General features: G+C 58.8%; 107 protein-coding genes, 6 tRNA genes, 3 rRNA genes and 1 pseudogene (2 of these 117 only partly in view). 83 read left to right on the top strand and 34 right to left on the bottom strand.

The genetic code is table 11. The features are described from left to right. The 11 genes from MRY17_RS23520 to MRY17_RS23470 all read right to left on the bottom strand — a co-directional run. Positions 1-424, bottom strand: partial view of a multifunctional CCA addition/repair protein gene (locus MRY17_RS23520; protein ID WP_243352945.1) — the beginning only. Its footprint begins 809 nt before the window's first position; the window shows 424 of its 1,233 coding nt (coding positions 1-424); its start codon is at positions 422-424; the stop codon falls past the left edge of the window. A gap of 63 nt (positions 425-487) precedes the next feature. Then, positions 488-2,053 carry a SpoVR family protein gene (locus tag MRY17_RS23515; RefSeq protein ID WP_191953012.1) on the bottom strand — a complete coding sequence of 522 codons (1,566 nt, stop codon included), beginning with the start codon at positions 2,051-2,053 and terminating at the stop codon, positions 488-490. Continuing rightward, the gene (locus tag MRY17_RS23510) at positions 2,050-3,321 is read right to left on the bottom strand and encodes a YeaH/YhbH family protein (RefSeq protein WP_243352944.1); all 1,272 of its coding nucleotides are present in this window, start codon (positions 3,319-3,321) and stop codon (positions 2,050-2,052) included. The genes MRY17_RS23515 and MRY17_RS23510 overlap by 4 nt, the downstream gene beginning before the upstream one ends. 113 nt (positions 3,322-3,434) lie before the next feature. Continuing rightward, on the bottom strand, positions 3,435-5,357 hold the full coding sequence (locus MRY17_RS23505) for a PrkA family serine protein kinase (RefSeq protein WP_057723666.1): 1,923 nt from the start codon (positions 5,355-5,357) through the stop codon (positions 3,435-3,437). Between the two features lie 285 nt (positions 5,358-5,642). After that, entirely contained in the window at positions 5,643-5,972 is a 330-nt protein-coding gene (glpE, locus tag MRY17_RS23500) for a thiosulfate sulfurtransferase GlpE (RefSeq protein ID WP_243352943.1), read from the bottom strand. A gap of 9 nt (positions 5,973-5,981) precedes the next feature. Next, the gene (locus MRY17_RS23495; protein WP_243352942.1) at positions 5,982-6,833 is read right to left on the bottom strand and encodes a symmetrical bis(5'-nucleosyl)-tetraphosphatase; all 852 of its coding nucleotides are present in this window, start codon (positions 6,831-6,833) and stop codon (positions 5,982-5,984) included. Next, a complete protein-coding gene (apaG, locus tag MRY17_RS23490; RefSeq protein WP_124360051.1) occupies positions 6,833-7,213 on the bottom strand; it encodes a Co2+/Mg2+ efflux protein ApaG in 381 nt (126 codons plus the stop codon). Before apaG ends, MRY17_RS23495 begins: the two co-directional genes overlap by 1 nt. 202 nt (positions 7,214-7,415) lie before the next feature. After that, on the bottom strand, positions 7,416-8,234 hold the full coding sequence (gene rsmA, locus MRY17_RS23485; protein ID WP_243352941.1) for a 16S rRNA (adenine(1518)-N(6)/adenine(1519)-N(6))-dimethyltransferase RsmA: 819 nt from the start codon (positions 8,232-8,234) through the stop codon (positions 7,416-7,418). Beyond that, positions 8,231-9,220: a 4-hydroxythreonine-4-phosphate dehydrogenase PdxA gene (gene pdxA, locus MRY17_RS23480; protein ID WP_181283008.1), complete on the bottom strand. Its 990-nt coding sequence runs from the start codon at positions 9,218-9,220 to the stop codon at positions 8,231-8,233. The genes rsmA and pdxA overlap by 4 nt, the downstream gene beginning before the upstream one ends. Continuing rightward, positions 9,217-10,551 carry a peptidylprolyl isomerase gene (locus MRY17_RS23475; RefSeq protein ID WP_191953102.1) on the bottom strand — a complete coding sequence of 445 codons (1,335 nt, stop codon included), beginning with the start codon at positions 10,549-10,551 and terminating at the stop codon, positions 9,217-9,219. The genes pdxA and MRY17_RS23475 overlap by 4 nt, the downstream gene beginning before the upstream one ends. Then, on the bottom strand, positions 10,532-13,375 hold the full coding sequence (locus MRY17_RS23470) for an LPS-assembly protein LptD (RefSeq protein WP_243352940.1): 2,844 nt from the start codon (positions 13,373-13,375) through the stop codon (positions 10,532-10,534). Before MRY17_RS23470 ends, MRY17_RS23475 begins: the two co-directional genes overlap by 20 nt. A 130-nt stretch (positions 13,376-13,505) precedes the next feature. On the opposite strand from MRY17_RS23470, the gene MRY17_RS23465 reads away from it, so the two are divergent. The 3 genes from MRY17_RS23465 to MRY17_RS23455 are packed head-to-tail and all read left to right on the top strand — an operon-like array spanning position 13,506 to position 15,971. Next, positions 13,506-14,531 (top strand): aminoglycoside phosphotransferase family protein, encoded by a 1,026-nt coding sequence (locus MRY17_RS23465; protein ID WP_243352939.1) that lies wholly within the window; start codon positions 13,506-13,508, stop codon positions 14,529-14,531. After that, entirely contained in the window at positions 14,528-15,202 is a 675-nt protein-coding gene (murU, locus tag MRY17_RS23460) for an N-acetylmuramate alpha-1-phosphate uridylyltransferase MurU (RefSeq protein WP_243352938.1), read from the top strand. The genes MRY17_RS23465 and murU overlap by 4 nt, the downstream gene beginning before the upstream one ends. 1 nt (position 15,203) lies before the next feature. Continuing rightward, positions 15,204-15,971: a TerB family tellurite resistance protein gene (locus tag MRY17_RS23455; RefSeq protein WP_057723676.1), complete on the top strand. Its 768-nt coding sequence runs from the start codon at positions 15,204-15,206 to the stop codon at positions 15,969-15,971. Positions 15,972-16,104: 133 nt separating this feature from the next. On the opposite strand, the gene MRY17_RS23450 is transcribed toward MRY17_RS23455, so the two are convergent. Further along, entirely contained in the window at positions 16,105-17,073 is a 969-nt protein-coding gene (locus MRY17_RS23450; protein ID WP_181283005.1) for an alpha/beta hydrolase family protein, read from the bottom strand. 77 nt (positions 17,074-17,150) lie between these two features. Between MRY17_RS23450 and MRY17_RS23445 the strand changes: the two genes are divergently transcribed. The 10 genes from MRY17_RS23445 (at position 17,151) to trpE (ending at position 28,970) form a co-directional block, all read left to right on the top strand. After that, the gene (locus tag MRY17_RS23445) at positions 17,151-19,145 is read left to right on the top strand and encodes a sensor histidine kinase (protein ID WP_243352937.1); all 1,995 of its coding nucleotides are present in this window, start codon (positions 17,151-17,153) and stop codon (positions 19,143-19,145) included. A gap of 18 nt (positions 19,146-19,163) precedes the next feature. After that, positions 19,164-19,793 (top strand): response regulator, encoded by a 630-nt coding sequence (locus MRY17_RS23440; protein WP_181283003.1) that lies wholly within the window; start codon positions 19,164-19,166, stop codon positions 19,791-19,793. 225 nt (positions 19,794-20,018) lie between these two features. Further along, positions 20,019-21,131: an ABC transporter ATP-binding protein gene (locus MRY17_RS23435; protein ID WP_124360042.1), complete on the top strand. Its 1,113-nt coding sequence runs from the start codon at positions 20,019-20,021 to the stop codon at positions 21,129-21,131. Positions 21,132-21,174: 43 nt separating this feature from the next. Continuing rightward, positions 21,175-22,215 (top strand): ABC transporter substrate-binding protein, encoded by a 1,041-nt coding sequence (locus MRY17_RS23430; RefSeq protein WP_181283002.1) that lies wholly within the window; start codon positions 21,175-21,177, stop codon positions 22,213-22,215. A gap of 201 nt (positions 22,216-22,416) precedes the next feature. After that, a complete protein-coding gene (locus MRY17_RS23425) occupies positions 22,417-23,643 on the top strand; it encodes an ABC transporter permease (RefSeq protein ID WP_181284895.1) in 1,227 nt (408 codons plus the stop codon). Between the two features lie 12 nt (positions 23,644-23,655). Further along, the gene (locus tag MRY17_RS23420; protein WP_243352936.1) at positions 23,656-24,480 is read left to right on the top strand and encodes an ABC transporter permease; all 825 of its coding nucleotides are present in this window, start codon (positions 23,656-23,658) and stop codon (positions 24,478-24,480) included. Positions 24,481-24,697: 217 nt separating this feature from the next. Next, entirely contained in the window at positions 24,698-25,846 is a 1,149-nt protein-coding gene (locus tag MRY17_RS23415) for an iron-containing alcohol dehydrogenase (protein WP_243352935.1), read from the top strand. A gap of 82 nt (positions 25,847-25,928) precedes the next feature. Beyond that, complete coding sequence (rpe, locus tag MRY17_RS23410) at positions 25,929-26,603, top strand: ribulose-phosphate 3-epimerase (protein WP_057723685.1); 675 nt, start codon at positions 25,929-25,931, stop codon at positions 26,601-26,603. After that, entirely contained in the window at positions 26,600-27,418 is an 819-nt protein-coding gene (locus tag MRY17_RS23405) for a phosphoglycolate phosphatase (RefSeq protein ID WP_181284898.1), read from the top strand. Before rpe ends, MRY17_RS23405 begins: the two co-directional genes overlap by 4 nt. A 70-nt stretch (positions 27,419-27,488) precedes the next feature. After that, positions 27,489-28,970 carry an anthranilate synthase component I gene (gene trpE / locus MRY17_RS23400; RefSeq protein WP_124360037.1) on the top strand — a complete coding sequence of 494 codons (1,482 nt, stop codon included), beginning with the start codon at positions 27,489-27,491 and terminating at the stop codon, positions 28,968-28,970. A gap of 130 nt (positions 28,971-29,100) precedes the next feature. Here trpE and estP read toward each other — a convergent pair whose 3' ends face one another. Then, the gene (gene estP / locus MRY17_RS23395; RefSeq protein ID WP_243352934.1) at positions 29,101-31,026 is read right to left on the bottom strand and encodes an esterase EstP; all 1,926 of its coding nucleotides are present in this window, start codon (positions 31,024-31,026) and stop codon (positions 29,101-29,103) included. 421 nt (positions 31,027-31,447) lie between these two features. On the opposite strand from estP, the gene MRY17_RS23390 reads away from it, so the two are divergent. The 4 genes from MRY17_RS23390 to MRY17_RS23375 all read left to right on the top strand — a co-directional run bounded on the left by MRY17_RS23390 (position 31,448) and on the right by MRY17_RS23375 (position 34,710). After that, complete coding sequence (locus MRY17_RS23390) at positions 31,448-32,041, top strand: aminodeoxychorismate/anthranilate synthase component II (protein WP_191952996.1); 594 nt, start codon at positions 31,448-31,450, stop codon at positions 32,039-32,041. Between the two features lie 9 nt (positions 32,042-32,050). Next, positions 32,051-33,100 carry an anthranilate phosphoribosyltransferase gene (trpD, locus tag MRY17_RS23385; protein WP_057723690.1) on the top strand — a complete coding sequence of 350 codons (1,050 nt, stop codon included), beginning with the start codon at positions 32,051-32,053 and terminating at the stop codon, positions 33,098-33,100. After that, positions 33,097-33,933 carry an indole-3-glycerol phosphate synthase TrpC gene (gene trpC, locus MRY17_RS23380; RefSeq protein WP_181284901.1) on the top strand — a complete coding sequence of 279 codons (837 nt, stop codon included), beginning with the start codon at positions 33,097-33,099 and terminating at the stop codon, positions 33,931-33,933. Before trpD ends, trpC begins: the two co-directional genes overlap by 4 nt. An 81-nt stretch (positions 33,934-34,014) precedes the next feature. Next, a complete protein-coding gene (locus MRY17_RS23375) occupies positions 34,015-34,710 on the top strand; it encodes a lipoate--protein ligase family protein (protein ID WP_243352933.1) in 696 nt (231 codons plus the stop codon). Here MRY17_RS23375 and crp read toward each other — a convergent pair. Further along, positions 34,707-35,351: a cAMP-activated global transcriptional regulator CRP gene (gene crp / locus MRY17_RS23370; protein ID WP_057723693.1), complete on the bottom strand. Its 645-nt coding sequence runs from the start codon at positions 35,349-35,351 to the stop codon at positions 34,707-34,709. The two genes, MRY17_RS23375 and crp, sit on opposite strands and share 4 nt — an antisense overlap. A gap of 245 nt (positions 35,352-35,596) precedes the next feature. Between crp and MRY17_RS23365 the strand changes: the two genes are divergently transcribed. Further along, positions 35,597-36,019, top strand: coding sequence for an OsmC family protein (locus MRY17_RS23365; RefSeq protein ID WP_005792019.1), 423 nt, complete (start codon positions 35,597-35,599; stop codon positions 36,017-36,019). An 84-nt stretch (positions 36,020-36,103) separates the two neighbouring features. Here MRY17_RS23365 and coq7 read toward each other — a convergent pair whose 3' ends face one another. The 6 genes from coq7 to hemJ all read right to left on the bottom strand — a co-directional run bounded on the left by coq7 (position 36,104) and on the right by hemJ (position 40,521). After that, positions 36,104-36,751 carry a 2-polyprenyl-3-methyl-6-methoxy-1,4-benzoquinone monooxygenase gene (gene coq7 / locus MRY17_RS23360; protein WP_191952994.1) on the bottom strand — a complete coding sequence of 216 codons (648 nt, stop codon included), beginning with the start codon at positions 36,749-36,751 and terminating at the stop codon, positions 36,104-36,106. 85 nt (positions 36,752-36,836) lie between these two features. Beyond that, on the bottom strand, positions 36,837-37,175 hold the full coding sequence (locus MRY17_RS23355; protein WP_065885529.1) for a histidine triad nucleotide-binding protein: 339 nt from the start codon (positions 37,173-37,175) through the stop codon (positions 36,837-36,839). 45 nt (positions 37,176-37,220) lie between these two features. Further along, positions 37,221-38,009: an SDR family NAD(P)-dependent oxidoreductase gene (locus MRY17_RS23350; RefSeq protein ID WP_191952993.1), complete on the bottom strand. Its 789-nt coding sequence runs from the start codon at positions 38,007-38,009 to the stop codon at positions 37,221-37,223. Positions 38,010-38,072: 63 nt separating this feature from the next. After that, positions 38,073-39,035 (bottom strand): DUF805 domain-containing protein, encoded by a 963-nt coding sequence (locus tag MRY17_RS23345; protein WP_191952992.1) that lies wholly within the window; start codon positions 39,033-39,035, stop codon positions 38,073-38,075. Positions 39,036-39,104: 69 nt separating this feature from the next. Then, positions 39,105-40,067, bottom strand: coding sequence for an NAD(P)H-dependent flavin oxidoreductase (locus tag MRY17_RS23340; RefSeq protein WP_243352932.1), 963 nt, complete (start codon positions 40,065-40,067; stop codon positions 39,105-39,107). Positions 40,068-40,092: 25 nt separating this feature from the next. Next, complete coding sequence (hemJ, locus tag MRY17_RS23335; protein WP_181284907.1) at positions 40,093-40,521, bottom strand: protoporphyrinogen oxidase HemJ; 429 nt, start codon at positions 40,519-40,521, stop codon at positions 40,093-40,095. A 135-nt stretch (positions 40,522-40,656) separates the two neighbouring features. Here hemJ and argC point away from each other — a divergent pair, with 135 nt between their 5' ends. Together argC and erpA are read left to right on the top strand one after the other, a co-directional pair. Beyond that, positions 40,657-41,691, top strand: a complete 1,035-nt coding sequence (gene argC, locus MRY17_RS23330) for an N-acetyl-gamma-glutamyl-phosphate reductase (RefSeq protein ID WP_181284908.1) — start codon at positions 40,657-40,659, stop codon at positions 41,689-41,691. Between the two features lie 153 nt (positions 41,692-41,844). Then, complete coding sequence (gene erpA, locus MRY17_RS23325; RefSeq protein WP_003176443.1) at positions 41,845-42,195, top strand: iron-sulfur cluster insertion protein ErpA; 351 nt, start codon at positions 41,845-41,847, stop codon at positions 42,193-42,195. Between the two features lie 94 nt (positions 42,196-42,289). On the opposite strand, the gene MRY17_RS23320 is transcribed toward erpA, so the two are convergent. Together MRY17_RS23320 and MRY17_RS23315 are read right to left on the bottom strand one after the other, a co-directional pair. Beyond that, complete coding sequence (locus MRY17_RS23320; protein ID WP_243352931.1) at positions 42,290-43,381, bottom strand: anhydro-N-acetylmuramic acid kinase; 1,092 nt, start codon at positions 43,379-43,381, stop codon at positions 42,290-42,292. A gap of 3 nt (positions 43,382-43,384) precedes the next feature. Further along, the gene (locus MRY17_RS23315; RefSeq protein ID WP_243352930.1) at positions 43,385-44,797 is read right to left on the bottom strand and encodes a peptidoglycan DD-metalloendopeptidase family protein; all 1,413 of its coding nucleotides are present in this window, start codon (positions 44,795-44,797) and stop codon (positions 43,385-43,387) included. Positions 44,798-45,005: 208 nt separating this feature from the next. Here MRY17_RS23315 and tyrS point away from each other — a divergent pair, with 208 nt between their 5' ends. The 55 genes from tyrS to bfr all read left to right on the top strand — a co-directional run bounded on the left by tyrS (position 45,006) and on the right by bfr (position 87,573). Next, a complete protein-coding gene (tyrS, locus tag MRY17_RS23310) occupies positions 45,006-46,205 on the top strand; it encodes a tyrosine--tRNA ligase (RefSeq protein WP_243352929.1) in 1,200 nt (399 codons plus the stop codon). Between the two features lie 495 nt (positions 46,206-46,700). Continuing rightward, positions 46,701-48,237, top strand: a 16S ribosomal RNA gene (locus tag MRY17_RS23305). A gap of 163 nt (positions 48,238-48,400) precedes the next feature. Then, positions 48,401-48,477, top strand: a tRNA-Ile gene (locus MRY17_RS23300). A gap of 30 nt (positions 48,478-48,507) precedes the next feature. Next, positions 48,508-48,583: transfer RNA gene (locus MRY17_RS23295), tRNA-Ala, on the top strand. A 246-nt stretch (positions 48,584-48,829) separates the two neighbouring features. After that, positions 48,830-51,721 (top strand): 23S ribosomal RNA (locus tag MRY17_RS23290). A 157-nt stretch (positions 51,722-51,878) separates the two neighbouring features. Further along, positions 51,879-51,994 (top strand): 5S ribosomal RNA (gene rrf / locus MRY17_RS23285). The 16S, 23S and 5S rRNA genes sit together here with 2 tRNA genes alongside, the layout of an rRNA operon. A 157-nt stretch (positions 51,995-52,151) precedes the next feature. Further along, positions 52,152-53,111 carry a bifunctional biotin--[acetyl-CoA-carboxylase] ligase/biotin operon repressor BirA gene (birA, locus tag MRY17_RS23280; protein WP_181283570.1) on the top strand — a complete coding sequence of 320 codons (960 nt, stop codon included), beginning with the start codon at positions 52,152-52,154 and terminating at the stop codon, positions 53,109-53,111. Then, positions 53,101-53,850 carry a pantothenate kinase gene (locus MRY17_RS23275; RefSeq protein ID WP_243352928.1) on the top strand — a complete coding sequence of 250 codons (750 nt, stop codon included), beginning with the start codon at positions 53,101-53,103 and terminating at the stop codon, positions 53,848-53,850. Before birA ends, MRY17_RS23275 begins: the two co-directional genes overlap by 11 nt. A 7-nt stretch (positions 53,851-53,857) precedes the next feature. After that, on the top strand, positions 53,858-54,304 hold the full coding sequence (locus tag MRY17_RS23270; RefSeq protein ID WP_191953585.1) for a hypothetical protein: 447 nt from the start codon (positions 53,858-53,860) through the stop codon (positions 54,302-54,304). A 142-nt stretch (positions 54,305-54,446) separates the two neighbouring features. Then, positions 54,447-54,531 (top strand) — tRNA-Tyr (locus tag MRY17_RS23265). A 23-nt stretch (positions 54,532-54,554) separates the two neighbouring features. Next, positions 54,555-54,628: transfer RNA gene (locus MRY17_RS23260), tRNA-Gly, on the top strand. A 26-nt stretch (positions 54,629-54,654) separates the two neighbouring features. Then, a tRNA-Thr gene (locus tag MRY17_RS23255) sits at positions 54,655-54,730 on the top strand. Between the two features lie 163 nt (positions 54,731-54,893). Beyond that, positions 54,894-54,969 (top strand) — tRNA-Trp (locus MRY17_RS23250). Between the two features lie 45 nt (positions 54,970-55,014). After that, positions 55,015-55,383 carry a preprotein translocase subunit SecE gene (gene secE / locus MRY17_RS23245; protein WP_003194658.1) on the top strand — a complete coding sequence of 123 codons (369 nt, stop codon included), beginning with the start codon at positions 55,015-55,017 and terminating at the stop codon, positions 55,381-55,383. A 9-nt stretch (positions 55,384-55,392) separates the two neighbouring features. Next, positions 55,393-55,926 carry a transcription termination/antitermination protein NusG gene (nusG, locus tag MRY17_RS23240; RefSeq protein WP_003176436.1) on the top strand — a complete coding sequence of 178 codons (534 nt, stop codon included), beginning with the start codon at positions 55,393-55,395 and terminating at the stop codon, positions 55,924-55,926. Positions 55,927-56,042: 116 nt separating this feature from the next. Beyond that, positions 56,043-56,474 carry a 50S ribosomal protein L11 gene (rplK, locus tag MRY17_RS23235; RefSeq protein ID WP_003210097.1) on the top strand — a complete coding sequence of 144 codons (432 nt, stop codon included), beginning with the start codon at positions 56,043-56,045 and terminating at the stop codon, positions 56,472-56,474. Beyond that, positions 56,474-57,169: a 50S ribosomal protein L1 gene (rplA, locus tag MRY17_RS23230; protein WP_003176434.1), complete on the top strand. Its 696-nt coding sequence runs from the start codon at positions 56,474-56,476 to the stop codon at positions 57,167-57,169. Before rplK ends, rplA begins: the two co-directional genes overlap by 1 nt. Before the next feature lie 199 nt (positions 57,170-57,368). Next, on the top strand, positions 57,369-57,869 hold the full coding sequence (rplJ, locus tag MRY17_RS23225; protein WP_015886139.1) for a 50S ribosomal protein L10: 501 nt from the start codon (positions 57,369-57,371) through the stop codon (positions 57,867-57,869). Between the two features lie 78 nt (positions 57,870-57,947). Beyond that, positions 57,948-58,313 (top strand): 50S ribosomal protein L7/L12, encoded by a 366-nt coding sequence (rplL, locus tag MRY17_RS23220; RefSeq protein WP_003176432.1) that lies wholly within the window; start codon positions 57,948-57,950, stop codon positions 58,311-58,313. A 219-nt stretch (positions 58,314-58,532) separates the two neighbouring features. Then, positions 58,533-62,606, top strand: a complete 4,074-nt coding sequence (rpoB, locus tag MRY17_RS23215) for a DNA-directed RNA polymerase subunit beta (protein ID WP_057724824.1) — start codon at positions 58,533-58,535, stop codon at positions 62,604-62,606. Between the two features lie 64 nt (positions 62,607-62,670). After that, positions 62,671-66,870: a DNA-directed RNA polymerase subunit beta' gene (rpoC, locus tag MRY17_RS23210; RefSeq protein ID WP_181283567.1), complete on the top strand. Its 4,200-nt coding sequence runs from the start codon at positions 62,671-62,673 to the stop codon at positions 66,868-66,870. 216 nt (positions 66,871-67,086) lie between these two features. Beyond that, a complete protein-coding gene (gene rpsL, locus MRY17_RS23205; RefSeq protein ID WP_002555494.1) occupies positions 67,087-67,458 on the top strand; it encodes a 30S ribosomal protein S12 in 372 nt (123 codons plus the stop codon). Between the two features lie 119 nt (positions 67,459-67,577). Continuing rightward, positions 67,578-68,048 carry a 30S ribosomal protein S7 gene (gene rpsG, locus MRY17_RS23200; protein WP_002555493.1) on the top strand — a complete coding sequence of 157 codons (471 nt, stop codon included), beginning with the start codon at positions 67,578-67,580 and terminating at the stop codon, positions 68,046-68,048. Positions 68,049-68,078: 30 nt separating this feature from the next. Next, entirely contained in the window at positions 68,079-70,184 is a 2,106-nt protein-coding gene (gene fusA, locus MRY17_RS23195) for an elongation factor G (protein WP_015886136.1), read from the top strand. Between the two features lie 30 nt (positions 70,185-70,214). Further along, entirely contained in the window at positions 70,215-71,408 is a 1,194-nt protein-coding gene (gene tuf, locus MRY17_RS23190; protein WP_003176426.1) for an elongation factor Tu, read from the top strand. A 159-nt stretch (positions 71,409-71,567) separates the two neighbouring features. Then, complete coding sequence (rpsJ, locus tag MRY17_RS23185) at positions 71,568-71,879, top strand: 30S ribosomal protein S10 (RefSeq protein WP_003186070.1); 312 nt, start codon at positions 71,568-71,570, stop codon at positions 71,877-71,879. Positions 71,880-71,960: 81 nt separating this feature from the next. Further along, complete coding sequence (gene rplC, locus MRY17_RS23180) at positions 71,961-72,596, top strand: 50S ribosomal protein L3 (protein WP_003194649.1); 636 nt, start codon at positions 71,961-71,963, stop codon at positions 72,594-72,596. A 12-nt stretch (positions 72,597-72,608) separates the two neighbouring features. Beyond that, positions 72,609-73,211: a 50S ribosomal protein L4 gene (gene rplD / locus MRY17_RS23175; RefSeq protein ID WP_057014518.1), complete on the top strand. Its 603-nt coding sequence runs from the start codon at positions 72,609-72,611 to the stop codon at positions 73,209-73,211. Beyond that, positions 73,208-73,507, top strand: a complete 300-nt coding sequence (rplW, locus tag MRY17_RS23170; protein ID WP_002555488.1) for a 50S ribosomal protein L23 — start codon at positions 73,208-73,210, stop codon at positions 73,505-73,507. The genes rplD and rplW overlap by 4 nt, the downstream gene beginning before the upstream one ends. A gap of 14 nt (positions 73,508-73,521) precedes the next feature. Then, positions 73,522-74,346 (top strand): 50S ribosomal protein L2, encoded by an 825-nt coding sequence (rplB, locus tag MRY17_RS23165; protein WP_003176423.1) that lies wholly within the window; start codon positions 73,522-73,524, stop codon positions 74,344-74,346. 16 nt (positions 74,347-74,362) lie between these two features. Further along, positions 74,363-74,638, top strand: a complete 276-nt coding sequence (rpsS, locus tag MRY17_RS23160; protein ID WP_002555486.1) for a 30S ribosomal protein S19 — start codon at positions 74,363-74,365, stop codon at positions 74,636-74,638. 11 nt (positions 74,639-74,649) lie between these two features. Next, complete coding sequence (rplV, locus tag MRY17_RS23155) at positions 74,650-74,982, top strand: 50S ribosomal protein L22 (protein ID WP_003103908.1); 333 nt, start codon at positions 74,650-74,652, stop codon at positions 74,980-74,982. A 13-nt stretch (positions 74,983-74,995) separates the two neighbouring features. Then, complete coding sequence (gene rpsC / locus MRY17_RS23150) at positions 74,996-75,682, top strand: 30S ribosomal protein S3 (protein WP_003176422.1); 687 nt, start codon at positions 74,996-74,998, stop codon at positions 75,680-75,682. 12 nt (positions 75,683-75,694) lie between these two features. After that, complete coding sequence (rplP, locus tag MRY17_RS23145) at positions 75,695-76,108, top strand: 50S ribosomal protein L16 (RefSeq protein WP_003232424.1); 414 nt, start codon at positions 75,695-75,697, stop codon at positions 76,106-76,108. After that, a complete protein-coding gene (gene rpmC / locus MRY17_RS23140; RefSeq protein ID WP_002555481.1) occupies positions 76,108-76,299 on the top strand; it encodes a 50S ribosomal protein L29 in 192 nt (63 codons plus the stop codon). The genes rplP and rpmC overlap by 1 nt, the downstream gene beginning before the upstream one ends. 2 nt (positions 76,300-76,301) lie before the next feature. Then, a complete protein-coding gene (gene rpsQ, locus MRY17_RS23135; protein WP_003176419.1) occupies positions 76,302-76,568 on the top strand; it encodes a 30S ribosomal protein S17 in 267 nt (88 codons plus the stop codon). Positions 76,569-76,591: 23 nt separating this feature from the next. Then, positions 76,592-76,960: a 50S ribosomal protein L14 gene (gene rplN, locus MRY17_RS23130; RefSeq protein ID WP_002555479.1), complete on the top strand. Its 369-nt coding sequence runs from the start codon at positions 76,592-76,594 to the stop codon at positions 76,958-76,960. A gap of 11 nt (positions 76,961-76,971) precedes the next feature. After that, entirely contained in the window at positions 76,972-77,286 is a 315-nt protein-coding gene (gene rplX / locus MRY17_RS23125) for a 50S ribosomal protein L24 (protein ID WP_003176416.1), read from the top strand. 20 nt (positions 77,287-77,306) lie between these two features. Then, the gene (gene rplE, locus MRY17_RS23120) at positions 77,307-77,846 is read left to right on the top strand and encodes a 50S ribosomal protein L5 (RefSeq protein WP_003176415.1); all 540 of its coding nucleotides are present in this window, start codon (positions 77,307-77,309) and stop codon (positions 77,844-77,846) included. 13 nt (positions 77,847-77,859) lie between these two features. Next, the gene (rpsN, locus tag MRY17_RS23115) at positions 77,860-78,165 is read left to right on the top strand and encodes a 30S ribosomal protein S14 (protein ID WP_003176414.1); all 306 of its coding nucleotides are present in this window, start codon (positions 77,860-77,862) and stop codon (positions 78,163-78,165) included. A gap of 207 nt (positions 78,166-78,372) precedes the next feature. Next, positions 78,373-78,765 carry a 30S ribosomal protein S8 gene (rpsH, locus tag MRY17_RS23110; RefSeq protein WP_003176413.1) on the top strand — a complete coding sequence of 131 codons (393 nt, stop codon included), beginning with the start codon at positions 78,373-78,375 and terminating at the stop codon, positions 78,763-78,765. 12 nt (positions 78,766-78,777) lie between these two features. After that, positions 78,778-79,311, top strand: a complete 534-nt coding sequence (gene rplF / locus MRY17_RS23105; protein WP_003176412.1) for a 50S ribosomal protein L6 — start codon at positions 78,778-78,780, stop codon at positions 79,309-79,311. Positions 79,312-79,321: 10 nt separating this feature from the next. Continuing rightward, positions 79,322-79,672: a 50S ribosomal protein L18 gene (gene rplR, locus MRY17_RS23100; RefSeq protein ID WP_017135964.1), complete on the top strand. Its 351-nt coding sequence runs from the start codon at positions 79,322-79,324 to the stop codon at positions 79,670-79,672. Positions 79,673-79,675: 3 nt separating this feature from the next. Continuing rightward, complete coding sequence (gene rpsE, locus MRY17_RS23095; RefSeq protein ID WP_003176409.1) at positions 79,676-80,176, top strand: 30S ribosomal protein S5; 501 nt, start codon at positions 79,676-79,678, stop codon at positions 80,174-80,176. A gap of 2 nt (positions 80,177-80,178) precedes the next feature. Then, a complete protein-coding gene (rpmD, locus tag MRY17_RS23090; protein WP_003176408.1) occupies positions 80,179-80,355 on the top strand; it encodes a 50S ribosomal protein L30 in 177 nt (58 codons plus the stop codon). A gap of 3 nt (positions 80,356-80,358) precedes the next feature. After that, the gene (gene rplO, locus MRY17_RS23085; RefSeq protein WP_060755285.1) at positions 80,359-80,796 is read left to right on the top strand and encodes a 50S ribosomal protein L15; all 438 of its coding nucleotides are present in this window, start codon (positions 80,359-80,361) and stop codon (positions 80,794-80,796) included. Next, positions 80,797-82,125 carry a preprotein translocase subunit SecY gene (secY, locus tag MRY17_RS23080; protein ID WP_003194637.1) on the top strand — a complete coding sequence of 443 codons (1,329 nt, stop codon included), beginning with the start codon at positions 80,797-80,799 and terminating at the stop codon, positions 82,123-82,125. A gap of 28 nt (positions 82,126-82,153) precedes the next feature. Beyond that, positions 82,154-82,270: a 50S ribosomal protein L36 gene (gene rpmJ, locus MRY17_RS23075; protein ID WP_002555468.1), complete on the top strand. Its 117-nt coding sequence runs from the start codon at positions 82,154-82,156 to the stop codon at positions 82,268-82,270. A 129-nt stretch (positions 82,271-82,399) separates the two neighbouring features. Next, a complete protein-coding gene (gene rpsM, locus MRY17_RS23070; RefSeq protein ID WP_057724827.1) occupies positions 82,400-82,756 on the top strand; it encodes a 30S ribosomal protein S13 in 357 nt (118 codons plus the stop codon). A gap of 30 nt (positions 82,757-82,786) precedes the next feature. Beyond that, positions 82,787-83,176 carry a 30S ribosomal protein S11 gene (gene rpsK, locus MRY17_RS23065; RefSeq protein ID WP_002555466.1) on the top strand — a complete coding sequence of 130 codons (390 nt, stop codon included), beginning with the start codon at positions 82,787-82,789 and terminating at the stop codon, positions 83,174-83,176. 18 nt (positions 83,177-83,194) lie between these two features. After that, positions 83,195-83,815: a 30S ribosomal protein S4 gene (rpsD, locus tag MRY17_RS23060; protein ID WP_003210056.1), complete on the top strand. Its 621-nt coding sequence runs from the start codon at positions 83,195-83,197 to the stop codon at positions 83,813-83,815. Positions 83,816-83,837: 22 nt separating this feature from the next. Next, positions 83,838-84,839, top strand: coding sequence for a DNA-directed RNA polymerase subunit alpha (locus MRY17_RS23055; RefSeq protein ID WP_003176403.1), 1,002 nt, complete (start codon positions 83,838-83,840; stop codon positions 84,837-84,839). A gap of 41 nt (positions 84,840-84,880) precedes the next feature. Further along, the gene (gene rplQ, locus MRY17_RS23050; protein ID WP_007918448.1) at positions 84,881-85,267 is read left to right on the top strand and encodes a 50S ribosomal protein L17; all 387 of its coding nucleotides are present in this window, start codon (positions 84,881-84,883) and stop codon (positions 85,265-85,267) included. Between the two features lie 237 nt (positions 85,268-85,504). Further along, entirely contained in the window at positions 85,505-86,953 is a 1,449-nt protein-coding gene (locus MRY17_RS23045; RefSeq protein WP_243352927.1) for a catalase, read from the top strand. A 155-nt stretch (positions 86,954-87,108) separates the two neighbouring features. After that, entirely contained in the window at positions 87,109-87,573 is a 465-nt protein-coding gene (gene bfr / locus MRY17_RS23040; RefSeq protein WP_065930320.1) for a bacterioferritin, read from the top strand. A gap of 66 nt (positions 87,574-87,639) precedes the next feature. On the opposite strand, the gene uvrA is transcribed toward bfr, so the two are convergent. After that, complete coding sequence (uvrA, locus tag MRY17_RS23035) at positions 87,640-90,474, bottom strand: excinuclease ABC subunit UvrA (RefSeq protein WP_191953582.1); 2,835 nt, start codon at positions 90,472-90,474, stop codon at positions 87,640-87,642. 178 nt (positions 90,475-90,652) lie between these two features. Here uvrA and MRY17_RS23030 point away from each other — a divergent pair, with 178 nt between their 5' ends. The 3 genes from MRY17_RS23030 to tam all read left to right on the top strand — a co-directional run bounded on the left by MRY17_RS23030 (position 90,653) and on the right by tam (position 93,428). Continuing rightward, entirely contained in the window at positions 90,653-92,047 is a 1,395-nt protein-coding gene (locus tag MRY17_RS23030; RefSeq protein WP_124360018.1) for an MFS transporter, read from the top strand. Between the two features lie 9 nt (positions 92,048-92,056). After that, on the top strand, positions 92,057-92,572 hold the full coding sequence (locus MRY17_RS23025; RefSeq protein WP_003232445.1) for a single-stranded DNA-binding protein: 516 nt from the start codon (positions 92,057-92,059) through the stop codon (positions 92,570-92,572). A 94-nt stretch (positions 92,573-92,666) separates the two neighbouring features. Beyond that, the gene (tam, locus tag MRY17_RS23020; protein WP_243352926.1) at positions 92,667-93,428 is read left to right on the top strand and encodes a trans-aconitate 2-methyltransferase; all 762 of its coding nucleotides are present in this window, start codon (positions 92,667-92,669) and stop codon (positions 93,426-93,428) included. 16 nt (positions 93,429-93,444) lie between these two features. Here tam and MRY17_RS23015 read toward each other — a convergent pair whose 3' ends face one another. Then, positions 93,445-94,005, bottom strand: a complete 561-nt coding sequence (locus tag MRY17_RS23015; protein ID WP_243352925.1) for a cysteine hydrolase family protein — start codon at positions 94,003-94,005, stop codon at positions 93,445-93,447. A 94-nt stretch (positions 94,006-94,099) separates the two neighbouring features. On the opposite strand from MRY17_RS23015, the gene MRY17_RS23010 reads away from it, so the two are divergent. The 3 genes from MRY17_RS23010 (at position 94,100) to MRY17_RS23000 (ending at position 97,084) form a co-directional block, all read left to right on the top strand. Further along, entirely contained in the window at positions 94,100-95,059 is a 960-nt protein-coding gene (locus MRY17_RS23010; RefSeq protein WP_243352924.1) for a GlxA family transcriptional regulator, read from the top strand. 170 nt (positions 95,060-95,229) lie between these two features. Beyond that, positions 95,230-96,339 carry a DUF3182 family protein gene (locus tag MRY17_RS23005; RefSeq protein ID WP_243352923.1) on the top strand — a complete coding sequence of 370 codons (1,110 nt, stop codon included), beginning with the start codon at positions 95,230-95,232 and terminating at the stop codon, positions 96,337-96,339. Further along, positions 96,329-97,084: an alpha/beta hydrolase family protein gene (locus tag MRY17_RS23000; protein WP_181283559.1), complete on the top strand. Its 756-nt coding sequence runs from the start codon at positions 96,329-96,331 to the stop codon at positions 97,082-97,084. Before MRY17_RS23005 ends, MRY17_RS23000 begins: the two co-directional genes overlap by 11 nt. A gap of 3 nt (positions 97,085-97,087) precedes the next feature. On the opposite strand, the gene MRY17_RS22995 is transcribed toward MRY17_RS23000, so the two are convergent. From MRY17_RS22995 to MRY17_RS22980, 4 genes are read right to left on the bottom strand one after another with little or no spacing between them, the layout of a single operon-like run. Continuing rightward, positions 97,088-98,044, bottom strand: coding sequence for a lysylphosphatidylglycerol synthase domain-containing protein (locus MRY17_RS22995; protein ID WP_181283558.1), 957 nt, complete (start codon positions 98,042-98,044; stop codon positions 97,088-97,090). Continuing rightward, the gene (clsB, locus tag MRY17_RS22990) at positions 98,034-99,296 is read right to left on the bottom strand and encodes a cardiolipin synthase ClsB (RefSeq protein ID WP_191953577.1); all 1,263 of its coding nucleotides are present in this window, start codon (positions 99,294-99,296) and stop codon (positions 98,034-98,036) included. Before clsB ends, MRY17_RS22995 begins: the two co-directional genes overlap by 11 nt. Next, the gene (locus tag MRY17_RS22985) at positions 99,293-100,069 is read right to left on the bottom strand and encodes an endonuclease/exonuclease/phosphatase family protein (protein WP_243352922.1); all 777 of its coding nucleotides are present in this window, start codon (positions 100,067-100,069) and stop codon (positions 99,293-99,295) included. Before MRY17_RS22985 ends, clsB begins: the two co-directional genes overlap by 4 nt. Then, positions 100,066-100,992 carry a DUF72 domain-containing protein gene (locus MRY17_RS22980; protein WP_181283555.1) on the bottom strand — a complete coding sequence of 309 codons (927 nt, stop codon included), beginning with the start codon at positions 100,990-100,992 and terminating at the stop codon, positions 100,066-100,068. Before MRY17_RS22980 ends, MRY17_RS22985 begins: the two co-directional genes overlap by 4 nt. Before the next feature lie 180 nt (positions 100,993-101,172). On the opposite strand from MRY17_RS22980, the gene MRY17_RS22975 reads away from it, so the two are divergent. After that, the gene (locus tag MRY17_RS22975) at positions 101,173-103,254 is read left to right on the top strand and encodes a mechanosensitive ion channel family protein (RefSeq protein ID WP_243352921.1); all 2,082 of its coding nucleotides are present in this window, start codon (positions 101,173-101,175) and stop codon (positions 103,252-103,254) included. Between the two features lie 107 nt (positions 103,255-103,361). Here the strand turns inward: MRY17_RS22975 and MRY17_RS22970 are convergent, their stop codons facing one another. Next, positions 103,362-107,609 (bottom strand): DEAD/DEAH box helicase, encoded by a 4,248-nt coding sequence (locus MRY17_RS22970; RefSeq protein ID WP_243352920.1) that lies wholly within the window; start codon positions 107,607-107,609, stop codon positions 103,362-103,364. Positions 107,610-107,776: 167 nt separating this feature from the next. Between MRY17_RS22970 and MRY17_RS22965 the strand changes: the two are divergent. Next, positions 107,777-108,635 (top strand): annotated as a pseudogene (locus MRY17_RS22965) (sugar nucleotide-binding protein). 124 nt (positions 108,636-108,759) lie between these two features. Here the strand turns inward: MRY17_RS22965 and MRY17_RS22960 are convergent. The 5 genes from MRY17_RS22960 to MRY17_RS22940 form a co-directional block, all read right to left on the bottom strand. After that, a complete protein-coding gene (locus tag MRY17_RS22960; RefSeq protein WP_057724846.1) occupies positions 108,760-109,458 on the bottom strand; it encodes an OmpW/AlkL family protein in 699 nt (232 codons plus the stop codon). Between the two features lie 223 nt (positions 109,459-109,681). Next, positions 109,682-110,203, bottom strand: coding sequence for a DUF3299 domain-containing protein (locus tag MRY17_RS22955; RefSeq protein ID WP_243352919.1), 522 nt, complete (start codon positions 110,201-110,203; stop codon positions 109,682-109,684). A gap of 11 nt (positions 110,204-110,214) precedes the next feature. Beyond that, positions 110,215-111,480, bottom strand: coding sequence for an ABC transporter permease (locus MRY17_RS22950; RefSeq protein ID WP_057724848.1), 1,266 nt, complete (start codon positions 111,478-111,480; stop codon positions 110,215-110,217). 1 nt (position 111,481) lies between these two features. Continuing rightward, positions 111,482-112,192 carry an ABC transporter ATP-binding protein gene (locus MRY17_RS22945; protein WP_181283550.1) on the bottom strand — a complete coding sequence of 237 codons (711 nt, stop codon included), beginning with the start codon at positions 112,190-112,192 and terminating at the stop codon, positions 111,482-111,484. Positions 112,193-112,198: 6 nt separating this feature from the next. Next, positions 112,199-112,790: the 3' portion of a DUF2796 domain-containing protein gene (locus tag MRY17_RS22940; protein ID WP_243352918.1), read on the bottom strand. It continues 26 nt past the right edge of the window; the window shows 592 of its 618 coding nt (coding positions 27-618); its start codon lies off the right edge, out of view — the gene reads right to left on this strand; the stop codon is at positions 112,199-112,201.

The raw sequence follows: 112,790 nt of genomic DNA, 5'->3' as shown, positions 1-112,790 counted from the left end.
CGAACCGCGCAACGCGCAGCACTCGCAGGGGATCTTCGGCGAAAGCGGGCGAAACGTGACGCAAGATACGGGCGTCCAGATCGCGTTGGCCGTGATAAGGGTCAGTCAGATTGCCGTCATCATCCTCAGCCATGGCATTGATGGTCAGGTCGCGACGAATCAGGTCTTCTTCCAGCGTGACCTCGGGGCTGGCGTGAAACACGAAGCCGCCGTAGCCCCGGCCGCTTTTGCGCTCGGTACGGGCGAGGGCGTATTCATCGCCGTTTTTCGGGTCCAGGAACACGGGGAAGTCAGCGCCGACCGGTTTGAAACCTTTGGCCAGCATCTCTTCGGTGGTGGCGCCGACAACGACGCGGTCGATGTCGGTGACCTTGATGCCCAGCAGGCGATCACGCACCGCGCCGCCGACTTTGTAGATTTTCATGAAAAAGCCTCCATTAGCGCCACAGGATACCGCCTGTGCCTGGCCAATGGAGGCTTTGCCGTTTCAGAGATGCACGACGGCCAGGTCCAGGCGACCGTAGTCGTTGTCGTTATGATCGCTGCGCGGCGGGACATGGTGGGTTTTCATCACCTGGTCGCCCTGCAGGGTTTCCAGGTGAATATCGAAGCCCCACAGCCGGTGCAGGTGCTTGAGCACTTCCTCGGTGGATTCGCCCAGGGGTTTGCGATCGTGCTGCTGGTGACGCAAGGTCAGCGAGCGATCACCACGCATATCGATGCTGTAGATCTGCACGTTGGGCTCGCGGTTGCCCAGGTTGTACTGCGCCGCCAGGGTCTCGCGGATAGTCCGATAGCCAGGCTCATCATGGATGGCCGGGACTACCAGGTCCTCCTTGAGGTCGTCGTCCATGATGCTGAACAGCTTGAGATCGCGAATGACCTTGGGGGACAGGTACTGCAGGATGAAGCTCTCGTCCTTGAAACTGCTCATGGCGAACTTGATGGTGGAGAGCCAGTCACTGCCGGCGATTTCCGGGAACCAGCGACGGTCTTCGTCGGTGGGGTGCTCGCACATGCGACGGATGTCACGGTACATCGCAAAGCCCAGTGCGTAAGGGTTGATGCCATTGTAGTAGGGGCTATCGAACCCGGGCTGGAACACCACGCTGGTGTGGGAGGTGAGGAACTCCATCATGAAACCGTCAGTGACCAGGCCTTCGTCATACAGGTCGTTCATCAGCGTGTAATGCCAGAACGTTGCCCAGCCCTCGTTCATCACCTGAGTCTGGCGCTGTGGATAAAAGTACTGAGCGATTTTGCGCACGATGCGCACGATTTCCCGTTGCCATGGCTCCAGCAGCGGGGCGTGTTTTTCCAGGAAGTAAAGGATATTTTCCTGAGGTTCGGCGGGGAAGCGTGCATTGTCCTTGTCGCTGTTTTTGCCGGCACGCTTTGGAATGGTGCGCCACAGATCATTGATTTGTTTCTGCAGGTGTTCCTCGCGCTCCTGCTGGCGCAGGCGCTCTTCTTCGGCCGAAATCGGATAGGGACGTTTGTAGCGGTCGACGCCGTAGTTCATCAGGGCGTGGCAGGAGTCGAGCAAATCCTCTACCGCATCGATGCCGTGGCGCTCCTCGCATTGCATGATGTACTGCTTGGCAAATACCAGGTAGTCGATGATCGAGCTGGCATCGGTCCAGGTGCGGAACAGGTAGTTGCCCTTGAAAAAGCTGTTATGCCCGTAGCACGCGTGGGCCACCACCAGTGCCTGCATGCAGATGGTGTTTTCTTCCATCAGGTAGGCGATGCAAGGGTCGGAGTTGATCACGATCTCGTAAGCCAGGCCCATCTGGCCGCGGGTGTAGGACTTTTCGGTGCTGAGAAAGTGTTTGCCGTAGGACCAATGGTGATAACCCAGCGGCATGCCGACGGAGGCGTAGGCATCCATCATCTGCTCGGCGGTGATCACTTCGATCTGATTGGGGTAGGTATCCAGCGCGTAACCCGCCGCGATGCGGCTGATTTCCCGGTCATAGGCCTGGATGAGTTCAAAGGTCCACTCGGACCCGGTGGAGATAGGTTGGCGCTTATGCTCTTTTTTGGCGGTCATGTCACTAACCTGCGCTGGAAGAGTTCACGGAAGACCGGGTAGATATCGCCGGCCGAGACCAGTTGCTGCTGGGCGAACGTGTCGGCGAAGGCATCGCCGATGCGCTCGTATTCGAACCACAGCGCCTGATGCTCACGGGGGGTAATTTCGACGTAGGTGTAGTACTGCACGAAAGGCATGATCTGGTTGATCAGGATATCGCGGCAGATCGGCGAATCGTCGTTCCAGTTATCACCGTCGGAAGCCTGGGCCGCATAGATATTCCACTCATTGGCCGGGTAGCGCTCAGCCATGATTTCCTGCATCAACTTCAGGGCGCTTGAGACGATGGTGCCGCCGGTTTCCCGCGAGTAGAAGAATTCCTCTTCGTCCACTTCCCGGGCGCTGGTGTGATGGCGGATAAACACCACATCGATCTTGTCGTAGTTCCGCTTCAAGAACAGGTACAGCAGGATAAAGAAACGCTTGGCGATGTCCTTGGTGGCCTGGGTCATGGAGCCGGACACGTCCATCAGGCAGAACATTACGGCCTTGGAGCTGGGGTTGGGTTGTTTGACCAGCAGGTTGTATTTCAAGTCGAAGGTATCGAGGAACGGCACGCGATGAATGCGCGCGCTGAGTTTCTCGATTTCGCCCTCTATTTCCTGGATATCGCCGAAGTTGTCCGGTTCTTCGCGCTTCAAGCGCGCCCACTCTTCCTTGGCCTGCTTGAGTTTTGCCCGGCTGCTGCCTGACAGGGCGATGCGTCGGGCATGGGCTGAGCGCAGGGTGCGGATGATGTTGATACGCGACGGGTTACCCTCGTTGCTGATACCCGCGCGTACGGTCTTGAAGGTGTCGGTGCCGGTCAGGTTGCGCTTGACCAGGTTGGGCAGTTCCAGGTCCTCGAACATGAATTCGAGAAATTCCTCCTGGGTGATCTGGAACACAAATTCGTCCATGCCTTCGCCGGAGTTACCGGCCTTGCCCGCGCCCTTGCCGCCACCGCCCCCTTGAGGACGTGCAATGTGTTCACCCGTGGTGAATTCCTTGTTGCCGGGATGCACCACCGTCTGCTTGCCGCCCCGGCCGTGGTGCAGCACGGGTTCGTCGATGTCGCGTCCGGGAATGCTGATTTGTTCGCCATGTTCCATGTCGGTGATGGAACGGCGGCTGACGGCCTCTTCCACCGCCTTTTTGATATGGTCACGGTAACGCCGCAGGAAACGCTGGCGGTTTACCGTGCTCTTGTTCTTGCCATTGAGGCGTCGGTCGATCACATAGCTCATGGGGAGCCCTCCGGGCAGCTTCACGTTACAAGCTTCAAGCCGCGAGCTGGAAGCTTAAGGACAAGCGGTCGACTGCCAGGCGCAATGCCTGGCAGTGAGCACCTGTCGCTGCCTTACTGCGATTTGCGCACCCGCAGGTACCACTCGGAGAGCAGTCGTACCTGTTTGTCGGTGTAGCCGCGCTCGACCATGCGTGTGACGAAGTCGTTGTGTTTTTGCTGATCCTCTTTGCTCGCCTTGGCGTTGAAGCTGATAACCGGCAGCAGATCCTCGGTGTTGGAGAACATTTTCTTCTCGATCACCACCCGCAGCTTCTCGTAGCTGAGCCAGGTCGGGTTCTTGCCGTTGTTGTTGGCACGGGCGCGCAGCACAAAGTTGACGATTTCGTTGCGGAAATCCTTCGGATTGCTGATGCCAGCGGGTTTTTCGATCTTTTCCAGCTCCTCGTTGAGCGCCACGCGGTTGAGGATTTCGCCGGTTTCGGGGTCGCGGTATTCCTGATCCTGAATCCAGAAGTCGGCGTACAGCACGTAGCGGTCAAAGATGTTCTGGCCGTACTCGCTGTAGGACTCCAGGTAGGCGGTCTGGATTTCCTTGCCGATGAATTCGATATAGCGCGGCGCCAGGTATTCCTTGAGGAAGCGCAGATAGCGTTCGCGGGTTTCGGCCTGGAACTGCTCCTGTTCGATCTGCTGCTCCAGCACGTAGAGCAGGTGCACCGGGTTGGCGGCGATCTCGTGGGGGTCGAAGTTGAAGACCTTGGACAGAATCTTGAATGCGAAGCGCGTCGACAGGCCGTTCATGCCTTCATCGACGCCCGCCGTGTCACGGTATTCCTGGATGGATTTGGCCTTGGGATCGGTGTCCTTGAGGTTTTCGCCATCGTACACGCGCATCTTCGAGTAGATATTGGAGTTCTCCGGCTCCTTGAGGCGCGACAGCACGGTGAACTGGGCAAGCATCTTCAGGGTGTCGGGTGCGCAATGGGCCTTGGCCAGCGAGCTGTTGAACAGCAACTTGTCGTAGATCTTGATTTCATCGCTGACCCGCAGGCAGTACGGCACCTTGACGATGTAGATGCGGTCGATGAAGGCTTCGTTGTTCTTGTTGTTGCGGAAGGTGTGCCATTCCGATTCGTTGGAGTGCGCCAGCAGGATCCCGGTGAACGGAATCGCGCCCAGGCCTTCGGTACTGTTGTAGTTACCTTCCTGGGTGGCCGTGAGCAGTGGGTGCAGCACCTTGATCGGCGCCTTGAACATCTCCACGAACTCCATCAGGCCCTGGTTGGCCCGGCACAGCGCGCCCGAGTAGCTGTAGGCGTCGGCGTCGTTCTGCGGGAATTCTTCCAGTTTGCGGATATCGACCTTACCCACCAGCGCCGAAATGTCCTGGTTGTTCTCGTCGCCCGGCTCGGTCTTGGCGACGCCGATCTGGTTGAGGATCGACGGGTAGAGCTTGACCACGCGGAACTGGCTGATATCGCCGCCGAACTCGGCCAGGCGCTTGGTGGCCCAGGGCGACATGATGGTATTGAGGTAGCGCCGTGGAATGCCGAAGTCTTCTTCGAGGATCGCACCGTCTTCGGTGGCGTTGAACAGGCCCAGGGGCGACTCGAACACCGGCGAACCCTTGATCGCGTAGAAGGGCACTTTTTCGATCAGCTGCTTGAGCTTTTCGGCCAGGGACGACTTGCCGCCGCCAACGGGGCCGAGCAGGTAGAGGATCTGTTTCTTCTCTTCCAGGCCCTGGGCGGCGTGGCGGAAGTAGGAGACGATCTGGTCGATGCATTCTTCCATGCCGTGGAAGTCTTCAAAGGCCGGGTAACGCCGGATCACCTTGTTGGAGAATATCCGCGACAGGCGCGAATTGTTCGAGGTGTCTACCAGCTCCGGCTCGCCGATCGCCAGCAGCAGGCGTTCGGCGGCAGACGCATAGGTACTGCGGTCCCGTTTGCACAGCTCGAGATACTCTTGAAGCGTGAGTTCTTCCTGCTGTGTGGACTCGAAACGTTGTTGGAAGTGGCTAAAGATACTCATGACGTCGTCACCTCGCTCGATACGTGGAGCCGACGCCGGATCTATCAGTCGATGCTGGCAGCCACTGACGTTCGCCAATGGCTGTTTTCCCCCCAGAACACCCTGAAACGTTACCGATGACCCGCGCGCCGGTGTACCGGCTCTCCCCTGATTTGGATGGCCTGCGCTTAAGGATAGTTCGGAATCGGGGAGGTCAAGGCGCGATACGTAATTAGTTTGACTGCGCCGTTCGTCAGAAACGGCGCAAGCCCAAGCGTCACGCGGGGTAGCGGGGTGTGAAAAAAATTATTGCGAATCGCCTGCAGAAATTTCCGCGGGATAGGTCGCACGCCACAGCTCAAAGCCGCCGTCCAGGCTATAAACGTCGGAGAAGCCCTGGCTGATCAGATAGGCTGCGGCGCTTTGGCTGGAATTACCGTGGTAGCACGCCACGATCACTGGCGCGTCGAGGTCGGCAGCGCGGATGAAGTCGGCGATATTGACGTTGTCCAGATGCTGGGCGCCGGCAATGTGGCCCGCAGCGTAAGTCGGCTGGTCACGGATATCGACGACCACGGCGCCTTGCTCGCGCAGGGCCTGGGCGTGTTCGGGAGGGATACGTTTGAATTCGCTCATGGCGGGCTCCTAGGGCTTGGCGGCGGCCGTCTGTGTAGTGGATGCAGGGGATTCACACTGGCAACTGATGCGCTCGCCAGTGTCGATGTTCATCAGGGTCATGGCGCCGCCCCACACGCAGCCGGTGTCGAGGGCGAACACGCCGGGTTCGTCGCATTTGCCTTCAAGGGCGGCCCAGTGGCCGAAGATGATCTGCGTGTCGCGGGCTTTGCGTTCCGTGTGCGCAAACCAGGGCTTATAGCCGGGCAGGGCAGTGTCGGCGCCTTCCTTGCTCTTGAGGTCCAGCTTGCCCTCCGCCGTGCAGAAGCGCATGCGCGTGAAGTAGTTGGTGATCACTCTCAGGCGGGCGACGCCGGTGAGGTCGTTGTCCCACTTCACCGGCTCGTTGCCATACATGCCGTCGAGGAAGGCGGTGTACTGGTTGTCATCGGCCAGGGCGCTTTCGACTTCGGCGGCGCACTTGAGGGCTTTCTTCAAGGTCCATTGCGGTGGGATGCCGGCATGGACCAGGGCGATGTTGCGAGCCTCGTCGTAGTGCATGAGCTTTTGCCGGCGCAACCATTCCAGCAGTTCGGCCCGGTCCGGTGCTTCGAGGATTTCGCGCAGGGTGTCGCCTTTTTTCAGGCGCTCGATGTTATGGCCGGCCGCGAGCAGGTGCAGGTCATGGTTGCCCAGCACGCAGACCAGCGAGTCGCGCAGGTTATAGAGGTAGCGCAGGGTTTCCAGCGACTGCGGGCCACGGTTGACCAGATCGCCGACCAGCCACAGGCGATCGTTCGCGGGATCAAAGGCGACCTGCTCCAGCAGGCACTTGAGGGGCTCCAGGCACCCTTGCAGGTCACCGACCGCGTACGTCGCCATCAGTGCAGGGCTCCGGGCACCGCGAGGCGGAAGGGCTTGATCGTGGCGTCGAACACGTGGCCATCGGTGGCTTTCATCTGATACGAGCCCTGCATGGTGCCGACCTTGGAGGTCATCACCGTTCCGCTGCTGTAGGTGTGGCTGGCGCCGATGTCGATCAAGGGTTGCTGGCCGACAACGCCCGCACCGCGGACTTCTTCAACTTGACCATCGCCGTCGGTGATCACCCAGTGGCGCGACAGCAACTTGGCCGGCACCAGCCCGTTGTTTTTCACCGTGATGGTGTAGGCAAAGGCAAAGCGGTTGAGTTCAGGTTGCGATTGGTCCGCCAGGAAGCGGGTGACGACGCTGACGTCGATCTGGTAGCGAGGATCGGACATGCAAGAGGCCTTAAAAGCAAAAGCGGAGGACAGCAGATGCGGATCAGTCTAGGCCAAGAGGTGGGCACTAGGCCAGACATGCTGTCGGGTATGACAGGGGTTCAAGTGTGGGAGGGGGCTTGCCCCCGATAGCGGTGGTTCAGTTAAACCTTCCTGCACTGACACAACCTCATCGGGGGCAAGCCCCCTCCCACATTTGTCCTTACACCTGCTCTGCTGCTGGCGCAGGCTGGATAGCCAACTGGTCGGCCAGGCGCACGAAGGCGGCCAGGTCCAGTTGCTCGGGGCGCAAGCTTCCGTCTACGCCGGCGGCTTCGATCTCGGCGTTGCTCAACAGCGCCTTGAGCGTGTTGCGCAGGGTCTTGCGGCGTTGGTTGAACGCTTCGCGCACCACGCGCTCGAGCAGTTTGTGGTCCTTGGCCGGGTGCGGCAGTACGGCATGCGGCACCAGGCGCACGATGGCCGAGTCAACCTTCGGCGGAGGGTTGAACGCGCCCGGGCCGACGTTGAACAGGTGTTCGACGCGGCAGTGGTACTGAACCATGATCGACAGACGGCCCCAATCACCGCCACCCGGGCCTGCGGCGAGGCGCTCCACCACTTCTTTTTGCAGCATGAAGTGCATGTCGCGGATGATCCCTGCGTTGTTCAGCAGATGGAAAATCAACGGTGTGGAGATGTTGTACGGCAGGTTGCCGACAACGCGCAGGCTGTTGGGCGCAGCGTTGAGGCTGTTGAAGTCGAACTTCAGCGCATCGCCCTGATGCAGGTTGAAGTTGGGCTTGTCGGCAAACTGCTGGTTGAGGATCGGGATCAGGTCCTTGTCCAGTTCCACCACATCCAGTTGACCGCCACTGGCCAGCAGGCCCTGGGTCAATGCGCCCTGGCCCGGGCCGATTTCCAGCAAGCGGTCGTCGGGCTTGGCGTGGATGGAGCGCAGGATGCGGTCGATCACGCCAGCGTCGTGCAGGAAGTTTTGCCCGAAGCGCTTGCGCGCCCGGTGTTGGTAATGCTCGGTCATATACGGGTCTCGGCCATCTGATAGGCGGTTTCCAGGGCCACGTGCAGGCTGCCGGTATCAATCTTGCCGCTGCCCGCCAGGTCCAGGGCAGTGCCATGGTCGACGGAGGTACGGATGATCGGCAGGCCCAGTGTCACGTTGACTGCGGCGCCGAAGCCTTTGTATTTCAGCACGGGCAGCCCTTGGTCATGGTACATCGCCAGCACTGCGTCGCAGTGCTCCAGATATTTGGGGGTAAACAGAGTGTCAGCAGGCAACGGGCCGCGCAGGTCCATGCCTTCCTGGCGCAGACGCTCTAATGTCGGTTCAATGATGTCGATTTCTTCATGGCCCAAATGGCCGCCTTCACCGGCGTGGGGGTTGAGCCCACAGACCAGGATGCGCGGTTGGGCAATGCCGAATTTATGTTGCAGGTCGGCGTGCAGGATGCGCGTGACGCGTTCTATGCGCTCGGCGGTGATAGCGTCGGCGATATCGCGCAGCGGCAGATGGGTGGTGACCAGCGCGACGCGAAGGCCACGGGTGGCCAGCATCATCACGACTTGTTCGGTATGGGTGAGTTCGGCCAGGAATTCGGTATGGCCGGAGAAGGCGATACCGGATTCGTTGATCACGCCTTTATGGACCGGCGCGGTGATCATGCCGGCGAAATCGCCGTCGATGCAGCCTTGGCCGGCGCGGGTCAGGGTTTCCAGCACAAAGGCTGCATTGGCCTTGTCCAGTTGCCCGGCAACGACCTTGGCGTGCAGGGGGGTGTCCCACACATACAGGCTGCCTGCCGGCGCCGGCAGGTCGGGCCAGTTGCCCGGCGCAACATCCAGCAGGTTGACAGCCACGCCCAGCTGCGCGGCCCGCTCAAGGAGCAGGTCGCGGCTGGTAATGGCAATCAGGGGGTGTGGCTGGGCTTGCGAGGCGAGCAGCAGGCACAGGTCTGGACCAATGCCGGCCGGCTCGCCGGGTGTTACCGCGAAACGCTGGGGTTTCACTGGGCTGCCTGGTCCGTGCCTGTTTGCTCGGCGGCCGGCAGCTTGTTTTCTACGTAGGCTTCGTCACGGATTTGACGCAACCAGGTTTGCAGCTCTTCGTCGTACTTGCGGTTGCGCAGTACGGTCAGGGCTTGTTGCTCACGGGCCTGGTTGGTGTTGTCGGTGGCGCGACGGCCAAGGACTTCCAGCACATGCCAACCGTATTGAGTCTTGAACGGCTTGGACAGCACGCCTTGCGGCGTATCGGCCATGACCTGCTGGAACTCGGGCACCAGGGCTTTCGGGTCGATCCAGTTCAGGTCGCCGCCGTTGAGGGCCGAGCCTGGGTCTTCCGAAAAGCTCTTGGCCAGGGTGGCGAAGTCTTCACCGCTTTCGATGCGGTCATAGATCTTCTGCGCCAGTTCCTTGGTTTGTGCCTCGGTGCGGATTTCGCTTGGCTTGACCAGGATGTGACGAACGTGAACTTCGTCTTTCAGCGAGGTCTCGCCGCCGCGCTTGCCGAGCAGCTTGAGGATGATAAAACCGCCCGGGGTACGCGCCGGTTGGGTGATGTCACCCACGCTCATCGCACTCAGCTCACGGTCGAACGGCGGTGGCAGTTGCGCGGCTTTACGCCAGCCCATGTCACCACCGTCGAGCGCGTTGTCGCTGCCGGACTGGGCAATTGCCATCTGTGCGAAATCAGCGCCTGCCTTGAGGCGATCATAGATCGCCTGGGTCTTGGCCGCGGCGGCGTTGAGCTGCTCGGCGTTGGCGCTGTCCGGTGTCGGGATCAGGATATTGGCCAGGTGCAGCTCTTCGGAGAGTTGCATCTTGCCCAGGTCCGAAGCCAGGAAGTTCTTCACTTCCTGCTCCGACACCTGCACGCGCTCCGCTACGCGACGCTGGCGCACACGGCTGATGATCATTTCACGCTTGATCTGGTCACGTGCGTCCTCATAGGACAGGCCGTCGTGCGCCAGGGCCGCGCGGAACTGATCGATGCTCATGTTGTTGCGTTGAGCGATGGTGCCGACGGCCTGGTTCAGTTCTTCGTCCGAAATACGGATGCCGGAACGCTCGCCGATCTGCAGTTGCAGGTTTTCGACGATCAGGCGCTCCAGCACCTGGGGTTCCAGGACGCTGGTCGGCGGCACGCCACCGCCACGCTTGGCGATGGTCTGCTGAACTTCCTTGACCCGCTGGTCCAGCTGGCTCTGCATGATCACGTCGTTATCGACGATGGCTGCGACTTTATCCAGCTGTTGCACCGCGGCATGCGCCGAGGCGGCACCCAGGAACAGCGCGCCCAGCACTAGCGGGCGCAAACACTCAGAAAGCTTTGTCTTCACGTTCACGATAACCTTCAATGCCTTTGTCGAGGAAGCTCTCTACCTTGGCGCCGGTCAGGCCGCCGAGTCCTTTGAGGACGATCTGGAAGAAGAGCCCGTGGTCACCCTTTTCGTTCTGTGGGGCGATCTGGCTGTATTCGTCGTTGGAAACCCAGTAACGGTTGATGACGCGCAGTTTCCAGCAGCAGTTGTCGTACTCGAAACCACCGAAGGCTTCCAGGGTACGGTTGCGGGCGTAGTCATACTGCCAGCGGGTGATCAGGTTCCACTGTGGAACGATTGGCCACATCATCGAGAAGTCGTGCTGCTGGATTTTGTAGTAATCCTTCACGTAGTTCGGATCACCTACCTGGCCGAAGTCGCCGCCAAACTGCCATTTGCCGGTCAGCTGGTTGTAGACGATCTGATCATTGCGATAGCGATAGCCGAGGTTGACGACCTTGTTCGGGTTGTCTTCCGGCTGATAGTGGAACATCGCGCTGCCGGAACGTGGGGCATGGCTTTCTGTATCCCAGTTGTAGTCGGCGGTAGCACGCCAATCGCGGTTGAAGCGGAGCTCATATTCCAGGGCGATAGGCGATACATCGGTACGCGCGTCGTCGCGATCGGTGGCCAGCACGCCTGGCAGTTGAACTTCGCGGTCCTTGAAGTACAGCGCCTGGCCTACGGCAACACGTTGGCGTTCGAAGCCGTTGTCTTCGATCCAGCGGCTGGTGACACCCAGGGACAGTTTATTCTCGTCGCCGATCCGGTCGGAGCCACTGAAGCGGTTGTCACGGAACAGCGAGGAATAGCTGAACGAATATTCACTGGTATCGAAGACCGGAATATCGCTCTGGTCCTTGTTCGGTACGTAGAGGTAGTAGGCCCGTGGTTCAAGGGTCTGGTTGAAGTCTTTACCGAACAAATTGGTTTTGCGATCGAAGTACAGCCCACTGTCTATGCTGGCGATAGGTATCGCGCGGTCCTGGGAGCTGTTGAACACCCCGCCAGCGTAAGGCGCTGCTCCAGGCTGAGCAGCGGCCCGCTGCGCGGCGATGATGTCATTCTTACCTGTGCTATCCAAATCAAGATCATATTTGGTGTAGGCGTACTTCAACTTAGGCGTCACAAAACCGTAGGACCAGTTCATCGGATAAGAGACCGATGGCGCAACGTTCAGACGAGTACCGTTTGCACGGGTTAAGCCTGTTACGTTTTTATCCAGGCGCGCCTCACCGACGGGAACTCCATTTGCATCGAACGGCCCACCATCTTTATCAAAAACATTATCGCTTCTGAGATCTCGATCAAACCTTACTGCTTCGGTCTCATAAGAGAAGTGCAGCCCAGCCGGTTGGAACGGCAGAGTACCGTTGAATGTGATCTGCGGTAGTCGATCATACGGCGTGATCTGCGAAATCGTCGCCAGCTGCAGCGCCTGAAGGTTTAGACGAGCCTGATAGCTGTCTCCACGGTAGGTCACGGAACCTTGCTGGTTCAGGAAATCCCGGCTTTGAACGCCTTCCTGATATGACTTCAAGTCCTGGAAGTAGAACGGATCACTGATCTTGGTGTAGTCGACCTGTGTCGCCAGACGCGAATCCAACCCACCCCTATGCTGCCAGTTGAGCATGTAGCGGGTTTTTTCAGAATCGGTCTGTTTGTCCCGTTCGTTGCTGTCATCATTCAGGTACGCCCCGCCGAACTGGCCTTCGCTGGATTTGGTGAGGTAGCGGAATTCGCCTTCCATCAACAAGCCGCGCTTGGTCATGTATTGCGGGTACAACGTGGCGTCGTAGTTCGGTGCCAGGTTGAAGTAGTACGGCGTCACGAGGGTAAAGCCAGTCTCGCTGCCGGTGCTGAAGCTCGGCGGCAGGAAGCCGGACTGACGACGGTCGTCAATCGGGAAATAGATGTAAGGGGTGTACAGGATCGGGATGTTCTTGACCCGCAACGTCGCGTTGGTCGCGGTACCGAAACCGGTCGCCGGGTTCAACGTGATGTTGTTGCCCTTGAGCTGCCAGGCGTTGCTGTCCGGCTCGCAGGTGGTGTACGTACCGTCCTTGAGACGGATGATCGCGTTCTCGGCACGCTTGGCGTACAGCGCGTTCCCGCGGATACGCGACTTGTGCATCACGTACTCGGCGTTGTCGATCTGGGCGGCGCCGGTGTCGAGCTGGACCTGGGCACGGTCGCCCACGATCAGCGCGCCGTTGTCGCGCAGACGCACGTTGCCGTTCAGCTCGCCACGGTTCTCGGCCTGGTACAGGCTGGCTTCGTCGGACTCCAGCTGCATGCTGCCCTGGCGCATGACGACGTCACCGGCCAGTGTGGCGACCTGCTGTTCCTGCTCGTAACGAGAAGCCTTGGCACCGATGAAGGTCGGCGCATCGCTCTTGTTCGTCTTGTCATTCATGCCAGGACGCGTCGGCTCGATGTAGGCACCGCCGCAGTAAGGGCCGGTTTCGGCCAGCTGTGCTGCGGTCAGTTTCTCGCGAGGCACCCAGTCCAGGTGGCTGTAGTCTTTGCTGCGCGAACGCAGCCCAAGGCCCTTGGCTTCGGTGACCAGCATGGTCTTGGGCTCGGCGTCGACGCTGCCGCCAGCCTCGCCCTGCGGCGTGCTGTTGGCCGAGCTGACGGCAGAACCGTCATGCACCGGGCGCGGTGGCAATGGGGCGGCGGCCGTCTTCGGCGCGCAATCCCAGGCACCCGAAGCAGAGACTGAGCAGTCATACTGTTCCGCGGCGACCACGAATGAGGTGGCGAAAGGTTGCAAGGCCAGCAGACTGCCGGTTACCAGCAACGGAAATTTTCTACGAAACGCGGGGGATTTCAATGCCATCTTATTAGTCCGGGCTTCCTGCGTGCCATCTGCCCGCGGTTTGGGCCGCACGCCTCTCGATGGTCTGAAAAAGATGCGTGATAATAAAGCATGCCCCGCTTGACGGCTAGCGCCGTCGGAGACCCTTGTAATGCCCGAGCACGATCTACGTTTACAACAGCTGGAAGTCTGGCTGGATGAGCAGTTGCCGATTCTCTTCAACGCTCAGGACTGGGGCCCCGTACCCCCGGCCACATTGACCGCGGCCAGCAGCGACGCGAGTTTCAGGCGTTACTTCCGGTGGGAGGGTGGGGCGCATACATTCGTCGTAATGGACGCGCCACCGCCCCAGGAAAACTGCAAACCTTTCGTCGATATCGCGCATTTGCTCGCGAAATCGGGAATTAATGTGCCGAAAATTTATGCAGAAGATCTGCCCCGTGGCTTTCTTTTGCTCAATGACCTGGGCCGAAACACCTACTTGGACGTGATTGACGAGCAAAACGCCGATCAATTGTTCGCCGATGCCATCGATGCCTTGCTGGCGTTCCAGCAGTTGCCGATGGACGCGCCGTTGCCCAGTTATGACGTCGCCTTGTTGCGTCGCGAGCTTGAGTTATTTCCCGAGTGGTACATACGCCGTCACCTGGGTATCGAGCTTGATACCCGGCAGCAGGCCCTCTGGCAGCGCGTCAGCGACCGGTTGATCGACAGCGCCCTGGCCCAGCCCAAAGTGCTGGTGCACCGCGACTATATGCCGCGCAACCTGATGATCAGCGAGCCCAGCCCGGGCGTGCTGGATTTCCAGGACGCGGTCTACGGCCCGGTGACCTATGACATTACCTGCCTGTTCAAGGACGCCTTCCTCAGTTGGCCCCAGGCCCGCGTGCGAACGTGGCAGCGCGGTTACTGGGAGCGCGCCGGGCAGTTGGGCATCCCTGTGCAGGATGATTTTGAAGACTTCCTGCGTGCCAGCGACCTGATGGGCGTGCAGCGTCACCTCAAGGTCATCGGTATCTTCGCGCGGATCTGTCACCGCGATGGCAAGCCACGTTACCTGGCGGACGTGCCGCGCTTCTTTGCCTATATAGAAGCGGTGCTGGCCGACCGACCGGAGTTGAGTGACCTGGGCGAGCTGCTCAGCAGCCTGCGCCAACCGGCCGAGGCCTGCGTATGAAGGCGATGATCCTGGCGGCCGGCAAGGGCGAGCGCATGCGCCCGCTGACGCTGCATACTCCCAAGCCGCTGGTGCAGGCGGGCGGCAAACGGCTGATCGAGTATCACCTTGAAGCGCTGGCCAGGGCCGGCTTTACCGAGATCGTGATCAACCATGCCTGGCTCGGTCAGCAGATCGAAGGCTACCTGGGTGACGGTGCCCAGTTCGGTGTGCGCATCCGTTATTCAGCCGAGGGCGAGCCCCTGGAAACCGGCGGCGGGATTTTCCAGGCGCTGCCGTTGCTGGGTGAAGAGCCGTTCCTGGTGGTCAACGGCGACATCTGGACCGATTACGACTTCAGCCAATTGAAGCGACCGCTCCAGGGCCTGGCCCATCTGGTGATGGTCGACAACCCGGCGCATCATCCGTCCGGCGGTGACTTCTACCTGGACGACGGCGTGCTTCATGATGCGGCGCCCGGTGCCGATAACCTGACCTTCAGTGGCATTTCCGTGCTCGACCCCCGATTGTTCACGGGTTGCAGTGCGGGTGCCTTCAAGCTGGCGCCGCTGTTGCGCGCGGCGATGGCCAAGGGTCAGGTAACGGGTGAACACATGAAGGGACGCTGGGTGGATGTCGGAACGCTTGAGCGCCTGGCGCAAGTCGAAACCTTGCTGACAGCGGGACGCTAGGATGTTGTGGCCAGGGACGCTGATCGGCGCCGGGGCTGGCTTTGCGATTGCCAGTATTCCGGGGGCTTTGTTGGGTGCATTGCTGGGGCAGGCGCTGGATCGGCGTCTGCAATTGCACAGTTGGGCGCAGCTGCGCGAACGCCTGGGCGGGCGCCCCGCGTTGCGCAACGACGAATTGTTGTTCGTGCTGCTGGGGCGCCTGGCCAAAAGCAATGGCCGCATTGTGGACGGCCATATCCAGCAGGCGCGCCAGGAAATGCGAGCGCTGGACATGACCGAGCCGGCCCAGCGCCGAGCCATCATGGCCTTTAATCGCGGCAAGTCCGGCACCGACCGGGTGCGCCGTTATCTGCGCGTGCTCAAGTCGCAACCCCATGCCGCCGAGGGCGTTCTACGTGCCTGCTGGCGTATGGCGTGGGCGGACGGCAGGGCGGATGAGGCCGAGCGTGACCTGATCGAGTTGTGGGGTAAATGGCTGGGCTGGACGCCGCAACAAATCCGCGCGTTGGCCTCCGATTACGCGCCGGCGCGCAAGCCGTTGGTCAATCGTGCCGGGGCTTATCAGGAGGCGTTGCGCATTCTTGGGGTGACGGCGACCGCTGAGCCTTCGGCGATCAAGCGCGCCTATCGCCGCCTGCTCAGCCGCCACCATCCGGACAAGATCGCCGGCAGCGGCGCCAGCCCCGCGCAAGTGCGCGAGGCGACCGAGCGTACCCGCGAGTTGCATAACGCCTATGCGTTGATTCGCGAGCGGCGGGACTTTCGCTGAGAGCGCCGATCAAATGTGGGAGGGGGCTTGCCCCCGATGGCGGAGTGTCAGTCAGCACATGGGCAGCTGACACACCGCTATCGGGGGCAAGCCCCCTCCCACATTGGTTATTCAACACTTTCGAAAAATGTGTTCAATCGGCCTGCGGGCTCAACCAGCCGCGCACTCGCCGATATAGCTGCTCCTGCTCGGCGGCATCGTTGCCGGGCAGGGCGTGGAGTTGCACCTGTTTGTAGCCGTCATTCTTGCCGCGTTTGGCCGCCTGGATACGGGCCAGTGCGTTTTTGCCGTCCTGGGCGCCGTCCTGGTAGAACACATCCGCCGTAGGGACTTTCAGCGCCGGCGCCAGTTGTTGCAGGTCCGGTTGACGCGCGGCGGGTGTCTTGCCGGCCACCATCACCAGTTTCTGCACCTGGGTAGGTTGTTTCTCGCTCAGATAGCGCGCAGCCCACCATGCGCCGGTGCCATGGCCGAGCAGGGCCACACTGCGGGCGCCCTGGGTCTGGGCGAAGGCGACGGCTGCATCGATGCGGTCGAAGATACGTTTGGCGTCGGTCTTGTCCTGTTCATCGGCGCCCGGTACCACCGCCGGGTCGGTGCCTTCGGCTTCCGCGCTGGCGGCCTGTTCAACCGGTTTGGCGACCGTGCTGCCGTCCTTGCTGCTGGTATCGACCGCCGCTTGGGGCGGTTCGATGACCCGTGGCGGCAGGGTATCCAGGTTGACGTCCGGCAGTGACAGGCTGAGGGTGCCCCAGGCCGCATCCGGCAGTTTGCGACGCAACGGGCCGATTGCTTGCGGCCAGTCGGCATTTTCGCCGGCGCCTGGCACGATGATCACCACGCCTTGGGGGGCGGCACCGTTGGCGGGCTTCCACAGGGCCAGGAACGAATCGCTGCCGGCCTGCAATTGTTGTTGTTCCTGTTGCGCAACCTGGCGTTCGAGGGCGCGGGCTTCTGCCTCGCTGCGCTCGGGCAAGGGCTGGCGTTCGGCGGGTTTTTCCGCGACGGGTGCTGGCGCGTCGGCGGCTTGAACAGAAAAGGCGCTGGTAAATAGCAGCGACAGGCACAATGCTGGCAGTGCCGAACGGTTTCGAGGTGGCATCGTTAAATCCCGGCCGGAAATGATTCCAGCAGCCTAATGGGTTGATCGGTATTTGTCAGTGATGTGAGACGTGGATCATGGGTTTTCGCTTGCTGCTGGTTATCGGCTGTCTATGTGTTGCCTTGATGGGCAACGCCGCGCCTGGCCCCGTCGCGCCCCAGGCGCAACTGAATGCGCAGCAGCGTGCGTGGCTGGCGCAGCACCCCCAACTGCGGGTGGGCCTGGTGTTGCAGGCGCCTTACGCGCAATACGACCGACGGCTGCAGCGGTTGTCCGGGGCCAATGTCGAGTTGATGCAATGGCTGGCTATGGCCCTGGGCATCGAGCTGACCTGGCGCAACTTTCCCGATCAGCAGCAGTTGGAAGCCGCCGTGCGCGATGGCGAGGTGGATATCGCTCCCGGCCTGCAGCAAACCCCGGCCGGCTTGCGCCTGTGGTTGTTCAGCGACCCTTATATGCGCGTGCCCCAGCATATCGTCGGTATCCGCGAAGGCGGCGGCGCGGTGGAACTGGAAAAACTCGACACCCAATCGCGCATCGCGGTGCGCATGCCCAGCACGGTGGCCGACTACCTGCGCAGCACCTATCCCAACCTCAACCTGCAAGGGGTGCCCATGGAGCGCCAGGCCCTGCAGTTATTGGTGAGCCGGCAGGCCCGCTATGCGGTGGTGGATGAGGCGCAACTGGGCCGCTTGTCCGGCGAGGCGGAGTTTGCCGGGCTGGCGGTGGTCGGCGATATCGGCTTGCCGCAGTTGCTGCGGGTGGCCACGCGGCGCGAGTGGCCGGAACTGGCGAGCATCATGCAAAGCGCGTTACGGGCGATACCCGCCCGCGACCTTGACCAATTGCACAGCCGCTGGCTGCAACCCCAGTACCCGCGTCCATCGGACGCCATGGGCTTGTGGAAAAACCTCAGCGTGCTGTTGGGGTTGTTACTGCTCGCCAGCCTCGCGGCGCTGCTCTGGCAGCGCCGCCAGCAGCGCAGCCTGGAGCACGCCCTGTTGGCAGCGCGGGAGGAAAGCGCCGCGCGTGCCGCCGGTGCCGAAGCCTTGCAGTTGACGCAGTTTTCCATCGATCAGAGTACGGTCGGCATCCTGTGGGTCAATTGGGACAGTCACGTGCGTTACGCCAATCGCGCCGCCGAAACCATGCTCGGCTATGGCGATGGGGCATTGATCGAGCGACCGCTGGTCGATTTCGACCCGACGCTGACCATGGACCGCTGGCTCAACCTATGGAAGCGTGCGCGTGCCAGCGAGGAGGGCGCGCAGACCTTCGCCACCGATTGCCTGCGCGCCGACGGCAGCCTCCTGCCGGCGGACGTGTCGTTGAGTTTTCTGCGCTTTGCCGACGGCGAGTACCTGGTGGTTTACCTGACTGACGTCACCGAACGCCGCCGTTATGTGGTCGCCCTGCTGCAAAGCGAGGCACAGTTGCGCGAATTGTCAGCCCACCTGGAAACGGTACGCGAAGAAGAAAAGGCGCGTATCGCCCGCGAAGTCCACGACGAACTCGGGCAGATGCTCACCGTGCTCAAACTGGAAACTTCAATGTGTGAATTGGCCTATGCGCAACTCGACCCGGGCCTGAACGAGCGCTTGAACAGCATGAAGCGCCTGATCGCCCAGCTCTTTCAATTGGTTCGTGATGTCGCCACCGCGCTGCGCCCGCCGATTCTCGATGCCGGCATTGCCTCGGCCATCGAATGGCAGGCGCGACGCTTCGAAGCGCGCACGCAGATTCCCTGCCTGGTACGCGTCCCGGAAAACCCGCCGCTGCTGAGCGACGCCAAGGCCATCGGCCTGTTCCGCATCCTGCAGGAGGCGCTGACCAATGTGATGCGCCACGCCCAGGCGCATACTGTGGAACTGACGCTGGACATACACGGCCCTGATCTGCGGCTGACCATCAGCGATGACGGCATCGGCTTCGTGCAGGCTCAAGGGCGACCGGTCTCGTTCGGGCTGGTGGGCATGCGCGAGCGGGTGCTGATCATGGGCGGGCAACTGAGCCTGGTCAGCGAGTTGGGGGAGGGCACCACCTTGAGCGTCACGGTGCCGTTGGATGCATAACGATAAGAGGAAAGCCCTGTGATCCGCGTACTGGTAGCCGAAGACCACACGATTGTCCGGGAAGGCATCAAGCAATTGATCGGCCTGGCCAAGGACCTGCTGGTAGTAGGCGAGGCAAGCAATGGCGAGCAATTGCTGGAGACCCTGCGCCATGTGCCGTGCGAAGTGGTGTTGCTGGATATCTCCATGCCCGGCGTGAATGGCCTGGAGGCCATCGCGCGTATTCGGGCGTTGAGCAACCCGCCGGCGATCCTGGTGCTGTCCATGCACGATGAAGCGCAAATGGCCGCCCGCGCCCTGAAGGTGGGCGCGGCCGGTTATGCCACCAAGGACAGCGACCCGGCATTGCTGCTGATGGCGATTCGCAAGGTCGCGGCGGGCGGGCGCTATATCGACCCGGACCTGGCAGACCGCATGGTCTTCGAAGTCGGCCTGACGGATTCACGGCCGCTGCATTCGCTGCTGTCGGAGCGCGAATTCTCGGTGTTCGAACGTCTGGCACAAGGCGCCAACGTCAACGACATCGCCGTGCAGTTGGCCCTGAGCAGCAAAACCATCAGCACCCACAAGGCGCGCTTGATGCAAAAGCTCAATATCACCTCCTTGGCCGAGTTGGTGAAATACGCCATGGAACACAAGCTGCTGTAGCGGCGTATCCGTCAGCGACACCTCAAAAACGCCGCCGAGCCTGTTCTTGCCGCTTGCAGCTCGCCTGTTGCAGCTGCACTGTCCCATGCCCGCCATCCGTGTAGGGCGATCCCTACCCCGAACCTTCCATCCGGCTGATGCGATTCTCTCCTGACCCCTGATTTCCGGGGCCTCGCGCCTGGACTACGCTTGTGCCACAGCGGTCCAAAATACAAAGGTGCGGGTATGAGCGAGGCGGATACAAATGATGTGCTGGTCAGCTTTCGTGGCGTGCAGAAAAGCTACGATGGCGAAAACCTGATCGTCAAAGACCTCAACCTGGAGATTCGCAAGGGCGAGTTCCTCACCCTGCTCGGGCCGTCCGGCTCGGGCAAGACCACCAGCCTGATGATGCTGGCCGGCTTTGAAACACCCACCGCCGGCGAGATCCAGCTGGCCGGCCGCTCGATCAATAACGTGCCGCCGCACAAGCGCGACATCGGCATGGTGTTCCAGAACTATGCATTATTCCCGCACATGACCGTGGCCGAGAACCTGGCGTTTCCGCTGTCCGTGCGTGGCTTGAGCAAGACTGACATCAGCGAGCGGGTCAAGCGCGTGCTGAGCATGGTCCAGCTCGACGCCTTCGCGCAGCGCTACCCGGCGCAACTGTCCGGTGGCCAGCAACAGCGGGTGGCGTTGGCCCGCGCCTTGGTGTTCGAGCCGCAACTGGTGCTGATGGACGAACCCCTCGGCGCCCTCGACAAGCAACTGCGCGAACACATGCAGATGGAAATCAAGCACCTGCATCAGCGCCTCGGCGTGACCGTGGTGTATGTGACCCATGACCAGGGCGAAGCCTTGACCATGTCCGACCGTGTAGCGGTGTTCCACCAGGGCGAAATCCAGCAGATCGCCGCGCCGCGCAGCCTGTATGAAGAGCCGAAAAACACCTTTGTGGCCAACTTCATCGGCGAAAACAACCGCCTCAATGGCCGTCTGCACAGCCACACCGGCGAGCGTTGTGTGGTGGAGCTGGCGCGCGGCGAGAAGGTCGAGGCGCTGGCGGTGAACGTCGGGCAGGTCGGCGGCCCGGTGACCCTGTCGGTGCGGCCGGAGCGCGTCAGCCTCAATGGTGCCAGCGGCAGCTGCATCAACCGCTTCTCCGGGCGGGTAGCGGAGTTCATCTACCTGGGCGACCACGTGCGTGTGCGCCTGGAAGTCTGCGGCAAGACCGATTTTTTCGTGAAACAACCGATCGCCGAGCTGGACCCGGCCCTGACGGTCGGCGACGTGGTACCGATTGGCTGGCAAGTCGAGCACGTTCGCGCACTCGACCCACTTCTAGAGGCGAATTGATCGCCCCCTGGCTTCACCAACCCTGCACGTGGAGAGCACAACAATGTTGAGATCCCTTAAGTATTCGGCCCTGGCTATCGGCTTGATGGGCGCGACACAGGCCATGGCCGGCCCGGACCTGACCGTCGTTTCCTTTGGCGGCGCGAACAAGGCGGCCCAGGTCAAGGCCTTCTATGCCCCGTGGGAAAGCGCGGGCAACGGCAAGATCATCGCCGGTGAATACAACGGTGAGATGGCCAAGGTCAAGGCCATGGTCGACACCAAGAGCGTGTCCTGGGACCTGGTGGAAGTGGAGTCGCCTGAACTGTCCCGTGGCTGCGACGAAGACATGTTCGAACCCCTGGACCCGAAACTGTTCGGCAACACCGCCGACTACGTGAAGGGCGCGATCCAGCCCTGCGGCGTAGGCTTCTTCGTGTGGTCGACGGTGCTGGCCTACAACGCCGACAAACTCAGCAGTGCACCGACCAGTTGGGCGGATTTCTGGGACACCAAGAAATTCCCCGGCAAGCGTGGCCTGCGCAAAGGCGCCAAGTACACCCTGGAATTCGCGCTGATGGCCGACGGCGTGGCGCCCAAGGACGTCTATAAAGTGCTGGCCGGCAAGGATGGCCAGGACCGCGCGTTCAAGAAACTCGACGAACTCAAACCCTCGATCCAGTGGTGGGAAGCCGGCGCACAGCCGCCGCAGTACCTCGCTTCGGGCGACGTGGTGATGAGCTCGGCCTACAACGGCCGGATCGCCGCCGTACAGAAAGAAAGCAACCTCAAAGTGGTGTGGAACGGCGGTATCTACGACTTCGACGCCTGGGCCATTCCAAAAGGTCTGGCCAAGGAGCGCGCCGAAGCGGCGAAGAAATTCATCGCCTTCTCGGTGCAGCCGCAGCAGCAGAAGATCTATTCGGAAAACATCGCCTACGGCCCGGCCAACACCCAGGCCGTGCCGCTGCTGGCCAAAGACGTGCTCAAAGACATGCCGACCACCCCGGAGAACATCGCCAACCAGGTGCAGATCGATGTGAGCTTCTGGGCCGATAACGGCGAGCAGCTTGAGCAGCGCTTCAATTCCTGGGCCGCCAAGTAACCCATGTTGGAGGGGGCTTGCCCTAATGCCCGATGTAGGAGCGAGCTTGCTCGCGAAAAACGTCAACGATAACGCGTGCTTCCTGACTGAACGCGGCGCCTGTGAGTTTTTCGCGAGCAAGCTCGCTCCTACAGACTGGCATTAGGGCAAGCCCCCTCCCACAGGGCATCTGCATTTATCTTCAAGATCCGGAGTTCAGTCATGGCAGTAGCCATTCCCACCCTCAAGCAGCGCCTGGCCCGTGCCGAGCGGCTCAACCGCTGGAAGGCCCAGGCCTTGATTGCGCCGCTGGTGCTGTTTTTGCTGCTGGTGTTCCTGGTGCCCATTGTTGCGCTGCTCTACAAAAGCGTCGGCAACCCGGAAGTGGTCGCAGGCTTGCCGCGCACGGTGGTGGCAGTGACGGCCTGGGACGGTCGTGGCTTGCCCGGCGAGTCGGTGTATCAGGCGCTGAGTGACGACCTGGGTGAAGCGCGCAAAAACCAGACCCTGGGCGATCTGTCCAAGCGCTTGAACATGGAACTGGCCGGTTATCGCAGCCTGCTGACCAAAACCGCGCGGGCGCTGCCGTTTACCGAAGCGCCGGCCTCTTATAAAACCGCGCTGGAAAGCCTCGACGAACGCTGGGGAGACCCGGCGTACTGGCAGGCGATCCGGCGCAATACCAGCAGCCTGACGCCTTACTACCTGCTGGCGGCCGTCGATCACCGTATCGATGACCTGGGCGAAATCGCGCCGGCCACCCCCGACCAGGCCATCTACCTGGATATCTTCGCCCGCACATTCTGGATGGGCTTGGTCATCACCGTGATCTGCCTGCTGCTGGCCTATCCCCTGGCGTACCTGCTGGCCAATCTGCCGGCGCGCAAAAGCAACCTGCTGATGATCCTGGTCTTGCTGCCGTTCTGGACCTCGATCCTGGTGCGGGTGGCGGCGTGGATCGTACTGTTGCAATCCGGGGGCCTGATCAACAGCGCCCTGATGGGCATGGGCCTGATCGATACGCCGCTGGAACTCGTGTTCAACCGTACCGGTGTGTACATCTCCATGGTGCATATCCTGCTGCCGTTCATGATTCTGCCGATCTACAGCGTGATGAAGGGCATTTCGCCGACTTACATGCGCGCGGCGATTTCCCTGGGCTGTCATCCCTTCGCCAGCTTCTGGCGCGTGTACTTCCCGCAGACCTACGCCGGTGTCGGCGCCGGTTGCCTGTTGGTGTTCATCCTGGCGATTGGTTACTACATCACCCCAGCGTTGCTGGGCAGCCCGAACGACCAGATGGTCAGCTACTTCGTGGCCTTCTATACCAACACCAGCATCAACTGGGGCATGGCCACGGCGTTGGGCGGCTTGCTGCTGCTGGCGACGGTGCTGCTGTACCTGATTTACAACCGGCTGGTGGGCGCCAGTCGCCTGCGCCTGAGCTGAGGAGACCTTGCGATGCTGAGCCCTTATATGTCACCGGTGGAGCGGCTGTGGTTCTACAGCCTGCGGATTCTGTGTGGTCTGATCCTGCTGTTCCTGATCCTGCCGGTGCTGGTGATCATCCCGTTGTCGTTCAACAGCGGCAGTTTCCTGGTGTACCCGCTGCAGGGCTTTTCGCTGCAGTGGTATCACGACTTTTTCGCCTCGGCCGAATGGATGCGCGCCTTGCGCAACAGCATCATCGTCGCCCCGGCGGCCACGCTGCTGGCAATGGTGTTCGGCACGCTGGCGGCGATCGGCCTGACCCGTGGCAACTTCCCCGGCAAGGCACTGGTGATGGCTTTGGTGATTTCGCCGATGGTGGTGCCGGTGGTGATTATCGGCGTGGCCAGTTATTTGTTCTTTGCCCAGCTGGGCCTGGGCAACAGCTTTCTCTCGCTGATCGTGGTGCATGCGGTGCTGGGCGTGCCGTTTGTGATCATTACCGTGTCGGCGACCTTGCAGGGTTTCAATCACAATCTGGTGCGGGCGGCGGCCAGCCTGGGCGCTTCACCGTTGACCGCGTTTCGCCGCGTGACCTTGCCGCTGATCGCCCCGGGGGTGATATCCGGGGCGCTGTTTGCCTTCGCCACCTCGTTCGATGAAGTGGTGGTGACGCTGTTTCTCGCAGGGCCGGAGCAGGCCACGTTGCCCAGGCAGATGTTCAGCGGCATCCGCGAAAACCTCAGCCCGACGATTGCGGCGGCGGCGACGTTGCTGATCGGGTTTTCAGTAGTGCTGCTGCTGACGCTTGAATGGCTGCGCGGACGGAGCGAAAAGCTGCGTACGGCCCAAGTCTAAAGCCCGGCATAGGTCAAAATGTGGGAGGGGGCTTGCCCCCGATAGCGGTGTATCAGTCTCAGAAGTGCTGACTGACACACTGCTATCGGGGGCAAGCCCCCTCCCACATTGGTTCTTTGTTCATTCAGATAATGACCATTCAGCTCTTGAATGGCAGACAACCCATTTGTCTCAGCTACTCTTGTGCCAGCCCATCTCTCAATAAGAGGCCGCGCACATGAGTACTTCCTCATTCAAGATCGCCCATAAACTGCTCACCGGCGCTGGCGCCATCGAGCAACTCGCCGCCGAACTCACCCGCCTGGATGTGGATAACCCGCTGATCGTCACCGATGCTGCGTTGGTCAAGTCCGGCACGGTCGCGCTGGCGCTCGAGCATTTGGGCGGCCGCCCTTACGAAATTTTCGACCGCGTGCTGCCCGACCCGGAAATCGCCATTGTCGAGGACTGCATGCAGGCCTACCGCGATGGCGGACACGACGGCCTGATCGGCGTGGGCGGCGGCAGTGCCATCGACATCGCCAAGAGCGTGGCGGCCTATGCCGGTTACCACGGCGCCCTGGCGGATCTGTTCGGGGTCGACCAGGTGCCGCGCAAGGGTCCGCCGTTGATCGCCATCCCCACCACGGCGGGCACCGGCTCGGAAGTGACCAACGTGGCGATCCTCTCGGACAAGGTCGCGCAGCTGAAAAAAGGCATCGTCAGCGACTACCTGCTGCCGGATGTGGCGCTGATCAGCCCGCAAATGACCCTTACGTGCCCGCGCAGCGTCACCGCCGCCAGTGGCGTCGACGCACTGGTGCATGCGATTGAATCCTATCTGTCGCTGAACGCCTCGCCGATCACCGATGCCCTGGCGATCGGCGCGATCAAGCTGATTGCCGGCGCATTGCCCAAGGCTTACGCCAACCCGGCCAACCTGCAGGCCCGTGACGACATGGCCACCGCCAGCCTGATGGCTGGCATGGCTTTCGGCAACGCGGGCGTGGGCGCGGTGCATGCGCTGGCGTATCCGTTGGGCGGCCGGTTCAACATCGCCCATGGCGTGAGCAACGCGCTGTTGCTGCCCTATGTGATGCACTGGAACAAGCTGGCCTGTGTCGAAAGGATGCGCGATATAGCCCAGGCCATGGGCGTGAATGTCAGCGGGCTGAGCGTGAATGACGCTGCCGACCAGGCTGTCGAGGCGATGACGCGACTGTGCGCCGCCGTCGAGATCCCGGCGGGCCTGCGCAGTTTCGGTGTGCCTGAGGAAGCTATCCCGGCGATGGCCACTGAAGCGGCGGGTATCGAACGCCTGATGCGCAACAACCCGCGCCAGCTCAGTGCGGCCGATATCGAGAAAATCTACCGGGCGGCTTACTAGCCGTTGAGTGAGGTCACGGTGCGCAGGGCAAAGCTGAGGTATACAATGCGCGCCATCGTGATTTAGCTCAAAAAGGTGCGTCATGCAGCCCTTCGTCATTGCTCCATCGATTCTCTCCGCCGACTTCGCCCGCCTGGGCGAAGAAGTGGACAAGGTGTTGGCCGCCGGCGCCGACTTCGTGCACTTCGACGTCATGGACAACCACTACGTGCCCAACCTGACCATCGGCCCGATGGTCTGCGCAGCGTTGCGCAAGTACGGGATCACCGCGCCGATCGACGCGCACCTGATGGTCAGCCCGGTGGACCGCATTGTCGGCGACTTCATCGACGCCGGTGCGACCTACATCACCTTCCACCCGGAAGCCACGCTGCACGTCGACCGAACTTTGCAACTGATCCGCGAAGGCGGCTGCAAGGCGGGCCTGGTGTTCAACCCGGCCACACCCTTGAGTGTGCTGGAGTACGTGATGGACAAGGTCGACATGGTCCTGCTGATGAGCGTCAACCCGGGTTTTGGCGGGCAGAAATTCATCCCCGGCACCCTGAACAAGCTGCGCGAAGCGCGGGCGCTGATCGATGCGTCGGGACGGGAGATCCGCCTGGAAATCGACGGTGGGGTCAACGTCAACAATATTCGCGAGATCGCTGCCGCGGGTGCCGATACGTTCGTCGCCGGCTCGGCGATCTTCAACGCACCGGATTACCAGGAAGTGATCGCCAAGATGCATGCCGAACTGGCGCTGGCGCGTCCATGAGCGGCTTTGAGCAACTGTTCCCCGGCCAATTGCCACGGCTGGTGATGTTCGATCTGGACGGTACCTTGATCGACTCGGTGCCTGACCTTGCGGCGGCGGTGGACCAGATGCTGCTCAAACTCGGGCGCAAGCCTGCGGGGATCGAGGCGGTGCGCGAATGGGTCGGCAACGGCGCGCCGATGCTGGTGCGCCGGGCGCTGGCCGGCAACATCGACGCCAGCGGTGTGGATGAGGTGGAAGCCGACCATGCCCTGGAGCTGTTCAATGCCGCCTATGAAAGCAGCCACGAACTGACGGTGGTGTATCCCGGCGTGCGTGACACCCTCAAATGGTTGAGCAAGCAGGGCGTGGAAATGGCCTTGATCACCAACAAGCCGGAGCGCTTCGTCGCACCGCTGTTGGACCAGATGAAGATCGGCCGGTATTTTCGCTGGATCATCGGCGGCGACACCCTGCCGCAGAAAAAGCCTGACCCGGCGGCCCTGTTCTTCGTGATGAAGATGGCGAATATTCCGGCGTCCCAATCGTTGTTTGTCGGCGATTCGCGCAGCGATGTACTGGCGGCCAAAGCCGCAGGCGTGCAGTGCGTGGCCTTGAGTTACGGCTACAACCATGGCCGGCCGATTGCCGAAGAAGCGCCGGCGCTGGTGATTGATGACCTGCGCCTGTTAATCCCCGGTTGCCTGGGCGCGGGCGCTGAGATAACGTTGCCCGATATCGATCCGTCTCCTTATGGAAATCCCATCGTGGTGGTCACCCGCAAACTCTGGATGAAAGTCATCAAGGCCCTGGCCCGCTGGCGTTGGCGCGCCTGACTGATCCTGGCCGCTCTTTGCGGCACGTTTGCCTACCTGACCGATTGACCCTCACACCACGAGGCACCTGATGATCCGCGAAGAATTCCTGCGTTTGGCCGCTGCCGGCTATAACCGTATCCCCATGGCCCGTGAAACCCTGGCCGACTTCGACACGCCGCTGTCGATCTACCTGAAACTGGCCGACGAGCCGAACTCCTATCTGCTGGAGTCGGTACAGGGCGGCGAGAAGTGGGGCCGCTATTCGATCATCGGCCTGCCGTGCCGCACCGTACTGCGGGTGCACGACCATCATGTGAGCATCACCCATGACGGCATCGAGATCGAAAGCCATGATGTAGACGACCCGCTGGCCTTCGTCGAGGCCTTCAAGGCGCGCTACAACGTGCCGACCATTGCCGGCCTGCCGCGTTTCAACGGCGGCCTGGTGGGGTATTTCGGTTATGACTGCGTGCGCTATGTGGAGCAACGGTTGGGTAAATGCCCGAATCCGGACCCTCTGGGCGTGCCGGACATCCTGCTGATGGTCTCTGATGCGGTTGTGGTGTTCGACAATCTCGCCGGCAAGATGCACGCGATTGTACTGGCCGACCCGTCCCAGGCGGATGCCTACGAACAGGGCCAGGCCAGTCTCGAAGCGCTGCTGGAAAAGCTGCGCCAGCCGATCACGCCGCGTCGTGGCCTGGACCTCAGCCGGCCGCCTGCCGCCGATCCGGTGTTTCGTTCCAGCTTCACGCAGGCGGACTATGAGCGCGCAGTGGATACCATCAAGGAATACATCCTCGCCGGTGACTGCATGCAAGTGGTGCCGTCGCAACGGATGTCCATCGACTTCAAGGCGGCGCCGATTGACCTGTACCGAGCGCTGCGCTGCTTCAACCCGACGCCGTACATGTACTTCTTCAACTTCGGTGATTTCCACGTGGTGGGCAGTTCACCGGAAGTGCTGGTGCGCGTCGAAGACAACCTGATCACCGTGCGTCCCATCGCCGGTACGCGCCCGCGTGGCGCCACCGAAGAAGCGGACCTGGCGCTGGAAGAAGACCTGTTGAGCGACGCCAAGGAAATCGCCGAGCACCTGATGCTGATTGATCTGGGCCGTAATGACACCGGGCGTGTCTCGGAAATCGGCTCGGTGAAGTTGACCGAGAAGATGGTCATCGAACGGTATTCCAACGTGATGCACATCGTGTCCAACGTCACCGGGGAACTGAAAGCCGGGCTGACCGCCATGGACGCACTGCGCGCCATCCTGCCGGCCGGTACCTTGTCGGGCGCGCCGAAGATTCGCGCGATGGAAATCATCGACGAGCTGGAGCCGGTCAAGCGGGGCGTCTATGGCGGCGCCGTGGGGTATTTCGCCTGGAACGGCAACATGGACACCGCGATTGCGATCCGTACGGCAGTGATCAAGGATGGCGAACTGCACGTGCAGGCCGGTGGCGGCATTGTGGCAGACTCGGTGCCGGCCCTTGAATGGGAAGAAACCCTGAACAAGCGCCGGGCGATGTTCCGTGCGGTGGCACTGGCCGAGCAAACGCCACAAGACTGAAGCCAAATGTAGATGAAAATGTGGGAGGGGGCTTGCCCCCGATAGCAGTGTGTCAGCCAGCACATCATGGACTGACAGACCGCTATCGGGGGCAAGCCCCCTCCCACATTAGACCTTCATTGCCCTGCCGTTAGAAATCCAGGCTCACCCCGACACTGACCCCTTGCTGGGTCAGGTTGTCATCCTTCCTCACGTTATACGCCGCGCGTAACGCCAGCTCCTGCGTCAGCTTGTGGCTGACACCCAGGCTCAAGCGATCCGAATTGCTGCGCGGCGTATACCCGTCCAGCTTGAAGTCGATCCCCGGCACGCTGTTGAGCGCGATGTTGACCTTCTGCGTGTCGTTCTCGAACTCGTGTTCATGGGCCACTTCCCCAAACACCTGGGTCTGCGGGGTGATGCGGTAGCTGCCTTGCAGGCCGACGCCAAGGCGCTTGGAATCGCGCTGCTGGTCGTCAAAGGTCAGGGCGGTGGAGCGGCTGTCTTTTTCCGAGTAGCCGTTGACTTCGACGCGCGCGTAATCGGCGCTGAGGAAGGGCGACAGGTGCCAGTCGCTGCCCGGCGCGGCAATGTCATACCCCACGCGGCCGCTCAAGGCCCAGAGCCAGCCATCGGTGTCACCCTTCTCCGAGCCTTCGCTGATGCCCAGGGCGAACTTGCGTTTGAGGTTGTCGAAGTCCAGCTTGCCGCCGGTCAAGGCGGCATCGGCCCACCAATGATTCTGCTGATATTGGGCGAACGCGGTGCCCATGTAGCTGTTGAGCTTGTAATCCGAATCGCTGGCGCCGGCTTCCAGTGTCTGGCGGTACAGGCCCGCGGCGACGCCTACGCGCCAGGCTTCGTTGAGCCGGTAGCTGCCGCCGATATTGAGGTTATAACCGCTGCCATCGCCGCTTGCCGAGCTGTCCTGGTTATCGAAATCCAGGCGCTGACCACCGGCTGCCACGATCGCCCTCCATTGGCCGACGGCTTGCCAGTTGCCGGTGTCTGCCTGCCATTGATTACGCAATTCATCCTGATGGGCGCGCAACGTGCCTTGGGCCATTTCCGGCAGCAGCGTGATTTCCCATGGCGCGGCGAGCAGCGAATAGGCGTAGTCGGCGATCAGCCGTTGCCCGGCGATGGTCGGGTGGACCGAGTCGTTATAGATCAGCTTGGTCGGGTCCGGGTTGGTGCCGCCGATGCCGTAGACCGGGTTGGCAGTGCAACTGTTGCCACTGAAGCAGGTGCCGGTGAGGTTTTGCCCGGTGGCGAGGCCGAAGCGAGCCGGATTGGCGAAGGCTTCGTTCAATAGCAATGGAATGTTCAGCGGGATGACCTGCGCATCGATCTGCGACAGGCGCTGCACCAGGGACTGGTTGAAAACAGCGCTCAGGGCCGACGTCGCTGCCTGCTGCGGGGTGCCGTTGACGGCCGGCGTCAGGCCGATGTCGGGCAGCATCCATACCATGATGTAACGCGCGCCGGCTTGTTGCAGGGCCTGGGCACTGTCAGCCAGTCGCCCGCCGGCGGCGACCGCTTGAGCGGGGCTGAGTACGCGGCCCTGAAGGAAGTCATTGCCGCCACCGGACAGAAAGTACAGCGCATTCGGATCGGCCCGCCCGCCGTTTGCCGGCAGGTAACCCTGTCGACTGCGCAGCACCGTACCGCCGCCCGCATTGCCGGGCGGGATCGCAGCGTTGGAGACCGTCGTGATGGAGTCGAGGATATTGTCGGTACGGTAGCCGCCCACCGCCCAGTTGTTTCCGTCCGGCAAGCCCTGGATCGCGCGCACCGGTGAGGTGGAGGCGTTCAGGTCGTTTGGTGCTACACCCAGCTTGGCGCCGAGCAGTGTCGAAGAAACAAGACCATAGTCCCCCTGGAACGTCGGCCCGGTACGGTTGGTGAAGCGCAGGGTCGATCCGGCACTGCCGTCGGGAAACTGGCCGGCATCGGCCAGGCTGTCACCGAATACCACCATGGTTGAATAGGGTGATGACGCGGCTGCGTGGGCCTGTGCGCAAGCCAGGGAAAGCAAGCCGGCGGCCAGGGGCGCGAAGAACGGGGTTCTGAGCATGGAAAATTCCATTGAGTTGTTTTTGTGTCGGAACCGAAACACTAGCAAAGTATCGAGCGTTTTCTATAGCGCAAAACCGAATTTTCCTGTGGGCGTCGCATCGAGCTCGGCCCGTATTTGCGGCGCCATATTGCACCGCTGGCGAGGCTACGTTACTGTGCCTGAACGTATGAATGAGACCCTCCCCGTGTTGATCATCAGCAAACTCTTGATGCGAGTAGTCAAGGCACACGCCCGTTGGCGTTGGCGCGCCTGACATTTTTCTCCGCCGGCCTGGCCGGACCTGTACCGATTTGCCTTCTTCACCCTGTTTGACGCCCCTTGCCGCTCACCCCGGCAACCGGAACGTGCGTCTGACAGCGGGCCACACGCTTTGAAGGCGGTCATTTGAAATCAGTGAATTCAAGAGGTTTGAACCCACATGTTGCTGATGATTGATAACTACGATTCCTTTACCTACAACGTTGTGCAGTACCTGGGCGAGTTGGGTGCCGAGGTCAAGGTTGTGCGCAACGACGAACTGACAGTCGCCCAGATCGCCGCGCTGAACCCCGAGCGCATCGTGGTATCGCCCGGCCCGTGCACGCCGACCGAAGCGGGTATCTCCCTGGAAGCCATCCAGTATTTCGCCGGCAAGCTGCCGATTCTGGGCGTATGCCTGGGGCATCAGTCCATTGGCCAGGCCTTTGGCGGTGACGTGGTACGCGCGCGTCAGGTAATGCACGGCAAGACCAGCCCGGTATTTCACAAAGACCTGGGTGTCTTCCAGGCCCTCAACAATCCGGTGACCGTGACCCGTTACCACTCGCTGGTGGTCAAGCGCGACACCCTGCCCGAGTGCCTGGAACTGACGGCCTGGACCCAGCTGGAGGACGGCTCGGTCGACGAGATCATGGGCCTGCGCCACAAGACACTGAATATCGAAGGGGTGCAGTTTCACCCTGAATCGATCCTGACCGAGCAGGGCTACGAGCTGTTCGCCAACTTTCTCAAGCAGAGCGGCGGCACGCGCTAAGGACTTTCCATGGATATCAAGACTGCCCTGGGTCGTATCGTCGGCCACCTGGACCTGAGCACCGCTGAAATGAGCGATGTGATGCGCGAGATCATGACCGGTCAATGCTCCGACGCACAGATCGGCGCCTTTATGATGGCTATGCGCATGAAGAGCGAAAGCATCGACGAAATCGTCGGTGCCGTGTCGGTAATGCGTGAACTGGCGGACAAGGTCGAACTCAAGACCCTCGACGGTGTGGTCGATGTGGTCGGCACCGGCGGCGACGGTGCGAACATCTTCAACGTCTCGACGGCGTCCTCGTTCGTGGTCGCGGCAGCGGGTTGCACCGTGGCCAAGCACGGCAACCGCGCGGTGTCCGGCAAAAGTGGCAGCGCCGACCTGCTGGAAGCCGCCGGTATCTATCTGAACCTGACCCCGGTACAGGTGGCACGCTGCATTGACAGCGTCGGTATTGGTTTCATGTTCGCCCAGTCCCACCACGGCGCGATGAAGCACGCCGCCGGACCGCGCAAGGACCTTGGCCTGCGTACCCTGTTCAACATGCTCGGCCCGCTTACGAATCCGGCCGGTGTGAAACATCAGGTCGTCGGGGTGTTCAGCCAGGCGTTGTGCCGACCGTTGGCCGAAGTGCTGCAGCGCCTGGGCAGCAAGCATGTGCTGGTGGTGCACTCCAAGGACGGCCTCGACGAATTCAGCCTGGCCGCACCGACCTTCGTGGCGGAATTGAAGAACGACCAGGTCACTGAATACTGGGTCGAGCCTGAAGACCTGGGCATGAAGAGCCAGAGCCTGCACGGCCTGGCGGTGGAAAGCCCGGCGGCGTCGCTTGAGTTGATCCGCGATGCGTTGGGGCGGCGCAAGACCGAGAACGGTCAAAAAGCCGCGGAAATGATTGTGCTCAATGCTGGCGCGGCACTTTACGCCGCAGACCATGCCTATAGTCTTAAGGAAGGTGTGGCCTTGGCCCACGATGCACTGCACACCGGTCTGGCTCGCGAGAAACTCGAAGAACTCGGAGCATTCACCGCCGTATTCAAGATGGAGAATGAAGCATGAGTGTTCCGACCGTTCTGGAAAAAATCCTGGCGCGCAAGGCTCAAGAAGTCGCCGAGCGCCGTGCCCGTGTGAGCCTGGCCGAACTGGAGGCCCAGGCAAAAGCTGCTGATGCCCCGCGAGGGTTCGCCAGGGCCTTGATCGAGCAGGCCAGGAAAAAGCAGCCGGCGGTGATCGCCGAAATCAAGAAAGCCTCCCCGAGCAAAGGCGTGATTCGCGAACACTTCGTGCCACATGAAATCGCCGTCAGTTATGAAAAGGGTGGGGCGACTTGCCTGTCCGTCCTGACCGATATGGATTTTTTCCAGGGTTCAGACTTGTTCCTGCAGCAGGCACGCGCCGCGTGCAAGTTGCCGGTGATCCGCAAGGACTTCATGGTTGATCCCTACCAGATCGTCGAAGCCCGCGCTCTGGGCGCCGACTGTGTGCTGCTGATCGTCTCCGCCCTGGATGACGTGAAGATGGCCGAGCTGGCAGCCGTGGCTAAGAGTGTCGGCCTGGATGTCCTGGTCGAGGTGCACGACGGCGACGAGCTGGAGCGCGCACTCAAAACCCTCGACACCCCACTGGTGGGGGTCAACAACCGTAACCTGCACACCTTCGACGTCAGCCTGGAAACCACCCTTGATCTGCTGCCGCGTATTCCCCGTGACCGCCTGGTTATCACTGAAAGTGGCATCGTCAATCGCGCCGATGTGGAACTGATGGAAATCAGCGAGGTGTATTCATTTCTGGTCGGCGAGACGTTCATGCGCGCCGAGAACCCAGGGGCCGAACTGCAGCGTCTGTTCTTCCCGGAGCGCGGAGTGTCGGTCAACGGTTCTACCCTGGATTGATTCCAGCGCAGTCGGTCTGTTTTTGAAATGCAGTAAAAAAGTGTGGGAGGGGGCTTGTGCTTATTCAGGTAGGTCAATGTGATGACTAGGCTGGTTTCGATGACTGTGCAGGCAGGACTTGCAGCCGAACAAGCGCTCTTGGCCGCCGTTTGTGCCGGTGAGCAGGAATTCGGTCTGTTGTTCTGGCAGCCCTGCGATCAAGCCTTGGTCATGCCGCGCCGTTTGAGCCGATTACCGGCCTTTGAAGCGGCCAGCCAGGTCTCGGCAGACGCCGGTTGGCCGGTGTTGTTACGCGAAACCGGTGGTGAGCCGGTGCCGCAGTCCGCCGCCACGGTCAATATCGCGCTGGTCTACGCGCCCCCGCGCAGTGAAGGCGATCAAGGCCGCATCGAAACCGGCTACCAGCGGTTGTGCCAGCCGATTTGTGATGTATTGATCGAATTGGGCGGCGATGCCTCCGTCGGCGAAATTGATGGTGCGTTCTGCGACGGTCGTTACAACGTCAATCTCAACGGCCGGAAAATGGTCGGCACGGCCCAGCGTTGGCGGCAGAGCGGTGGTCGCCCGGTGGGGTTGGTACACGGCGCTTTGTTGCTGGACAACGATCGTGAAGAGTTGATTGCGGCAGTCAATCGTTTCAATAAGGCGTGTGGCCTGGAACAGCGGGTGCGCGCCGAGAGCCATATCGCGCTGCACGAAGTCTTCACCGCGCCCGATGTGATCACCCGGCTCGACACCTTGTACCGTCGGATGTTGGCAGGTTTGCTGCCAAGTTAACGGGTGCCGAACACCACCATCGTCTTGCCTTTGACGTGCACCAGGTTGCGCTCTTCCAGATCCTTGAGCACGCGGCCCACCATTTCCCGCGAACAGCCCACGATGCGCCCGATTTCCTGGCGCGTGACCTTGATCTGCATGCCATCGGGGTGGGTCATGGCATCAGGCTGCTTGCACAGCTCCAACAGGCAGCGGGCGACACGCCCGGTCACATCGAAGAATGCCAGGTCGCCGACCTTGCGTGTGGTATCCCGCAGGCGTTGGGCGATCTGCCCGCTCAAGGCATACAGGATGTCCGGATCCTGTTGGGCCAGTTCGCGAAACTTGGTGTAGCTGATCTCGGCCACTTCGCACTCCACCTTGGTGCGTACCCAGGCGCTGCGCTGCTGCTCCTTGCCTGCCTGCTCGAACAGCCCCAGTTCGCCAAAGAAATCCCCGGTATTAAGGTAGGCAATGATCATCTCGCGGCCGTCTTCGTCCTCGATCAGGATGGTGACCGAGCCCTTGATAATGAAGAACAGTGTTTCGGAGCGTTCGCCCGCGCAGATGATGTTGTGCTTGGCCGGATGACGCCGGCGCTGGCAATGCATCAGCAGCTTGTCGAGGTTCTTGATCTTGGGTGTGGGAGTAAGAGCAACCATGGTTGTATCCCGAAAGACTGCGCGATGGGGTTGGATTTGTTTTTATCAGCGATACCGGCATTGACGTACGCTGTACAAAGGATGGCAATGCGCCATTGATTTGGCGCCAGCTTACCAGACACATTCTGACTCGATTAGCGTATTTCACCGGCAAACGCTGTTATTGATCGTTTTAATGCAGGACGCTGCCGTCCTGGGGCCCTGTGCTAAGCTGGCGACCCTTTTTTAGCAGTGGAGTCTGGGCGATGAAGGCACGCATCCAATGGGCGGGCGAAGCCATGTTCCTCGGTGAGTCGGGCAGTGGCCACGTGGTGGTCATGGACGGCCCGCCGGAAGCCGGTGGCCGCAACCTGGGTGTACGCCCGATGGAAATGCTGCTGCTGGGTGTCGGCGGTTGCAGCAATTTCGACGTGGTCAGCATCCTGAAAAAATCCCGTCAGGCCGTGGAAAGCTGCGAAGCCTTTCTGGAGGCCGAGCGCGCCACTGAAGATCCCAAGGTGTTTACCAAAATCCATATGCATTTTGTGGTCAAGGGGCGGGCGCTGAAGGAGGCGCAGGTCAAACGTGCCATCGAGCTGTCGGCAGAGAAGTACTGCTCGGCGTCGATCATGCTCGGAGCGGCCGGTGTGGCCATTACCCATGATTACGAGATTATCGAGTTGGGTTGAGCGTGGATCGGCGGGCAAAAAGAAGGGCGCTTTGATAGCGCCCTTTTTTCTGGATCAGTTTTGATGCTTTCAAATTCTGATGCTTCAAATTCTATAGGTGCTTTTGGTCATGACTTTGGCCAGCATGCTCATGCCGAACCTCACTGGCGCAGGGAAGCGGAAGCCGCCAGCATCCAGCGCGCTATCGGCGTGATGTTCTTCGTCGATGCGCATCTGCTCGAGAATGGCCCGGGACTTTTCGTCCTCGACCGGCAGTTGTTCAAGGTGTTCGTCCAGGTGCTTGCACACCTGACGTTCAGTTGCCGCGACAAACCCCAGGCTGACCTTGTCGCTGATCAGGCCGGCAGCGGCGCCAATCCCGAACGACAAGCCATAGAACAGCGGGTTCAGCACACTGGGATGACTGCCCAGCTGGCGAATGCGTTGTTCGCACCAGGCCAGGTGGTCGATCTCTTCCTCGGCTGCATGCTCCATTGCGGCACGTACCTGCGGTAACTTGGCGGTCAGGGCCTGGCCCTGGTACAACGCCTGGGCACAGACTTCCCCGGTATGGTTGATGCGCATCAGACCGGCCACATGGCGGGTCTCGCTCTCGCTCATCGGTGCGTCCGGCTGCACGATGGCCGGTGACGGGCGGTACGGTTGGCCGCTGAATGGCAGCAGCGTACGCATGGCCGTGTCGGCTTGCAGTAACAGACGGTCAATCGGCGAGTAGTGACGTTGGGTAGTCATGCTGACCTCCGGAAAGAATCTCGGCGGCCAGTTTACCGCAAGACAGGATCGCGCGTTTGCGCTGAGTCAATTGCCCCCGGTGCACTCAGCCCGGCGGCCAGTTCATCTGGCGCTGACCCAGCACATGCATGTGGATGTGATACACGGTTTGTCCGCCGTCTTCGTTGCAGTTCATCACCACGCGAAAGCCTTTTTCGCAGCCTTGCTCCACCGCCAGGCGCTGGGCCGTGAACAGAATATGGCCGGCCAGGGCTTTATCGTCCTCGGTCAGGTCATTGAGGGTGCGAATGGGCTTTTTCGGGATGACCAGAAAATGCACCGGCGCCTGTGGGGCGATATCGTGGAAAGCCAGTACCTGGTCATCTTCATAGATGATGTTCGCGGGTATTTCTCGATTGATGATCTTGGTGAACAGAGTATCCACAGCTGTTTCTCCATGGTGAACGAGAGGGTGAGTGTAGTGGGGCGCTTAACGCGGGCAATAGGCTTTGTTGATCGCACCGGCAATTTTCCGGGTAAGCCAGCGTGGGCTCAGGCGTGGGCTGAAGGCGAGCCAGCGGTTGCGGCGCCCCGGAATGATGATCGCCTTGTTCTTCTCCAACGCGCGCACGGTGTAGAGGGCGACTTCTTCGGGACTCATCAACTGTTGGCTGCGGTCGAGTTTTGCGGTGTCCATTTGCGCGGTGCCGAAGAAGGCGGTGCGCGTGGGGCCGGGGCATAGCACCGAGACCTTGATGCCACAGGTCTTCAGTTCCTCGCGCAAGCCTTCGGAGAAATGCAGTACATAGGCTTTGCTCGCGTAGTAGCTGCTCATCCACGGGCCCGGCTGAAAGGCGGCAACCGAAGCAACGTTGAGAATCTGCCCGCCGCCATGCAGCGCCATGGCATTGCCCAGCGCGTGGCACATGCGAGTCAGGGCGAGGATATTGACTTCGATCAGGTCCTGCTCGGTCATCCAGTCCTGGGCCAGGAACGGCCCACTGGTGCCGATACCGGCGCAGTTGATCAGCAGGTCGATCTGTCGCTCCCCCTCCTCGAGTTCCAGCAAAAAGCCCGACAACCGCAGCGGCTCGCCCAGGTCACAGGCACGGAACAGCACCTCGACGCCGAAACGTTGAGTCAGTTCGGTTGCAATGCTTTCCAACTGATCACGCTGGCGGGCCACCAGAATCAAGCTGCGGCCACGGCGGGCCAGTGCTTCGGCCAAAGCCAGGCCGATGCCACTGGAGGCACCGGTGATCAGAGCGTAATGGGTCATGCCTTTCTCCATCGCAACGCCGCCGTGCCTGTGACAGAGGCATCACAGGCGGCGGGCGTTTCTTTACTGTTCTGGAGAGTCTACAGGTTCGGCCGCGTCGTCAGCACTTGGCGCAGCTTCTTGTTCATCGATGACATTTTGGTCGGCATCTTCATCAGCGGTAATGGAACTGTTTTCATAGCCGCTGCCCATGTTGGCTTCAAGTTGATCCAGATAGCCGTTCATGCCCAGGGTAACCACGACGATGAGCATCAATGGGATGAACGCGAGCCACAACGACGCGAGGATTTTAACCGCTGTGGAATTGCGCGGTGGAGGTGCGCCGTACTGGTTGGCGCCGGCGTTGCCCGGCAATACCAGCAGCAGCAGAGGGAAAATGCTGTTCACCAGCGGAACCAGGTTCAGCAGGTACAGCCAACCGGACCAGCCCAGGTCGTGCAGGCGCTGCACACCGATTTGCACGCTGACCACCACAAGTCCCACAAACAGCGCGAAACCCAGCAGCGAGCCGAGAATGATCGCGACCGTTGGTGAAGCAGTCGCCACCGCGAAACCTACGGTACTGATGATCCCGCCAGCCACCAGCATTGCGACGGTCAGTGCCAGCGTCCAGGCCAGGTAGCGCAGGCGGCCGATACGCCCGTGGATGGTGAAGACCTTGAGCGTGGAGTACGCCGGCAAGTCATCGCCGACGGTGGCGCGTGGTGGTGCATACGGTGATGCGGCGGAGGTTGAGAACTCCGGCGCGGACGAGGCTGTTTCGTGGGTTTCGGCAAGGCTGAAAGCCACGGGTTGTTCGGCTTCGATACGCGCGTCGACCCCGGCGTTTTTCAGCGCGGTGAGGTAGGTTTCGGCGTCCGGACGCGAGAGGTCGCGTTTGAGCGCGACCGGGCGGCCGGTGAAGAGTTTCTCGATGGCTTCGACATCGCTCTTGAACAGCTCGGCCAGGTTCAGCTTGGCCGTGGTGCTTTCGACACCCGGGAGCAAGGTTCCATCAAACACAATCTTGAAACGGTTGTCGCTCATGCGGGCATCCTTGGCACTTTTTCAGGGAGGTTGTGCAGGCCGGCTCAATTGGCAGGCCTTGCATCTGGGTCAACGTGGCCAGCGCAATTGTGCTGCGTTCGCGCGCGCCTGGCGGTACTGCGCGTCCAGGCGTGCGACGAGTTCATCCACGTCGGGCAAATCATTGATCTCACCGACACCTTGGCCGGCAGACCATACAGTCTTCCATGCTTTGGCCTCATCGCTCAACGGTTTGAGCTTGGAGCCGACGTTAACCTCGCCTTTTCCTTGAAGGACCGCGAGATCAAAACCGGCGTTTTCAAGGCTCTGGCGCATAAAGCTCGCGGGCACGCCGGAAACCGCCGGAGTGTGCACGATGTCGGCGGCGCGCGCTGTGAGCAGCATCTCTTTATAGGCATCCGGTGCATGGCTTTCGGTGGTACCAATAAAGCGCGTGCCGAGATACGCCAGGTCCGCGCCGAGCAGTTGGGCGGCGAGTATTTCTCGTCCGTGGTTGAGACATCCTGCCAACAGCAGGGTTTTATCGAAGAACTGGCGTATCTCGGCAATCAGTGCAAAGGGACTCCAGGTGCCGGCGTGACCACCTGCGCCGGCGGCGACCGCGATCAAGCCATCGACGCCCGCTTCGGCGGCTTTTTCGGCATGACGGCGGGTGGTGACGTCGTGAAACACCAGGCCACCGTAGCTGTGCACAGCGTCGACCAACTCTTTCACGGCACCGAGGCTGGTGATGACGATCGGCACTTTATGCTCGACGCAGATCGCCAGGTCGGCTTTCAGGCGTGGGTTACTGTTGTGCACGATCAGATTGACGGCATAGGGGGCGGGATTATCCAACTGCGCCAAGCCCGCTTCGATTTCCTCCAGCCAGGCCTTGAAGCCGCTGCTTTCGCGCTGGTTGAGTGCCGGGAAGCTGCCGACCACTCCGTTGCGGCAGCAGGCCAGCACCAGTTGCGGGTTGGAAATCAGGAACATCGGCGCAGCCACCACGGGCAGGCGCAAATGTTGTTCAAGCAGGGCGGGCAGCGACATTGGAAGTTCCCCCGAGTCATTGAAGTTAAAACGGTTTGACCACGACCAGAATTACGATAGCCAGCAACATCAGAACAGGCACTTCATTGAACCAGCGATAAAAGACATGGCTACGGGTGTTTTCGCCACGGGCGAAGCGCTTTACCTGCGCGCCGCACATGTGGTGGTAACCGATCAGCAGAACCACCAGGGTGAGCTTGGCGTGAATCCATGCGCCTGATTGGAACATGCCGGGGTTGAGTACCAGTAACCAGATGCCGAAGACCAGCGTGGCAACCATCGCCGGGCCCATGATGCCCCGGTACAACTTGCGCTCCATGATACTGAAGCGCTCCTTGCTGACGGTGTCTTCGCTTTGAGCGTGATAGACAAACAAGCGTGGCAGGTAGAACAGCCCGGCAAACCAGCAGACGATGCTGACGATATGGAAGGCTTTGACCCATAGATAAAGCATTTTTAGTTATTCCCAGGTTCACGGTAGCGAAGATAGTAGTAGCTCAGGTGCCCGTACGTCACGTTGGCGGTTGTCGCAGGACGATGCGGCCCCTATTATCGACGGCTTTCCAGTGGGTTCGTTGAGGGCAGGTTTATGGTCAAGGTCGGTATCGTCGGCGGCACGGGTTACACCGGTGTCGAATTGCTGCGTCTGTTGGCTCAGCATCCGCAGGCTGAGGTGGTGGTCATCACTTCACGCTCCGAGGCTGGTCTGGCCGTGGCCGATATGTACCCGAACCTGCGAGGCCACTACGACGGCCTGGCCTTCAGCGTGCCGGACATCAAGACATTGGGCGCCTGTGACGTGGTGTTCTTCGCCACGCCTCACGGGGTAGCGCATGCATTGGCCGGTGAGCTGCTGGCGGCGGGCACCAAGGTGATCGATCTGTCCGCGGACTTCCGCCTGCAGGATGCCGATGAGTGGGCCAAGTGGTACGGCCAGCCTCACGGCGCGCCAGAGTTGCTGGAAGAAGCGGTATACGGCTTGCCGGAAGTCAATCGTGAGCAGATCAGGCAGGCACGCCTGATTGCGGTGCCGGGTTGCTATCCGACGGCGACTCAGTTGGGTTTCCTGCCACTGCTGGAAGCGGGTCTGGCGGACACCTCGCGCTTGATCGCGGACTGCAAGTCGGGTGTCAGCGGCGCCGGCCGTGGTGCCGCGGTAGGCTCGCTGTATTCCGAGACGTCGGAAAGCATGAAGGCTTATGCGGTAAAAGGGCATCGTCATTTGCCCGAGATCCGTCAGGGGCTGCGCCGCGCTGCGGGTAAGGACGTGGGCCTGACGTTCGTGCCGCATCTGACGCCGATGATTCGCGGGATCCACTCCACGTTGTACGCGACGGTGGTCGATCGTTCGGTTGACCTGCAGGCATTGTTCGAAAAGCGTTATGCCAACGAACCGTTCGTCGACGTGATGCCGGCGGGCAGTCATCCGGAAACCCGTAGCGTGCGCGGCGCCAACGTGTGCCGGATTGCGGTGCATCGTCCGCAGGATGGCGACCTGGTGGTAGTGCTGTCGGTGATTGATAACCTGGTCAAGGGGGCTTCAGGCCAGGCGGTGCAGAACATGAACATCCTGTTCGGTCTGGAGGAGAAGTTGGGCTTGTCCCACGCAGGGATGTTGCCTTAAAAGGAGCTACAAGCTTCAAGTGGTCAGCGGCAAGCTTGAAGCTTAAGGCTTGAAGCTTGTAGCTGCTCCCATAATAGTTGACCGCTTTTCTAGGAGAAGCGGATAATACCCGCCATTACGCATATGGCGGCGCTACGCCGGGAGATTATCAGCATGAGCGTTGAATCCTTCACCCCCACGGCTTTGCAATTCACCCACGGTGCTGCGCACAAGGTGAAGAGCCTGGTCGATGAAGAGGGTAATGATCGCTTGAAGCTGCGCGTATTTGTTACGGGCGGCGGTTGTTCAGGGTTTCAGTACGGTTTTACCTTCGATGAAGATGTGGCCGATGACGACACCATCGTTGAGCGCGAGGGCGTGAGCCTGGTCGTGGATCCGATGAGCTTCCAGTACCTGGCGGGTGCTGAAGTGGATTACCAGGAAGGGCTGGAAGGGTCGCGTTTCGTGATCAAGAACCCTAACGCCACGACGACCTGTGGTTGCGGGTCTTCGTTCTCGATCTGATCGAACGCCTGGCCTGCACGGATAAAGAAACCTGCACGGATAAAAAAACGCCGCTTGGCTTTGATGAGCCAAGCGGCGTTGTGCTGTCTGGGGATCAGGCGGGGTAGATCGCGCCCAGCACGCGCAGCCCGCGAGCACCGGTGACGCTGGGTCGGTTCGCGGCGATGCCTTCCAGGCAGCAATGGGCCAGCCAGGCGAAGGCCATGGCTTCCACCCAGTCCGGGTCCACGCCATAGGCTGCGGTGCTGCTGACCTGTGTGGACGGCAGCAGTGCCGCCAGTCGATTCATCAGCGTCCCGTTATGGGCGCCACCGCCGCAGATCAGCAGGGTTTCGGTGTTGGCTTGAGCGCTTTGCAGGGAGTCGACGATGGTCAGGGCGGTCAGCTCCAGCAATGTGGCTTGCACGTCCTGAGGAAGAAACGCTGGTAGCTCGTCGAGATGCTGCTGCAGCCAACCCAGGTTGAACACTTCTCGTCCGGTACTCTTCGGGCCTTTGGTCGCGAAAAAGGGATCGTCGAGCAGCGCGTTGAGTAACTGCGGCTCAACCTTGCCGCTGGCTGCCCATTGCCCGTCGCGATCAAAATGCTCGCCGCGTTGATGATTGATCCATGCGTCCAGCAAGACATTGCCCGGGCCGCAGTCAAAGCCCGATACAGGCTTTCCGGTTTCTATCAGGCTCAGGTTGCTGAAGCCGCCGACATTCAGTACGGCGCGGTTGCCGGTACTTTCTCCGAACAGCGCCTCGTGGAAGGCGGGTACCAAGGGGGCGCCCTGGCCGCCTGCGGCGACGTCGCGGCTGCGGAAGTCGCTGACCACAGTGATGCCAGTCAGCTCGGCGAGCAATGCCGGATTGCCGATCTGTACCGTAAAGCCGCGGGTGGGTTCATGGCGGATAGTCTGCCCATGGCTGCCGATCGCGCGAACGTCTTGGGGCCTCAGGCTTTGCTGGTCCAGCAAGGCGTGGATGCCTTGGGCGGCGAGTGTCACCCAGGACTGCTGGGCGATTGCCGAACGGGCGATTTCATCCGGGCCGCTGGCGCACAAACTGAGCAGCTCGGCACGCAGGGTGGCAGGCATGGGGATGTAGTGGGTGGCGATCAGGCTGACCGTCGAATCGTTTTCGATGAGGGCGATATCCAGGCCATCGAGGCTGGTCCCGGACATCACACCGATATAGCGCGGCATGCCTTAACGCTTCGCCGAAGCCAGCAGGGTGGAGCGTTCCTGATCCATGCGGGCCATCAGTGGTTGGCTTTGCTGCATGAAGCGCGCGCGCTCCGCCTTGGCGATCGGGTCGGCCATCGGCAGCTTCTGGCCCAGTGGATCAACGTGTACACCGTTGACCTGGAACTCATAGTGCAAGTGCGGCCCGGTGGACAGGCCAGTCGTGCCGATATAACCGATCACTTGGCCCTGCTTCACGTTTCCACCGGTCCTGACGCCCTTGGCGAACCCTTGCATGTGACCATACAGCGTGCGATAGGTATTACCGTGCTGGATGATCACCGTATTGCCGTAACCCCCGCGACGCCCGGCCAACAAGACCTTGCCGTCGCCAGCTGCCTTGATTGGCGTGCCACGCGGAGCGGCGTAATCGACACCTTTGTGGGCGCGAATTTTGTTCAGAATCGGATGCTTGCGGCCCATGGAGAAACGCGAGCTGATACGAGCGAAATCCACCGGGGTACGGATGAACGCCTTGCGCATGCTGTTGCCGTCGGCCGTGTAGTAACTGCTGTTGCCCTGTTTGTTGGTGTAGCGCACTGCGGTGTAAGTCTTGCCGCGGTTGGTGAAGCGCGCAGAGAGAATATTACCGGTGCCGACAACTTTGCCATTGGCGACTTTCTGTTCGTAGATCACATCGAATTCATCACCCTGGCGGATGTCCTGGGCGAAGTCGATGTCGTAGCCAAATACGCTGGCCATGTCCATGGTCATGTTGTGGGACAGGCCGGCACGGGCGGCGGATTGCGACAGGGAGCTATTGATCACGCCGTGTACGTAGGCTGAGCGCATGACCGGCTTGGTGGTGATGCGATTGAAGGCAAACCCCTTGGCGCCCTTGCTCAGGCTGATACTTTCCAGGTCGCTGATATTGGTGTGCAGATTGTTCAACTGGCCGTCGGGCGTCAGTTCGAACTCAAGCTTCTGGCCATGTTTGAGCTGGGTGAACTGCTTGGCTTGCTTATCGGTGGCCAGGACTTCATTGACGGTGGCGGCGGGCAGTCCGACTTTTTCGAACAGTGTTGACAGTGTGTCACCTTTGCTCACGATCACTTCGCGATGCTGAGGATCCCTGGCCGCGACAGCTGCGGGCTTTTCCTGGGCGGCTTTCTGAGTTTCTTCCGGAGCGTTTTCGATCTGCGCAAACGGAGATTCGGCAGGTGTATTTGTGGCTTGTTGTGCGTCGGAAGCGTCTTGATCTTGTGTCAGTTGCTCAACAGGACTTTCCAGGTCAAGGCTTAGGGATGTTCGTTTGGCTTCTACGTCACTGGAAGGGAATACCAGGAGTGCCAGGCTCAGAAGGGCGGCGATACCACTTGCGGCAAGCAGGTGGGTCTTCGGGTAAAGCGGCGGCGCTTTAGACGGTTCAGTGGTCATAAGTATTTTGACTTTGAAGATGAAATGGAAAAGATGAATGACATGATGAAGATGAAATAACTGTATAAAATATAACCAAATCATCTGTGGCGCAAGCTCGCGAACGCTGGGCTTGCGGAATGGTGTCCGTTCACAGGGCAAAACTTGTAATTAGTCCCTGATCTTGTATGGTTGGTTCCCTTTTGAATCTGAGCCTTGCGGGTCTGTTATGAAGTCGGTTGAAGAGCAGCTAGCGCTGATAAAACGTGGTGCGGAAGAACTGTTGGTCGAGGCCGAGCTGGTCGAAAAGCTCAAGCGCGGCCAGCCCCTGCGTATTAAGGCTGGCTTTGACCCAACCGCGCCGGATCTGCACCTTGGCCATACCGTGCTTATTAATAAGCTGCGTCAGTTCCAGGACTTGGGGCATCAGGTCATCTTCCTTATTGGTGACTTCACCGGGATGATCGGCGACCCGAGCGGCAAGAGCGCAACGCGCCCACCGCTGACGCGCGAGCAGGTTCTCGACAATGCCGAGACCTACAAGACCCAAGTGTTCAAAATCCTTGATCCGGCCAAGACCGAGGTGGCCTTCAACTCCACCTGGATGGATCAGATGGGGCCGGCGGATTTCATTCGCCTGACGTCGCAGTACACCGTCGCACGCATGCTTGAGCGTGATGACTTCGACAAGCGCTACTCCACCAATCAGCCGATCGCGATCCATGAGTTTCTTTACCCGCTGGTCCAGGGATATGACTCGGTGGCTTTGCGTGCGGATGTTGAGCTGGGCGGGACGGATCAGAAGTTCAACCTGCTGATGGGGCGTGAGCTGCAGCGCGCCTATGGGCAGGAAGCGCAGTGCATTCTGACCATGCCGTTGCTGGAGGGGTTGGACGGCGTCAAGAAGATGTCTAAGTCCCTGGGTAACTATGTGGGTATCCAGGAAGCGCCGGGCGTGATGTACGGCAAGCTGGTTTCCATTCCGGATTCGTTGATGTGGCGTTACTTCGAATTGCTGAGCTTTCGTTCGATGGATGAAATCAATGCGTTGCGTGCTGACGTAGAGGCGGGTGCCAACCCGCGTGATGTGAAGATCAAGCTGGCCGAAGAGATCGTGGCGCGCTTCCATGGTGAAGAGGCTGCGGCCAACGCTCACCGTGCGGCGGGCAATCGCATGAAGGATGGCGAGTTGCCGGACGACCTGCCGGAGATCGAATTGACTGCGGTTGAGGCGATGCCGATAGCGGCAGTCCTTAATAAGGCAGGTTTGGTGAAGAACTCTGCGGTGGCGCGTGACCTGCTCGGTTCGGGTGGTGTGCGTATAGATGGTGAAGTGGTCGATCGCACCTTTATATACGAGCTGGGCGCTACCCACGTTTGCCAGGCGGGGAAGAAGGCATTTGCGCGTATTACGCTCAAATCCGAATAAGTCTCTAATTAGGGGTTGACGGCGAATTATATCTCTCTATAATTCGCCCCACTTCCGGCGCAGTCGAAACGGAAAACTCCTTGGTAAACAACGAGTTAAGCAAGTTTCGGCAGCAGGTCGCTTCAGTTCATCGAAGCCAGAAGGAAGTTGAAAAAGAGGTGTTGACAGCAGCGTGTAACGCTGTAGAATTCGCCTCCCGCTTACGAGAGATCGCAAGCGCAAGTGGTTGAAGTTGTTGAAGAATTCTTCGAAAGCTTCTGAAAATAACCGCTTGACAGCAAATGAGGCTGCTGTAGAATGCGCGCCTCGGTTGAGACGAAACATCTTAACCAACCGCTCTTTAACAACTGAATCAAGCAATTCGTGTGGGTGCTTGTGGAGTTAGACTGATAGTCAACAAGATTATCAGCATCACAAGTTACTCCGCGAGAAATCAAAGAATAACCAACGATTGCTGAGCCAAGTTTAGGGTTTCTTAAAAACCCAAAGATGTTTGAACTGAAGAGTTTGATCATGGCTCAGATTGAACGCTGGCGGCAGGCCTAACACATGCAAGTCGAGCGGTAGAGAGAAGCTTGCTTCTCTTGAGAGCGGCGGACGGGTGAGTAAAGCCTAGGAATCTGCCTGGTAGTGGGGGATAACGTTCGGAAACGGACGCTAATACCGCATACGTCCTACGGGAGAAAGCAGGGGACCTTCGGGCCTTGCGCTATCAGATGAGCCTAGGTCGGATTAGCTAGTTGGTGAGGTAATGGCTCACCAAGGCGACGATCCGTAACTGGTCTGAGAGGATGATCAGTCACACTGGAACTGAGACACGGTCCAGACTCCTACGGGAGGCAGCAGTGGGGAATATTGGACAATGGGCGAAAGCCTGATCCAGCCATGCCGCGTGTGTGAAGAAGGTCTTCGGATTGTAAAGCACTTTAAGTTGGGAGGAAGGGCAGTTACCTAATACGTGATTGTTTTGACGTTACCGACAGAATAAGCACCGGCTAACTCTGTGCCAGCAGCCGCGGTAATACAGAGGGTGCAAGCGTTAATCGGAATTACTGGGCGTAAAGCGCGCGTAGGTGGTTTGTTAAGTTGGATGTGAAATCCCCGGGCTCAACCTGGGAACTGCATTCAAAACTGACTGACTAGAGTGTGGTAGAGGGTGGTGGAATTTCCTGTGTAGCGGTGAAATGCGTAGATATAGGAAGGAACACCAGTGGCGAAGGCGACCACCTGGACCAACACTGACACTGAGGTGCGAAAGCGTGGGGAGCAAACAGGATTAGATACCCTGGTAGTCCACGCCGTAAACGATGTCAACTAGCCGTTGGGAGCCTTGAGCTCTTAGTGGCGCAGCTAACGCATTAAGTTGACCGCCTGGGGAGTACGGCCGCAAGGTTAAAACTCAAATGAATTGACGGGGGCCCGCACAAGCGGTGGAGCATGTGGTTTAATTCGAAGCAACGCGAAGAACCTTACCAGGCCTTGACATCCAATGAACTTTCCAGAGATGGATGGGTGCCTTCGGGAACATTGAGACAGGTGCTGCATGGCTGTCGTCAGCTCGTGTCGTGAGATGTTGGGTTAAGTCCCGTAACGAGCGCAACCCTTGTCCTTAGTTACCAGCACGTTAAGGTGGGCACTCTAAGGAGACTGCCGGTGACAAACCGGAGGAAGGTGGGGATGACGTCAAGTCATCATGGCCCTTACGGCCTGGGCTACACACGTGCTACAATGGTCGGTACAGAGGGTTGCCAAGCCGCGAGGTGGAGCTAATCCCACAAAACCGATCGTAGTCCGGATCGCAGTCTGCAACTCGACTGCGTGAAGTCGGAATCGCTAGTAATCGCGAATCAGAATGTCGCGGTGAATACGTTCCCGGGCCTTGTACACACCGCCCGTCACACCATGGGAGTGGGTTGCACCAGAAGTAGCTAGTCTAACCTTCGGGAGGACGGTTACCACGGTGTGATTCATGACTGGGGTGAAGTCGTAACAAGGTAGCCGTAGGGGAACCTGCGGCTGGATCACCTCCTTAATCGACGACATCAGCTGCTCCATAAGTTCCCACACGAATTGCTTGATTCATTGAAGAAGACGATAAGAAGCAGCCTAAATAGGGTTGTAGCTTAGTTGGTTAGAGCGCACCCCATGCTCTGTGGTAAAGAGCAGGGTGAGGTCGGCCTTAGCAGCTCGAAATTGGGTCTGTAGCTCAGTTGGTTAGAGCGCACCCCTGATAAGGGTGAGGTCGGCAGTTCGAATCTGCCCAGACCCACCAATTTTGTGTGGGAAACGCCTGTAGAAATACGGGGCCATAGCTCAGCTGGGAGAGCGCCTGCCTTGCACGCAGGAGGTCAACGGTTCGATCCCGTTTGGCTCCACCACTACTGCTTCTGTTTGTATAAAGCTTAGAAATGAGCATTCCATCGTTGTGATGGTGAATGTTGATTTCTAGTCTTTGACTAGTTCGTTCTTTAAAAATTTGGGTATGTGATAGAAAGATAGACTGAACGTTACTTTCACTGGTAACGGCTCAGGCTAAGGTAAAATTTGTGAGTTCTCTTAACGAGAAATTCGAATTTTCGGCGAATGTTGTCTTCACAGTATAACCAGATTGCTTGGGGTTATATGGTCAAGTGAAGAAGCGCATACGGTGGATGCCTTGGCAGTCAGAGGCGATGAAAGACGTGGTAGCCTGCGAAAAGCTTCGGGGAGTCGGCAAACAGACTTTGATCCGGAGATGTCTGAATGGGGGAACCCAGCCATCATAAGATGGTTACCTTACACTGAATACATAGGTGTATGGAGCGAACCAGGGGAACTGAAACATCTAAGTACCCTGAGGAAAAGAAATCAACCGAGATTCCCTTAGTAGTGGCGAGCGAACGGGGACTAGCCCTTAAGTGGCTTTGAGATTAGCGGAACGCTCTGGAAAGTGCGGCCATAGTGGGTGATAGCCCTGTACGCGAAAATCTCTTAGTCATGAAATCGAGTAGGACGGAGCACGAGAAACTTTGTCTGAATATGGGGGGACCATCCTCCAAGGCTAAATACTACTGACTGACCGATAGTGAACTAGTACCGTGAGGGAAAGGCGAAAAGAACCCCGGAGAGGGGAGTGAAATAGATCCTGAAACCGTATGCGTACAAGCAGTGGGAGCCCACTTTGTTGGGTGACTGCGTACCTTTTGTATAATGGGTCAGCGACTTATTTTCAGTGGCGAGCTTAACCGAATAGGGGAGGCGTAGCGAAAGCGAGTCTTAATAGGGCGTCTAGTCGCTGGGAATAGACCCGAAACCGGGCGATCTATCCATGGGCAGGTTGAAGGTTGGGTAACACTAACTGGAGGACCGAACCGACTACCGTTGAAAAGTTAGCGGATGACCTGTGGATCGGAGTGAAAGGCTAATCAAGCTCGGAGATAGCTGGTTCTCCTCGAAAGCTATTTAGGTAGCGCCTCATGTATCACTGTAGGGGGTAGAGCACTGTTTCGGCTAGGGGGTCATCCCGACTTACCAAACCGATGCAAACTCCGAATACCTACAAGTGCCGAGCATGGGAGACACACGGCGGGTGCTAACGTCCGTCGTGAAAAGGGAAACAACCCAGACCGTCAGCTAAGGTCCCAAAGTTATGGTTAAGTGGGAAACGATGTGGGAAGGCTTAGACAGCTAGGAGGTTGGCTTAGAAGCAGCCACCCTTTAAAGAAAGCGTAATAGCTCACTAGTCGAGTCGGCCTGCGCGGAAGATGTAACGGGGCTCAAACCATACACCGAAGCTACGGGTATCACGCAAGTGATGCGGTAGAGGAGCGTTCTGTAAGCCTGTGAAGGTGAGTTGAGAAGCTTGCTGGAGGTATCAGAAGTGCGAATGCTGACATGAGTAACGACAATGGGTGTGAAAAACACCCACGCCGAAAGACCAAGGTTTCCTGCGCAACGTTAATCGACGCAGGGTTAGTCGGTCCCTAAGGCGAGGCTGAAAAGCGTAGTCGATGGAAAACAGGTTAATATTCCTGTACTTCTGGTTATTGCGATGGAGGGACGGAGAAGGCTAGGCCAGCTTGGCGTTGGTTGTCCAAGTTTAAGGTGGTAGGCTGAGATCTTAGGTAAATCCGGGATCTTAAGGCCGAGAGCTGATGACGAGTCGTCTTTTAGACGACGAAGTGGTTGATGCCATGCTTCCAAGAAAAGCTTCTAAGCTTCAGGTAACCAGGAACCGTACCCCAAACCGACACAGGTGGTTGGGTAGAGAATACCAAGGCGCTTGAGAGAACTCGGGTGAAGGAACTAGGCAAAATGGCACCGTAACTTCGGGAGAAGGTGCGCCGGTGAGGGTGAAGGACTTGCTCCGTAAGCTCATGCCGGTCGAAGATACCAGGCCGCTGCGACTGTTTATTAAAAACACAGCACTCTGCAAACACGAAAGTGGACGTATAGGGTGTGACGCCTGCCCGGTGCCGGAAGGTTAATTGATGGGGTTAGCTAACGCGAAGCTCTTGATCGAAGCCCCGGTAAACGGCGGCCGTAACTATAACGGTCCTAAGGTAGCGAAATTCCTTGTCGGGTAAGTTCCGACCTGCACGAATGGCGTAACGATGGCGGCGCTGTCTCCACCCGAGACTCAGTGAAATTGAAATCGCTGTGAAGATGCAGTGTATCCGCGGCTAGACGGAAAGACCCCGTGAACCTTTACTATAGCTTTGCACTGGACTTTGAATTTGCTTGTGTAGGATAGGTGGGAGGCTTTGAAGCGTGGACGCCAGTCTGCGTGGAGCCAACCTTGAAATACCACCCTGGCAACTTTGAGGTTCTAACTCAGGTCCGTTATCCGGATCGAGGACAGTGTATGGTGGGTAGTTTGACTGGGGCGGTCTCCTCCTAAAGAGTAACGGAGGAGTACGAAGGTGCGCTCAGACCGGTCGGAAATCGGTCGTAGAGTATAAAGGCAAAAGCGCGCTTGACTGCGAGACAGACACGTCGAGCAGGTACGAAAGTAGGTCTTAGTGATCCGGTGGTTCTGTATGGAAGGGCCATCGCTCAACGGATAAAAGGTACTCCGGGGATAACAGGCTGATACCGCCCAAGAGTTCATATCGACGGCGGTGTTTGGCACCTCGATGTCGGCTCATCACATCCTGGGGCTGAAGCCGGTCCCAAGGGTATGGCTGTTCGCCATTTAAAGTGGTACGCGAGCTGGGTTTAGAACGTCGTGAGACAGTTCGGTCCCTATCTGCCGTGGACGTTTGAGATTTGAGAGGGGCTGCTCCTAGTACGAGAGGACCGGAGTGGACGAACCTCTGGTGTTCCGGTTGTCACGCCAGTGGCATTGCCGGGTAGCTATGTTCGGAATAGATAACCGCTGAAAGCATCTAAGCGGGAAACTAGCCTCAAGATGAGATCTCACTGGAACCTTGAGTTCCCTGAAGGGCCGTCGAAGACTACGACGTTGATAGGTTGGGTGTGTAAGCGCTGTGAGGCGTTGAGCTAACCAATACTAATTGCCCGTGAGGCTTGACCATATAACACCCAAGCAATTTGATTACTCTAACGAGCATCAGATTGCGGTGTGTGAAGACGAGATGAACCGAAAGTTCGACGTTCACAAAACACCGACAGCTGTCACATACCCAATTTGCTGAAGCGAGGCCAACAGGTCACGACTCAGTACCCGAATTTCTTGACGACCATAGAGCATTGGAACCACCTGATCCCATCCCGAACTCAGCAGTGAAACGATGCATCGCCGATGGTAGTGTGGGGTTTCCCCATGTGAGAGTAGGTCATCGTCAAGATTAAATTCCAGAACCCCATTTGCGAAAGCAGATGGGGTTTTGTTTTGGGCGCTCGAAAAGTATCAAGGCGTTCATTGCGTTTTAGGGCGTGCAGCCTTTCTATGCAATGCCTCTTCGCATGGCTATCATGCGTGCCTCACTGTGAGGCGATACCTGCATGCTTACGCTGTTAGAACTTCTGAAAGACGGCCGATTCCATTCCGGAGAGGCGCTGGGTGCTGCCCTGGGCGTTAGCCGCAGTGCCGTGTGGAAGCAGCTTCAGCTTCTTGAGGTCGAATTGAATCTACCTATTCATAAGGTGCGTGGTAAGGGGTACCAGTTAGCATCGCCACTGGTATTTCTAAATGCTGAAGGGATTTCCCGAAGTGCACCATCGTTGTCGTGGCCTATCCATATCTACGACTCGATTGATTCCACCAACGCAGAGGCTTTGCGCATGGTTGATGTCGCGCGGGCTGCCCCTTTCCTGGTATTGGCTGAACAGCAAATGGCCGGTCGGGGCAGGCGCGGCCGAAAGTGGGTCAGTCCATTCGCCCAAAACATCTATTACAGCCTTGTATTGCGTATCGATGATGGCCTCCGGCAACTGGAAGGGCTGAGTCTTGTTGTTGGCTTGGCGGTCCTTCAGGCTTTGCGAACGTCTGGCATTCAGGATGCCGTCTTGAAATGGCCCAACGATGTATTGGTCGGGCGCAAGAAAATTGCCGGAATATTGTTGGAGTTGGTGGGGGATCCAGCAGATATCTGTCACGTGGTGCTCGGCATCGGGATCAACGTGAATATGCAGAGAGCTGCCGAGGTTGATCAGCAATGGACATCAGTGCAGCTTGAGACGGGATTTGCTGCTGATCGTAATGCTCTCGTGGCCCAAGTCAGCTTGCAGCTCCAGCGCTATCTTGATCGACACAGGGAGTCGGGATTTGTGGCCCTCCAAGAGGAGTGGGAGCAAAATCATGCGTGGCAAGGGCGGGAGGTATCACTTATCGCGGGTGTGAATTGTGTTGATGGAGTGGTGCTCGGTGTTGATCGTCAAGGTGCGTTGCGCTTGAGCGTTGATGGTGTCGAAAAAACATACAGCGGCGGTGAGTTAAGCCTGAGGTTGCGCGATGATTCTTGAGCTTGACTGTGGGAATAGCTTTATCAAATGGCGCGTGCTGAATGCCGACAGGGTGGGTGCCTTTGCTGAAGGTATTGTCGGTTCGAATGTCGCGTTGATCGAGAGCTTGAGCGCAGTACCCGGCATGTCGCTGACACGTTGCCGGCTGGTGAGTGTTCGCGCTCTGGAGGAAACAAACAAGCTGGTTGAGACATTGATCGAGGCTTTTGGCATTACTGTCTCGTGTGCAATGTCAGCTGTGGAAATGGCCGGTGTTCGCAATGGCTATGACGAGTTCGAGCGGCTTGGTCTGGACCGTTGGCTGGCGATCCTTGGAGGGTACAAGCTAGCGTCCGGCCCTTGCCTGGTATTGGATTTTGGTACGGCGGCAACTGCAGACTTCATTGATGTCGATGGCGAACATTTGGGGGGATTCATTTGCCCTGGTCTACCCCTTATGCGCAACCAGCTGCGCACCCATACGCGTAAGATACGCTACGACGATGCTTCTGCTGAGCGCGCTCTAGAGCGTCTTTTACCAGGGCGCACAACTGCTGAGGCGGTGGAGCGTGGCTGCACACTGATGCTGAGAGGGTTCGTACTCACCCAGATCGAGCTGGCCAGGAGTTATTGGGGGGATGACTTTACGGTATTCCTGACTGGCGGAGATGCTGAGCTGGTCTCTGACACTGTGCCGCAGGCACGTCTTGTGCCGGACTTGGTATTCATTGGCCTGGCAATGGCGTGTCCTTTGCCCTGAGGTGCTTATGCGTTGGCTGTTCCTGCTTCTACTGATTCTCAACGTCTTCTATTACATATGGCATCAGCAAGAAGCGCCGTTGCGCGCTAAGGATGTCACTCCTCTAAGTCTGTATCGCGGCTCCCAGCAGGATATACGGCTGCTGAGCGAGTCCTCTGAGGCGGTGGCTAGAAAGGATCGCGTAAAGGCATCCGATGCGCAAAACACCTGCTTGTACATTGGAGGGTTTACCGATCAGCGTCAGGCGCAATCTGTCGAGCAGCGCCTCACCAGTCTGGATATAAAGGTCAAGGTTCAATTGCTGAACATGCCTGAGGCGACCGGTTACTGGCTTCGAGTGGCTCCTGAAAGCAGGCGCCTGGCGGACGATCTGCCCTTTGAAAACCTTGCTAAGGAATTCAATGAGTTAAAACATAAAATAATGCTGTGTGAAGGCATTGCAACTCTCGGATAGTTTGCATAGAATGGCGCCCGCTTCGCAGTGAAGACCTTTATAGGGATTTGATGAGAAGCGACGTCAACGCAGCTAACCTCATAATTTAAATGAGAAAATGCTTGACAGAAGGCCGGCGTGATGTAAAATGCCGGCTCGCTTAGGAGGGGTTCCCGAGCGGCCAAAGGGATCAGACTGTAAATCTGACGTCTACGACTTCGAAGGTTCGAATCCTTCCCCCTCCACCATTTTAGCGTGAGCTGCAAGCTCCGCGGGTATAGTTTAGTGGTAGAACCTCAGCCTTCCAAGCTGATGATGCGGGTTCGATTCCCGCTACCCGCTCCAAGTTTGCAGGTTGTGCAAGGTGTTTTGCTCTTGTAGCTCAGTTGGTAGAGCACACCCTTGGTAAGGGTGAGGTCAGCGGTTCAAATCCGCTCAAGAGCTCCATATAACAAGGCAGATATGAAAATATCTGCCTTTGTTTTAACAGCTGCCTCGGCTTGTATCGTGTTGTTTCTGGCGTTGGATGTCAGTTGATTTCAAGTCTGTTGGGGTTGGTTGTTGTAAAGTCTTTTTCAGGCCTGCATAATGGTCGGCCTGATTTTGTTTTAGGTCAGTAGCTCAATTGGCAGAGCGACGGTCTCCAAAACCGTAGGTTGGGGGTTCGATTCCCTCCTGACCTGCCAGATTCACTTGGTGTGTCTGGCTTTCTTTTCACAGGATCTTCATAGATGACTCCTAAGGCTGAAGCTCAAAGCTCTCGTTTCGATCTGGTCAAGTGGCTCGCCGTAGTCGCATTGGTGGTCGTAGGCGTTGTCGGCAATCAGTACTATTCTGCTTCGCCGATCCTGTACCGCGTTCTCGCTTTGCTGGCCCTTGCTGCTGTAGCTGCCTTTGTAGGCCTGCAGACTGCCAAAGGCAAGTCTTTCGCGGTCCTGGTAAAGGAAGCTCGCACTGAAATTCGTAAAGTCGTTTGGCCGACTCGCCAAGAAACCACGCAGACCACGTTGATTGTCGTGGCTGTTGTTCTGGTTATGGCGTTGCTGTTGTGGGGACTTGATTCCCTGCTCGGCTGGCTTGTTTCCTTGATTGTTGGCTAAGGGTGTCCCGTGGCTAAGCGTTGGTACGTTGTGCATGCTTACTCGGGTTACGAGAAGCATGTTATGCGCTCTTTGCTGGAGCGCGTAAAGCTGGCAGGCATGGAAGATGGCTTCGGCGAAATTCTGGTTCCCACTGAAGAAGTGGTTGAAATGCGGAATGGCCAGAAGCGCAAGAGTGAACGCAAGTTCTTCCCTGGCTACGTGCTGGTACAGATGGACATGAACGAAGGTACTTGGCACTTGGTCAAGGACACTCCTCGCGTCATGGGTTTCATTGGCGGTACTGCCGATAAGCCTGCGCCGATCACCGATAAAGAGGCAGAAGCGATTCTGCGTCGTGTTGCTGACGGTAGCGACAAGCCTAAGCCGAAGACTTTGTTCGAGCCGGGCGAGGTGGTTCGTGTCACAGATGGTCCGTTTGCTGATTTCAACGGCACTGTCGAAGAAGTTAACTACGAAAAGAGCCGGATCCAAGTGGCGGTGCTCATTTTCGGTCGCTCTACTCCGGTAGAGTTGGAGTTCAGCCAGGTCGAGAAGGTCTAGCTGAGCAAGCATCCCAACCCCACAGCCTAGGCTGTGGGGTTTTGTCGTCACTGGGATAAACGCGCAAGTAACCGGGGAGCCTTTCGAGGCGCTTGAACCCGTAATTGGAGTGCCTCATGGCCAAGAAGATTACCGCTTACATCAAGCTGCAAGTGAAGGCCGCTCAGGCCAACCCTAGCCCACCCGTCGGTCCAGCTCTGGGTCAGCACGGCGTGAACATCATGGAGTTCTGCAAAGCCTTCAACGCCCGTACCCAGGGTATTGAGCCAGGTCTGCCGACTCCAGTGATCATCACTGTATACAGCGACCGTAGCTTCACTTTCGAAACCAAGTCGACTCCGGCTTCGGTTCTTCTTAAGAAAGCTGCTGGTCTGACCAGCGGTTCCGCTCGTCCTAACACCGTTAAGGTTGGCACCGTAACCCGTGCTCAGCTGGAAGAAATCGCGAAAACCAAAAACGCGGATCTGACTGCAGCTGATATGGATGCAGCCGTGCGTACCATCGCCGGTTCTGCTCGTAGCATGGGCCTTAACGTGGAGGGTGTGTAATGGCTAAGCTGACCAAGCGCCAAAAGGCTATCGCCGGCAAAATCGAAGCGGGCAAGTCCTACAACTTCGTAGACGCTGCTGCCCTGCTGACCGAGCTGTCGACTGTCAAGTTCAGCGAGTCCGTTGACGTTGCTGTGAACCTGGGTGTTGACCCACGTAAATCCGACCAGGTCGTTCGTAGCGCTACTGTGCTGCCACACGGTACTGGCAAGACTGTACGTGTTGCTGTCTTCACCCAAGGCCCGGCCGCTGAAGCTGCTCTGGCCGCCGGCGCCGATCGCGTTGGTATGGACGACCTGGCTGCCGAAATGAAAGGCGGCGACCTGAACTATGACGTTGTTATCGCCTCCCCGGATGCAATGCGCGTTGTAGGTCAGTTGGGTCAGATCCTGGGTCCACGCGGCCTGATGCCTAACCCTAAAGTCGGCACCGTAACGCCAGACGTAGCCACCGCGGTTAAAAACGCCAAGGCTGGTCAGGTTCGTTATCGCACCGACAAAAACGGCATCATTCACACCTCCGTTGGCAAAGTCGGCTTTGATGCCGTCAAGCTGAAGGAAAACGTTGAAGCCCTGATCGCTGATCTCAAGCGTATCAAGCCTGCTTCCTCGAAAGGCATCTACGTCAAGCGCGTTACCCTGAGCACCACTATGGGCCCAGGTCTGGTCATCGACCAAGGCTCGCTGGACGTATAAGACACAGGTTGGCGCGAGCGATTGCGCCAATTGAAAGATTGGGGTCCCTGCCTGGCGGGGGCTATCCAAGACCGTAGGCGACGCAAGTCTTAAACCAACAAGCCTACGCAGATGGTGCTCCCGGTTCCTTACCGAATCAGACACCAAAACGACATCAGGCCTAGGCCAGATGAAACGGTAACAAGCAGGAGTTAAACCCGTGGCAATTAATCTCGAAGACAAGAAGGCCATCGTCGCTGAAGTCAACGAGGCTGCCAAAGCTGCTCTGTCCGCTGTCGTGGCTGATGCCCGTGGTGTGACAGTAAGCGCTATGACCGGACTCCGTAAAGAGGCTCGTGAAGCTGGCGTATACGTACGTGTTGTACGTAACACCCTGCTCAAGCGCGCTGTTGCTGACACTGAATACAGTGTCCTCAACGACGTGTTCACCGGCCCGACCCTGATTGCGTTCTCCACCGATCATCCAGGCGCTGCTGCCCGTTTGTTCAAGGAATTCGCCAAGGGTCAGGACAAGTTCGAGATCAAGGCAGCTGCGTTCGAGGGCAAGTTCCTCGCAGCTAACCAAATCGACGTACTGGCAACACTGCCGACCCGTAACGAAGCTATTTCGCAGCTGATGAGCGTGATTCAAGGCGCTACCAGCAAGCTGGCTCGTACTCTGGCTGCAGTTCGCGAGCAAAAAGAAGCTGCCGCAGCCTAAGGCTGAACAGATTCTCTCGCGTATTTTTGTTTATTTCGATGGCCGCGTAGGCCGTCCCCCAATTCAGGAAATACAGCAATGTCTATCTCCCAAGACGATATCCTCAACGCCGTAGCTGAAATGTCGGTTCTGCAGGTTGTTGAGCTGATCAAAGCTTTCGAAGAAAAATTCGGCGTTTCCGCTGCCGCTGCTTCCGCGGGCCCAGCTGTTGCTGCTGTCGCTGCTGAAGAGCAAACCGAATTCAACGTCATGCTGCTGGAAGCTGGCGAGAAGAAAGTAAACGTGATCAAGGCAGTACGTGAACTGACCGGTCTGGGCCTGAAAGAAGCCAAGGCTGTAGTTGACGGCGCTCCTGCCCAGGTTCTGGAAGCTGTGTCCAAAGACGCCGCTGACAAAGCCAAAGCTACTCTGGAAGAAGCAGGCGCTAAAGTCGAGCTGAAGTAAGCATCGACCTTGCGTCTCCAGCCCAAGCTTTAAGCTGAAGGCTGATGGCTGGTGGCTCTTGCCACCGGCCTTTTTCCGTTCTTGGCTGTCGACTCGGTCGCCGCCATTAACGCGCTGTAGCCACCCGATGCGGTGGTGCAAACCATGGGGTTTGCAAGATTTTCTGGCTGCTCCCGTCGGGAGGGCCAAACAAGCAGGTGACCAAGCTGGGGAACGCTGATGGCTTACTCATATACTGAGAAAAAACGTATCCGCAAGGACTTTAGCAAGTTGCCGGACGTCATGGATGTCCCGTACCTTCTGGCTATCCAGCTGGATTCGTATCGTGAATTCTTGCAGGCGGGAGCGACCAAAGATCAGTTCCGCGACGTGGGCCTGCATGCGGCCTTCAAATCCGTTTTCCCGATCATCAGCTACTCCGGCAATGCTGCGCTGGAGTACGTCGGTTATCGCCTGGGCGAACCGGCATTTGATGTCAAAGAATGCGTGTTGCGCGGTGTTACGTACGCCGTACCTTTGCGGGTAAAAGTCCGCCTGATCATTTTCGACAAAGAATCGTCGAACAAAGCGATCAAGGACATCAAAGAGCAAGAAGTCTACATGGGCGAAATCCCACTGATGACTGAAAACGGTACCTTCGTTATCAACGGTACCGAGCGCGTAATCGTTTCCCAGCTGCACCGTTCCCCGGGCGTGTTCTTCGACCACGACCGCGGCAAGACGCACAGCTCCGGTAAGCTCCTTTACTCCGCGCGGATCATTCCGTACCGCGGTTCGTGGTTGGACTTTGAGTTCGACCCGAAAGACTGCGTGTTCGTGCGTATCGACCGTCGTCGCAAGCTGCCGGCCTCGGTACTGCTGCGCGCGCTCGGCTATACCACTGAGCAAGTGCTGGATGCCTTCTACACCACCAACGTATTCAGCCTGAAGGATGAAACCCTCAAGCTGGAGCTGATCGCTTCGCGTCTGCGTGGTGAAATTGCCGTCCTGGACATCCAGGATGAAAAGGGCAAGGTCATTGTTGAAGCTGGCCGCCGTATCACCGCGCGCCACATCAACCAGATCGAAAAAGCCGGTCTCAAAGAGCTGGAAGTGCCACTGGACTACGTCCTGGGCCGCACTACCGCCAAGGTCATCGTTCACCCGGCGACAGGCGAAATCCTGGCTGAGTGCAACACCGAGCTGAACACCGAGATCCTGGCCAAAATTGCCAAGGCTCAAGTCGTTCGCATCGAGACTCTGTACACCAACGACATCGACTGCGGCCCGTTCATCTCCGACACCCTGAAGATCGACTCCACCAGCAACCAATTGGAAGCGCTGGTCGAGATCTATCGCATGATGCGTCCTGGTGAGCCACCAACCAAAGACGCTGCCGAAACCCTGTTCAACAACCTGTTTTTCAGCCCTGAGCGCTATGACCTGTCTGCGGTCGGCCGGATGAAGTTCAACCGTCGTATCGGTCGTACCGAGATCGAAGGTTCGGGCGTGCTGTGCAAGGAAGACATCGTCGCGGTACTGAAGACCCTGGTCGACATCCGTAACGGTAAAGGCATCGTCGATGACATCGACCACCTGGGTAACCGTCGTGTTCGCTGCGTAGGCGAAATGGCCGAGAACCAGTTCCGCGTTGGCCTGGTACGTGTTGAGCGTGCGGTCAAAGAGCGTCTGTCGATGGCTGAAAGCGAAGGCCTGATGCCGCAAGACCTGATCAACGCCAAGCCAGTGGCTGCCGCGGTGAAAGAGTTCTTCGGTTCCAGCCAGCTCTCGCAGTTCATGGACCAGAACAACCCGCTCTCCGAGATCACCCACAAGCGCCGTGTTTCCGCACTGGGCCCAGGCGGTCTGACCCGTGAGCGTGCAGGCTTTGAGGTTCGTGACGTACACCCGACGCACTACGGTCGTGTTTGCCCGATCGAAACGCCGGAAGGTCCGAACATCGGTCTGATCAACTCCCTGGCCGCTTATGCGCGTACCAACCAGTACGGTTTCCTCGAGAGCCCGTATCGTGTGGTGAAGGAAGGTCTGGTTACCGACGAGATCGTATTCCTGTCCGCCATCGAAGAAGCCGATCACGTGATCGCTCAGGCTTCGGCCACGATGAACGACAAGAAAGTCCTGATCGACGAGTTGGTAGCTGTTCGTCACTTGAACGAGTTCACCGTCAAGGCACCGGAAGACGTGACTTTGATGGACGTTTCGCCGAAGCAGGTTGTTTCGGTTGCAGCGTCGCTGATCCCGTTCCTGGAGCACGATGACGCCAACCGTGCGTTGATGGGTTCCAACATGCAGCGTCAAGCTGTACCAACCCTGCGCGCTGACAAGCCGCTGGTAGGTACCGGCATGGAGCGTAACGTAGCCCGTGACTCCGGCGTTTGCGTCGTGGCTCGTCGTGGCGGCGTGATCGACTCCGTTGATGCCAGCCGTATCGTGGTGCGTGTTGCCGATGACGAAGTTGAAACCGGTGAAGCCGGCGTCGACATCTACAACCTGACCAAATACACCCGTTCGAACCAGAACACCTGCATCAACCAGCGTCCACTGGTGCGTAAGGGTGACCGCGTTCAGCGTAGCGACATCATGGCCGACGGCCCGTCCACCGACATGGGTGAGCTGGCACTGGGTCAGAACATGCGTATCGCGTTCATGGCCTGGAACGGTTACAACTTCGAAGACTCCATCTGCCTGTCGGAGCGAGTTGTTCAAGAAGATCGCTTTACCACGATCCACATCCAGGAACTGACCTGTGTGGCACGTGACACCAAGCTTGGGCCAGAGGAAATCACTGCAGACATCCCTAACGTGGGTGAAGCTGCACTGAACAAGCTGGACGAAGCCGGTATCGTTTACGTAGGTGCTGAAGTTGGCGCAGGCGACATCCTGGTCGGTAAGGTCACTCCGAAAGGCGAGACTCAGCTGACTCCGGAAGAAAAACTGCTGCGTGCCATCTTCGGTGAAAAAGCCAGCGACGTTAAAGACACCTCCTTGCGTGTACCTACCGGTACCAAGGGTACTGTCATCGACGTACAGGTCTTCACCCGCGACGGCGTTGAGCGTGATGCTCGTGCACTGTCCATCGAGAAGACCCAGCTCGACGAGATCCGCAAGGATTTGAACGAAGAGTTCCGTATCGTTGAAGGCGCGACCTTCGAACGTCTGCGCTCCGCCCTGGTAGGCCACAAGGCTGAAGGCGGCGCAGGTCTGAAGAAAGGTCAGGACATCACCGACGAAATCCTCGACGGTCTTGAGCACGGCCAGTGGTTTAAACTGCGTATGGCTGAAGATGCTCTGAACGAGCAGCTCGAGAAGGCTCAGGCCTATATCGTTGATCGCCGCCGTCTGCTGGACGACAAGTTCGAAGACAAGAAGCGCAAACTGCAGCAGGGCGATGACCTGGCTCCAGGCGTGCTGAAAATCGTCAAGGTTTACCTGGCAATCCGTCGCCGCATCCAGCCGGGCGACAAGATGGCCGGTCGTCACGGTAACAAAGGTGTGGTCTCTGTGATCATGCCGGTTGAAGACATGCCGCACGATGCCAATGGCACCCCGGTCGACGTCGTCCTCAACCCGTTGGGCGTACCTTCGCGTATGAACGTTGGTCAGATCCTCGAAACCCACCTGGGCCTCGCGGCCAAAGGTCTGGGCGAGAAGATCAACCGTATGATCGAAGAGCAACGCAAGGTCGCTGACCTGCGTAAGTTCCTGCATGAGATCTACAACGAGATCGGCGGTCGCAACGAAGAGCTGGACACCTTCACCGACCAGGAAATCCTGGATCTGGCGAAGAACCTGCGCGGCGGCGTTCCAATGGCTACCCCGGTGTTCGACGGTGCCAAGGAAAGCGAAATCAAGGCCATGCTGAAACTGGCAGACCTGCCGGAAAGCGGCCAGATGCAGCTGTTCGACGGCCGTACCGGCAACAAGTTCGAGCGCCCGGTTACTGTTGGCTACATGTACATGCTGAAGCTGAACCACTTGGTAGACGACAAGATGCACGCTCGTTCTACCGGTTCGTACAGCCTGGTCACCCAGCAGCCGCTGGGTGGTAAGGCTCAGTTCGGTGGTCAGCGTTTCGGGGAGATGGAGGTCTGGGCACTGGAAGCATACGGTGCTGCTTACACTCTGCAAGAAATGCTCACAGTGAAGTCGGACGATGTGAACGGCCGGACCAAGATGTACAAAAACATCGTGGACGGCGATCACCGTATGGAGCCGGGCATGCCCGAGTCTTTCAACGTGTTGATCAAAGAAATTCGTTCCCTCGGCATCGATATCGATCTGGAAACCGAATAACACGTGACGCGAATCGAGAGCGAGGCCGTTTGGCCCGCTCTCTGCTCCGCCAGGAGGAAAGGCCTTGAAAGACCTACTGAATTTGCTGAAAAACCAGGGTCAAGTCGAAGAGTTCGACGCCATCCGTATTGGACTGGCATCGCCTGAGATGATCCGTTCGTGGTCGTTCGGTGAAGTTAAAAAACCGGAAACCATCAACTACCGTACGTTCAAACCTGAGCGTGACGGCCTGTTCTGCGCCAAGATCTTTGGCCCGGTAAAGGATTACGAGTGCCTGTGCGGTAAGTACAAGCGCTTGAAGCACCGTGGTGTGATCTGCGAGAAGTGCGGCGTTGAAGTTGCACTGGCCAAGGTTCGTCGTGAGCGCATGGCGCACATCGAACTGGCTTCGCCGGTTGCCCACATCTGGTTCCTGAAATCGCTGCCGTCCCGTATCGGCCTGCTGATGGACATGACCCTGCGTGATATCGAACGCGTTCTGTACTTTGAGAGCTATGTCGTTATCGATCCAGGCATGACCACCCTTGAAAAAGGTCAGTTGCTGAACGACGAGCAGTACTTCGAAGCGCTGGAAGAGTTCGGCGACGATTTCGATGCCCGCATGGGTGCCGAAGCTGTCCGCGAACTGCTGCATGCTATTGATCTGGAACACGAGATTGGCCGTCTGCGTGAAGAAATTCCGCAAACCAACTCCGAAACCAAAATCAAGAAGCTGTCCAAGCGTCTGAAGTTGATGGAAGCCTTCCAGGGTTCCGGCAACCTGCCAGAGTGGATGGTGCTGACCGTGCTGCCGGTTCTGCCGCCAGACTTGCGCCCGCTGGTACCGTTGGACGGTGGTCGTTTCGCGACGTCCGACCTCAACGACCTGTACCGCCGCGTGATCAACCGTAACAACCGCTTGAAGCGCCTGCTTGATCTGTCCGCTCCGGACATCATCGTGCGCAACGAAAAGCGTATGTTGCAGGAAGCGGTCGACGCCTTGCTCGACAACGGTCGTCGTGGCCGCGCTATCACTGGTTCCAACAAGCGTCCTCTGAAATCCCTGGCTGACATGATCAAGGGTAAGCAGGGTCGTTTCCGTCAGAACTTGCTCGGTAAGCGTGTTGACTACTCCGGTCGTTCGGTAATTACCGTAGGCCCGACCCTGCGTCTGCACCAGTGCGGTCTGCCCAAGAAGATGGCGCTCGAGCTGTTCAAGCCCTTCATCTTCGGCAAGCTGGAAATGCGCGGTCTCGCGACCACCATCAAAGCGGCCAAGAAAATGGTCGAGCGCGAATTGCCAGAGGTTTGGGACGTTCTCGCCGAAGTGATCCGCGAACACCCGGTTCTCCTCAACCGTGCTCCGACCCTTCACCGTCTGGGTATCCAGGCGTTTGAACCGGTACTGATCGAAGGTAAGGCTATCCAGCTGCACCCTCTGGTCTGTGCTGCGTACAACGCCGACTTCGACGGCGACCAAATGGCCGTGCACGTACCGCTGACACTGGAAGCCCAGTTGGAAGCGCGTGCGTTGATGATGTCGACCAACAACATTCTGTCGCCAGCCAACGGTGAGCCAATCATCGTTCCGTCGCAGGACGTTGTATTGGGCCTGTACTACATGACCCGTGAAGCGATCAACGCCAAGGGCGAAGGTCGTGTATTCGCTGACCTGCAGGAAGTTGACCGTGTGTTCCGTGCCGGCGAAGCCGCACTGCACGCCAAGGTCAAAGTGCGGATCCACGAAACCGTCAACGACCGTGACGGCGGCAGCGTGAGCAATGTTCGTATTGTCGACACTACTGTCGGCCGTGCGCTGTTGTATCAAGTTGTGCCAAAAGGTCTGTCGTACGACGTCGTCAACCTGCCGATGAAGAAAAAAGCGATTTCCAAGCTGATCAACCAGTGCTACCGCGTGGTTGGTCTGAAAGAAACCGTGATCTTCGCTGACCAGTTGATGTACACAGGTTTCGCTTATTCGACCATCTCCGGCGTTTCCATCGGTGTTAACGACTTCGTTATCCCGGATGAAAAAGCCCGCATCATCGCGGCTGCTACCGATGAAGTGAAAGAGATCGAAAGCCAGTACGCCTCGGGCCTGGTTACACAGGGCGAGAAGTACAACAAAGTGATCGACCTTTGGTCCAAGGCCAACGACGAAGTTTCCAAGGCGATGATGGCCAACCTCTCGAAAGAGAAAGTCATCGACCGTCACGGCGACGAAGTTGACCAGGAGTCCTTCAACTCGATGTACATGATGGCCGACTCGGGTGCGCGGGGTTCTGCTGCGCAGATCCGTCAGCTCGCCGGTATGCGTGGCCTGATGGCCAAACCGGACGGTTCCATCATCGAAACGCCGATTACCGCGAACTTCCGTGAAGGTTTGAGCGTACTCCAGTACTTCATCTCTACTCACGGTGCTCGTAAGGGTCTGGCGGATACCGCGTTGAAAACCGCTAACTCCGGTTACCTGACTCGTCGTTTGGTAGACGTTGCGCAGGATCTGGTCGTTACCGAGATCGATTGCGGCACCGAGCACGGCCTGCTGATGACTCCGCACATTGAAGGCGGTGACGTTGTAGAGCCGCTGGGTGAGCGCGTATTGGGTCGTGTTATTGCCCGTGACGTATTCAAGCCAGGTACCGAGGAAGTTATCGTTCCTGCCGGCACCCTGGTTGACGAGAAGTGGGTCGAGTTCATCGAACTCAACAGCATCGACGAAGTGATCGTTCGCTCGCCGATCAGCTGCGAAACCCGCTACGGCATCTGCGCCAAGTGCTACGGTCGTGACTTGGCTCGTGGTCACCAGGTGAACATCGGTGAAGCGGTCGGCGTTATCGCTGCCCAGTCCATCGGTGAGCCGGGTACCCAGCTGACCATGCGTACGTTCCACATCGGTGGTGCGGCAAGCCGGACCTCCGCAGCCGACAGTGTTCAGGTGAAGAATGGCGGTACCGTCCGTCTGCACAACCTCAAGCACGTTGAGCGAGTGGATGGTCACCTGGTTGCTGTGTCCCGTTCCGGTGAGCTGGCCATCGCTGATGACTACGGTCGTGAGCGTGAGCGTTACAAGCTGCCGTACGGTGCTGTGATTTCGGTTAAAGAAGGTGACAAGGTCGACGCTGGCGCAATCGTGGCCAAGTGGGATCCGCACACTCACCCGATCGTTACCGAAATGAAAGGTACCGTGACCTACGTGGGCATGGAAGAAGGCATCACGATCAAGCGTCAGACTGACGAATTGACCGGTATGACCAACATTGAAGTACTCGACGCCAAAGATCGTCCAGCTGCCGGCAAAGACATCCGTCCTGCCGTTAAGATGGTCGACGACAACGGCAAGGATCTGTTGCTGCCAGGCACTGACGTAATCGCTCAGTACTTCCTGCCAGCCAACGCCCTGGTCGGTGTAGCGGATGGTGCGAAGATCGCGATCGGTGATGTTATCGCGCGTATCCCGCAAGAAACTTCGAAGACCCGTGACATCACCGGTGGTCTGCCGCGTGTTGCCGACTTGTTCGAAGCGCGTCGTCCGAAAGAAGCGTCGATTCTGGCTGAAGTCAGCGGCACCATCGCGTTCGGTAAAGAGACCAAGGGCAAACGCCGTCTGGTCATTACCCCGAACGACGGTAGCGATCCGTACGAAGAGCTGATTCCGAAGTGGCGTCACCTGAACGTCTTCGAAGGCGAACAGGTAAACCGCGGCGAAGTTATCTCCGACGGCCCGAGCGATCCACACGACATCCTGCGTCTGCTGGGTGTGAGTGCGCTGGCCAAGTACATCGTTAACGAGATCCAGGACGTTTACCGTCTGCAAGGCGTGAAGATCAACGACAAGCACATCGAGACCATCCTGCGTCAGATGCTGCGTAAAGTTGAAATCGCTGAATCCGGCGATTCCAGTTTCATCAAGGGCGACCAGATGGAACTGACTCACGTACTGGTGGAAAACGAGCGCCTGGCGAACGACGAGAAATTCGTTTCCAAGTTCACTCGCGTGCTGCTGGGTATCACCAAGGCGTCGTTGTCCACTGAGTCGTTCATCTCGGCGGCCTCCTTCCAGGAGACCACTCGTGTACTGACCGAAGCAGCGGTAACCGGCAAGCGCGATTACCTGCGCGGCCTGAAAGAAAACGTAGTCGTGGGTCGTTTGATCCCGGCCGGTACCGGTTTGGCTTACCACAGCGAGCGCAAGCGCCGCCGTGATGCTGACAAGCCGTTGCGCGTAAGCGCCAGTGAAGTGGAAGCTGCACTGACCGAAGCGTTGAACTCAAGCGGTAACTGAGTTCTGCGATAGATGAGACTGGGCCCTGGCACCCCCATTCGTCGGATCGAGGCATATATGCACCGATTCGACGGGAGGGGAGGTCGGGGCCTTGCCTTGACTGGGGACAAGATCCTCTTTAGACTCTTGTACCCCTAAATTTGGCGGGAATTCGTTCCTGCCATTTTGCTTTTCTTGCAAGACAATAGCGTCGCAAGACAACAGTGGAGCTAGTAGATGGCAACTATCAACCAGCTGGTACGTCAGCCGCGTAAGCGTATCGTCGAGAAATCCGACGTGCCTGCGCTGCAGAACTGCCCGCAACGTCGTGGCGTATGCACCCGTGTGTATACCACCACGCCGAAAAAACCTAACTCGGCACTGCGTAAAGTATGCCGTGTGCGCCTGACCAACGGTTTCGAGGTTTCCTCGTACATCGGCGGTGAAGGCCACAACCTGCAAGAGCACAGCGTGGTACTGATCCGCGGCGGTCGTGTAAAAGACTTGCCAGGTGTTCGTTACCACACCGTACGCGGCTCCTTGGATACTTCCGGCGTTAAAGGTCGTAACCAGGGTCGTTCGAAGTACGGTACCAAGAAGCCTAAGTAGTAGCGGCTTTTTGTAAAAACTGAATCATCTTATTTTCTGAGTCGATAAGAGTAAGGTCGGAGCCGTCCCGCAAGGGCGCTAATTCCGAACGAACCTGAAGACCGTTTGAGGGCTTATCCATGCCAAGAAGACGCGTAGCAGCCAAGCGCGAAGTGCTTGACGATCCAAAATACGGAAGCCAAATCCTGGCCAAGTTCATGAACCACGTGATGGAAAGCGGCAAGAAAGCCGTTGCCGAGCGTATCGTTTATGGCGCGCTGGAAAAGGTAAAAGAACGCAAGAACAGCGACCCCCTGGAAATCTTCGAGAAAGCTCTCGACGCCATCGCTCCGCTGGTCGAAGTGAAGTCGCGCCGTGTAGGCGGTGCTACTTACCAGGTTCCGGTTGAAGTTCGTCCGTCCCGTCGTAACGCTCTGGCAATGCGCTGGTTGGTAGACTTCGCCCGTAAGCGCGGCGAGAAGTCTATGGCTCTGCGTTTGGCCGGCGAACTGTTGGACGCTGCTGAAGGTAAAGGTGCTGCTGTTAAGAAGCGTGAAGACGTGCACCGTATGGCTGAAGCCAACAAAGCTTTCTCGCACTACCGCTTCTAATTTTAGCTTCACTAATTTTGCGAGGGCTTTATGGCTCGTACTACTCCGATTAGCCGCTACCGTAACATCGGTATCGTCGCTCACGTGGATGCTGGTAAAACCACCACTACCGAGCGCGTACTGTTTTACACCGGCAAAAGTCACAAGATGGGCGAGGTGCATGACGGCGCCGCGACCACAGACTGGATGGTTCAGGAGCAGGAGCGTGGTATTACCATTACTTCTGCTGCCATTACCGCCTTCTGGAAGGGTTCCGAGAAGCAGTACAAAGATGAGCACCGCTTCAACGTAATCGATACCCCTGGTCACGTAGACTTCACCATTGAAGTTGAGCGTTCCCTGCGCGTACTCGACGGCGCTGTCGTTGTGTTCTGCGGTACCTCGGGTGTTGAGCCGCAGTCGGAAACCGTATGGCGTCAAGCCAACAAATACGGCGTTCCACGTCTTGTTTACGTAAACAAGATGGACCGTGCCGGTGCGAACTTCCTGCGCGTGATCGGTCAGATCAAGCAGCGCTTGGGTCACACCCCGGTGCCAATCCAGTTGGCTATCGGTTCCGAAGATAATTTCCAGGGTCAGATCGATCTGTTGACCATGGAAGCTGTCTACTGGAACGATGCCGACAAAGGTATGGTTCCTGTTCGCAAGCCTATCCCTGCTGAACTGCAGGAACTGGCTGACGAATGGCGCAACAACATGGTTGAAGCTGCGGCCGAAGCCAACGAAGAGCTGATGAACAAGTACCTCGAAGGTGAAGAACTCACCAACGTGGAAATCAAGGCCGCTCTGCGTCAGCGTACTATCGCTGGCGAAATCGTCCTGGCTGTTTGCGGTTCCTCGTTCAAGAACAAGGGCGTTCCCCTGGTTCTCGATGCTGTGATCGACTACCTGCCGGCGCCGGTTGATATTCCTGCCATCAAGGGTACTGACCCGGATGACGAGACTATCGAGCTGGAGCGTCATGCAGACGACGCAGAACCGTTCTCCGCTCTGGCATTTAAAATTGCCACCGACCCATTCGTGGGTACCTTGACCTTCGTCCGCGTTTACTCGGGCGTGTTGAACTCCGGCGACGGCGTGATCAACTCGGTTAAAGGCAAGAAAGAGCGCGTGGGTCGTATGGTGCAAATGCACGCAAACGCCCGTGAAGAGATCAAGGAAGTACGCGCTGGTGACATCGCGGCCTTGATCGGCATGAAGGACGTCACCACTGGTGAAACCTTGTGCAACGCTGACAAGCCAATCATCCTGGTTCGCATGGACTTCCCGGAGCCGGTTATTTCGGTTGCCGTAGAGCCTAAGACCAAGGATGACCAGGAAAAAATGGGTATCGCTCTGGGCAAGCTTGCTCAGGAAGATCCATCTTTCCGCGTCAAGACTGATGAAGAGACTGGTCAAACGATCATCTCCGGCATGGGCGAGCTGCACCTGGACATCCTGGTTGACCGGATGCGCCGTGAGTTCAACGTCGAAGCCAACATCGGTAAGCCTCAGGTTTCCTATCGTGAGCGCATCACGAAGAACTGTGAAATCGAAGGCAAGTTCGTTCGTCAGTCCGGCGGTCGTGGTCAGTTCGGTCACTGCTGGATCCGTTTTGCTCCTGCTGACGAAGGTCAGGAAGGTCTGCAATTCGTGAACGAAGTAGTAGGTGGTGTTGTTCCTAAGGAATACATCCCTGCTATCCAGAAGGGTATCGAAGAGCAGATGAAGAACGGTGTTGTTGCCGGCTATCCGCTGATCGGCCTGAAAGCAACCGTTTTTGACGGTTCTTACCACGACGTCGACTCCAACGAGATGGCGTTTAAGGTGGCTGCCTCCATGGCAACCAAGCAACTGGCCCAGAAGGGCGGTGGTGAGTTGCTTGAGCCAATCATGGCGGTAGAAGTTGTTACACCTGAAGACTATATGGGTGATGTCATGGGCGACCTTAACCGTCGTCGCGGCATGATCTTGGGTATGGAAGACACGGTTTCCGGCAAAGTGATTCGCGCCGAGGTTCCGTTGGGTGAGATGTTCGGTTATGCGACCGACGTTCGCTCCATGTCCCAGGGTCGCGCAAGCTACTCTATGGAATTCAAAAAATACAACACAGCTCCGGCGCACATCGCTGAAACTGTATCCAAAAAACAAGGCTGATTCAGTCCTTTAGGCAAGGAGTTAATTGTCGTGGCTAAAGAAAAATTTGATCGTTCCCTACCGCACGTCAACGTTGGCACCATCGGTCACGTTGACCACGGTAAAACCACTCTGACTGCTGCTCTGACTCGCGTTTGCTCCGAAGTATTCGGTTCCGCAATCGTTGATTTCGATAAAATCGACAGCGCACCGGAAGAGAAAGCTCGTGGTATCACCATCAACACCGCGCACGTTGAATACAACTCGCTGATCCGTCACTACGCTCACGTTGACTGCCCAGGTCACGCTGACTATGTGAAGAACATGATCACCGGTGCTGCCCAGATGGACGGCGCAATCCTGGTTTGCTCGGCCGCTGATGGTCCGATGCCACAAACCCGTGAGCACATCCTGCTGTCCCGTCAGGTTGGCGTTCCGTACATCGTGGTTTACCTGAACAAGGCTGACCTGGTAGACGACGCTGAGCTGCTGGAACTGGTTGAGATGGAAGTGCGCGACCTGCTGAGCACTTACGACTTCCCAGGCGACGACACTCCGATCATCATCGGTTCTGCTCGTATGGCTCTGGAAGGCAAAGACGATAACGAAATGGGCACCACGTCCGTTCGTAAACTGGTTGAGACTCTGGACAGCTACATCCCAGATCCAGTCCGTGTTATCGACAAGCCGTTCCTGATGCCAATCGAAGACGTGTTCTCGATCTCTGGTCGCGGTACTGTTGTGACTGGTCGTATCGAGCGCGGTATCGTCAAGGTTCAAGATCCACTGGAAATCGTTGGTCTGCGTGACACCACCGTCACCACCTGCACCGGTGTTGAAATGTTCCGTAAACTGCTCGACGAAGGTCGTGCTGGCGAGAACTGCGGCGTTCTGCTGCGTGGTACCAAGCGTGACGACGTTGAGCGTGGCCAGGTTCTGGTCAAGCCAGGTTCGGTTAAGCCGCACACCAAGTTCGAAGCTGAAGTGTACGTGCTGAGCAAAGAAGAAGGCGGTCGTCACACTCCGTTCTTCAAAGGCTACCGTCCACAGTTCTACTTCCGTACTACTGACGTGACTGGTAACTGCGAACTGCCGGAAGGCGTAGAAATGGTAATGCCAGGCGACAACATCAAAATGGTTGTCACCCTGATCAAAACCATCGCTATGGAAGACGGTCTGCGTTTCGCAATCCGTGAAGGCGGCCGTACCGTTGGTGCTGGCGTTGTAGCTAAAATCATCGAGTAATTATCTCTTCTGAGATAGTTCTGATGTTTTGAAAAGGCCCCCGCTCAGCGGGGGCCTTTTTTATTGGGTTGACACCTATCAGGGCCGTCTATAGAATTGCGCCTCCTTTTAACGGGCGTATTGCGCTCGCTGGGAATAGCAGCCGGAGTCTGAAATCCAATGCAAAATCAGCAAATCCGTATCAGGTTGAAGGCTTTTGACCATCGCCTGATCGACCAATCCACCCAGGAAATCGTGGAAACCGCGAAACGTACTGGTGCTCAAGTGCGTGGTCCAATTCCACTGCCTACCCGTAAAGAGCGGTTCACCGTTCTGGTCTCCCCGCACGTCAACAAAGACGCGCGTGACCAGTACGAGATCCGCACTCATAAGCGCGTACTGGACATCGTCCAGCCAACGGATAAAACCGTTGATGCACTTATGAAGCTTGATCTGGCGGCCGGTGTGGAAGTACAGATCAGCCTCGGCTAAGACTTGGGTCTTAGTCGTGTAACGCTCTGAAATGGGCGGCCATAGCGGGTGAAAGCCCCGTACACTCATGAGGTTTACAACATGACTATTGGTGTAGTCGGTCGTAAATGCGGTATGACCCGTATTTTCACCGAAGAAGGTGTCTCCATTCCGGTCACGGTCATTGAGATCGAACCGAATCGCGTCACCCAGTTCAAAACTGAAGAAACCGATGGCTATCGTGCAGTGCAAGTCACTGTCGGCGAGCGTCGTGCTTCGCGCGTGACTGCTGCTCAGGCAGGTCACTTCGCTAAAGCAAACGTTGCAGCGGGTCGCACCGTCATGGAGTTCCGTCTCGAAGACGGCGACTACCAGGCTGGCGATCTGATCAACGCTGAAATCTTCGCCGCTGGTCAACTGGTTGATGTAACCGGTCAGTCCAAGGGTAAAGGCTTCCAGGGTACGATCAAGCGTTGGAATTTCCGTGGCCAAGATAACACTCACGGTAACTCCGTTTCCCACCGCGTCCCGGGCTCTATTGGCCAGTGCCAGACTCCTGGTCGTGTATTCAAGGGCAAAAAAATGTCCGGTCATATGGGCGCTGAGCGCGTGACCGTGCAGTCCCTCGAAGTAGTGCGCGTCGACGCTGAACGCAATCTGTTGTTGGTCAAGGGTGCTGTTCCTGGCGCTACTGGCGGCAACCTGGTTGTACGTCCAGCGGCCAAGGCTCGCGGTTAAGGGGAAGCTGACATGCAATTAAATGTAAATGACGCTCAAGCAATCGAAGTTTCCGAACTGACATTTGGCGGCGAATTCAACGAGACGCTGGTTCACCAAGCAGTCGTGGCCTACATGGCCGGCGGCCGTCAAGGTAGCAAGCAGCAAAAGACCCGTTCCGACGTGCGTGGTGGCGGTAAGCGCCCTTGGCGTCAGAAAGGCACTGGCCGTGCTCGTGCCGGTACTATCCGTAGCCCAATCTGGCGTGGCGGCGGTACCACTTTCGCAGCTCGTCCACAGGATCACTCGCAGAAGCTCAACAAGAAGATGTACCGCGCAGCACTGCGCTCCATCCTTGCTGAACTCGTGCGTACCGATCGTCTGGTCGTGGTTCAGGACTTCGCTGTTGAAAGTCCAAAAACCAAAGAACTGCTGGGCAAACTGACCAACATGAGCCTGACCGATGTTTTGATCGTGTCCGAAGCTGTTGATCAGAACCTGTACCTGGCTGCTCGCAACCTGCCACACGTTGATGTACGTGACGTGCAAGGTTCCGATCCAGTTAGTCTGATCGCATACGACAAGGTGTTGATCACCGTGTCGGCCGTGAAGAAATTCGAGGAGCTGCTGGGATGAACCAGGAACGCGTATTTAAAGTTCTGCTTGGCCCGCACGTTTCCGAAAAGGCTACGGTTCTGGCTGACAAGAAAGGCCAGTTCGTTTTCAAGGTTGCAACTGACGCAACCAAGCTGGAAATCAAGAAGGCCGTCGAAAGCCTGTTCAGCGTGAAAGTAGAGCGTGTTACTACCCTGAATGTTCTGGGTAAGAGCAAGCGCACTGCTCGCGGTCTGGGCAAGCGTAATGACTGGAAGAAGGCAGTTATCTCCCTTCAGCCAGGCCAAGATCTCGATTTCAGCAGCAGTGCTGAGTAAGGAAGGGGTGCATCATGGCAATCGTTAAATGCAAACCGACTTCCCCTGGCCGCCGTTTTGTGGTCAAGGTGGTCAACCAGGAGCTGCATAAAGGCGCTCCTCACGCACCGCTGCTCGAGAAAAAATCGAAGACTGGTGGTCGTAACAACAATGGTCGTATTACCACTCGTCACATCGGTGGTGGCCATAAGCAGCATTATCGTCTGGTCGATTTCCGTCGCAACGACAAAGATGGCATCTCCGCCACTGTCGAGCGTATTGAATACGATCCAAACCGTACTGCTCACATCGCTCTGCTGCTGTACGCAGATGGCGAGCGTCGCTACATCATCGCCCCTAAAGGCGTGAGCGCTGGCGACCAGCTGATCGCAGGTGCCCTGGCACCGATCAAGCCGGGCAACGCTCTGCAACTGCGCAACATTCCAGTTGGTAGCACCGTACACGGCATCGAATTGAAGCCAGGTAAAGGCGCGCAAATCGCTCGTTCCGCTGGTGCTTCGGCTCAGCTGATCGCTCGTGAAGGTGTCTACGTGACCTTGCGTCTGCGTTCTGGTGAGATGCGTAAAGTATTGGCTGAATGCCGTGCGACCCTGGGCGAAGTCTCGAACTCCGAGCACAGCCTGCGTTCGCTGGGTAAAGCTGGTGCCAAACGCTGGCGTGGCGTTCGCCCAACCGTTCGTGGTGTTGCCATGAACCCGGTTGACCACCCACACGGTGGTGGTGAAGGTCGTACCTCTGGTGGTCGTCATCCGGTATCGCCATGGGGCTTCCCGACTAAGGGCGCGAAGACTCGTGGTAATAAGCGTACCGACAAAATGATCGTCCGTCGTCGCAAGTAAATAGAGGGATACGACAGTGCCACGTTCTCTGAAAAAAGGTCCTTTTATTGATCTTCACCTACTGAAGAAGATCGAAGTGGCGGCGGAAAAGAACGATCGCAAACCAGTTAAGACCTGGTCGCGTCGTTCGATGATCCTGCCACAAATGGTCGGTCTGACCATCGCAGTACACAACGGTCGTCAACACGTCCCAGTTCTCGTTAACGAAGACATGGTCGGCCACAAACTGGGCGAGTTTGCCGGTACCCGCACTTATCGTGGGCACGTGGCAGATAAGAAAGCCAAGCGTTAAGGGGTTAGGAAATGGAAGTAGCCGCTAAGTTGTCGGGCGCTCGAATCTCCGCCCAGAAAGCCCGCTTGGTCGCCGACCAGATCCGCGGGAAGAAGGTGGGCGAAGCGCTCAACCTGTTGGCTTTCAGCAGTAAGAAAGCCGCCGAGATCATGAAAAAAGTGCTGGAGTCGGCCGTAGCCAACGCCGAGCATAACGAAGGCGCAGACGTTGATGACCTTAAAGTCAGCACCGTTTTCGTCAACGAAGGGCGTTCGCTGAAGCGAATCATGCCACGTGCCAAAGGCCGTGCTGATCGCATCGTCAAGCGGTCTTGCCATATCACTGTCAAGGTTGCTGACAAGTAACGGAGTCGAAGAGATGGGTCAGAAAGTACATCCCATTGGCATTCGCCTGGGAATCGTCAAGGAACACACCTCCGTCTGGTATGCAGACGGCCGGACTTATGCGGACTATTTGTTCGCTGATCTGAAGGTGCGTGAGTATCTCCAAGACAAACTAAAAAGCGCGTCCGTAAGCCGTATCGATATCCATCGCCCGGCGCAAACCGCACGTATCACCATCCACACCGCTCGTCCTGGTATTGTTATCGGGAAGAAAGGTGAAGATGTTGAGAAACTGCGTCAGGACCTGACCAAGCAAATGGGTGTGCCTGTGCACATCAATATCGAAGAGATCCGCAAGCCGGAGCTCGACGGTATGCTGGTTGCGCAGAGCGTAGCTCAGCAGCTGGAGCGTCGCGTCATGTTCCGTCGCGCTATGAAGCGCGCTGTACAGAACGCCATGCGCATTGGTGCCAAAGGCATCAAAATCCAAGTGAGCGGTCGTCTCGGCGGTGCTGAAATCGCACGTACTGAATGGTATCGCGAAGGTCGTGTGCCACTGCACACCCTGCGTGCCGACATCGACTATGCCAACTACGAAGCTCACACCACTTATGGTGTGATCGGTGTAAAGGTTTGGATCTTCAAAGGCGAAGTAATTGGTGGTCGCCAAGAAGAACTGAAACCACAAGCACCAGCGCCTCGTAAAAAAGCTGCTAAGTAAGGGGTACGCCAAATGTTGCAACCAAAGCGTACGAAGTTCCGCAAGCAGATGACAGGCCACAACCGTGGTCTGGCTCAGCGCGGTAGCAAAGTCAGCTTCGGCGAGTTCGCGCTGAAGTCTGTAGCTCGTGGTCGTCTCACCGCTCGTCAGATCGAGTCAGCGCGTCGTGCACTGACCCGTCACGTAAAACGTGGTGGCAAGATCTGGATCCGTGTATTCCCGGACAAGCCGATCTCCAAAAAACCTCTCGAGGTTCGTATGGGTAAAGGTAAGGGTAACGTGGAATACTGGGTAGCCCAGATTCAGCCAGGCAAAGTCCTGTATGAAATCGAGGGTGTAACTGAAGAGCTGGCGCGTGAGGCTTTTGCCCTGGCTGCTGCAAAGCTGCCGCTCGCCACCGCCTTTGTTAAACGGACGGTGATGTGATGAAAGCGAATGAACTTCGTGAAAAATCCGCACAGCAGCTGAACGAGCAACTGCTCGGCCTGCTGCGCGACCAGTTCAATCTGCGTATGCAGAAAGCAACTGGCCAGTTGGGGCAGTCTCATCTGCTCTCGCAAGTTAAGCGTGACATCGCTCGCGTGAAGACTGTGCTCAACCAGCAGGCAGGTAAGTGATCATGGCTGAAGCCGAAAAGACTGTCCGTACGCTGACTGGCCGTGTTGTCAGCGACAAGATGGACAAAACCATCACCGTTTTGATCGAGCGTCGCGTTAAGCACCCTATCTACGGTAAATATGTTAAGCGTTCGACTAAGCTGCACGCGCACGACGAAACCAATCAGTGCCACATCGGCGACAAAGTCACTATTCGTGAAACTCGTCCGCTGGCCAAGACCAAGTCTTGGGCACTGGTTGATGTTCTCGAACGCGCTGTGGAAGTCTAAGGACTAGGGGTCGGAGAAATTATATGATTCAGACTCAATCCATGCTCGATGTGGCCGATAACAGCGGCGCTCGCCGTGTTATGTGCATCAAGGTGCTGGGTGGCTCCCATCGTCGTTACGCTGGTATCGGTGACATCATCAAAGTTACCGTCAAGGAAGCAATTCCTCGCGGTAAGGTGAAAAAAGGCCAAGTGATGACTGCTGTTGTAGTCCGCACTCGTCACGGCGTACGCCGTGCTGATGGCTCCATTATCCGCTTTGATGGCAACGCTGCTGTTCTTCTGAACAACAAGCAAGAGCCTATCGGCACCCGTATCTTTGGGCCAGTGACCCGTGAACTTCGTACTGAGAAGTTCATGAAGATCGTCTCGCTCGCCCCAGAAGTGCTGTAAGGAGATCCGACATGCAAAAGATTCGTCGTGACGACGAGATCATCGTGATCGCCGGCAAAGACAAAGGTAAGCGCGGTAAGGTGCTTAAGGTTCTCGCTAATAACCGTCTGGTTATCGGTGGTCTGAACCTGGTCAAGCGTCATACCAAGCCTAACCCGATGTCGGGCGTGCAGGGCGGTATCGTCGAAAAAGAAGCTCCGCTGGACGCTTCTAACGTCGCCATTTTCAACGGCGAAACCAACAAGGCTGACCGCGTTGGTTTCAAAGTAGAAGATGGCAAGAAAATTCGTGTCTTCAAGTCGACCCAAAAAGCGGTTGATGCTTGAACACTGCTAGGTAGAAGACCATGGCACGACTAAAAGAGATTTACTGGAAAGAAATCGCACCGAAACTTAAGGAAGAACTTAAGCTTTCGAACGTGATGGAAGTTCCACGCGTTACCAAAATCACCCTGAACATGGGTTTGGGCGAAGCGGTCGGTGACAAAAAAGTCATCGAGCACGCTGTTGCTGACCTGGAAAAGATCACCGGTCAAAAAGTCGTTGTGACTTACGCTCGGAAATCCATCGCTGGCTTTAAAGTCCGCGAAGGCTGGCCGATCGGCGTCAAAGTGACTCTGCGCCGTGAGCGTATGTACGAATTCCTGGATCGTCTGCTGTCGATCTCCCTGCCTCGGGTTCGCGACTTCCGCGGCCTGAATGCCAAGTCCTTCGACGGTCGTGGTAACTACAGCATGGGCGTGAAAGAGCAGATCATCTTCCCGGAAATCGACTACGACAAGATCGATGCTCTCCGCGGTCTGGACATCACCCTGACCACCACTGCCAAGAACGATGATGAAGGTCGCGCCCTGTTGCGTGCTTTCAAATTCCCGTTCCGCAACTGATTGGAGTAGGACCATGGCCAAGATGAGCATGAAAAACCGCGAGCTGAAGCGTCAGCTCACGGTTGCCAAGTACGCCAAGAAGCGTGCAGCACTGAAAGCAATCATCGTTGATCTGAACGCAAGTCCAGAAGCACGTTGGGAAGCTACAGTTGCCCTGCAGAAGCAGCCACGTGACGCAAGCGCCTCGCGCATGCGTAACCGCTGCCGCCTGACCGGTCGTCCACACGGCGTTTACCGCAAGTTCGGCCTCGGCCGTAACAAACTGCGTGAAGCGGCAATGCGTGGTGACGTACCGGGTCTGGTTAAAGCCAGCTGGTAAGTACTTTCAGCGTCAAAGCGGTTGGTATCGCAAGATACTGACCGCCGGTGACCTTGAATCTGGAACAAGCCCCTTTTGGGGCTTGTTTCATTTCCGCAGTGTGTCTAAAATACGCGGCTCGCCTGAGCCCGTGTGTTTTATGCTCGGAGATTCTCGGCGACATACGTAGCCGCAAGGCTAATTTTTTTGTATTAGGAGCGTCTAGCCATGAGTATGCAGGACCCGTTAGCGGACATGCTAACTCGTATCCGTAATGCCCAGATGGCTGAAAAGTCCGTCGTAAGCATGCCATCTTCCAAGTTGAAGGTAGCTGTTGCCAAAGTCCTGAAAGACGAAGGCTACATTGCGGGTTATCAGATCAGCAGCGAAATCAAGCCACTGCTGTCCATCGAGCTGAAATACTTCGAAGGCCGTTCGGTCATCGAGGAAGTGAAGCGCGTTAGCCGTCCAGGCCTGCGTCAGTACAAGTCCGCTGAAGATCTGCCGAAAGTTCGTGGCGGTCTGGGCGTGTCTATCGTCTCCACCAACAAAGGTGTGATGACGGATCGTGCTGCGCGCGCTGCCGGTGTCGGCGGCGAAGTTCTTTGCACTGTGTTCTAAGGGGGGATAAGCATGTCTCGCGTCGCTAAGAACCCCGTTAAGCTGCCAGCCGGTGTCGAAGTCAAATTCGCAGGCCAACAGCTTTCGGTGAAGGGTGCCAAGGGCACTCTTGAACTGAACATCCATTCGTCCGTTGAGATCGTTGAAGAAGCTGGTGAGCTGCGTTTCGCTGCTCGCAATGGCGATCAACAAACTCGCGCAATGGCCGGTACCACGCGTGCGTTGGTAAACAACATGGTCCAAGGCGTAAGCCAAGGCTTCGAGCGTAAGCTCCAGCTGGTCGGTGTTGGTTACAAAGCGCAAGCAAAAGGCACGGTTCTGAACCTGGCCCTTGGCTTCTCGCACCCAGTGGATTACGAACTGCCGGAAGGCATCACCGCTGAGACCCCTAGCCAAACCGATATCCTGATCAAGGGTATCGATAAGCAGCTGGTAGGTCAGGTGGCCGCTGAGATCCGCGACTTCCGTCCACCAGAGCCGTACAAAGGCAAAGGTGTGCGCTACGCGGACGAAGTCGTCCGTCGTAAAGAAGCCAAGAAGAAGTAGGGCATAGCAAATGACCGACAAAAAAGTTACTCGACTGCGTCGCGCTCGCAAAGCACGCCTGAAAATGCACGAACTCGAAGTCGTGCGTCTCTGCGTGTATCGCTCGTCGCAGCACATCTACGCCCAGGTCATCTCGGCCGACGGCAACAAAGTCCTGGCAAGCGCCTCGACTTTGGATAAAGAACTGCGTGATGGTGCCACCGGCAACATCGACGCGGCCACTAAGGTTGGCCAGCTGGTCGCTACACGTGCTAAGGCCGTGGGCGTCTCGCAAGTGGCTTTCGACCGCTCTGGCTTCAAGTACCACGGCCGCGTTAAAGCGCTGGCTGATGCTGCTCGTGAAGCTGGGCTGGAGTTCTAAGTTATGTCAAATAACGACCAAAAGCGCGACGAAGGCTACATTGAGAAGCTGGTTCAAGTTAACCGCGTAGCCAAAACCGTTAAAGGCGGCCGTATCTTCACTTTCACCGCGTTGACCGTGGTGGGTGATGGTAAAGGGCGTGTTGGCTTCGGCCGTGGCAAGTCACGTGAAGTGCCTGCCGCGATCCAGAAGGCAATGGAAGCTGCTCGTCGCAACATGATCCAGGTTGATCTGAACGGCACCACTCTGCAGTACGCAATGAAGTCCGCCCATGGCGCTTCGAAGGTGTACATGCAGCCTGCTTCTGAAGGTACCGGTATCATCGCTGGCGGCGCTATGCGTGCTGTCCTCGAAGTTGCTGGCGTTCAGAACGTTCTGGCCAAGTGCTACGGCTCGACTAACCCGGTAAACGTGGTTCACGCCACTTTCAAGGGTTTGAAAGCTATGCAATCTCCTGAGTCCATCGCTGCCAAGCGTGGCCTGACTGTGAAGGAGATCTTCTGATCATGGCTACCGTTAAAGTAACGCTGATCAAAAGCATGACCGGCCGCATTCCTAACCACAAACTGTGCGTTAAGGGTTTGGGTCTGCGTCGCATCGGTCACACTGTAGAAGTCCAGGATACTCCCGAGAATCGCGGGATGATCAACAAGGCTTACTACATGCTGCGTGTAGAGGGTTAATCGATGAAACTCAATGATCTGAGTCCAGCGCCGGGTTCCCGTCGCGAAAAGCATCGTCCGGGCCGTGGTATCGGTAGCGGTTTGGGTAAGACTGGTGGCCGTGGTCACAAAGGTCAAACCTCCCGCTCCGGTGGCACCATCGCTCCAGGCTTTGAAGGCGGTCAACAGCCGCTGCATCGTCGCCTGCCTAAGTTCGGTTTCGTATCCCTGAAAGCCATGGACCGCGCAGAAGTGCGTCTGTCCGAGCTGGCTAAAGTGGACGGCGACATCGTTACTCTGCAGACCCTGAAAGATGCCAACGTGATCAACGTCAACGTACAGCGTGTGAAAATCATGCTGTCCGGTGAAGTGGCTCGCGCTGTCACTATCGGCAAGGGAATCGGCGCCACCAAAGGTGCGCGTTCGGCTATCGAAGCAGCTGGCGGCAAGTTCGAGGAATAAATGGCTAAGCAAGGTGCTCTCTCAGCGCTCGGCAAAGGCGGTATGTCTGAACTTTGGGCTCGTCTGCGTTTTCTGTTCCTGGCGATTATCGTCTACCGAATAGGCGCACACATCCCGGTTCCAGGTATCAACCCGGACCGACTCGCAGACCTGTTTCGACAGAATGAGGGGACCATTCTTAGCTTGTTCAACATGTTTTCCGGCGGCGCGCTGGAACGGATGAGCATCTTTGCACTGGGGATCATGCCGTACATTTCGGCATCGATCATCATGCAGTTGATGACCGCCGTCAGTCCGCAGCTGGAGCAGTTGAAGAAGGAAGGTGAAGCTGGCCGTCGCAAGATTAGCCAGTACACCCGCTACGGCACTGTCGTCCTCGCCCTGGTTCAAGCTATCGGCATGTCCGTTGGCCTGGCGGGGCAGGGCGTAGCGTTCACTGGTGACTTTGGCTTCCATTTCGTCGCGGTATCCACGTTTGTGGCTGGTGCGATGTTCATGATGTGGCTGGGTGAGCAGATTACTGAACGTGGTGTTGGTAACGGTATCTCGATGTTGATTTTCGCAGGTATCGTCGCCGGTCTTCCGAGAGCAATCGGGCAGTCTTTCGAGTCTGCGCGTCAGGGTGATATCAATATCTTCGCCCTGGTTGCCATCGGTTTGCTGGCAGTAGCGATTATCGGTTTTGTGGTGTTCATTGAGCGTGGTCAGCGTCGTATTGCTGTTCACTACGCCAAGCGTCAGCAGGGCCGCAAGGTTTTTGCTGCGCAGACCAGCCACTTGCCGCTGAAGGTGAATATGGCCGGCGTTATTCCGGCAATTTTCGCGAGCAGCATCTTGCTGTTTCCGGCTTCGTTGGGTACCTGGTTTGGTCAGTCTGAAAATATGGGCTGGCTGCAGGACCTCTCTCAGTCGATCGCTCCTGGTCAGCCGTTGAATATTCTGCTGTTTAGTGCAGGGATTATTTTCTTCTGCTTCTTCTATACGGCGTTGATGTTCAATCCGAAAGACGTAGCGGAAAACCTGAAGAAGTCCGGTGCCTTTATTCCGGGTATTCGTCCAGGTGAGCAGTCTGCGCGCTACATTGATGGCGTTCTGACTCGTTTGACCCTGTTCGGTGCTCTATATATGACGGCCGTCTGTTTGCTTCCCCAGTTCCTGGTGGTTGCGGCAAACGTTCCGTTCTACCTTGGCGGGACCTCGTTGCTGATCGTGGTCGTGGTTGTGATGGACTTCATGTCCCAAGTACAATCGCACCTCGTTTCGCACCAGTACGAATCCCTGATGAAGAAAGCCAACCTGAAGGGCTACGGCAGCGGCATGTTGCGCTGAGTACCCCATAAGGTTCGAGGAGTTGGTGATGAAAGTTCGTGCATCGGTGAAAAAGCTGTGCCGTAACTGCAAGATTATTCGCCGCGAAGGTGTTGTTCGAGTAATTTGCAGCGCGGAACCGCGTCACAAACAGCGCCAAGGCTGAGTGTGATCCGCTTGAAGCCCGGCAGCTAGTGCGCTGCCGGGTTGATTATTTGTTATTACAGCGATATTATCTCGCGCCCTATTTCTTGGCTTCCGGGGCGTAGGTAGCTGTCAATTGGAGTCCCACTGAATGGCCCGTATTGCAGGCGTTAACATTCCAGATAACAAGCACACTGTTATCTCGCTGACCTACATCTATGGTGTTGGTCGCACTACTGCGCAGAAAATTTGCGCAGACACTGGGGTAAACCCAGCCGCAAAGATCAAGGATCTGAGCGACGAGCAGATCGAAGCGTTGCGTGGCGAAGTGGCGAAGTTCACCACTGAAGGTGACCTGCGTCGCGAAATCAACATGAAAATCAAGCGTTTGATGGACCTCGGTTGCTACCGTGGTCTGCGTCATCGTCGTGGTCTTCCAGTACGCGGTCAGCGTACCAAGACTAACGCGCGTACCCGTAAAGGTCCGCGTAAGCCGATCCGCAAGTAATCGCCCACGCGAATCGACAGGAAAATTATCATGGCAAAACCTGCTGCTCGTCCTCGTAAAAAAGTTAAAAAGACAGTGGTTGATGGCATCGCCCACATCCATGCTTCTTTTAACAACACAATCGTGACCATCACCGACCGTCAAGGTAATGCGCTTTCTTGGGCTACCTCCGGTGGTTCGGGTTTCCGCGGTTCCCGCAAGTCCACCCCGTTTGCTGCTCAAGTAGCTGCTGAACGTGCTGGTCAAGCTGCGCTGGAATACGGCCTGAAAAACCTCGACGTTAACGTCAAAGGTCCAGGTCCAGGTCGTGAGTCTGCTGTCCGTGCTTTGAACGGCTGTGGCTATAAGATCGCCAGCATCACCGACGTGACGCCAATCCCGCACAACGGGTGCCGTCCGCCGAAGAAGCGCCGCGTGTAATCCAGGAGATTGTAAAGAATGGCTCGTTACATTGGTCCAAAATGCAAACTCGCTCGTCGTGAAGGCACCGATCTCTTCTTGAAGAGCGGCGTGCGCGCGATCGAATCGAAGTGCAACATTGAAGCAGCACCTGGTATCCACGGCCAACGCCGCGGTCGCCAGTCCGATTACGGCACCCAACTGCGTGAAAAGCAGAAGGTCCGTCGTATCTACGGCGTTCTCGAGCGTCAGTTCAGCGGCTACTACAAAGAAGCTGCTGGCAAGAAAGGTGCAACCGGTGAAAACCTGCTGCAACTGCTCGAATGCCGTCTGGACAACGTTGTATACCGTATGGGCTTTGGTTCGACTCGCGCCGAATCCCGTCAGCTGGTATCGCACAAATCCGTCAGCGTAAACGGCCAAACCGTTAACGTACCGTCTTACCAGGTTCGTGCTGGTGACGTGGTCGCGATTCGCGAGAAAGCAAAAAACCAACTTCGCATTGTCCAAGCTCTCGATCTGTGTGCCCAACGTGGCCGCGTAGAATGGGTAGAAGTAGACACTGAGAAGAAGTCGGGCGTTTTCAAGAACGTTCCTGCTCGCAGTGATCTGTCCGCCGACATCAACGAAAGCCTGATTGTCGAGCTCTACTCCAAGTAAGGGCTAGAAAATAGGTGCATCCATGCAGATTTCGGTAAATGAGTTCCTGACACCCCGCCACATTGATGTGCAGGTTGTCAGTCCAACCCGCGCTAAAATTACTCTCGAGCCTCTCGAGCGTGGTTTTGGCCACACCCTGGGCAACGCGCTGCGCCGCATCCTGTTGTCCTCAATGCCCGGCTGTGCAGTAGTCGAGGCCGAGATTGACGGTGTGCTCCACGAGTACAGCGCCATCGAAGGTGTACAGGAAGACGTAATTGAAATCCTGTTGAACCTTAAAGGTCTGGCTATCAAGCTGCACGGCCGTGACGAAGTTACGCTGACCTTGTCGAAGAAGGGTTCGGGGGTGGTTACCGCTGCCGATATTCAGCTGGATCATGATGTCGAGATCGTTAATCCCGATCACGTAATCGCTAACCTGGCGTCTAACGGCGCCTTGAACATGAAGCTCACTGTAGCTCGTGGTCGTGGTTATGAACCGGCCGACTCGCGTCAGAGCGATGAAGACGAAAGCCGCAGCATTGGTCGCTTGCAGCTTGACTCTTCGTTCAGCCCGGTTCGCCGTATCGCATACGTGGTGGAAAACGCCCGTGTCGAGCAGCGTACTAACCTGGACAAGCTGGTTATTGATCTGGAAACCAACGGTACTCTGGATCCTGAAGAGGCTATCCGCCGCGCTGCAACCATTCTGCAACAGCAGTTGGCTGCGTTCGTCGACCTCAAGGGTGACAGCGAACCAGTGGTAATCGAGCAGGAAGACGAGATCGATCCGATCCTGCTTCGCCCGGTTGACGATCTGGAACTGACTGTACGTTCGGCTAACTGCCTTAAGGCGGAAAACATCTACTACATCGGCGACCTGATTCAGCGTACCGAAGTAGAGCTGTTGAAGACTCCGAACCTTGGCAAGAAATCCTTGACTGAAATCAAGGACGTTCTGGCCTCCCGCGGTCTGTCCCTCGGCATGCGCCTCGACAACTGGCCGCCTGCAAGTCTTAAGAAGGACGACAAGGCGACTGCCTGATCGTCGTAATCACCGAACGTGAGTTTGGTAAGGAATGAACCATGCGTCATCGTAAAAGTGGTCGTCACCTGAGCCGTACCAGCTCGCACCGCAAGGCCATGTTCCAAAACATGGCGGTGTCGCTGTTCGAGCACGAGCTGATCAAAACTACACTGCCGAAAGCTAAAGAACTGCGTCGCGTTGCTGAGCCGCTGATCACTTTGGCCAAGACAGACAGCCTGGCTAACCGCCGTCTGGCTTTCGACCGTACTCGTTCGAAAGCTATCGTTGGTAAGCTCTTCAACGACCTGGGCAAGCGTTATGCTACCCGTGAGGGTGGCTACCTGCGCATCCTCAAGTGCGGCTTCCGCACTGGCGACAACGCGCCTATGGCGTACGTTGAGTTGGTTGATCGTGCTACTGCCGGCGAAGCTGTAAGCGCCGAGTAAGACGACAGTCTGTAACGAAGAACCGGGCCTAGTGCCCGGTTTTTTGTGCACGCAAAAAAGCGCGATGGGTACAAGTTTCCCAGGGGAGCAGTGGGCATGATGAGGGTTGGCCTGGTTGGTAGTAATTTTCTATTGATGCCTACGATTTAATAAATTTGTAGGTGTCGTGTGGTTGATTGATACTCCTTCCAAGCCGATTAGCCGGCAGTTTCAAGTCCGACCTGAGGAAGATTGCGCATGAGCCAGAATAAAATCCTTACCACCGCCAGCGGCGCTCCCGTTGCGGATAATCAGAATTGCCGTTCCGCCGGCCCTCGTGGTCCGCTGTTGCTCGACGATTTTCACCTGATCGAGAAGCTCGCTCACTTCAACCGTGAGAATATTCCGGAGCGCCGTGTACACGCCAAAGGTTCGGGCGCCTACGGTACGTTCACAGTCACCCAGGACATCACTCGATACACCAGCGCGAAGCTGTTCGAGTCAGTGGGTAAACAAACCCCGACGTTCCTGCGGTTCTCCACAGTAGGCGGCGAGCGCGGTTCGGCTGACACCGAGCGTGACCCACGCGGCTTCGCCTTGAAGTTCTACACCGAGGAAGGCAACTGGGATATCGTCGGCAACAACACGCCTGTGTTCTTCATTCGCGATCCGTTGAAATTCCCCGATTTCATCCATACCCAAAAACGTTTGCCACAAAGCAACCTGAAAAGTGCGCAGATGATGTGGGACTTCTGGTCGCACTCCCCCGAGGCGCTGCACCAGGTCACCATCCTGTTTTCTGACCGTGGCATCCCGGATGGCTACCGCCACATGCACGGCTTCGGTAGTCACACCTACAGCCTGATCAACGCCAACGGCGAGCGCCACTGGGTTAAATGGCACTACAAGACCCGGCAAGGCATCAAAAACCTGGCACCGGCTGAAGCTGCGCGCCTGGCGGGTACCGATCCAGACTATGCCCAGCGCGATCTGTTCGGCGCCATTGAACGTGGTGATTTCCCGAAATGGCGCGTTTGCATCCAGATCATGACCGAGGCTCAAGCGAACGCTCACTACGAGAATCCGTTTGACGTAACCAAGACCTGGTCGCAAAAAGAATTCCCACTGATCGAGGTGGGTGAGCTGGAGCTCAACCGCAATCCGCAGAATTATTTCGCCGAAGTGGAGCAAGCCGCGTTCGGCCCAAGCAACATGGTGCCAGGCGTTGGCCTGTCGCCAGACCGTATGCTGCAAGGTCGCGTCTTTGCCTACGCAGATGCTCACCGCTACCGCGTCGGCACTAACCACCAGCAACTGCCGGTAAATGCCCCGCGTAACCAGGTGAACAGCTATCAGCGCGACGGTTCGATGGCCTTTGGCAGCAACGGCGGTGCGGCGCCCAACTACGAGCCTAACAGCTACGCCGATGCGCCAAAGCAGGCGCCACAGTACGCGGAACCTGCACTCGCCCTGAGCGGCGCGGCTGATCGTTATGATCATCGCGAAGACACCGACTACTACAGCCACGCCGGTGCACTGTTCCGCTTGATGAATGACGAGCAGAAAGCGCTGCTGACCAGCAACATCGCCGGTGCGATGGGCGGTGTTTCCAGCGATGTGATCCAGCGTCAGTTGCAGCATTTCTATAAAGCGGATGCCGCTTATGGAGAAGCAATCGCAAAGGCACTGGGTGTATCGCTTAACTGACTCTAAACGATAAGCAGAACCGCCCTCATTTGGGCGGTTTTTGCGTTATTTCAGCCACTTTTCTCCGGAAATCTTCGCTTTTCTGCCGTTAGTCCCGTGACCTTTAGGTCAGCATGGTTCAAACTACAGACTTTCAAGCAGGGAGATGTAGGGCGATGCAAGGTCACCCCGACGTAATCGATTACCTCAACACGTTGCTGACGGGCGAACTGGCAGCTCGTGACCAATATTTCATCCATTCGCGCATGTACGAAGACTGGGGCTTTACCGAGCTCTACGAACGTATCAACCACGAGATGGAAGAAGAGGCACAGCACGCCGACGCACTGATGCGCCGTATCCTCATGCTCGAAGGCACGCCGCGTATGCGTCCCGACGACTTGGACGTGGGCACCACTGTGCCGGAAATGCTCGCTGCCGACCTGCGCCTCGAGTACAAGGTCCGTGCCGCGCTTTGCAAGGGCATCGAGCTCTGCGAGCAGCACAACGACTACGTCACGCGGGAAATCCTGCGGGTGCAGTTGAATGACACCGAAGAAGATCACACCTACTGGCTGGAAAAGCAGTTGGGCCTGATCAAGCTGATCGGCCTGGAGAATTATCTGCAGTCGCAGTTCTGATTCCCGGCTACAAAAAAGCCCCTGTCACCGCAAAGTGACAGGGGCTTTTCATTGGGCCCGGAAAAGTCAGGCTCGGTCGCGCTCCAGCAACGGCTTCAAGTAGTAACCGGTGTGCGACTGCGGCATTTCGGAAACCTGCTCCGGTGTGCCCACCGCGATGATCTGGCCGCCCTTGGAACCGCCTTCCGGCCCCAGGTCCACCAACCAGTCGGCGGTCTTGATTACGTCCAGGTTGTGTTCAATCACCACCACCGTATTACCGTGATCGCGCAAGCGATGCAGTACGTCCAGCAGTTGCTGAATATCGGCAAAGTGCAGGCCAGTGGTTGGCTCATCAAGGATATACAGGGTTTTGCCTGTATCCCGTTTGGACAACTCACGCGACAACTTCACCCGCTGCGCTTCACCACCCGACAGCGTGGTCGCCGACTGCCCCAGCTTGATATAAGACAGGCCGACATCCATCAACGTCTGCAGCTTGCGCGCCAACGCCGGAACCGCATCGAAGAACACCCGAGCTTCCTCGATGGTCATCTCCAGGGTTTCGTGGATGTTCTTGCCCTTGTATTTGATTTCCAGGGTTTCGCGGTTATAGCGCTTGCTCTTGCACACATCGCACGGCACGTAGATATCCGGCAGGAAGTGCATCTCGACCTTGATCAAGCCATCGCCCTGGCAGGCTTCACAGCGACCGCCCTTGACGTTGAACGAGAAACGGCCTGGCCCGTAGCCGCGTGAACGCGATTCCGGAACACCGGCGAACAACTCGCGAATCGGCGTGAATAGCCCGGTGTAGGTTGCCGGGTTGGAACGCGGCGTACGGCCAATCGGGCTCTGGTCGATGTCGACCACCTTGTCCAGATGCTCCAGGCCTTTGATGCTGTCGTGGCCCGCTGCTTCCAGAGTGGTGGCGCCGTTCAGGGCGGTGGCACTGAGCGGGAACAGCGTGTTGTTGATCAGTGTCGATTTGCCCGAGCCGGAAACCCCGGTCACACAGGTCAGCAGGCCCAGGGGGATTTCCAGATCCACATTGCGCAGGTTGTTGCCGCGCGCACCCTTGAGGTGCAACGCCATCTTCTTGTTGCGCGGCGTGCGCTTGGCCGGCACCGCAATTTTCACGCGGCCCGACAGGTACTTGCCGGTCAGCGAGTCCGGATGCGCCATGACTTCGGCAGGCGTGCCCTCGGCGACAATATGTCCGCCATGCACGCCCGCGCCAGGGCCGATATCGACGACGTAATCCGCCAGGCGAATCGCGTCCTCATCGTGCTCGACCACAATCACCGTGTTGCCGATATCCCGCAGATGTTTCAACGTACCCAGCAGGCGATCGTTGTCTCGCTGGTGCAAACCGATCGACGGTTCATCGAGGATATACAACACACCCACAAGGCCGGCGCCGATTTGGCTGGCCAGGCGAATCCGCTGGGCCTCGCCGCCCGACAAGGTGTCGGCACTGCGATCCAGCGACAGGTAATCCAGGCCAACGTTGACCAGGAACTGCAACCGCTCGCGGATCTCCTTGAGGATCTTGTCGGCAATTTCCCCACGACGACCGGTCAGCTTGAGTACACCAAAATACTCACAGGCATCGCCGATCGGCAGGTTGGTCACCGCCGGCAATGTCTTTTCGCCCACCCACACATGCCGCGCCTCGCGACGCAGGCGTGTGCCGCGGCAATCCGGGCAAGGCTGGGTGCTGAGGAATTTCGCCAGCTCTTCACGCACGCTGGCCGATTCGGTCTCGCGGTAGCGGCGCTCAAGGTTCGGCACGATGCCTTCGAACGGGTGGGAGCGCTTGACGATATCGCCACGGTCGTTCAGGTACTTGAAGTCGACGTTCTGCGAACCGCTGCCGTTGAGGATGACCTTCTGCTGGTCCGCCGGCAGTTGGTTGAACGGCACTTCGAGGCTGAACTTGTAGTGCGATGCCAACGACCCCAGCATCTGGAAGTAATAGACGTTGCGTCTGTCCCAGCCACGAATCGCCCCCTCCGCCAGCGTCAGGTCGCCGTTGACCAGGCGTTTGATGTCGAAGAACTGCTTGACGCCCAGGCCGTCACAGGTCGGGCAGGCGCCGGCCGGGTTGTTGAAGGAAAACAGCTTGGGTTCCAGCTCGCTGATGGCATGGCCGCAGATCGGGCAGGCAAAGCGCGCGGAGAAGATGATCTCTTCGCCCGGCTCGTCGTCCATCGGCGCGACCAGGGCAATACCGTCGGCCAGCTTCAATGCGGTCTCGAAGGATTCCGCCAGGCGCTGCTGCAGGTCGGCGCGCACCTTGAAACGGTCAACCACCACATCGATGGAATGCTTTTTCTGCTTGTCGAGCTTGGGCGCTTCATCCAGCTCATAAAGCTTGCCGTTGATGCGGGCGCGGACGAAACCTTGGGCACGCAGCTCTTCGAAGACGGAAAGATGTTCCCCCTTGCGCTCGCGAATCACCGGTGCCAGCAGCATCAACTTGGCGCCTTCCGGCTGGGCCAGCACCAGGTCGACCATCTGGCTGACAGTCTGGGCTTCCAGGGGAATATCGTGGTCCGGGCAGCGCGGAATACCCACGCGTGCATACAGCAGACGCAGGTAGTCGTAGATTTCGGTAATGGTGCCCACGGTGGAGCGCGGGTTATGGGACGTCGATTTCTGCTCGATGGAAATGGCCGGCGACAAACCTTCGATGGTGTCGACGTCGGGCTTTTCCATCATGGACAGGAACTGCCGGGCATAGGCCGACAACGATTCCACATAGCGCCGCTGGCCTTCGGCATACAGCGTGTCGAACGCCAGGGACGATTTGCCCGAACCGGACAGGCCGGTGATGACGATCAGTTTGTCCCGGGGCAGGGTCAGGTCGATGTTCTTCAGGTTGTGGGTTCTAGCCCCACGAATCAGGATCTTGTCCAAGATGGCCTCGCACGGCGGGCGTAAATAATGCCGGAGTATACGGCTAAAGACTGGATGAATATACACTGTCAAAAGGCCGCTTGCAGCCTTACATGAAAGCTGCGCGGCAAAGCGCCGCATATACCCTCTCAATCGATGGGACTGGTAGAATCGCCGCCGGTTCACACGAGGTTTTTCCATGCACGATCCCCACAGCGAACGCATGAGTAGCGGCGAGACCCGAGCGGCAAGCGGTCTGGCCCTGGTGTTCGCCTTCCGTATGCTGGGCATGTTTATGGTGTTGCCGGTGCTGGCGACCTATGGAATGGATCTCGCAGGCGCGACCCCCGCACTGATCGGCCTGGCGATTGGCGCCTATGGCCTGACCCAGGCGATCTTCCAGATTCCGTTCGGCATCATTTCCGACCGTATTGGCCGTCGCCCGGTGATTTACCTGGGGCTGATCGTGTTCGCCCTGGGCAGTGTGCTCGCGGCGCAGTCCGATTCGATCTGGGGCGTGATCGCCGGGCGTATCCTGCAAGGCGCCGGGGCGATTTCCGCTGCGGTGATGGCATTGCTGTCAGACCTGACCCGCGAACAGCATCGCACCAAGGCCATGGCCATGATCGGCATGACCATCGGCTTGTCGTTTGCCGTGGCGATGGTGGTCGGCCCGCTGCTGACTCGCGCCTTTGGTCTGCACGGGTTGTTCCTGGCCACCGGCGGCATGGCGTTGTTCGGTATCCTGATCGTGGCCTTTATGGTGCCGCGCTCCACCGGCACGCTGCAGCACCGCGAATCGGGCGTCGCGCGCAAGGCGCTGTTGCCGACGCTCAGGCATCCGGACCTGCTGCGCCTGGATTTAGGTATCTTCGTGTTGCACGCAATGCTGATGTGCAGCTTTGTCGCCTTGCCCCTGGCGCTGGTGGAAAAAGCCGGTTTGCCCAAGGAACAGCACTGGTGGGTCTACCTGACCGCCCTGTTGATTTCGTTCTTCGCCATGATCCCGTTCATCATCTACGGCGAGAAAAAACGCAAAATGAAACGAGTTCTGCTCGGCGCCGTCGCGACATTGATGCTCACTGAACTATTCTTCTGGCAGTTCGGCGACAGCCTGCGCGCGCTGGTGATCGGCACGGTGGTGTTCTTCACCGCGTTCAACCTGCTGGAGGCGTCATTGCCGTCGCTGATCAGCAAGGTTTCACCGGCCGGCGGCAAGGGCACGGCGATGGGCGTGTATTCCACCAGCCAGTTTCTCGGTTCGGCGCTGGGCGGAATCATGGGCGGCTGGATGTTCCAGCATGGCGGTTTGTCGGTTGTGTTCCTCGGATGCGCCGGGCTGGCTGCACTTTGGCTGGTCTTTGCTGTTACCATGCGCGAACCTCCGTATGTGACGAGCCTACGCCTGCCGTTATCGCCTGAAGCGATGCGCGAAGCCGGCCTGGCCGAGCGCCTGAAGGCCGTCGTTGGAGTAACGGACGCAGTAGTGGTCGCAGAAGAAACTGCGATTTACATCAAATTGGACACCGAATTATTGGATCGCGCGACGCTCGAGCAGCTGGTCAACCCAGTGCCGACAGCGCGCCCAGCCTAGGAGAACGTTATGGCCCGTGGGGTTAACAAAGTCATATTGGTCGGTACATGCGGCCAGGATCCCGAAGTTCGCTACCTGCCTAACGGTAACGCCGTGACCAACCTGAGTCTGGCGACCAGCGAACAGTGGACCGACAAGCAGACCGGCCAGAAGGTCGAGAAAACCGAATGGCACCGCGTGTCGATGTTCGGCAAAGTGGCCGAGATCGCCGGTGAGTACCTGCGCAAAGGTTCGCAGGTCTACATCGAAGGCAAGCTGCAAACCCGCGAGTGGGAAAAAGACGGCATCAAGCGTTACACCACTGAAATCGTGGTCGACATGCAAGGCACCATGCAATTGCTGGGCGGCCGTCCACAGGGCGACCAACAGGGCCAGGGCGGCATGTCCAACTCGGCGCCGCGTCCACAGCAATCGCGTCCGCAGCCAAGCCAGCAGCCTCAGCGTGAGTCGCGCCCGGCGCCACAACAGGCCGCTCCGCAGCCGGCTCCGGATTTCGACAGCTTTGATGACGATATCCCGTTCTAAGGTCTGAGACCCAGACCCCCAAAAACCCCCGATAGCCCTGGCGTCGGGGGTTTTTTATGGGCGATGCTTAATCATCAAGAGAGGAGAACCACCGATGAGCTGGTCCGCCAAGCAGTACAAGATGTTCGAACAGCAACGCACGCGTCCCGTGCGCGACTTGGTCGCGGCGATTCCCAATACCGATGTGGGCACGGCCGTCGATCTGGGCTGTGGCCCCGGCAATTCCACCCAAGTGTTGGCTGAACGCTTTCCATACGCCCACATTACCGGCATGGACAGCTCTGATGACATGCTGCGTGACGCCCGCAAGCGTCTGCCGTCCTTGAGCTTCGAACTGGCGGATATCGGCGCCTGGCGTCCGGCGCAGCGGTTCGACGTGATTCTCGCCAACGCGTCCCTGCAATGGTTGCCTGACCACGCCACGCTCTATCCGCACCTGGTCGACCAACTCACGCCCGGCGGCACGCTGGCGGTACAGACGCCGGACAATCTCGACGAGCCTGCCCACCGGCTCGCCCGTGAGGTCGCAGCGCAGGGGCCATGGGCGGAGAAGATCGGCGCGGTCAAGCACAACGAACGGCATTCGGCGAGCTACTACTTCGAACTGCTGAACCGGCATTGCAGCACCGTCGATGTCTGGCGTACCACCTACCTCCACCCGTTGGCAGACCACGGCGCGGTGGTGGAGTGGTTCAAGGCGTCAGCCCTGCGGCCTTTCCTGGCGCCACTGAACGATGACGAAAAAGCCGCTTTCCTGCAGGCCTACCAGGCACGGATTACCCAGGCCTATCCAGCCCTGGTCGACGGCACGGTGCTGCTGCCATTCCCGCGTCTGTTCATCATCGCCACGCGCTGACCGCGCCGAGCGGCGGTCAAGCCGCCGCTTGGGCTTTCAAATATGCATCCGTCGATACCACGCCCGCATAACCGAAGGCCAGCGCGGCCATGTACGCGCCATGCACTTGCGCGGCAGGAATCACCTGCCCATTGAACTCCTGGTCGCGGGTCGCGCACGCGTCGTGGATCACCGTGACCTTGTAGCCCAAATCCGCCGCCGCCCGCACCACGGCGTCGATGCACATATGGCTCATGCTGCCGACCACGACCACGTCGGTAATGCTGCGCTGTTCCAGCAGTTCGCGCAGGTTGGTCTGGCGAAAGGCATTCACAAAGTGCTTGAGCACCACCGGCTCGTTCCCCTCGTTCAGCACTTTGGCATGCAAGTGCGCGCCTTCGGAGCCGGGCGTGAAGAATGGCGCATCATCGCCTGCGAACTCATGACGTACATGGATCACCGCATCCCCCGCCTGACGAAAAGCCTGCAGCACCTGCGCAGCGTTGTCCGCAGCGGCCTCCACGCCATCAAGCGGCCACTTGCCGTGGGGGAAGTAGTCGTTCTGGATATCGATCAGGATGAGTGCTTGCTTGGCCATGTGTGTTGCCTCGATAGGTTGATGGGCCCAGTATCTTAGCTGGCGCGCACGTCGGACATTGGCTGCACCGACAATAACAGAGGGAAAACTGACAATGGCGGTGGTTGAGCTGGGCATAGTGATCTACCAGGGCGCGCAATTGGCCGCCGTGCATGGCTTGACCGATTTGTTTGGTGTCGCCAATCGCATGGCTGCCGAGCACCCATCCGCGCAATTGCCGACGTTGCGGGTCAGCCATTGGCAGGTCGATAAGCAAGGCATGCCTGTGCGGGTCTTCGATACCCAGCCTGGCGCCGACCTGACCCTGGCTGCGGTGCTGGTGCCTCCCTCGGTGGGCGATTTCAGTGAAGAGCAGACGCCCCCCGCGTTGCTCGAATGGCTGCGCCAGCAGCACGCGGCGGGCACTGTGCTCGCAGGCGTGTGCATCGGTTCGATCATGCTCGCGCGCAGCGGCTTGCTGGACGGGCGTCGCGCCACCGCCCACTGGTCGTCCGCCGCCAGCTTCGCCATCCGCTATCCGGCCGTACGCCTGGAGGCGGACACACCCATCGTCGATGACGGCGACCTGATCACCACCGCCGGGCTGATGGCCTGGTCCGAGTTGGGTCTGCGCCTGGTCGAGCGTTTGCTGGGGCCGAGCATTGCCGCCGATACCGCGCGTTTTCTGGTGATTGAACACAGTGACAGCGCCAGTCAATGCGCCAGCAACTTCGCGCCGATACTCGGGCATGGCGACGCTGCGATTCTAAAGGTTCAGCATTGGCTGCAAGCCAGCGGCGCGGTGGAGGTGTCCATCGCGGCCATGGCGCAGCAGGCGGGCCTGGAAGAACGTACCTTCCTGCGCCGCTTTCGCAGCGCCACCGGCTTGAAACCCACCGAATACTGTCAGCACCTGCGCGTAGGCAAGGCGCGGCAACTGCTTGAACTCACCAACGGCACTATCGATCACATCGCCTGGACCGTGGGCTACCAGGACCCCAGCGCTTTTCGCGCTACCTTCAAGAAAATCACAGGCCTTGTCCCCAGCGACTACCGCAGCCGCTTCGGCGTGTGAATCGTGCAGAACGCCGCGCGTCCTAGCACCCATCGTGCAAAATGGAGCAGGCTAACTGCTATTGCATTTGCGGCAACCGATTGATTTTCAAGAGATCCTTTTCAACGCGACCTTGGCCTGATCCCTGCTACGCTTTCGCTACACACATGGCCGGATGCCAAGGGGGACGCATGACCCCGATTTCACGTAAAAAACTGGTGCTCTCTCACTCAACGCGCAGCGGCGCACCCCAGCATGAAGTGGACACCAATCGTGCCCTGGCGCGCTGGCTGGCGCAGATACTGGGGCTCAAATTCGGCGGCAGCTATGATCCACAGAAGCACGCCGGCCGCGATATTTATCTGCTTCCCACGCAAACCCTGGTGGGCCCCGACCAGGCCAGGGCGCTCAATATCCAGGGGCCGCAGGACCTGTGGGGTGGTTACGTCGATCACGCGTTTATTTGCACCAAGGCCATCACTCATGGCCTGTTAAGCCCGCAAGCCAAGGCGCCCGAGGGCTGGTCGCCGCTGTTTTGCGAGCGCGTGCGCGACGTAGTCCTCGATGGCTTGAGCGTCTTTGCACTGGAAGACGCACGACCAGCCGCTACCCGGTTGCTCTACAGCGGGCCGATTCGCTTGAAGCCCGTAAACGCCTGCGCGGGCCGCGGGCAACAAGTCATCCGCAGCCTCGACGAATTCGATGCCTTGCTGGTGCGTCCCGAAGCCACCGCAATGTTCAACGACGGCGTGGTGCTGGAACAAGACCTGCACGACGTAGTCACTCACAGTGTGGGTCAGAGTTTTATGGGCGATCACGTCTTCAGCTACTGCGGCGAGCAATACCTGACCCGGGACGGGCAGGGCGAAGAGGTCTACGGCGGTTCCAAACTGCTGGTGGTGCCCGGCGGCTACGATGACCTGCTCACGCTGGACCTGCCTGAGGATGTACGCGAAGCCGTCAGGCAGGCGCAGGTTTTCGACAAGGCCGCCGATGAAGCCTACCCCGGCTTCTACGCTTCGCGACGCAACTACGACATCGCCCAGGGGCAAGACAGCGACGGCCAGCGCCGCAGTGGCGTGCTTGAACAGTCCTGGCGCATGGGCGGGGCCAGCAGCGCGGAAGTCGCGGCGCTGCAAAGCTTCGTCAACCATCCCGGCTTGCGCGCGATTCAGGTGGCCTCGGTGGAAACCTACGTGGACCAAACGTTGCCGGCGGACGCCATCGAGGTGTACCGCGGCCCGGCTGAAAACAGCGACTTTCTCCTCAAATATGTGACGGTTAACGCTTATGACGGCTAGAAGCGAGAGCATTGCAATCGACATCGATGACGAACAAATGAGCGGGACCTTTCTGAGCCCCAAATCCAAAGTCCCGGGCGTGCTGTTCGTGCACGGCTGGGGCGGCAGCCAGGAGCGCGATCTGGAACGCGCCAAGGGCATTGCGGGGCTCGGTTGCGTGTGCCTGACCTTCGACCTGCGCGGCCATGCCGGTACGGGTATCCCGCTCTCGCGCGTGACCCGTGAAGACAACCTGCGCGACCTGTTGGCCGCCTACGACCGACTGCTGGCCCACCCGGCCATCGACACCTCGGCGGTGGCGGTAGTAGGGACCAGCTATGGGGGCTATCTGGCGGCGATTCTCACCTCATTGCGCCCGGTGCGCTGGCTGGCGCTGCGGGTGCCTGCGCTGTACCGCGATCAGGAATGGCTCAAGCCCAAGCGTGACCTGGATAAGGCCGACCTGATGGATTACCGCAGTACGCTGGTGCAGGCCGAAACCAACCGGGCCCTGCATGCCTGCGCAAAATTCACCGGCGATGTGCTGATCGTCGAGTCGGAGACCGACGACCACGTGCCGCATGCCACCATCATGAGCTACCGCGCGGCCTGCCAGCACACCCATTCCCTGACCCACCGCATCATCGACGGCGCCGACCATTCATTGAGCGATCCGGTGTCGCAGCAGGCCTACACCTCGATCCTGGTGGACTGGATCACCGAGATGGTGGTGGGTGAACGGCTGAGCATCATTCAGTCCCGTTAAGCGCTAAGCGGGTGTCTTCTTCACCCGCAATGCCTTGGCCTTCGCCTCTACGCCCAAGTACATCACCAGCGCGATCAACAACGGGCAAATGAAATAGATCGCCCGATAGGCAATCAACCCCGCCAGCAAGCTCCCGCGTGACACCTCATGCTGCAACAGCCCGATAAACACCGCTTCCAGCACGCCAAGGCCTGCTGGGATATGCGTGAGCACCCCGGCAATCGCGCTGATCAACAGCACCCCGAGCACCAGCGGATAATCCAGTTTCGCCGGCAACAGCGTGAAAATCACCGCCGCCATCAACGACCAGTTCAACGCGCCCAACAGCAATTGCAGGCACGCCATGCGCAGCGACGGCAGGTTGATCTCCATGCCTCGAATGGTCCACGCACGCTTTTTGGAAAATTGACAGGCGACCAGATAGCCCAGGCTGGCCAGCACGAGCAGCGCGCCGATGCCTTGCAATGCCGTGGTGCTGACTTTCCAGCCCGGCGGCATGGTGACCAGGCCGCTGCTGAAAATCACGCCCGAGATCGCCATATAGCCGAACCAATTGGTTGCCAGGCTCAACCCCAGGATCTTGGCGATATTGCCGGTGCTCACGCCCAGTCGCGAGTACAGGCGATAACGCATGGCGATGCCGCCCACCCACGCGCTCAGGTTGAGGTTGAACGCGTAGCTGATGATGCCCACCGGCAGGATCTGCTTCCAGCGCAAGGGCTGGCGAATGTAGGTACGGCCGATCAGGTCGAAGCAGGCATACACGATAAAGCTGCACACCGTCAGCGCTGCGGCGATCAGCAGGGTGCGCACCTTGAACTCGCTCAACGTCTGCAGCACTTCGCTCCAGTCGATGCGCCGGGCAAGCAAGGTGAACAACACGATCAGCAGCAGAAAGAACGCAACGGTCAGGGGCTTCTTCCAGCGCTGGAACCGGGAGGCTTTTTTTTCAGACGTCATGGGCCGGACTCTCAATGGGTTTCAAACGCGGCTTGTGTGCCGGCAGCCAGCCGGTGAGGGCGGGGAAGTGACGCATCACATGAAATACCAGGAAGCCTACGGTCAGGCGCCACAACCACAGGCGCGGTTTGCGTTTTGCCGGCATGGTCTGGCAATGGTCCCTGGCGAGCGCTTCCAGGCTTTCGTACAACTGCTGATTGAATGCCCGATCGCGGATCAGCACATTGGCTTCAAGGTTCAATGCCAGGCTCAACGGGTCCAGGTTGCTTGACCCTACGGTGCTCCAGTCCTCGTCTACCAACGCGACCTTGCCGTGCAGCGGGCGCTGGCAGTACTCGTGAATGACCACGCCGTCCTTGAGCAGATAGTCATACAGCATGCGCGCCGCCAGCTTGGCCAGCAGCACATCCGGCTGGCCCTGCATGATCAATTGCACGTGCACGCCACGGCGTGCGGCATTGCGGATTTCCCGCAGCAGGCGGTAACCGGGGAAGAAATACGCATTGGCGATCACGGCGCGCGTACGGGCTTTGCTCAACGCGTGGATGTAGGCTTCCTCGATGTCATCGCGATGCTGCACGTTGTCGCGATAAATCAGGCGTACCAGGCCGTCCCCGTCAGACGTTGCCCATGGCGTAGGGCGTTGCTGACGCCGCCGCCATCCACGCCGGGTGCGCACCTGACGACCACTTTGCGCCAGGGCGAAGTGGTGCAGGTCAGCCACCGCCGGGCCCACGATTTGCACCGCATAATCCTGTTTGGCTTCAGGGCCGAAGTCGCCCAGATGGTCGGCGGAAAAGTTGATACCGCCGATGAACGCCACGCTGGCATCCACCACCACGATCTTGCGGTGCAGGCGCCGGAACCAGTTGGTGCGGATGCCCAGCGTCTTCGAGGCCGGATCGAACATCTGCACCGCCACCCCGGCTTCGGCCAGCTCGCGCAAAAATGTTGGGCTCAGTTCGCCGCAACCAAAGCCATCCAGGCTGGCCACCACTTTCACCCCGCGCTGCGCGGCTTCGATCAGAATAGCTTTTAGTTCAAAACCGACCTTGTCTTCGAAGAGGATAAACGTCTCCAGCAGAATCTCGCGCTGCGCCTCGCGCATGGCCTCGAACACCCTGGGAAAGTAAGCCTCGCCATTTTCCAGCAAGTCGATGCGGTTGCCGCTCTGCCAGCCGTAATCGAGGTCACGCGCCTTGGCATCGTCCGGTGGCTGGTCGGTGGCGATATGTTCTACAGCGACGTTCATAACTCAATCTCCACCGACAGCGGCACATGGTCAGACAAATGGGACCAGGGACGCGTGGTCAGCACACGGGGGTTATGCACCTTCAGATTGCGCACGTAGATGCGATCCAGCGCCAACAACGGCAGGCGCGCGGGAAAGGTGCGCGCAGGTTTGCCCTGGGTCTGCACGAAGACTTCTTCCAGGCCGCTTTGGCTGAGGTCGGCGCGCTGGCGCCAATCGTTGAAATCGCCGGCGACCACCACCGGCGCGTCGGCCGGAATCTCGCTGATGCGCTGCTCCAGCAAGCGCAGTTGCTGCTGTCGATGCACTTCACGCAGGCCCAGGTGGATGCAGATCGCATGCATCTCCTGCCCGCTGCCCGGCAAGCGCAGCACGCAATGCAGCAGGCCGCGGTTTTCGTGGCCGCTCTGGGAGATGTCGAGGTTGTCGTGACGCACGATCTGGAATTTCGACAGCAACGCGTTGCCGTGGTCGCCATGGGGGTAGACCGCGTTGCGCCCGTAGGCGAACTGCGGCCAGATGCTGTCGGCCAGGAACTCGTACTGCGGCATCTTCGGCCAGTCGCTGTAGCGCTGTGGATGCTGCTCGTGGGTGCCGTGGATTTCCTGCAGGAACACCATGTCGGCGCCGACGCTGCGCACGGCTTCGCGCAGCTCGGGCAGAATGAAACGCCGGTTCAAGGCGGTAAAACCCTTGTGGATATTGACCGTCAGCACGGTGAAGCGAGTAATGGATGCGGTAGGTGTGATAGGAATCAACTCCGGCTGTGTCATGGCAGCACTCCAGGTTCCGGCAATTGCCCCGGCGCTGTCGCCAAGTGCTTGTCCAGACCGAAGCGCTGCAACAATTGACGGGCATCAAAAGGCGCGCGCACCTTGATGTCGTTATCGAAAAAGCAGAACACGTCGCGCTGTTTGCGCGCGCGTGGCTTGTGTTGCGGGTCGATCAAATGCGCATCCGCAGGCTGCTTGCCGTGACGCCAGCGCTCGATGCGGTCGCCCCAACGCTTGAGGGCTTCGTCGGTATAGCCACTGGCGTACAACTGCTTGTCGCCATGCAGGCGCAGGTACATGAAGTTGGCGGTGACGTCTTCGGCATACGGCCACTTGCCGGCGGTGTCCGCCACCACCAGGGCCACGCCATACTTGTCCAGCAACTGCACAAACTCAGGCACCGCAAAGCTCTGGTGGCGAATTTCCACCGCATGGCGCAACGGCTGCTTGCCGTAGGCCTTCATGCTCGCCTTGCCGTTCAGGCGTGGTTCATGCTGATGGGCGAGGGCGGCGGCCTGCAAGGTGGTGGTGGGCAGTTCGGCAAGGAAGGCTTCGAACAGGGGCGGGTCGAACTTGAAGCTGGGCGGGAACTGCCAGAGGATCGGCCCAAGCTTGTCTTTGAGCTCCAGTACCCCCGACGCGAAAAAATTCGCCATGGGCTTGTGCACATCGCGCAGGCGCAGGATGTGGGTGATATAGCGCGGGGCCTTGACGCTGAACATGAACCCTTCGGGCGTGTCGGCGTACCACTCTGCATAGCGCTTGGGAGTTTGCAGCGCGTAGAACGAACCGTTGATTTCGATAGCGCTGACGGCGCGTGACGCAAACTGCAACTCGCGTTTCTGGGTCAGGCCTTCGGGGTAGAAATCGCCCCGCCAGGGCGTGTAGCGCCAGCCGGAAATGCCGATGTGAATCGCCGCCATGCTTACTCCCGTTGATATAGAGTCGATTGACCCGCGTTTTGGGATGACTGCGATATTTGGCCGAAAGTTTCCACATTCCTACAGGCGGTAGAAGGTGGGGAGTGGGCCGGGCGAATCAGGGGAACGATCACGGCTCAAACCCGTCAGTTCCTTACAGACCCCCTGAAGGAGCCCGGTGTTTTGCTGAATTTAAAGACTGCATTACTGCTCGGCGCGTTGCTGTTGTGCGGCAACGGCGCACTGCAGGCCGCGGCCACCGCGCCTGAACCCGAAGCCCCGGCCAAGCCGGAATTGCTGGTGGAGGGCGGCCTGCTTGGGGCGATCAGCTCCAGCATCGATGATGTGCAGCAGAAGCTGGACCTCAACCAGAACTTCATTGACGAGTGGCGGCTGCGGGCCGACCGGGCCGCGAACGAAGTCGGGCGTCTGGTCGACCAGACCGCTGCGCGCTCGCCATGGAGCGTGGCCGGGGATTTCCTGTTGCTGTCCGCCGTGTGGATCGGCGCGTTTGCCGTGCTGACGCTGGTAGGCCGCGTTGTCGTGCGGCGCTTGGGGCAGCGTGGTTTTTTCCAGCGCCGGGAGCGTCTGCTGGCGGTGCTCGGGTATGTGGTGCCCTACACCGTCCCCGCCGTTATCTGCCTGCCGTTGACGCTGTATGTCAGCCACTTTTTAGCCACCTCCGTGGGCCGGGCGCTGGCGCTGTGTTTTGCCTACGCCACCAGTAGCGGCATCTTTTCCACCTCGATGCTGCTGTGCGTCATTGTCATGTTCAACCTGGGCCACAAACGCCCGGCGGTGCGGTTGATCCGCAACTACTGTCCAAAACCGCTGTTCCTGATCGGCTTCTTGGCGGCCCTCAGCGACGCGCTGACCAGTCCGCAGATCGCCCGCCAGCTTGGCGGCAATATCACCAGCAGTATCGCGGTGTTCACTGGCCTGTTCGCCACGGTGATCTTCGGTGTGCTGGTGGTGCGTCTGCGCCGTCCCGTGGCGCATCTGATTCGCAATCGGCCGCTGGCCCAGCGTCTCAAGCATCCGGCATTGCAGCAATCATTGCGGGTATTTTCCGGGCTCTGGTACTGGCCGATCCTGCTGATGGTGCTGGTCTCGGCAATCAACCTGATCGGTGCCGGCGACGATAATCAAAAAGCCCTGCGCTGTGCCTTGTTTACCACCATTTTGCTGATCGGCACGGTGTTCCTCAGCACGGTGCTGCAACACCTGTTCAAGTCCCGCAGCCAGGTGGCGATCCAGCGCAGCAGCGCCTACAAGGAGCGCTTCCTCAGCCTGTTGCATGCGGTGTTGCGCATCGTCATGGCGGTCGCCTTTATCGAAGTGCTCGGGCGTATCTGGGGCGTGTCGTTGTTCGAGTTTGCCCAGCGCAACTCGGTGGGCCGGGCGATCAGCGATTCCCTGAGCAGTATTGGCCTGATCCTGCTGATGACCTGGTTGTTCTGGGTGGTGCTCGATACGGCGATCCAGGAAGCCTTGAAACCGCCTGTCAACAAGCGCTCCAGCCGCCAGCCCAGTACCCGGGTGAAAACCATTCTGCCGTTGTTGCGCAACGCGGTGAAAATCATCCTGGTGGTGATTTGTGCGATCACTACCATGGCCAACCTGGGCATCAACGTCGCGCCGTTGCTGGCGGGTGCCGGTGTGGTCGGCCTGGCCATCGGTTTCGGCTCGCAGCAACTGGTGCAGGACGTGATCACCGGCCTGTTCATCATTATCGAAGACACCCTGTCGATCGGCGACTGGGTGGTGCTCGACTCCGGGCATGCCGGTACCGTCGAGGGCCTGACCATCCGTACCCTGCGCCTGCGCGACGGCAAGGGCTTCGTGCATTCGGTGCCGTTCGGGCAGATCAAGGCGGTCACCAACCAGTCGCGCCAGTTCGCGTATGCGTTCTTCTCGGTGCAGTTCACTTACGACACCGATGTGGACAAAGCCGTGGAGCTGATCCGCGAGGCCGGGCAGTCGATCCGCGACGACGTGTTCCTCAAGTACAACCTGCAAGGGCCGCTGGAGGTGTTTGGCGTCGACAAGATGGACCTTAACGGCGTGGTGCTGACGGCGCAGTTCCGTACTGTGTCGGGTGGGCAATATGCGGTGAGCCGCGCGTTCAACCAGCGCTTGAAGAAGCTTGTGGATAACTGCGATGAGGTGCATTTCGCGCAGACTTATCCACAGCAGGTGTTGTTGCCCAAGCGGGTGGGGCAGGAGCATGAGGTGGAGATGACCGAGCAGCCGCGTGCCGAGTGATTGTGGCGGCTGAGCCGGCGCCATCGGGGGCAAGCCCCCTCCCACATTTGAACGGTGTTCACAAATCCAGTGTGGGAGGGGGCTTGCCCCCGATGAGGCCCTCAAACTCACCGCCTGAGCAACTTCTCCTGAATCGCCTGCTGATCCACCTCCAGCAACACCTGCTGCTTACCCCCCACCATCACCCCCGCCGGCACCCCATCCCGGTACACAATCCGATTGCCACTCACCGCCGGCACTTTGCTTCCCGGTAGCAGTGTGCCGACCAGGTTCAGCGGGTCAGCCCCGCACACCGCGACCAAGCTTGCGTCATGGGGCCGGCGTCGCACTTCACGCAGCAACGGGATCGCCTCGGGCAGTGCAAATTGTTCCCCCGCCAGGCCACTGACAAACCGCCCGCCGCGAATCTCGCCCCGCGCTTCCAGGCGGTGGTAGGTGCGCAGCAATTCCCGCCAGCTCGGCAACCAGTCCGCCTCGCGCTCCAGCAAGCGCCAGAACACCACCCCATAGCGGCGCAGCAGGGTCATTGCCACATGCTCCAGCGTCTCGGCCGAATGCGCACCGGGCTCGCCCGGCGCGCGGCGAATCAACGCCCAGCGCCCGGCATCGTCCATGCCGCCGATGAAGGCGCCGCGTCCACGCCGGCTGCTGCGCGCCTGGCGTTTGCTGGCGGGCGTGGTCAGGGCGCGCAGTCCAGCGAAGCTGTCGGCATTCACCAACCCCGCGCCGACCAACTCCTGCAGCGCGGTTTCCAGCTCGCTGCGCAGCAGATGGGCTTCATGCACCAGCTCATCGAAAAACAGCGCGCCCTGTTCGCGCAGGGCCAAATGGACTTTCTGCGCCTTGGGCGACAGCGTCGTGCTGTCGGTCTGTTCGGTCAGCCCGCTCCACAACGGCACCTGGCTGCGCGGCAACAGCACGATTGGCGTGCTGCGCAAGGCCATGGCGCCAGCCTTGTGGCTCAGGCGCGTCCACACCAGCTTGCCGCTGCGGCACAGGTCGTCGAGCCAGGTCGAGGCGTAATCCTTGATACGCGCACTGAGCAGGTCACTGTCCCAGGCCGAGGTGGCGGCGGCATAGCCTTCGAACTGGGCGACTATCTGCGGCAATACCGCGCTGCCCTGGCCGCGCGTGCTGTCGGACAAGTGCTGCCAGTCAAACAGAAAGCGCATGAAATCCTGCAGCGCGACCGGTTCGATTTCCCGGCGCAGGCGCTTGACCGTATAGCGATGAATACGCGCCAGCAGATGCCGTTCGCACCATTGCTCATCATTACAGCCCGGGCTGAAGTGGCCGCGCAACACGTAGCCTTCCTGCTCCAGCCGCGCCAATCCCTGGGCCACGGTGGCGGGCGGCAGGGCCAGGGGCGCGGCAATCTCGGGCAGCGTCAATGGGCCGAAACCGCCCAGGCGCGCACGCAGTACCTCCACCAAGGCCTCATCGAATGTCCACGGCGCGTCGAAACCGGGCAGCAACGGCAGGTTGTGCGAGTAGATCGCCTGCAGGCAACTCAAGCGTTCCACGGCTACCCACAGGCCGTTGGGCAGTGGATAAGCGCGTCCGGCTTTGTTCAGCGCCTGCAGCCATTCGGCCCACTGCGGCGTGACCTCCTGCTCTGCAACACAGGCCAGGCTCATCAGCGCTTCGTGCATTTCATCCGGCCCCTGGGGCGCCGGCCAGGCTTCCTCGCATACGCCGGCAATCGCCTCGGCATCCAGTGCGCCGAGGTCGTCGGTGCTTTGCGGGTCGCTCCAGCGGCGGTTGAGCACGGCCTGGGTGCGGCGTTCCTCCAGCGGCGCGTCGTCGAGAAAGGTGTAGGGGCGCGCGCTGAGAATCTCGGCGGCCATCGGCGAGGGCGCGGGCAGGTCACGGCTGACCATGCGCACGTCGCCCGCTTCCATGCGCCGCAACAGGGCCAGCCAGCCCTCGCTGTCCATGGCTTCGTGCAGGCAGTCATCGAGGGTTTGTTCCACCAGCGGATGGTCGGGCACTTCGCGTTCGCCGGCGAGGTTTTCCAGGCAGGCAATCTGGTCGGGAAACACACTGGCGATCAGGTCTTCGCTTTTCATGCGCTGGATCTGCGGCGCCACCTTGCGCCCGCCGGTATAGCGCGGCAATGCCAGGGCCACGCCGGCGTTCCAGCGCCAGCGCACGCCGAACAACGGCGCATCCAGCACCGCCTGGATCAACAGGTGTTCGGCGCTATTGCTGTTGAGGTAGCGCCACACGTCATCCAGCGCAAAGCTGTGGCTGGTGGACAGCGACAGCACAATCGCATTTTCGCTGGCCGCCGCTTGCAGCTCGAAGTTGAAGGTGCGGCAAAAGCGTTTGCGCAGGGCCAGGCCCCAGGCGCGGTTGATGCGGCTGCCAAAGGGCGTGTGGATGATCAACTGGGTGCCGCCGGACTCGTCGAAAAACCGCTCCATGATCAAGGTGTCCCGGGACGGCAAGGCGCTGAGGGCCAAGCGCGCGCGGGCCAGGTAATCCAGCAGTTGTTCGGCGCTGGCGCGGTTCAGACCGAGGGTGTCGGTGAGCCATGTCTGCGCCGGTTGCAGATCGCCCGGGCTGGCGCTGAGCAACTGGTCCAACTGCCCCTGCAAACGGGCCACTGCCGCCGACAACTCGTTGCTGCGCCCTGGCGCTTCGCCCAGCCAGAACGGAATGGTCGGCGGCTGGCCGTGGGCGTCCTCGACGCGCACCTTGCCGGCTTCCACCCGCAGTATGCGGTAGGACGTATTGCCCAGCTGGAAAATATCGCCGGCGATGCTCTCCACCGCAAAGTCTTCGTTGACGCTGCCGATGTTCAGGCTCTGGGGCTCGAGCAACACGCTGTAGTCGGCGTTGTCGGGGATGGTGCCGCCGCTGGTCACGGCGGTGAGCCGGGCACCACGGCGGCCGCGCAGGGTATGAGTGACCGCGTCGCGGTGCAGATAAGCGCTGCGGATACCCTGGCGACCATTGTAGCCGTCGGCGAGCATGTGCAGCAGCGCCTGGTAATGGCGCTCGTCCAGCGCGGCATACGGCGCGGCACGACGGATAAGCGTCAGCAGGGCCGCTTCGGACCACTCGCGGGCGCTGACCTCGGCGATGATCTGCTGGGCCAGCACGTCCAGCGGCGCCACGGGGATGTGCAAGGTGTCGAGCTCGCCACGGCGCACGCAGTCGAGGAGGGCGGCGCACTCGATCAGGTCGTCGCGGGTGGTGGCAAACAGCCGGCCCTTGGGCGTGCCGCCGACCTGGTGCCCGGAGCGGCCGACCCGTTGCAGAAACCCGTTGATCGAGCCGGGCGAGCTGATCTGGCAGACCAGGTCCACATCGCCGATATCGATTCCCAGCTCCAGCGACGCGGTGGCGATCAGCACTTGCAGCTCACCGGCCTTGAGGCGTTGCTCGGCGTCCAGGCGCATCTCCTTGGCCAGGCTGCCGTGGTGGGCGGCCACCGCCGTCTTGCCCAGGCGCTCGCTCAGATGCCGCGCCAAACGTTCGGCCAGGCGCCGGGTGTTCACGAATATCAGCGTGGTGCGGTGTTCGCGCGCCAGCTCGGCGAGGCGGTTATAGACCAGTTCCCACACGTCATTGGCCATCACCGCCGAGAGCGGCACCGGCGGCACTTCGATAGCCAGATCACGCGGGCGGGCGTGGCCGATGTCGACGATGGCGCACTCGCGGCCGGTGCCGACCAAAAAGCGCGACACCGCGTCGATGGGCTTTTGCGTGGCCGACAGGCCGATGCGCGTCAGCGGCTCGGCGCACAGGGCCTGCAGGCGCTCCAGGCTTAACGCCAGGTGGCTGCCGCGCTTGCCGGCGGCAATCGCGTGGATTTCATCGACGATCACCGTGCGCGTGCTGGCGAGCATCTGCCTGCCCGAGTCCGAGCCGAGCAGCACATACAGCGATTCCGGGGTGGTGACCAGAATATGCGGCGCGCGCTTGCGCATCTGCGCACGGTCTTTTTGCGGGGTGTCACCGGTGCGCACTGCGGTGCGGATCACCAGCGGCGGCAGGCCTTGTTTTTCAAGATGCTCGGTGATGCCGGCCAGCGGGTTTTGCAGGTTGAGCTGAATATCGTTGGACAGCGCCTTGAGCGGCGAAACATAGACCACCAGGGTTTCATCGGGCAGCTGGCCGCCGTTGACCAGCCCTTGGTGGACCAGGTCGTCCAACACCGCGAGAAAGGCGGTCAGGGTCTTGCCCGAACCGGTCGGCGCGGCGATCAGCGTCGAACGGCGCTGACGGATCAGCGGCCACGCCCGGGCCTGCGCGCCGGTCACCGAGGGGAAAGTACTGCGAAACCAGGTACTGACGGCGGGGTGGAAGCCGTCCAGTGCCTTGTCTGTTGAGTCGGGAAGGTTCATGTAGTGATTGATACCCGCCGCTCCAACAAGTTGCAAACACCTACTTTGTCCGTGACGGTTGCGCTACAAACCCGCAAAATGCAACGATTCTGGAATAAACCTACGGCAAGGCTCACGCGCCTGCCGACAACAACCATCGTTCCAAACAGACCGGGCCTGCTCAATCTATGCGAATGCGCCTTATGTTACTGGGCGGCGGGAATGCCCTCGGGCAGGCGCTGATTCGCCTCGGTGCAGAGGAAGACATCGGTTTCCTCGCCCCCAAACCGCCCCAAGACGGCTGGGATGCCGCGAGCCTCACCCAATTGCTCGACGACACACGTCCCGATGCATTGATCAACCTCGCCTACTATTTCGACTGGTTCCAGGCCGAAGCCGTCAGCGAAACTCGCCTGGCTTCCCAGGAATTCGCCATCGAACGCCTGGCCGAACTGTGCCAGCACCACAGCATTACCCTGGTGCAACCGTCCAGCTACCGAGTGTTCGATGGTTCCCGCGCCACTGCCTACAGCGAAAAAGACGAACCGGTACCCCTGGGCCTGCGCGGCCAGGCGTTGTGGCGTATCGAGCAGAGCGTACGCGCCACCTGCCCGCAGCATGTGCTGCTGCGGTTCGGCTGGCTGCTGGATGACAGCGTCGACGGCACCCTCGGCCGCTTCCTGGCCCGGGCCGAACAGCCGGATGAGTTGTTGATGGCCGACGACCGTCGCGGCGCGGGTGATCATTTCCGTGCTCAAGCAACTCGATTGCGCGGCGCCGCTGTGGGGCACCTACCACTACGCCGGTCATGAGGCGACCACGCCGCTGGCGCTGGGTCAGGCGATCCTCACCGAAGCGCGTAATTTCCACCCGCTGGCCATCGAGTCGCCGACGGCCCAGGCGCACGCGGCGCGGCCGGATGCAGCGGACGAGCCACAGCACGCGGTGCTGGCCTGCAAGAAAATCCTGCATACCTTCGGCATCAAGCCACGGGCATGGCGGGCGGGATTGCCGGCGCTGCTCGACCGCTTCTACCGCCACACCTGAAAACAACATAGAACCCAATGTGGGAGGGGGCTTGCCCCCGATAGCGGTGGACCAGTCAATAAATTGTCGACTGACACTCTGCTATCGGGGGCAAGCCCCCTCCCACATTGTCATGCAGCGTTATTTAGAACTTGTAGCCGATACCCACCATGTAGACCATCGGGTCGACATCCACATTGACCTTGGCCCGAGTGCCCTGGCCCAGCGCGTTGTTATCCACAGTCGCCTTGGTGCTGATGTCGATATAACGCGCCTGGGCGTTGATCATCCATTTGTCGTTGATCATGTAGTCGGCGCCGATCTGCGCCGCCCAGCCCCAGGAGTTCTCGGCCTTGAAGTTGCTGAAGCCGGCTTGCTCGGCGCGGCTGCCGACGTGTTCGTCGTAGATCCAAGTGTAGTTGATACCGGCACCCACATAGGGTTGGAACGCCGATTGGTGGTCCAGCGGGTAGTACACGACGCTCAGGGTCGGCGGCAGGTGTTTGAGTGTGCCGAGCTTGCCGTTGGCGGCGCCGAGGGCGGTGTTCTTGATCTTTACATCATGCTCGAACGGCGTGGCGGCCAGCAGTTCGATACCGACGTGATCGGTGATCATGTAGGCGAAGTTCAAGCCCAGTTGGGTGTCGCTGCTCATGGTCGCCTTGCCGCCCAGGTTGGCGCCGGCCAATGGGCCCTGGTCAACCTTGACACTGCTGCTGTCGGCCTTCGGGTTCACGGTGATTGCACCGGCGCGAACCAGAATGTCACCCGCCTGGTGGGCGTGGGCGACAGGGGCGACGAGGGCGAGCGCGAAGAGGGACGCGCCGAGCAGAGACTTGTTCATGGGAGCTCCAAAAGGACGTTAAAAGTTGTACGTCCAATGGTAAAGATCGTTCCGCCTGATCTTTTGATTCAGCTCAATGAAAGGCTAACCACGCCGCAAAAAACTGTGGGAGGGGGCTTGCCCCCGATAGCAGAGTGTCAGTCAACGATTTATTGACTGGTCCACCGCTATCGGGGGCAAGCCCCCTCCCACATTTGATCTTCGGTGTGTTCGCAGGCGGTGATTATTCTTCCAGCTCGTACATATAGATCTTTTCGGCATCCATCTGGTAACCGGCATCGGCCAACTCACTGGACGACGGCTTGACCTGCATCGCGCCTTCGATCCAGTACGGCTGGTACAGCTCATCGAGTTTCACCCCGACTTCGCTTTTCACGTGCACGATCTGGTTCGACGGCGGTGGCGGCACATGGATGCACGCGCCGAAATACGGCACCAGCAGAAACTCGGTGGTGCGGCCCTCTTCGCTCACCTCCAGCGGCACGATGTACCCCGGCAGGCGAATGTGCCGGCCGTCCAGGCTCTGCACCACCGGCGCGTTGGGCAAGTCCTGTTTGGCGGCGGGCGCGGCCTCGACGGACAGGGCATCGGCCATGTTCGACAGGTCGTGCAGCGGTTTCATATTGGGCACTTCCGGTGGCGTATCCGGTGGGATCATTTCCTGCCACGACAAATCCCGGGGCTGCTCCTCGGCCCAGGCAGGTACGGCCACCAGCAGCAACAGGGCAAACAGGGCACGGCGCATCGACAGCTTCCTCATAAACGAATGGACAGCCCATCGGCCAACGACTGGCGATAGGCACGCCATGCGGGCACGCTGCCCATCAACAGCGCCGCCGCCAGGATACCGGCGAGCAGCGTCCATTCATATTCGCTCGGCCATGCCATCGGCAGGTCCAGGCCGTAGTTGGCCTGCAAATAACCCCGCGATGCGGCAATGCACAGGTACAGCAAGCCAAGACCTGCCACCACGCCGGACAGGGCCAGCGCGAAGGCCTCGAAGATCAGCAGCGTTGCGATATGCCACGGGCGTGCGCCCACCGAACGGAGGATCGCCATCTCGCGGCGGCGTTCGTTGAGGCTGGTGAGGATCGCCGTGAGCATGCCGATCAAACCGGTCAGCACCACGAACAACGAGATCACGAACAAGGCTTTTTCGGCCGTGCCCATCATGCTCCACAGCTCTTGCAGCGCCACGCCCGGCAGGATCGCCAGCATCGGCTCGCCACGGAATTCATTGATTTCCCGTTGCAGCGCGAAGGTGGAAATCTTGTTGTTCAACCCGAGCATGAACGCGGTGATGGCTTGCGGGGTCAGGTCCATGTTGCGCGCCTGATCGGCGCTGATACGGCCTTTGCCCTGGGCCGGGACACCGTTGTGCCAGTCGATGTGGATCGCTTCCATGCCGCCGAGGCTGATATGCAGCGTGCGGTCCACCGGCGTGCCGGTGCGCTTGAGGATGCCAACCACGGTGAAGGGCTTGTCATCGTGCTTGACCAGGCTGACCACCGCCACGCCATGGGCCAGCACCAGCTTGTCGCCGAGCTTGTAGTGCAGGGCGTCGGCCACCTCGGCGCCGAGCACTACCTCGAACGGGTCGGTGGCGAAGGCGCGGCCGCTGGCCAGTTCAAGGTTCTGTTTGCGACCGTACTGGTAATGCTCGAAGTAGGAGGCGTTGGTGCCCATCACCCGGTAACCGCGATGGGAATCGCCGAGGGAAATCGGGATCGCCCATTTCACCTGGGGATTGGCCGCGAAGTGCTCGTAGCTGTCCCAGCGGATGTTATTGGTGGCGTTGCCGATGCGAAACACCGAATACAGCAGCAGGTTCACCGAGCCCGAGCGTGCGCCGACGATCAGGTCGGTGCCGCTGATGGTGCTGGCGAAGCTGTTGCGCGCTTCAACGCGTACGCGTTCCACCGCCAACAACAAGCACACGGAAAGCGCGATGGCGAAGGCGGTCAGGATGGCGGTAAAGCGGCGGTTGGCCAGGCTGGCCATGGCCAGACGAAACAGATACATCTCAAACCTCTGCGGGCATGGCGGCGCGATTAAGTTCGGCCAGCGACAGGTTGCGGTCGAACAGCGGCGCCAGGCTTTGGTCGTGGCTGACAAACAACAGGCTGGCGCCCGCTTCGCGGCATTCGGCGAACAGCAGTTGGATGAATGCTTCGCGGGCGTCGTAGTCGAGGGCCGAGGTGGGCTCGTCGGCAATCACCAGTTCCGGTTGACCGATCAGCGCCCGGGCGGCGGCCACCCGTTGTTGCTGGCCGATGGACAGCGAATCGGCGCGGCGCTCGAGCAAGTCCGGGTCTTTCAAACCCAGGTGCGCAAGCAAGGTCGCTGCGGCCTGGTCCACACTGCCGTGGCGCTGGGCCGCTCGTTGTGCGCGCAGTTTTGAGAAGTGGCAAGGCAGCTCGACATTTTCGCGCACCGACAGAAACGGCAGCAGGTTGAACTGCTGGAAGATGTAGCCGGTGTGGTCCACGCGGAAGCGGTCACGGGCACCGGCAGACAGTTCGGTCAGCTCCTGGCCGAGCAGGCGAATGCTGCCTCGGCTGGGTTTCTGCACACCGCCAAGCAAGCCGAGCAAGGTGGTTTTGCCACTGCCACTGGGGCCCTTGAGAAACAGGGTTTCCCCCGGCTCCAGGCGGAACGCGGGGATGTCCAGCAACTGCGGGTGACCGGGCCAGTTGAAGGCAAGGTCGGACAGTTCGATCAATGCATCGGTCATGTGAACTCAGAACTTCAGGGTGGCTGCAGTGGCGGTCGCGTCAGCACCTTGCTGGCCGCTCGGGCCGATCAGTTGTACCTGAATTTTCCGGGTGGCGGGGAAGGTCTTGAACACCTGGCTCAGGTCCAGGTTGCTCAGTGCCTCTGGCTTGGCGCAGGTGAACTGGTAGTGAGCATGGATTTCGCTGTGGTCATGATGATGCTCATGGGCGGCGGCGCCTTTGCCGTCGGTAGCATGGTCATTGTCATCGCCATCGTTGTCATCATCGTGATCGGCTTGCGGCTTGTCACCGAACAGCGGGCTGTTGAGTTCCTGGGAACTGACGACGCAACCGGCGGCCTTGGGCAGGTTGAACAGTGCCAGCGGAGTTTCCAGCTGCTTGCGCGCTGCGGCGACTTTGGCTTTGTCGGCGGCACTGGTGGCTGTGTGTTCGAAACCCACCAGGTTCATTGCCGGGCTGTCCAGCTCAAGCTCCAGGCTCTGGCCGTCCAGCACCGCATTGAGGCGGCCGACGCCGTGTTCGTGAGCGCCGAGGCTGCCGTGCTCATGATCGTGATCTTCATGGGCATGGGCGACAGCCAGAGGCAGCAGGGCAAAC

It is taken from the genome of Pseudomonas orientalis, assembly GCF_022807995.1.
Classification (GTDB): domain Bacteria; phylum Pseudomonadota; class Gammaproteobacteria; order Pseudomonadales; family Pseudomonadaceae; genus Aquipseudomonas; species Aquipseudomonas orientalis_B.
This window is presented reverse-complemented; position numbering and strand designations above follow the sequence as displayed.

What these genes read in the sequence shown, in the direction of transcription:
- MRY17_RS23515 (WP_191953012.1), bottom strand. Translation starts at nt 2,053, where the DNA reads ATGACCGCCAAAAAAGAGCATAAGCGCCAACCTATCTCCACCGGGTCC.
- MRY17_RS23510 (WP_243352944.1), bottom strand. Translation starts at nt 3,321, where the DNA reads ATGAGCTATGTGATCGACCGACGCCTCAATGGCAAGAACAAGAGCACG.
- MRY17_RS23505 (WP_057723666.1), bottom strand. Translation starts at nt 5,357, where the DNA reads ATGAGTATCTTTAGCCACTTCCAACAACGTTTCGAGTCCACACAGCAG.
- glpE (WP_243352943.1), bottom strand. Translation starts at nt 5,972, where the DNA reads ATGAGCGAATTCAAACGTATCCCTCCCGAACACGCCCAGGCCCTGCGC.
- MRY17_RS23495 (WP_243352942.1), bottom strand. Translation starts at nt 6,833, where the DNA reads ATGGCGACGTACGCGGTCGGTGACCTGCAAGGGTGCCTGGAGCCCCTC.
- apaG (WP_124360051.1), bottom strand. Translation starts at nt 7,213, where the DNA reads ATGTCCGATCCTCGCTACCAGATCGACGTCAGCGTCGTCACCCGCTTC.
- rsmA (WP_243352941.1), bottom strand. Translation starts at nt 8,234, where the DNA reads ATGACCGAGCATTACCAACACCGGGCGCGCAAGCGCTTCGGGCAAAAC.
- MRY17_RS23470 (WP_243352940.1), bottom strand. Translation starts at nt 13,375, where the DNA reads ATGGCATTGAAATCCCCCGCGTTTCGTAGAAAATTTCCGTTGCTGGTA.
- MRY17_RS23465 (WP_243352939.1), top strand. Translation starts at nt 13,506, where the DNA reads ATGCCCGAGCACGATCTACGTTTACAACAGCTGGAAGTCTGGCTGGAT.
- murU (WP_243352938.1), top strand. Translation starts at nt 14,528, where the DNA reads ATGAAGGCGATGATCCTGGCGGCCGGCAAGGGCGAGCGCATGCGCCCG.
- MRY17_RS23455 (WP_057723676.1), top strand. Translation starts at nt 15,204, where the DNA reads ATGTTGTGGCCAGGGACGCTGATCGGCGCCGGGGCTGGCTTTGCGATT.
- MRY17_RS23450 (WP_181283005.1), bottom strand. Translation starts at nt 17,073, where the DNA reads ATGCCACCTCGAAACCGTTCGGCACTGCCAGCATTGTGCCTGTCGCTG.
- MRY17_RS23445 (WP_243352937.1), top strand. Translation starts at nt 17,151, where the DNA reads ATGGGTTTTCGCTTGCTGCTGGTTATCGGCTGTCTATGTGTTGCCTTG.
- MRY17_RS23435 (WP_124360042.1), top strand. Translation starts at nt 20,019, where the DNA reads ATGAGCGAGGCGGATACAAATGATGTGCTGGTCAGCTTTCGTGGCGTG.
- MRY17_RS23430 (WP_181283002.1), top strand. Translation starts at nt 21,175, where the DNA reads ATGTTGAGATCCCTTAAGTATTCGGCCCTGGCTATCGGCTTGATGGGC.
- MRY17_RS23425 (WP_181284895.1), top strand. Translation starts at nt 22,417, where the DNA reads ATGGCAGTAGCCATTCCCACCCTCAAGCAGCGCCTGGCCCGTGCCGAG.
- MRY17_RS23420 (WP_243352936.1), top strand. Translation starts at nt 23,656, where the DNA reads ATGCTGAGCCCTTATATGTCACCGGTGGAGCGGCTGTGGTTCTACAGC.
- MRY17_RS23415 (WP_243352935.1), top strand. Translation starts at nt 24,698, where the DNA reads ATGAGTACTTCCTCATTCAAGATCGCCCATAAACTGCTCACCGGCGCT.
- rpe (WP_057723685.1), top strand. Translation starts at nt 25,929, where the DNA reads ATGCAGCCCTTCGTCATTGCTCCATCGATTCTCTCCGCCGACTTCGCC.
- MRY17_RS23405 (WP_181284898.1), top strand. Translation starts at nt 26,600, where the DNA reads ATGAGCGGCTTTGAGCAACTGTTCCCCGGCCAATTGCCACGGCTGGTG.
- trpE (WP_124360037.1), top strand. Translation starts at nt 27,489, where the DNA reads ATGATCCGCGAAGAATTCCTGCGTTTGGCCGCTGCCGGCTATAACCGT.
- estP (WP_243352934.1), bottom strand. Translation starts at nt 31,026, where the DNA reads ATGCTCAGAACCCCGTTCTTCGCGCCCCTGGCCGCCGGCTTGCTTTCC.
- MRY17_RS23390 (WP_191952996.1), top strand. Translation starts at nt 31,448, where the DNA reads ATGTTGCTGATGATTGATAACTACGATTCCTTTACCTACAACGTTGTG.
- trpD (WP_057723690.1), top strand. Translation starts at nt 32,051, where the DNA reads ATGGATATCAAGACTGCCCTGGGTCGTATCGTCGGCCACCTGGACCTG.
- trpC (WP_181284901.1), top strand. Translation starts at nt 33,097, where the DNA reads ATGAGTGTTCCGACCGTTCTGGAAAAAATCCTGGCGCGCAAGGCTCAA.
- MRY17_RS23375 (WP_243352933.1), top strand. Translation starts at nt 34,015, where the DNA reads ATGACTAGGCTGGTTTCGATGACTGTGCAGGCAGGACTTGCAGCCGAA.
- crp (WP_057723693.1), bottom strand. Translation starts at nt 35,351, where the DNA reads ATGGTTGCTCTTACTCCCACACCCAAGATCAAGAACCTCGACAAGCTG.
- MRY17_RS23365 (WP_005792019.1), top strand. Translation starts at nt 35,597, where the DNA reads ATGAAGGCACGCATCCAATGGGCGGGCGAAGCCATGTTCCTCGGTGAG.
- coq7 (WP_191952994.1), bottom strand. Translation starts at nt 36,751, where the DNA reads ATGACTACCCAACGTCACTACTCGCCGATTGACCGTCTGTTACTGCAA.
- MRY17_RS23350 (WP_191952993.1), bottom strand. Translation starts at nt 38,009, where the DNA reads ATGACCCATTACGCTCTGATCACCGGTGCCTCCAGTGGCATCGGCCTG.
- MRY17_RS23345 (WP_191952992.1), bottom strand. Translation starts at nt 39,035, where the DNA reads ATGAGCGACAACCGTTTCAAGATTGTGTTTGATGGAACCTTGCTCCCG.
- MRY17_RS23340 (WP_243352932.1), bottom strand. Translation starts at nt 40,067, where the DNA reads ATGTCGCTGCCCGCCCTGCTTGAACAACATTTGCGCCTGCCCGTGGTG.
- hemJ (WP_181284907.1), bottom strand. Translation starts at nt 40,521, where the DNA reads ATGCTTTATCTATGGGTCAAAGCCTTCCATATCGTCAGCATCGTCTGC.
- argC (WP_181284908.1), top strand. Translation starts at nt 40,657, where the DNA reads ATGGTCAAGGTCGGTATCGTCGGCGGCACGGGTTACACCGGTGTCGAA.
- erpA (WP_003176443.1), top strand. Translation starts at nt 41,845, where the DNA reads ATGAGCGTTGAATCCTTCACCCCCACGGCTTTGCAATTCACCCACGGT.
- MRY17_RS23320 (WP_243352931.1), bottom strand. Translation starts at nt 43,381, where the DNA reads ATGCCGCGCTATATCGGTGTGATGTCCGGGACCAGCCTCGATGGCCTG.
- MRY17_RS23315 (WP_243352930.1), bottom strand. Translation starts at nt 44,797, where the DNA reads ATGACCACTGAACCGTCTAAAGCGCCGCCGCTTTACCCGAAGACCCAC.
- tyrS (WP_243352929.1), top strand. Translation starts at nt 45,006, where the DNA reads ATGAAGTCGGTTGAAGAGCAGCTAGCGCTGATAAAACGTGGTGCGGAA.
- birA (WP_181283570.1), top strand. Translation starts at nt 52,152, where the DNA reads ATGCTTACGCTGTTAGAACTTCTGAAAGACGGCCGATTCCATTCCGGA.
- MRY17_RS23275 (WP_243352928.1), top strand. Translation starts at nt 53,101, where the DNA reads ATGATTCTTGAGCTTGACTGTGGGAATAGCTTTATCAAATGGCGCGTG.
- MRY17_RS23270 (WP_191953585.1), top strand. Translation starts at nt 53,858, where the DNA reads ATGCGTTGGCTGTTCCTGCTTCTACTGATTCTCAACGTCTTCTATTAC.
- secE (WP_003194658.1), top strand. Translation starts at nt 55,015, where the DNA reads ATGACTCCTAAGGCTGAAGCTCAAAGCTCTCGTTTCGATCTGGTCAAG.
- rplK (WP_003210097.1), top strand. Translation starts at nt 56,043, where the DNA reads ATGGCCAAGAAGATTACCGCTTACATCAAGCTGCAAGTGAAGGCCGCT.
- rplA (WP_003176434.1), top strand. Translation starts at nt 56,474, where the DNA reads ATGGCTAAGCTGACCAAGCGCCAAAAGGCTATCGCCGGCAAAATCGAA.
- rplL (WP_003176432.1), top strand. Translation starts at nt 57,948, where the DNA reads ATGTCTATCTCCCAAGACGATATCCTCAACGCCGTAGCTGAAATGTCG.
- rpoB (WP_057724824.1), top strand. Translation starts at nt 58,533, where the DNA reads ATGGCTTACTCATATACTGAGAAAAAACGTATCCGCAAGGACTTTAGC.
- rpsL (WP_002555494.1), top strand. Translation starts at nt 67,087, where the DNA reads ATGGCAACTATCAACCAGCTGGTACGTCAGCCGCGTAAGCGTATCGTC.
- rpsG (WP_002555493.1), top strand. Translation starts at nt 67,578, where the DNA reads ATGCCAAGAAGACGCGTAGCAGCCAAGCGCGAAGTGCTTGACGATCCA.
- fusA (WP_015886136.1), top strand. Translation starts at nt 68,079, where the DNA reads ATGGCTCGTACTACTCCGATTAGCCGCTACCGTAACATCGGTATCGTC.
- rpsJ (WP_003186070.1), top strand. Translation starts at nt 71,568, where the DNA reads ATGCAAAATCAGCAAATCCGTATCAGGTTGAAGGCTTTTGACCATCGC.
- rplC (WP_003194649.1), top strand. Translation starts at nt 71,961, where the DNA reads ATGACTATTGGTGTAGTCGGTCGTAAATGCGGTATGACCCGTATTTTC.
- rplD (WP_057014518.1), top strand. Translation starts at nt 72,609, where the DNA reads ATGCAATTAAATGTAAATGACGCTCAAGCAATCGAAGTTTCCGAACTG.
- rplW (WP_002555488.1), top strand. Translation starts at nt 73,208, where the DNA reads ATGAACCAGGAACGCGTATTTAAAGTTCTGCTTGGCCCGCACGTTTCC.
- rplB (WP_003176423.1), top strand. Translation starts at nt 73,522, where the DNA reads ATGGCAATCGTTAAATGCAAACCGACTTCCCCTGGCCGCCGTTTTGTG.
- rplV (WP_003103908.1), top strand. Translation starts at nt 74,650, where the DNA reads ATGGAAGTAGCCGCTAAGTTGTCGGGCGCTCGAATCTCCGCCCAGAAA.
- rpsC (WP_003176422.1), top strand. Translation starts at nt 74,996, where the DNA reads ATGGGTCAGAAAGTACATCCCATTGGCATTCGCCTGGGAATCGTCAAG.
- rplP (WP_003232424.1), top strand. Translation starts at nt 75,695, where the DNA reads ATGTTGCAACCAAAGCGTACGAAGTTCCGCAAGCAGATGACAGGCCAC.
- rpmC (WP_002555481.1), top strand. Translation starts at nt 76,108, where the DNA reads ATGAAAGCGAATGAACTTCGTGAAAAATCCGCACAGCAGCTGAACGAG.
- rpsQ (WP_003176419.1), top strand. Translation starts at nt 76,302, where the DNA reads ATGGCTGAAGCCGAAAAGACTGTCCGTACGCTGACTGGCCGTGTTGTC.
- rplN (WP_002555479.1), top strand. Translation starts at nt 76,592, where the DNA reads ATGATTCAGACTCAATCCATGCTCGATGTGGCCGATAACAGCGGCGCT.
- rplX (WP_003176416.1), top strand. Translation starts at nt 76,972, where the DNA reads ATGCAAAAGATTCGTCGTGACGACGAGATCATCGTGATCGCCGGCAAA.
- rplE (WP_003176415.1), top strand. Translation starts at nt 77,307, where the DNA reads ATGGCACGACTAAAAGAGATTTACTGGAAAGAAATCGCACCGAAACTT.
- rpsN (WP_003176414.1), top strand. Translation starts at nt 77,860, where the DNA reads ATGGCCAAGATGAGCATGAAAAACCGCGAGCTGAAGCGTCAGCTCACG.
- rpsH (WP_003176413.1), top strand. Translation starts at nt 78,373, where the DNA reads ATGAGTATGCAGGACCCGTTAGCGGACATGCTAACTCGTATCCGTAAT.
- rplF (WP_003176412.1), top strand. Translation starts at nt 78,778, where the DNA reads ATGTCTCGCGTCGCTAAGAACCCCGTTAAGCTGCCAGCCGGTGTCGAA.
- rplR (WP_017135964.1), top strand. Translation starts at nt 79,322, where the DNA reads ATGACCGACAAAAAAGTTACTCGACTGCGTCGCGCTCGCAAAGCACGC.
- rpsE (WP_003176409.1), top strand. Translation starts at nt 79,676, where the DNA reads ATGTCAAATAACGACCAAAAGCGCGACGAAGGCTACATTGAGAAGCTG.
- rpmD (WP_003176408.1), top strand. Translation starts at nt 80,179, where the DNA reads ATGGCTACCGTTAAAGTAACGCTGATCAAAAGCATGACCGGCCGCATT.
- rplO (WP_060755285.1), top strand. Translation starts at nt 80,359, where the DNA reads ATGAAACTCAATGATCTGAGTCCAGCGCCGGGTTCCCGTCGCGAAAAG.
- secY (WP_003194637.1), top strand. Translation starts at nt 80,797, where the DNA reads ATGGCTAAGCAAGGTGCTCTCTCAGCGCTCGGCAAAGGCGGTATGTCT.
- rpmJ (WP_002555468.1), top strand. Translation starts at nt 82,154, where the DNA reads ATGAAAGTTCGTGCATCGGTGAAAAAGCTGTGCCGTAACTGCAAGATT.
- rpsM (WP_057724827.1), top strand. Translation starts at nt 82,400, where the DNA reads ATGGCCCGTATTGCAGGCGTTAACATTCCAGATAACAAGCACACTGTT.
- rpsK (WP_002555466.1), top strand. Translation starts at nt 82,787, where the DNA reads ATGGCAAAACCTGCTGCTCGTCCTCGTAAAAAAGTTAAAAAGACAGTG.
- rpsD (WP_003210056.1), top strand. Translation starts at nt 83,195, where the DNA reads ATGGCTCGTTACATTGGTCCAAAATGCAAACTCGCTCGTCGTGAAGGC.
- MRY17_RS23055 (WP_003176403.1), top strand. Translation starts at nt 83,838, where the DNA reads ATGCAGATTTCGGTAAATGAGTTCCTGACACCCCGCCACATTGATGTG.
- rplQ (WP_007918448.1), top strand. Translation starts at nt 84,881, where the DNA reads ATGCGTCATCGTAAAAGTGGTCGTCACCTGAGCCGTACCAGCTCGCAC.
- MRY17_RS23045 (WP_243352927.1), top strand. Translation starts at nt 85,505, where the DNA reads ATGAGCCAGAATAAAATCCTTACCACCGCCAGCGGCGCTCCCGTTGCG.
- bfr (WP_065930320.1), top strand. Translation starts at nt 87,109, where the DNA reads ATGCAAGGTCACCCCGACGTAATCGATTACCTCAACACGTTGCTGACG.
- MRY17_RS23030 (WP_124360018.1), top strand. Translation starts at nt 90,653, where the DNA reads ATGCACGATCCCCACAGCGAACGCATGAGTAGCGGCGAGACCCGAGCG.
- MRY17_RS23025 (WP_003232445.1), top strand. Translation starts at nt 92,057, where the DNA reads ATGGCCCGTGGGGTTAACAAAGTCATATTGGTCGGTACATGCGGCCAG.
- tam (WP_243352926.1), top strand. Translation starts at nt 92,667, where the DNA reads ATGAGCTGGTCCGCCAAGCAGTACAAGATGTTCGAACAGCAACGCACG.
- MRY17_RS23015 (WP_243352925.1), bottom strand. Translation starts at nt 94,005, where the DNA reads ATGGCCAAGCAAGCACTCATCCTGATCGATATCCAGAACGACTACTTC.
- MRY17_RS23010 (WP_243352924.1), top strand. Translation starts at nt 94,100, where the DNA reads ATGGCGGTGGTTGAGCTGGGCATAGTGATCTACCAGGGCGCGCAATTG.
- MRY17_RS23005 (WP_243352923.1), top strand. Translation starts at nt 95,230, where the DNA reads ATGACCCCGATTTCACGTAAAAAACTGGTGCTCTCTCACTCAACGCGC.
- MRY17_RS23000 (WP_181283559.1), top strand. Translation starts at nt 96,329, where the DNA reads ATGACGGCTAGAAGCGAGAGCATTGCAATCGACATCGATGACGAACAA.
- MRY17_RS22995 (WP_181283558.1), bottom strand. Translation starts at nt 98,044, where the DNA reads ATGACGTCTGAAAAAAAAGCCTCCCGGTTCCAGCGCTGGAAGAAGCCC.
- clsB (WP_191953577.1), bottom strand. Translation starts at nt 99,296, where the DNA reads ATGAACGTCGCTGTAGAACATATCGCCACCGACCAGCCACCGGACGAT.
- MRY17_RS22985 (WP_243352922.1), bottom strand. Translation starts at nt 100,069, where the DNA reads ATGACACAGCCGGAGTTGATTCCTATCACACCTACCGCATCCATTACT.
- MRY17_RS22980 (WP_181283555.1), bottom strand. Translation starts at nt 100,992, where the DNA reads ATGGCGGCGATTCACATCGGCATTTCCGGCTGGCGCTACACGCCCTGG.
- MRY17_RS22970 (WP_243352920.1), bottom strand. Translation starts at nt 107,609, where the DNA reads ATGAACCTTCCCGACTCAACAGACAAGGCACTGGACGGCTTCCACCCC.
- MRY17_RS22960 (WP_057724846.1), bottom strand. Translation starts at nt 109,458, where the DNA reads ATGAACAAGTCTCTGCTCGGCGCGTCCCTCTTCGCGCTCGCCCTCGTC.
- MRY17_RS22955 (WP_243352919.1), bottom strand. Translation starts at nt 110,203, where the DNA reads ATGCGCCGTGCCCTGTTTGCCCTGTTGCTGCTGGTGGCCGTACCTGCC.
- MRY17_RS22950 (WP_057724848.1), bottom strand. Translation starts at nt 111,480, where the DNA reads ATGTATCTGTTTCGTCTGGCCATGGCCAGCCTGGCCAACCGCCGCTTT.
- MRY17_RS22945 (WP_181283550.1), bottom strand. Translation starts at nt 112,192, where the DNA reads ATGACCGATGCATTGATCGAACTGTCCGACCTTGCCTTCAACTGGCCC.